The following is a 114,425-nucleotide window of genomic DNA, read 5'->3' on the forward strand; positions in this document are numbered from 1 at the left end:
CGCGGCTTTCGCTCACCGTTGCGAGGTGGCGTATATTACGCCTTCCTCATTCAGAGTCAAGCGATTATTTTCACGCTTTTCTCCTCAACCGGCCCGGCTGTTTGTGTGAAGTGATTCACATCTGCCGTGTCGATGGAGGCGCATTATAGGGAGTTCTCTTCAGGCCGCAACCCTTAAATGACAGAAAAATGACTGACTGCTGCATTCCCCAGCAAAACCCCGCCTTATACCTGTTTACACACAGACTTATCCACAACCACCGTGATATTAGCCGCTGCGCAGGCGGTGAGACGGGGTTCTGAATCATTCGGAGGCTTGCTCTTTTCCTACCAGAACGGTGGTCAGCATAAAGGACAACACCAGTGATATCGCCACGCCTGCCAGGGCGAAGACAAAGTACGGGCCTATATAAGCAGGCAAGCTGAAGATGCTCGACAAGATATAGCCATAAAGACGCACGCCGAAGAAGGCGATGAAGGCAGACGCGAGGGAGCTGGCTACCGTCGCCGCAATGAACGCTTTTTTGTAGCGCGTCAGTACCCCAAAGAGTGCCGGCTCGGTAATGCCCAGCAGCGCAGAGATGGCCGCCGACAGCGTGACGGTCTTCTCCTGACGATTACGGCTCAGGCGCCAGATAGCAAACGTCGCCCCCGCAATCGCCATATTGGCCATAAACATCATCGGCATCAGCATGTCGTAGCCACGGTCGCTGAAGTTCTGCAGGGCGATGGGCGTCATCGCGTGGTGCATCCCGGTCAGGATCGCCACTGGACGGATGGCCCCAACAATGAACCCGGCAAAACTGGCCGACACACCAAACAGCCCTTCTATAAAGAAGGCGAGTCCTTTACCCAGCCAGATGCCGATGGGGCCGATCACCACCAGCGCCCCCAGCGCACCTATAAAGAGGGTGAGCGTGGGCGTAAATACGGTTTTGAGCACATCCGGCATAATGCTGTCGACCCAGCGATGGATATAGCTCAGTGCCAGCACCGAGAAAATCACCGGAATCACGCTCGAAGCATAGTTAAAGACGGATACCGGGATCGCATTCATTAACCAGAGGGCACTCACCGCACCTTCCTGATGTGTCGCCAGCGCTTTCGCCGCTTCTATTAAGGAGGGATACATCAGACAGGCAGCAACCGCTGCGGCGAGATACTCATTCGTTTTAAAAATCTTCGCCGCCGACACCGCAAGAAAGAACGGCAGGAAATAAAAGACGCCGCTGGCGATAAGGTCTATCACCATAACGGTATCGCTTTTTGCCGACACCACCTTAAGCGCGATGAGCCCAGCCAGCAGGCCCTTGATCATCCCAGCCCCGGCAATGGCCGGTACAATCGGACCAAATACGCCCGATACGGTATCCATAAAGAGAGAGACCAGGCTTTTACGCCCCTTTTTTGCCGTTGGTGCATTACTGGCATCCTGACCTAGCACGCTGAGCATTTGCTCGTACCAGCTGTTAACCTTGGGACCGATAATCACCTGAAACTGATCGCTCTGGAGTTGTGCCCCCAGCACACCGGGCACATTTTTGATCGCGTTTTGATCCACTTTATTATCGTCGATTAAATCAAACCGCAGCCGCGTCATGCAGTGCCAGACCTTATTAATATTCCCCTGCCCGCCAACCAGACGAATAATATTATTGATGGCTTCTTGCGTCCCCATAAAGACTCCTGCCTTTATTGTTGTCGTTTTATTGATGCGGTGAGCATAAATAAACCACAACAACAAAACAAACCAATAAAATTTGAAGTCGCTCACAATCAGCCTGCATAAGAGAAAAAAACTGTAGATAACGCAAAATTGGTACGGTTTTTAATTAAAATAAAACCAAATAACTGACCAAAATAAATAATAAAAAAAACCATTTACCCGCCAACATTTTTGGGGTGATGATATTCCCATTCTGTATTTCCACAGCGCAGCAAAGGAGTTTCTCGTGACGCCTGTGATTATCAAAAATATCGAGTGTTTTATTACCCGCCCGGACCGACATAACCTGGTAACCGTGCGCGTCACAACGGAGCAAGGGCCTGTCGGACACGGCTGTGCCACCTTCCAGCAGCGTCCTCTGGCAGTTAAAACACTTGTTGATGAGTACCTTAAACCGCTGCTGATCGGCCGGGATGCTAACAACATCGAAGATCTGTGGCAGATGATGAACGTCAACGCCTACTGGCGTAACGGTCCGGTGATGAATAATGCCATCTCCGGCGTAGATATGGCCCTGTGGGATATCAAAGGAAAACTGGCTGGCATGCCGCTGTATCAGCTGTTGGGCGGGAAATCCCGTGATGCGATCCCCGCTTACAGCCACGCCAGCGGCGAGACGCTGGAAGAGCTGTTTGCCTCGGTCGATAAACTGGTGGCGCAGGGTTATCGACATATCCGCTGCCAGCTCGGTTTTTACGGCGGCACGCCGTCGGCCCTGCACGCCCCGGAGAATCCAACGGCAGGTGCGTGGTTCGATCAGCATGAATATATGAGCAATACCGTGGAGATGTTCCGCGCCCTGCGCGAGAAATATGGCTGGAAGCTCCAGCTCTTACACGATGTGCACGAGCGCCTGTTCCCCCAGCAGGCGGTGCTGCTGGCCAAACAGCTGGAGCCTTATCAGCCCTATTTTATCGAAGATATTTTGCCGCCCCAGCAGAGCGCCTGGCTGGAACAGGTTCGTCAGCAAAGCTGCGTCCCGCTGGCGATGGGGGAGTTATTCAATAATCCGGCGGAGTGGCACGACTTGATCGTAAATCGTCGTATCGACTTTATTCGCTGTCATGTTTCGCAGATCGGCGGTATTACCCCCGCGCTTAAGCTGGCGCATTTATGCCAGGCCTTTGGCGTGCGCCTTGCCTGGCATGGCCCCGGCGATATGACCCCGATCGGCGTGGCGGTAAATACGCACCTGAATATTCATCTGCACAATGCCGCCATTCAGGAGTTTATCCCCCGCTCAGCCACGACCGACAGCGTGTTTCCCGGCGCGCCTGAGGTGAAGGACGGGTTTGTCTACCCGCCGGCCGCACCAGGCATCGGCACCGGCTTTAATGAAGAGCAGGCCCTGGCGTATCCGGTGGTTTATCGCCCGCACGAGTGGACGCAAAGCCGCCTGCCGGACGGCACCATTCATACGCCCTGATTTTGCCGCCAGGCTAAATTATCGCGATTCCAGGGGCTGACGTAAGTGCAGGTGTAGTTGATATCAATGATGTCGCTCACCTCAAATACCCGGCCCCCCTCCAGTATTCCCCGGTTATTGATATGCATTGCCGGCCCGCCTTTTTTGCAGCCCAGCAGCACCGCCTGTTCACGGCTGACGCTGACCGCCCGGTAGGTGGTGAGCATATGGGAAATTACCAGCCCCTTACTTAATACGTACTGCTGAATAGAGCGCTCAATGACCTGTTGATTAAGATCGGGGAAATCGGCGGCGGGCATGCTGGATACCTCCAGCTGTACGGGCTGGTCATCGACATAGCGCAGACGACAAAAGTGCCAGATAAAACTCTCTTCATCGATACCGAAGATCTGCTGTACCGCGCGGTCGGGCCGCGTTTTATGCAGGCTGATCATCCGGTAGCGCATCTGGTCGAATCGCTTTTCCGTGATCGAGTTGTAGATCAGCGGGTTATTGCGGGCGTGCTCGTTGATCCAGATACCCGACCCCTGAACTATCCGCACCACGCCAATGCTCACCAGCTTCTCCAGCGCCTGGCGGATAGTGAAACGTGACACGCCATACTCTTCAGCAAGCTGCCTTTCAGGGGGAAGTTTGCGTGGCCCCGCCGTGGTGTCCTGATAGATTTTGCTCAGCAGATCCTGAGTCACAAACTCTTTCTTTTTCATTATTCGATCCTGAAATCCTTCAACCGTCGCCGGGGTGCGTAAGGGTAACATTTTGCGATCGGTTTATTCAGCATCCCGGCAAACCTTGCGCCAGCAGTTGCGGCCAGACGTTAGCCCAGTCCGAGCCATGCGCCATTCCGCCGATCGTTTCTACCCGTGTGCAATTCTCCCCCACCGCCTGCTGAAACCGCCTGGCAACGGCGGGCGGCACGGTAGTGTCATCCCCACCGCTGAAGTGGATCTGCGGCAGACTGCGAAGCGCCGGGGCACTTTCAATGGCGCTCTTAGCCGCGGGCATCGGAGTGACATGATGCAGGGCGTTCACATACGCAATGTCGAGATTCCCCGCCACCGTGCGCAGGGAGCGCACATCGCTCCGCCGTGCCGCCAGCAGCGCGGCAATATTTCCGCCCCCGGAGTAGCCAATCAGATCGATTTTCACCCCGGGATAACGCTGTACAGCCCGGTTAAGCGCCGCGTTCATGGCGTCGATAACCGCAGGTGAGAAGCGATCCTGAGTCCAGATATTGACGCTGCAACGGGCCGGCAGAGGTGCTCCGATAAACTGACAGGGCCGGGCCAGATAAAGCACGCTGGCGTGTTTATCCGCTGCCGCCAGCTTCAGGCCGACGGGATTACGCGGCGTCGGGTTATCGGATGGCGTGGTGCGGTTTTTCCAGGCAAAGCCATCCCCCTCGATATAGACATGCAGCGTGTTAACCGGCGGCACGATCCGATGCCAGCCGACAATCGGGTAGGGATCTGAGTCAAATTTTTCACTGGTAAGACCACTATGAGCGGCGATCTGCTGCGCGGCGGTGTTGGGATCGACGGAAATACACCCGCTCAATAATAAAGACAAACTAATCAATAAGGTTCCCTGCAAAAGGTGAGGATATATCCTCATGCCGCCACCAGCCTTAACTCAAATTATAAACATCACAAAAAATGTGGAATTAATTCAGCCTGAAATAATTAAGCATCCCTTATTGTTTTCGGCAACAAATTGTATATTCTGCGCCCGAAGATATCGGATTAATCCGAAGAAATCGCCCCAGCATTTTGCACAACATCGCAACTTATGACGGAATACCATGGAAAAGAAACGCCTTAGCCAGCTGATCTCCCTGCTGGTTGCCTCAAGCGCTGCGCAAGCCTTCGCAACGTCTCCCGAGTTAATTATCGACACGCCGACGAGTAATGTTCAGATCGCCGATTCAAAAGAGCTGGTGCACATCACGCAGGCGGGAAGCATTACAGGTACCCCTACCACCGCCTTAACCCTGAACGCGGACGTTACTGTAACCACACTTACCAATGACGGGATCATTAACGGTAGCGTTGATAACCCATTATCAGGAAACGACAATATTGTTCAGATTAATGGAACAGTAGGTACGCTTAACAATAACGGCACCATCTCCAGCCTGAGCCAGTACCAAAATGGCAGCGTCGTGGCGGTGGGTGCAACGGGCGTGGTTGATACCTTCACCAACAGCGGCACCCTTGAGAGCATGCCGGGTTCTTACAGCATCTTCGGGTTTAATAACACCGGGACGCTGAGCAATGCCGGGACTATCGGCACCCTGACCAATACCGCAGATGGCAAGATTGTAGGCTATCGCGGCATCAACAATCTGGGCACCATTGATAACCTGACCAACGCTGGCCTGATCTCTTCCGTGAACAATGAGAACGGCATGTACGTTGGGCAGAAAAGCGCCATTTTTAACAGCGGCACGATTGGCACGCTGCATAACACCGGAACCATTGAAGGCGGCACGACCGACTATTACGGCACCTCCGCTATCATTAACCAGGGCGTCATCAACACCCTCGTCAATGACGATAAAATCAACGGCAGCTCCTACGGCATTATCAACTCCGGCACCCTCGGCACCCTTGAAAATAACGGTACCATCACCGCCAATGACACCGCTGTGTACAACAACAGCAGCAACAGCAAGATTGGCACCATCGAGAATAATGGTGAAATCTCAGGTAACTGGAGCGGGATCTACATCTGGAATTACAACAACCAGGGCAACACCGAGATCGTCAACAACGGTCAACTAAGCGGTGGCGGCTATGCCCTGTTTGTAAACGGCAATAACAGCGACACGGTGACCCTCAATAATACCGGCACCGTGACCGGTGATATCTACTCCACCAGCGCGACGCCATTAACCATTAACGGCGGCGCCAACATGGGTACCCTGACCGGCCTCGACGGCGCGACGGGCACTATTACCGCCTCCAACGTGACATTCGGCAGCGGCGCCCTGCTGCTCAACGACAACATCAGTACCTTTAGCAGCATCCCCGAGTATGGCCTGATGTCAGTGCAGATGAGCGACGAAGTGGAAGTGACGCCCGGCATCGTGCTGAACGAAGCCGCGTCCCTGCAGGTGAATAACAGCCTCAACATCCTGGGCGATTACCACCAGAAAGCGGCCGCCACGCTGATCTCCGGCGTCTCCGATCTGGCCGTGGCTGGCGGCGATCTGCTTGCCGACGCGGGCTATGGTCGTCTGAACGTCAGCGGCAACGCCACTATCGACGCGGGCTCCAGCATCAATCTGCTGCGTACCGGCAACACCTATCAGTTCGCCGAAGGGCAGCGTTACGTGGTGATCAATGCCGCAGGTGCGCAGACCGACTATCACGCTGACCAGCTGAACTACAAAGCGCTCGGCTACCGTGGCACTGTTAACGGCACCGTCTATGAAGACGCCCAGAGCAAAGCGCTGGTGTTAACCCTGGGCGCAGAGCCGGTCACTCCCGATCCGGTAGAGCCGCAGCCTGAACCTCAGCCTGAGCCGACACCAGAAGTCACTCCGCCGGTGGTCACAGAACCGGAAGTCACCCCGCCGGTGGTGACAACGCCAGTGCAGCCGACGCAGCCTGCGCCATCACAGCCAGCCCCTGCCCAGCCGGGCAAGCAGGGTTATGCCACTATCCCAAGCGCCACCGCTTCACTCGGCGGCCTGGCGAGCTATTCCGGTATCGCCTCTCCGGAGCTGCTGAACCTGTATAACGCCTCGCTGGCGATTGAAGGTAAAAAAGAGGCGAACCGCGTTGGCGAGCGTCTCTCTACCAGCCAGAACCTCAACACCAGTTCAGCGGCAACCGTTGCCACCTCTACTGCTCAGGCCGTAGTGGGTGCTCACATCGATGCCGTTCGTAACCCGCAAGCCTCCGGCGTCAGCGGGGTAGCAACCGGTGACGACTACGCGGATAACTGGATCGTCTGGGGACAGCCGTTCGGCGGCTATGCCCGTCAGGACAGCAGCGACGACGTGAGCGGTTACTCAGCGAAATTTGGCGGCCTGATCATCGGTGCCGACCGCGCGCTGGGCGACGACTGGCGTCTGGGTGCGGCGCTGAACTACAGCAACACCTCCGTGCATGGTAAAGACAACCTGAGCGGCAACAACTCCACCGCCGACAACTACGGGGTGATTGGTTACGCGGGCTACACCGGAAATCCTTGGTACCTGAACCTCTCCGCGGGCCTGAACCGTCAGAACTACAGCTCGGTTCGCCGGGCAGATTTCACCGGCTTCTCCGGCGCGGCCCACGGCAAGTTCAACGGTCAGTCCGTTACCCTGCAAGGTGAGTTTGGCTACCCGATCGCGCTGCCAGCCAATGTGGTCCTGACTCCGCTGGCGGGCCTGACCTACGGCTATCAGCATGTGGACGGCTACAGCGAAACCGGCGGCAACGGTATGGCGCTGGATGTGAGCAGCACCCACAGCCAGTCGGTCGTGAGCGATATCGGTGCCCGCATCGAGAAGACCTTCGCTACCGGTCTGGGTAACCTGACGCCATTCGCCCAGGTCTCGTGGATCCACCAGTACGATAACCGTCAGGTCAGCAGCCATGCGACCTACGCCGCCGACGCCATCGGTGAAACCAGCTTTATCACCAAAGGTGCTTCACCGGTGGAAGATATGGCTGGCATCGCCATCGGCAGCACGCTTTACGACGCCAACGACCTGAGCTTCGACGCACGTTACGATCTGCAGGCCGGCGACCGTTACCAGGCGCACACCTTCAGCCTGCGTTTACGCAAGTCGTTCTGATTGTTATAAACGATCAACGGGGCCCACAGCGGCCCCGTTTTTTTATGCCCGGCGTAAAATGTTGTGTTTTTCGCCGGGCAGATCGATAGTGTCTGTTTTACTAAACACTTAAATAACATGACACAATCCGCTCTCTCCTCTGCATTAAAGGTCGGCGCGCTGCTTCTGCTGCTGATCCTCATTTATACCGGCCTGTATACCCAGGACCGCATCACCTGGCTGATGGAAGTGACCCCCGTCATCATCATCGTGCCGCTGCTGCTGGCCACTCAACGCCGCTACCCGCTGACGCCCCTGCTCTACTTCCTGATTTTCTGGCACGCCATCATCCTGATGGTGGGCGGAATGTACACCTACGCCAAAGTGCCCGTGGGCTTTGCGGTGCAGGATATGTTCCACCTGAGCCGCAACCCGTACGACAAGCTGGGGCACTTTTTCCAGGGGCTGGTCCCGGCGCTGGCGGCACGGGAGATCCTGGTGCGCGGCGGCTACGTCAGGGGCAATAAGATGACGGGCTTTCTGGTGTGCTGCGTGGCGCTGGCGATCAGTGCCACCTACGAGCTAATCGAATGGTGGGCGGCGCTGGCTATGGGGCAAGGCGCGGATGATTTCCTCGGCACCCAGGGCGATCAGTGGGACACCCAGTCGGATATGTTCTGCGCCCTGCTCGGCGCGCTCACCACCGTGCTGCTGCTGGGAAGATGGCATCAGCGCCAGCTTACGCCTTCAGGCTGATCCCGCTCTCTGCCAGCACGCCCATTTCGCAATACATGGCCCCGGCGGCGCTGACGATCGACATCGCCAGCGCTGCCCCGCTCCCTTCGCCGAGACGCAGATCCAGGTAGAGATAGGGGGTTAAGCCGAGGTGTTCCAGCGCCCGTTGGGACCCTTTTTCCGCCGAGAAATGCGACGGAATGCAGTAGTTTTTCACCTCAGGCGCAATCTGGCAGGCGGCTATTGCCGCGGCATAGGAGAGAAAACCGTCCAGCACTACCGGCAGCCCGCAGGCTCCCGCCCCGAGGATCACGCCGGTCATCCCCACCAGGTCGTAGCCGCCCACTTTCGCCAGCACGTCGATGGCATCGGCAGGGTTGGGCTGATTCACGTCAATGGCCTGACGCACCATCGCCTCTTTATGCGCCATCCGCTCCGCCGGCAGGTTCGCGCCGATACCCACGATCTCATGGGGATCGCAGCCGCACAGCACGCTGATAATGGCCGACGCGGGCGTGGTGTTGGCCATACCGAGCTCGCCGGTGCCAAATACCGCAATCCCCTCTGCCGCACGCGTTTGCACCAGCTGTGCGCTACGCAGCAGCAGGTGCTCCGCCTCAGAGCGGCTCATCGCCGGGCCACGGGCGATGTTGCCGCTCTTGCGCCCCACCTTCAGGCTCAGCATTCCGTCGATGGGTTCGCAATCGATGCCGATATCCACCGGCAGCACCGAGGCACCGTTACTTTTCGCCAGCACGCAGACCCCGGAGGTGCCTTTGAGCATGTTCAGCGCCTGCAGATGGGTGACCTGCTGCGGGCTGATAGCCACCCCCTCGTCGTAAACGCCATGATCGGCGCACATCACCACGATCTCTTTTTGCAGGTTGTCGAGCCGGGTTAACCCCGGCATCCCCGCCAGCTGGATCGCCAGCGTCTCGAGGCGGCCCAGGCTGTTGAGCGGCTTCACTAAGCCATCGATATGTGCCGCTGCCAGCGCCTGTTTGTGCTGATCCAACGGCCGAATGGCGGCCACCAGGTCCTGTATTGTCTGCATGCTTGTTCTCATTCTTCTGCCTGGAAAGGGCTGCGGTCGTTAAAAACGCGTAACACCATAAACCCGTCGCGATTTTCTACCATCGTGTACGCATCCTGCTTAAACGGGAAATGCCATAACGATTCTGTCGGCATGCGTAACCAGTGGGCCAGCAGCAGGCTGAGCACCCCCTGATGCGCCACGATCAGCATATCCCCCGGCTCCCTGCGCAGGGCTAACTCTTCCGCCACCGCCTTCACCCGTTCGGCAAAGTGGATAAACGGCTCACCCTCGGTCGGAGTGGCGTTTTGCCAGTCATCTATCCAGCGCTGCCAGGCTTCCGGCTCCTCTTCGGCGATGTCGCTGAAATGGCGCATCTCCCAGCGGCCAAAATCCATCTCGTTCAGCCGGGGATCGAACCCGGTGATGGGGACGATCAGCTCGGCAGTCTGCTGGGCGCGCGTGAGCTGGCTGGAAAGCACCTGGCTGAAAGCGACCTCCGCCAGCAAACCGGCCACGCGGGTGCTCTGCTCAATGCCGAGCGGGGTCAGGGGAACATCGGTGCTACCGTAGAACAGGCCGCTTGCGTTAGCGGCGGTCTGCCCGTGACGAACCAGAAAAATTCGCATGCGTTACACCCACAGTAAGGCCAGCAGAAACACCATCTCGGCGGTCTCTGCCAGCGCACCCAGCGTGTCGCCGGTCTGCCCGCCCAGACGACGGCGGATAGAGTGCACCAGCGCGTAGCTCACGACGTAAGTGACCAGGATGGCCGCCAGCCCGTGGATGCCGGCGATCAGCCCCACGGCGATTGCCCCGGCCAGCAGCGTGAGCGCCGTTTTTCGCAAGCCCACCTGGCCGATATAGAGACTGCCCATCCCTTCCCCCTCGCGGGCGTAGCGCTGGCCGTACATCCCCAGCACCAGCACGGCGCGCCCGGCAATGGGGGCGCACACCAGCAGCGAGAACCACTCCTTCAGCGGAAGCTGCGCCAGGGTAAAGACCGCGCAGACCTTAATCAGAATGGAGAAGACCAGCGCCAGGCCGCCAAAGGTGCCGAGCCGACTGTCCTTCATGATCTCGAGCATCCGCTCCCGGGTGCGGGCGGAGAAGATGCCGTCGCAGGTATCGGCCAGCCCGTCCAGATGGAACCCGCCGGTCAGCAGCACCAGCGCCAGCACGTATGCCGCGGCAGCGATGTAGATACCGCCCCCGGTCTGGTTCACCACCACCGCCACCAGCCCGGCCAGCACGCCAATGATGGCGCCAATCAGCACAAACCACGGCACCCCACGGGCAAGCTGGCGAAACTCCACCCCGTCGGCCCATTTTTCCGGCACCGGAATACGTGACATCAGGCGCAGCGTCGCCCATAGCATCGCTAAGTTCATTTGATTTTCACTCCAATCCCTGAGACCACCAGCCAGACCTCTTCTGCCGCCCGGGCCAGTTTTTGATTCGCTCGTCCGGCGATGTCGACAAAATGCCGCGCCAGACGGTTTTCCGGGGTGATGCTCATCCCCAGTTCGTTAGTGACGATATAGACCGGGGCGCGGGTTTGCTGGCAGGCGGTAATCAGGGCGTCGATCTGCTGCTGCAACCCATTCTCCAGCGCGTCAAAATCCAGCGTATCGGGATCGGCTCCGCCGGAAGCGTCGTACAGCAGGTTCGCCAGCAGGGTGGTGATGCACTCGATCACCACCGCTTCGCCCGGCTGCACCTGCTGGCGGATAACCGCATCCAGATCGCGATAACACTCCAGCGTGCGCCAGTGAGCTGGCCGCTGGGCGCGATGCCGGGCGATACGCGCCGCCATTTCATCATCGGTAACGGTGGAGGTGGCGATATATAACACCTGTGAATACTGGCGGGCGACCAGCCCCTCAACGTGGGCGCTCTTACCGCTGCGCGCCCCACCGGTCACAACAATCATTCCCTGCACTCCTGATGCTCACGCATGATCTGATAAATCTTGGCCATATCAATGTGCTGGCGCATGGTCTGCGCCAGCCGGTCAAACTGCTGTGCTTTATAGCTGGCGTATTGTGGCGCGGATCCGAGAGGAAGTAACCCCTTCCGTGCCCGCAGGCTGTCCACCAGCGTGCGGGTGAACGTATCGTTGTCGAACAGGCCGTGCAGATAGGTGCCCCACACCAGCCCGTCGTCGCTCACGGCGCCGTCGGCCACCGCAGGTTCTTTTTGCAGCCACAGCGCCGGTTGCGCGCCCTCGGCCAGCGTGGTTTGCCCCATGTGGATCTCGTAACCCTGAAGCGTCATCCCGGCAAGCGGTGCCAGCCAGCCCGGCAGCGTTGCGGCCATTTGCGCGCTGACCTGGGTGGTGGTTTTATGCGGGGCAAACCGGGTGACGGTATTGAGCAGCCCCAGCCCCGGCATGCGCCCGAGGCCGGATTCGATTTCGTCAATCAGGGTATCGCCCAGCATCTGATACCCGCCGCAGATACCCAGCAGCGGCACGCCGTCGCGGTGTCGTTGCAGCAGGGCGTGGGCCATGGCGCTTTCGCGCAGCCAGTTCAGATCGTGAAGGGTGTTTTTGCTCCCGGGCAGGATCAGCAGGTCGGCGCCCGCCAGTTCTTCAGGCTGGCTGACGTAGCGCACCCGCACATCCGGCTGCGCTGACAGCGCATTAAAATCGGTGAAGTTGGCGATATGGGGTAAGTGCACCACCGCGATGTCGATATCGCGATCCTGGGACTGGCGCGCGCTGCCCCGCTGGAGCGCCACGCCATCCTCCTCCTCCAGGTCGAGATCCAGCCACGGCATCACCCCCAGTACCGGTACGCCGGTGAGGGACTCAATCTGCTGTAACCCGGAATAAAGGAGCGCCACATCGCCGCGAAATTTGTTGATGATGACCCCTTTGACCCGCCAGCGCTCGTGATCCTGCAACAGCGCCAGGGTGCCGTAGATGGCGGCAAACACCCCGCCGCGATCGATATCGGCCACCAGGATCACCGGGCATCCGGCGAGCTCCGCCATTCCCATGTTAGCGATATCCCGATCGCGCAGGTTGATCTCCGCCGGGCTCCCGGCCCCTTCCAGCACCAGGATGTCATACTCCTGCGCCAGGCTCTGATACACCCCGGCGATCTGCTCGCGCAGACGCGGCTTGAAGTCGTGATAGCGGGCGGCATCCATATTGCTTGCCACCTCGCCCATCAGCACCACCTGGGCCTGACTGCCCGCGGCGGGTTTGAGCAGAACGGGGTTCATGCGCACATCCGGCACAATCCCGGCGGCTTCGGCCTGCATGATCTGCGCCCGGCCCATCTCTTTGCCGTCCGGGGTGATCCCGGAGTTGAGCGCCATGTTTTGCGATTTAAAGGGGGCAGTGCGCCAGCCATCCTGATAAAAAATGCGGCACAGGCCCGCGGCCAGCACGCTTTTACCCACGTCGGACGCGGTTCCCTGCAGCATTATTGCCTGAGTCATGCACTCTCCTGTTTATAAAGCCCCGATAGCGCGACGCGTGCGAATCGGCATACTGTTTCACGGCGCGGGCTCACACCTTAAACAACCAACAGGCCGCGAAATGGCCGGGGGCGATCTCCTGCATCGCAGGCACTTCGCGGCGACATAGCGGCATCACGTGCGGGCATCGGCTGCAAAACTTACATCCGGGGAGCACCGAGGTTGGGCCTGGGATCTCCCCGCGCAACGTCGCCTGCTCAAGGTTACGAATGCGGGGATCGGGCTGCGGCACCGAGGCCAGCAGCGCCCGGGTATAGGGGTGCGCCGGATGTTGATACAACGCGTTCGCGGGTGCCACCTCCACCAGCTTGCCGAGATACATCACCCCGATGCGGGTCGAGATATGCCGCACCATCGACAGGTCGTGGGCGATAAACAGGTAGGTCAGCCCCAGCTCCTGCTGCAGATCCTGCAAAATGTTCACCACCTGGGCCTGCACGGAAACATCCAGCGCCGACAGCGGCTCATCGCACAATACAAACTCCGGGCGCACCGACAGGGCGCGGGCGATGCTGATCCGCTGGCGCTGGCCGCCGCTGAACTCGTGCGGGAAACGCTGCAAATGTTCCTGCTTGAGCCCCACTTTATAGAGCAGGGTTTCGGTACGCTCCCGCTGCTCCTCCCGGCTGTAGCCGTGGATCTGCATCGGTTCCGCCACCAGCTGCTGCACCGTCATCCCCGGGTTCAGCGAGGAGTACGGATCCTGGAAGATCGCCTGCATCCGCTTGCGCAGCGGCTTGAGCTGTTTTTCGCTGGCCCTGGCAATCTCCTGCCCGGCAAAGTGGATCTCGCCGGAGGTGATATCAAACAGCCGCAGAATGGCGCGCCCGAGGGTCGATTTACCGCAGCCGGACTCCCCCACCAGGCCAAAGGTCTCGCCCGGCTGGATGTCAAAACTGACGCCATCCACCGCTTTCACCGCCACCCCTTTGCGCAGCAGACCGCCGTTGAGGGTGAAGTGTTTATGCAGATCCCGCACGCTCACCAGCGGGGCGTGTTGTTCACTCATGGCTGAACCTCCTTATCGGCCAGCAGCCAGCAGGCGGCGCGATGCCCCGGATCGGGGCGATAAAACGGGGGCTGACGCTCGCACTGGGGCATCCGCTTCGGACAGCGTTCGGCAAACGGGCAGCCGGGGGGTGGATCCAGCAGCCCCGGCGGCGACCCTTCAATGGGCGACAGGCGATGGCTGGTCTGCTCCGGGTGCGGCAGCGATGCCAGCAAACCCTGAGTATAGGGATGCGCCGGGCGATAAAAGATATCCTCCACGCTGCCCTCCTCCATCACCAGCCCACCGTACATCACCACTACGCGGCTGCACACCTGCGCCACCACGCCCAGATCGTGGGTGATCAGCAGGATAGCGGTATGGGTTTTCTGCTGCAGGCTTTTCAGCAGACGCAGGATCTGCGCCTGAATAGTGACATCCAGCGCGGTGGTGGGCTCATCGGCGATCAGCAGCTGCGGATCGCACGAGAGCGCGATAGCGATCATCACCCGCTGGCGCATGCCGCCGCTGAACTCGTGGGGATACTGCCCGTAGCGGCGCTCCGCCTCGGCGATGCCCACCTGCTCCAGCATGGCGATACTCGCCGCCTTCGCCGCTCTCTTATTTAAGCCTTTATTGCGCATCAGGATCTCGGACATCTGCCTGCCGATGGTCACCACCGGGTTAAGGGCGGTCATCGGATCCTGGAAAATCATCGCGATCTGGTTCCCGCGAATAGCACGCATCTGCTCCGGGGTTTTCTGCGCCAGATCGTCATTGTTAAAGCGGATCTGCCCGCCGGTGATGCGCCCGTTGCTGCCCAGAAGCTGAATGATCGACTTGCAGGTGACGCTTTTACCGCAGCCGGATTCGCCCACAATGCCCACCAGCTCGCCCGGCTTCACGTGGAAGCTCACCCCGCGCACCGCGTGGACATCGCCATCGCGGGTGCGGAAGGTGGTTTGCAGGTTATCGAGTTCGAGTAAGTTACTCATCACGGTTCGCTCCCGGCTCAAAGGCGGTGCGGAACACGTCGCCCAACACGTTAAAGCTGAACACCGTCAGCAGGATCAGAATGCCCGGGAACATCGCCAGCCAGGAGGCCTCGCCGATATACGACTGGGCGTTGTTAAGCATGCTGCCCCAGGACGCGGCAGGCGCCTGCACGCCAAGGCCGAGAAAGCTGAGGGTCGACTCCATCAGAATTGCCGAGGCGATATTCAGCGTAGCGGCGACGATAATGGTCGGCAGCACGCCGGGGATGATGTGGCGCAGGATGATCCGCAGCGGGTGTTCCCCCGAGGCGCGGGCGTAGAGCACATACTCGCGCTCCTTAACCGACAGGGTTTCGGCCCGCACCAGCCGGGACATGTTCATCCACGTCAGCAGGCTGATGATCATGATGATGTTATCCACGCCGGGCTTCAGGTAGGCGTTGAGCACCAGCAGCAGAAAGAAGGCCGGGATCGCCATCAGGATATCCACCGCGCGCATCATCAGGTTATCCAGCCAGCCGCCGAAGTAGCCGCTCAGGGTGCCAACAAGCGTGCCGATCAGGGTGGAGAAGACCATCGCCAGACAGCCCACCATCAGCGAAATCTGCCCGCCGTAGAGGGCGCGGGTGAAGTAGTCGCGTCCGTACTCGTCGGTGCCGAACCAGTGGGCGGCGTCGGGAGGCAGGGTGCGCGCCCCCAGCGCCATCTGGTCCGGATCGTAAGGACTTAAGCCCGCACAGAGCGCGGCGACGATAAAAATAAAGAGTACAAACAGAGAGAACTGCGCCGGACGATTGCGGCGCAGCTGGTGTCGAACCTGTTGCCAGCGTCTGCTCATCCGGGGTTACCTCAGGGTGCGAATACGGGGATCGGCGAAGCGATAGAGCACATCGGCGATCAGGTTACCGACGATCAGCATCAGCGACGACAGCATGATGATGGCCATGATCAGCGGGTAGTCGAGGGAGGTGATCGACTGGATCCCCAGCAGCCCCATGCCCGGCCACGAGAAGACGCTTTCGGTGACGTAGGCTCCCACCACCAGCTCGCCAAACGACAGGCCGAACAGGGTGATCACCGGCAGCAGCACGTTTTTCAGCACGTGGCGGAACAGGATGCTGGTGCGCGTCGCCCCGTAGGCCAGCTGGGTCTGCACGTAGTCGGCGGAGAGCTGGGAGATGGTGTTGGAGCGGATGTAGCGCACGTAGCTGGAGAGGTTATAGAAGGTGAGCGCGATGCACGGCAGCACGCCGTGGCGCACCACGTCCAGCCAGTTATCCTCCATGCCGATGGTGCGCATTCCCATGCTGGGGAACCAGTTGAGCTGCACGGCAAAGACGGTGATCAGCAGAATGCCAAACCAGAAGATCGGCACCGAGATACCAATATAGGCGAACAGGTTCAGAACATGATCCAGCCAGCGGTGCTTAAAGGCGCCTGCCAGCAGCCCCAGCGGAATAGCGAGGATTATCGCCATCAGCAGCGAGGCCCCCATCAGCCCAAGGGTCGCCGGAATACGCTCGGCAATCATCGTCAGCACCGGGCGGTGGTAGATCAGCGAATAGCCGAGATCGCCCTGCAGAATGTTTTTCAGCCACAGAAAATATTGCGTCACCAGCGGCTTATCCAGCCCCAGACTCTGGCGGATTCGCTCGATATCTTCGGGTGCCATGCGCGGCGTGATATAGGCCGCGACCGGATCGCCGGGGGCGAGCTTGACCAGCAGGAATGCCACCAGCGAGATAAAGAACAGCATCGGCACAAGTTGCAGCAACCGACGCGTGAGTAATGTGTTCACGACATGCCCTTACAACGACTTACCCAACAAAAAGCCCCGATCTTCCGACCGGGGCAACAGCTTATTTTTGATAGATTTTCGACAGATCCTGGAACATATACACCGGCTTCGGCTCCGCCTCTTTGGTGCCGCCGAAGCGTTTATCCACCGCGACGGTGGCGTTGGTGTAGGCGATCGGGTAGTAGGTCATGTCGTTGGCCACGGTCTGCTGGATCTGCTTGTAGATCGTCGCCCGTTTGCCGCTGTCAGTTTCCACCGCCCCTTTATCCCACAGGGCATCGAACTGCGGGTTCTTGTAGTGGGCGTAGTTGTAGGCTTCGTTGCTCATAAACAGCGATTTGTAGCCATCCGGCTCGGCACCCATGATGTAGCCGCCAAGATTCAGCTCCCAGGCGGTGTTGTTCATATCCAGGCTGCGCTGGGACATGGCGTTGGAGTCCAGCGGCATCAGCTCGACGTTAACCCCAATCCCCTTCAGCGCCTGCTGAATGTAGAGCGCCTGGCTCTCCTGGGTTTTGTTGGTGTTCACATAGGCCAGACGCAGCTTGAGGTTCTCCGGCGCGCCGGAGGCTTTCAGCAGATCTTTGGCTTTTTGCTGATCGAATTTGTACTGCTCGACGTCGTCAGTCTGGTAGAGCGTATCCGGGGTCAGGAACGAGGTGGCCGGTTTAGCGTAGTCCAGCGAGGTAAACGCGGTCTGGGTCAGCTCATCTTTATTGATGGCGTAAGCGATGGCCTGGCGCAGCTCCTTGCTCTTCATCACCGGTATGTTCTGGTTGAAGGTCATATAGGCCAGACGCCCTTCCGGGTAGACCACGAAGTCAAACTTGCCGGTGTTCTTCAGGCGCGACACGTCCTGCGGATCGACCATCTTGAGGTTAATCTCACCATTTTGCAGGGCGAGGTTGGCGGAGTTGCTGTCTTTGGCGAAACGGTAGGTCACGGAGTCGAGCTTCGCTTTACCGTTCCAGTAATCGTCGAAGCGGGTCAGGGCGTAGTACTGCCCGGCGCGATACTCTTTAAACTTGAACGGACCGGAACCGACCGGCGCATCGTTTTTGGTGCTCTTTTCCAGATCCGCTTCATTAGCAAAAACGTGCTGCGGGATCGGGTAGATCTGCACCAGGGTGCCGGTAAAGGCGGCGCTCACCTGCGGCAGGGTGAATTTCACGGTGCGATCGTCCACCTTGCTCACCGCCACCGGCTTGCCGCCGAAGGTGAACATGCTGCGGAAGAAGCTGTGCTGCTTCTCTTCCAGCAGCTTATTAAAGGTGAATACCACGTCGTCGGCGGTCAGCGGCTGGCCGTCCTGCCACTTCAGATTCGGTTTTAAGGTCAGGGTATAGCTGAGGTTATCGGCGGATGGCGTCAGGCTTTCGGCGAGACCCCATTCGATTTTGCCATCGTTAAAGCTGTAGAGCGGGGAGTATAGCGCCTGCATGATCGTCAGGGTGGTACGGTCGCTGGCATACAGCGGGTTCACCGCTAACGGGTCGCCGGAGGTGATGCCGATAATCAGGGAACCGCCCTCTTTCGGCGCATCGCTTTTGGCGGCTGGCGCCGACGCGGTCTCTTTATTTTTGGCATCATCACAGCCTGCGGCGACCAGCGCCAGGGCGACCAGAACAGCAGATACTAATGGCTTACGCATATCTCACTAACTCCTTGCCTTGAAAGTTTTTTTAACTGCTCATTTTTATTTTTCACAGATATCTGTTTGCGCATCATATTCAGCTTCCGCCGCTTTCGCATTAACAATGAAAATGCGATTTTCGATTAAGCTTATGCGGAATTTATATATATAAGCGCCAGAAGGAATAGTGCATATGCTTATGCGCTCAGTTCGTTAAACCGTTCACGGAACTCCTGCTAAACTGCCTCAACACATCCGCAAAAAGGCAGGTCAACATGTCCGACAATAACTACCAGCCAGCGAAAGTCTGGGAATGGAAGCAGAACCCCAACGGCGGCGCGTTCGCCAGCATCAACCGCCCCATCTCGGGCGCCACGCATGACAAAGAGCTGCCGGTCGGTTCGCATCCGCTGCAGCTTTACTCCCTGGGCACGCCGAACGGCCAGAAGGTAACCATTCTGCTGGAAGAGCTGCTGGCGGCGGGCGTCACCGGCGCAGAATACGACGCATGGCTGATCCGTATCGGCGAGGGGGATCAGTTCTCCAGCGGGTTTGTTGACGTGAACCCGAACTCCAAAATTCCGGCCCTGCGCGACCACTCCACCACGCCGCCAACCCGCGTGTTTGAGTCCGGCAATATCCTGCTCTATCTGGCGGAGAAATTCGGTCACTTCCTGCCAAAAGATCCGGCTGGACGGGTTGAAACCCTGAACTGGCTGTTCTGGCTGCAGGGCTCCGCCCCGTTCCTCGGCGGCGGTTTCGGCCACTTCTATCATTATGCGCCGGTGAAAATTGAGTACGCGATTGACCGCTTCACCATGGAAGCCAAACGCCTGTTCGACGTGCTGGATAAACAGCTGGCGCGGGGTCGTTACGTGGCGGGCGAGGAGTACACTATCGCCGATATCGCCATCTGGCCGTGGTTTGGCAGCGTGGCGCTGGGACAGGTCTACGGCGCGGCGGAGTTCCTGGATGCAGAGAGCTACAAGAACGTTCAGCGCTGGGCGAAGGATATCGCCAGCCGTCCGGCGGTGAAGCGCGGGCGTATCGTCAACCGCACCAACGGGGAGCTGAACGAGCAGCTTCACGAGCGCCACTCGGCGAGCGATTTTGAGACCAGTACCGAGGATAAACGACAGGGTTAAGATGTTTGCAAATGCCCGGTGGCGCTTCGCTTACCGGGCCTACGAGTCAGGTTTTGTAGGCCCGGTAAGCGCAGCGCCACCCGGCAGAATTACCCACCGAACCCCGCCTGATGCAGTATCGCTTTTGACTCATCCGACTGTAAAAAACCCGCCAGCCCCTGCCCCTGCGGCGTTATCACTGCGCACGCATACTCCGCACGCGGATTAAAGAGGGCCGGGATGTCGAGGACCGTCAGCCCTGCGACCTTCCGCAATGCTGCCGCGTAGCTGGCGTAGCCGATAAATATCTCCGCCTGCCCGCCCAGGATAATCCACTCTGCCGCCAGCCTGCCCGCCGGAACAGGTGTCGAGTCTCGTCCCCCCACCAGCGCCCTCGCCCTTCGCCTTACCGCCTCGCCCGCGTCACCCATCCGGGTAAAGAGCGTCTGGGTGTAATCCCCGGAGGGATCGGCTCCCGCCGTCGAGGTGGCAATACGCAGGTCATCCCGGGATAACACCGAGCGCCAGTCATCGCTGTCGCGCAGCACATCGCTACGCACGGTCAGGCAGAGCATATTGCTGGCAAACGGCACCACGGACTGCGCCAACCCGGCCGCCAGCAGCGCCTGCGGGTGGGCCAGATTGGCCGAGGCAAAGAGATCGCAGGCCTCGCCTGCTTCTATACGCTCCCGTAACAGCCCGGCCGGGCCGAACTGCGTTTCCACCGGTTGCGGGAAGTGCGCCATTAGCTGCGGCCATACCATCCGCAGGCTGCCCGCCGCCAGGACCCGCATCAGTCGATCCCCTGATAACTGGTGCGATAGAAACGCTGATACCAGTCGTTGGCGACCTTGCGCATATCCACGTCCTTAAATTTCTCCGGGTAGAGCTTTTTCGCCATCCACAGCTCGCCAATGCCCATCGCCTCCGGCATCGGATAGCCCCAGGCTTTGGCGTAGTCCGGCATCAGGTAGACGCGCTGATTTTTCACCGCGTCGATGGTCCGCCATTGGGCACCGGTTTTGATCTCATTGACCACCGAAGGGTAGCGGTCCTGAACGAAGATCACCTGCGGATTCCAGGCGATCACCTGCTCCATCGCCACGGTTTTGAATCCCTGAATGGTCGCCGCCGCCACGTTAACCGCCCCCGCGTGGGCCATCATCAGCCCGGTGTATTTCCCGGAGCCGTAGGTGGTGAGTTCCGGGTTAGCCATGTACGCGCGAACGCGTTTTTCCGCCGGGATATCTTTCAGGCGGTCGCTGACCATGTCGCGGCCTTTGTCCGTGGCCTCGATCAGCGCTTTCGCTTCCGGTTGTTTATTGACGATCTCGCCGATCAGGGTGATCCCTTCGCGCAGCCCCAGATCGTACGCCTGCTCTTCGTCGGCCATCGTCGGGTTCATCTTCGCTTTTTCACCCGCGGCATCGTGACGCAGGGAGATGGCAACCACCGGAATGCCAAGGCTGCTGATCTTGTCGATCATCTCCTGCGGCGCGTAGTTGGTGACAAACACCACGTCCGGCTTCAGGGCCACCAGCTTTTCCGGGTCGACGTGGGTGAGATCCCCAAGCACCGCTTTCTGGCTCAGCTCCGGGGCCAGACGGGCGTACCCCTCGCCCAGCTGCTGTTTCCAGTTCGCCATCACGCCGACGATTTTGTCGGTGGCGTTCATTTGCACCAGCAAGTTCAGGGTCTGATGCTGGAGCACCACTACCCTGGAGACGGCGTCCGGGACGGTCACCTGACGGCCAATCTGGTCGGTAATCAGGCGGGAAGCCCGGGAAGAGAGAGGGAGTAAAGCCACTGTACACAGGGTTAATGCTTGCCAGAATCGTTGTTTCATCATGTCCTCACATTCGTTATATATATTATTATACAGCGATGAGGTTATGACGTCGCGCCTCCTTTAGGGGTAAAAATCCTTAACGCAAATCCTCCTCTTTTTTCAACATCATATTTACAAGCGCCGGGTAAATGGCAAGAATCGTTCTTATTTCCTGAAGAATCCGGGTATGTCAGAAAAGGCGCTGAAACAGCAGATTCAGAATCTCAAAAAGCATAATGCCCGGCTTGCCAGGCTGGCGCGTGACGCCCGCAACAAGCTCAGTGCTGCGCTCGACGGAACCGGTCTCTGTTTATGGCAGCTCGACGTCCCTACCGGGAAGCTGATCATCTATAACCGCCGCTGGGGTTCGATGCTGGGCTATCAGCCCAAGGAGCTGAACGCGCAGTTTGAGATCTGGCGTGAGCATCTGCATCCGGATGACAGGCAGAACGTGCTGGATGCGTTCTACGATCACCTGCACGGCAAAACACCCTTCTATGAAGCGCTGCACCGCATGCAGCACAAAAACGGCACCGTCACCTGGGTGCTGGACCGGGGTCGGGTCACCGACCGGGATGAACACGGCAACCCCCTGAAGGTGACCGGCACCCATATCGACATGACCAAAGAGAAGCAGTACGAGGAGCAGCTGGCCCAGCTGGCGAATCACGATCCGCTCACCGGCCTTGCCAACCGCCACGCCCTGATCAAGCACTTCGCCCAGCTCAAAGCCCAGGGGCCGCTCTGCATCGCCTTTATCGATCTGGATGACTTTAAAACGGTTAACGACACCTTTGGGCACCGCAGCGGCGACGAGCTGCTGATCCAGCTTAGCCAGCGTCTGCGCGAGGCCTGCCCGCCGGGGGCGGTTGTCGGGCGTCTGGGGGGTGATGAGTTTGTGCTCCTGCTGCCCTTCCCGCTCAGCAGTTTGCTGGTGAACAGCACCGCCCACAGCTGCCTGAAGGCGGCGCTGACCCCATTCGAGCTGGATAACGGCCAGGCGCAGGTCGGCGCCTCGGTAGGTATTGACGACGTGCAGGAGGAGGATGATTTCGTCAATGCCCTGCGCCGCGCCGACCGATCGATGTATCAGATTAAGCACACCGGCAAGAACGGCGTGGCGATCGGCCAGACGTTGCTCTCCATCACCCGCAGCGGAACAGACGCATGAAAAGCACCCGCCATCAGGATCTCCTTCGCCTGCTGGCGGCCTCCGACTGGCTGTCGACAAAGGCGCTGGCCGCCGGGCTTGGGGTGAGTAAAGAGACGATTCGCCGCGATCTGAACCAGCTCCAGCAGCAGGGGAAGATCGTACGGCATCACGGGCGGGCGCGGGCGATCCACCCGGATCACCGCGACGGCGGCGAGCCCTTCGGCGCGCGGCTGAAGAGCCACTACGCCGATAAAGCCGATATCGCCCGTCACGCGCTGGACTGGGTCAGCGAAGGGATGACCCTGGCGCTGGATGCCAGCTCCACCTGCTTTCACCTCGCGCGACAGCTGCCAGATATCGCCCTGACGGTGTTCACCAACAGCCTGCCCATCTGCCATGAAATGGCGAAGCGCGAGCGCATCACCCTGATCTGCTCGGGCGGAACGCTGGAGCGCAAATACCGTTGCTATGTCAATCCGGCGCTGGTCACGCAGCTGAAATCCCTGGAGATCGACCTGTTTATCTTCTCCTGTGAAGGGGTGGATGAGCAGGGTGTGATGTGGGATCCCACCCCGCACAGCGCCGGGTTTAAGTCGCAGCTGCTGAGCCGCGCCAGCCAGTCGCTGCTGCTGATCGACAAAAGCAAGTTCCGGCGCTCCAGCGAAGTGAAAATTGGTCACCTGTCGCAGGTGACGCAGTTGATCAGCGACGCACAGCTCGCCCGGCGTTAGCCCGCCAGACGGAACTTCTGCACCGAGCGTTGCAGCTCTTCGGTCTGGCGCTCCAGCGCGGAAGCCGCCGCCGACACCTGCTCCACCAGCGAGGCGTTCTGCTGGGTCACGCCGTCCATCTGGGTAATCGCCACCCCAACCTGGGAAATGCCCTTGCTCTGCTCTTCCGAGGCGCTGGCAATCTGCTTCATGATGGTGGTGACGCCGGTGATGTCGCGCAGCACCGCTTCCATGGTGGTGCCAGTATCATTCACCAGCTTTGCTCCCTCCTCCACACGGGAGACGGAGTCGGCGATCAACCCTTCGATCTCTTTTGCCGCATTGGCGCTGCGGCTGGCGAGATTACGCACCTCCCCCGCCACCACCGCGAAGCCACGCCCCTGCTCACCCGCGCGCGCCGCTTCTACCGCCGCGTTGAGGGCCAGAATGTTAGTCTGGAAGGCGATGCTGTTGATAACGCTGGTGATCTCGGCAATCTTCTTCGAGCTGACGGAGATGCCGGTCATGGTGTTGACCACGTTGTCCACCAGCGCGCCGCCGCGACTGGCGCTGGCCGAGGCCACGTCCGCCAGTTCGCTCGCCTGGCGGGCGTTGTCCGCGTTGAGCTTCACCGTGGCGGTGAGCTGCTCCATGCTGGCGGCGGTCTCTTCCAGCGCCGCCGCCTGCTCTTCGGTACGGGAGGAGAGATCGTTGTTACCGCTGGAGATCTCCGTCGCCCCGCGCCAGATGTTCTCGCTGCCGTTACGGATGGTGCTTACCGCGTCGCGCAGGCTGTCCTGCATCGCCGTCAGCAGCGGCACCAGCTGGCCCACGCAGTTACGACCAAAAGGCACGATCGGCTGGCTGAGATCGCCCTGCGCAATCTGGCGGAAATGGTGGCGAAGCTGCTCAAGGGGTTTCACCAGCATGGCGACCAGGTAGCGGTCGGCGAACAGCAGGATCAGCAGGCCGACGATCGTCGCGGTGATGATCACCGTGCGGGTGACGCTGGTGAAGCCGTCCACCGTGACGCGGATCCGGTCGAGAATGGTATCGGCGGCCTTATTGAACTGCCCGGCACTCTCGCCAAAGGCGCGGCTTAGCGCTGGGGTGACGTTGTTCGCCTGCTGGCGATAGCCTTCGATGTTGCCCTGCTCTGCCAGCTGCATCTGCGGTTTGACGCCGTTATCCAGCAGCGCCTGCCAACTGGCGATCACCCGGGAGGAGATCTCTGCATCCATTGGCCCCGGCGACATGGCTTTCAGTTCATCGAGCCTGTTGCTCATGGTCTGTAGCGCCTGCTGCACGGAGGTGAGATCCGCCGTACCGCCCGCCGCCTGCGTCTCCATCGCCCGGCTCAGCCGGGTGACAAAACGGAAGTACTGATCGTTGCCCTGACTGAGCACCGTCATCTGTTTGACCAGTTGGCGATCGACCTCGTTGCCATCCGCCACGCGGGAAAGCGCCCAGGAGCCATACAGCCCCACGCCCGCCCACATTAAACAGAAAATACCCAGAATCGTCAGCATGACGAAGCGGATCGTGAAATTACGAAATACGCGCATAACTCTTTCCTTGCCTGAGGGAGATGTCGCCCGGAGGCGAGTAATATCCTCGTTATCGGCAACAAAATGCGAAGCAATACCTTTTCTTGTTTAATTTTATAAAACTTTTCATTTCGGTTTACCGGGCCGGAAAAGGATAATCACGCCCGGGCAAATACCCCTTCAAATAACGTGATATTAGATTTCATACAGCTTACAAATGTAAATCAGGCTCTCCGTTCATTACCCACATAACCCTGAAGGATTAGTCCTCGATTCTTGTTTGACGCACAATTTTCCTTCCTCCTGCCAAAAAAAACTTATTTTTTGTACGTTAATAAAACTGCAACATTCACAAGCCGAATATATTTTAGATAATTAATCATTTAATTTTATAAAACTGATTACTTAATGACTTGATATCATTTCAAATTTCATTACATCCTTTTCACCCCAGAAAGTTCTTAATTACGCATATGTGGTTTAAAAAGAGTGCACTTTGATCCGCTTATAAGAGATGAACAAATGCGTATTTCTATGAAAAGAACTCTGTTGTCACAGTGTGTGTTACTGTCACTTGCCTCGTTTGCTGCTCAGGCAGGCGAGACCCCTGCTACACCTTGCCAGAATGGCGACACCACCCAGACCTGCGGCCTGAAAGAATATAAAGATGGTAATTTCTATCAGGACCCGGGCGTCACTGATGCCGTTATGGCGAATGAAACGGCAACCAATATTTATATGGATGGCCACCGTGAAGCCGGAGATACGCAGACCTTAACGGTGACAGGCACTGACATGTCAGGCCATTATATTCAGGGAAGCAATGGCGGCACCGTGAATATTAACGTCACCAATAATGCCAAAGTGGATATGATCGAAGCAGGTGCTGCATTAAAGACCACTAATACCACGATCAATGTCAACGACTCCACCCTGAACGGCCAGAACAGCGACGGGACGTATGAGCGAGACAAAGATTATATGATGGGCGCCGCCATTTATCTCGATCCGCTCGATGCGGGCTACCACAATGTGGATATCAGCAACGGCAGCGCACTGCATGGCAGTATTATCAGCGCTGGCCAGGGCTCCCAAACCATCGCCATGAGCGACAGCATCATGGATAATGGCGGCATCTACGTCGGCAGTGACAAATCAGACACTTCCCTTACCCTGACTAACGCCACCGTGGACGCAACGAACAGTCAGGTGGCGCAAAAGCTCGATACCATCGTAGAAACACTGAGCCAGTACCAGCCCTTCCAGAATATCAACGTTGATGCCTTTGGCGACCTGGCAGTGGCAATGTACGGTACTACTCAGGATACGCTGGCACTGAATAACAGTACCGTGACCGGTGACATCGGCATCATTAACGAAAAAGGCCAGACCAATCTGTCGTTCACCAATAACAGCGTCGTGAACGGCAATGTTACGCTGGACGGGAACTCCACCAATACCCTTCTGGTGGATAACAGCACCATTAATGGCGACCTGAACACCAGCCAGAATAGCGGCGATACCACCATCACCCTGCAAAACGGTGCTAACGTTGACGGCAATATTACGACCGGCGCAGGAAATGACACCGTGGTCCTGGTGAATGATTCACACGTCACCGGCAATGTCACCGGCGGGGATGGCGACGATACCCTGTCGATGGATGCCGGTAGCTCTATTTCCGGGCAAATTAATCAGTTTGAAACGGTGAATACCACCAGCGACAACAGCATCACTCTCGACAACATTAACGATTCAACCACATGGAGTCTGCAAAACGGCTCCACCCTGACCGCCGACACGACGGGTAGCAATGCCGAAGTGAACATGAGCACCGATAGCCGGGTTAACTTTGGCCAGATCACCGGCTCCCGTAACGCTGTAGTGGTAAATAACATCACCTCTTCGGCGATCAATCAGCAAAATATCGTGCTGGGAACCTTTACCACCACGACGGCAACCACCACGCCGCAAACGGCTGCCAATGCAACCTTCAGCAACGGTCAACAGCAGGTTGAAAACCGCAGCGCCGCTTACAACTACAACAATGACCTGAGCATTGTGGCCGCTGATTCTGCGCCGCAGGGCCTGCTCACCGCTGACAGTAGCCAGAACTGGAATATTGTCTTTAGTAGCTCACGCGGCGCCCTGGCCAGCGATGTCCAGGGGTTAGTCGCCGGGCTGGATGCGGCCGAACAGGCGGGCCATCAGGTCACCGATGACATCGCCAGCCATCTGGATCGCCTGCACTTTGCTGGCCTGACGGGTGAACAGCAGGAAGGGGCCCAGCTGTGGGGAGATTTCCTCTATCAGAACGGTAACTTCAGCAACGATGTGGATTACAAGAGCATCACCCAGGGCGCGCAGGGCGGCGTTGACTGGACGGCATACCTCGCTAACGGGGACAGCGTCACCGGAGGCGTGGCGCTGGCCTGGACCCGCAGCCGCGTTGAAGATACTGCCAACGGCCCGGACAGCTTCAAGGACACCGTCTATGGTAACTACTACAGCCTGTACGGCGGCTGGCAGCAGGCCTTGAATGGTCGTCAGTGGGGACTGTTCGCCGATGCCAGCTTCAGCTATGGCGATATGCGCTATTCCCTCTCTGCGCAGAACGTCACCGGCGACACCAGCGGAATGACCGAAGCGCTGCACGGCTCCACCGATGGTAGCCTGTATATGGCTCAGGCTCGTACCGGGGTGAACGTGCTGTTGCCAGGCGAAACCGTGCTGCAACCGTATGCCATCCTCGGCTGGGATCAGACCAAAGCTAACGGCTTCTCCGACAGAGAAGTGACCTTTGCCGACAGCCAGGTCTCTTCCTGGAACGGCGGCGCGGGTCTGCGTCTGACCACCACCCTGACCGATCTGAACAAAAACGTGCAGATCATGCCTTGGGTGGATGCCCGAGTGCAGAAAGAGTTCAGCGATGATACCGATATCCAGGCCGCGGATTATCACAACACCCAAGGCCATAACAACAGTATGGGAATGTTTGGGGCGGGCGTGAATGCCACTATCGCACACAACTTCTCGTTGAATACCGGCATTTACTATGGCACGGGCGATGTTGATAACGACGCCAGCGTTCAGGCAGGTATGAGCTACAGCTTCTGATGACCACGCATACCCGGTAGCCTGAGGCTGCCGGGTATTTTCACGCGGGTTAACTCAAATACTTTTCAAACCATCCCAACGTCCGTTTCCAGGCTAACTCTGCGGCAGGCTCGTCGTAGCGCGGAGTGGAGTCATTGTGGAACCCGTGATTCACCCCGGGATAGATGTACGCCTCATACACTTTACCGTTCTCTTTAAGCGCGGCCTCATAAGCCGGCCAGCCTTCATTCACATTTTTGTCGAGCTCGGCGTAGTGCAGCAGCAACGGCGCCTTAATTTTGGCGACATCCGCCGCAGGTGCCTGTCGGCCATAGAACGGCACGGCGCAGGCCAGTTCCGGCCAGGCCACCGCTGCGGCATTAGAGACCCCGCCGCCATAGCAGAAGCCGGTGATCCCCACCTTGCCGGTGGCGTCCGGGTGTTTTTGCATAAACCCGACCGCGGCAAAGAAGTCGTTCATCAGCTTCGTCGGATCGACCTTCTGCTGCAGGATCTTCCCCTCTTCGTCGTTACCGGGATAACCGCCCACCGAGCTTAAGCCATCCGGCGCCAGGGCGATGTAGCCCGCTTTTGCCACCCGGCGGGCCACGTCCTCGATGTACGGATTAAGGCCGCGGTTTTCATGGACCACCACCACCGCCGGGACTTTGCCCGTGGCTTTAGCCGGTTTCACCAGATAGCCGCGCACCTGGCCATGCCCGTCCGGTGAGGGATAAGTGATGTACTCCGGCAGAATATCGGGATCGGTGAATTTTACCTGCTCTGCGAGGGCGTAATTGGGCTTGAGCATATTAAACAGCGCCAGCGCCGTGACGCCGCCAACCGCATAGCGGGCCGCCAGATTGAGGAACTCACGTTTGTTGATTTTGCCGTGAGCGTAATAATCGTAGTAGTCGAGCAATTCCTGAGGAAAGTCTTTGGCGGTCATACGCGTCATCGCATATCTCCATGAATTGTGAACGAACTAAGGATAGAATAGAAACGCTGTTTCGAAAATCAATCACTAAGAAAGGAGACATCATGCCCTGGAACGCCTCCCCTGACCGCTACGAGAATATGCAGTACCGCTACTGCGGTAAAAGCGGCCTGCGCTTACCCGCCCTGTCACTCGGCCTGTGGCACAGCTTCGGCCACGTCCACGCCCTCGACTCACAGCGCGCCCTGCTGCGAAAAGCCTTCGATTGCGGCATCACCCATTTTGATCTCGCCAATAACTATGGCCCACCGCCGGGCAGCGCGGAGGAAAATTTTGGCCGCCTGCTGCGCGACGATTTCGCGGCCTATCGCGACGAGCTGATTATCTCCACCAAAGCGGGCTACGACATGTGGCCTGGCCCTTACGGTGCGGGCGGTTCACGCAAGTACCTGCTCGCCAGCCTCGATCAGAGCCTGAAGCGGATGGGGCTGGAGTACGTGGATATCTTCTATTCACACCGGGTAGATGAAAACACCCCAATGGAGGAGACCGCCTCTGCGCTGGCGCAGGCGGTGCAGAGCGGCAAAGCGCTCTACGTCGGTATTTCATCCTATTCGCCGGAGCGGACGCAGAAAATGGCGGAGCTGCTGCGCGAGTGGAAGATCCCGCTGCTTATCCATCAGCCTTCCTACAACCTGCTTAACCGCTGGGTGGACAAGAGCGGATTGCTGGACACCCTGGCCGCCAACGGTACGGGCTGCATCGCCTTTACGCCGCTGGCCCAGGGGCTGCTGACCGGAAAATATCTGAACGGCATTCCTGACGGCTCCCGCATGCAGCGCGAGGGCAAAAAGGTGCGCGGCCTGACGGAAAACATGCTCACCGAAGCCAACCTGAACAGCCTGCGTTTGCTGAACGAGATGGCCCAGGCGCGCGGGCAGACGATGGCGCAGATGGCGCTGAGCTGGCTGCTGAAGGATGAACGCGTGACGTCGGTGCTGATTGGTGCCAGCCGGACGGAGCAGCTGGAGGAGAACGTGCAGGCGCTGAATAATCTGCACTTTAGCGACGAAGAGCTGCAGCGGATTGACCAGCACGTGGCCGACGGGCAGCTGAATTTGTGGCAGGCGTCGTCGGATAAATAATTTTTTCCTCTCTCCCCGATGGGGAGAGAGGCCCGTAGGCCTGATAAGCGCAGCGCCATCAGGCGTTTTTAACTTATTTGCGGCTCAGCTTATCCAGATACCCCATCACAAACGCCGACAGCACAAAGGTCAGATGAATAATCACATACCACATCAGCTTGTTGTCCGGGATATTTTTGGCATCCATAAACACCCGCAGCAGGTGAATGGAAGAGATTGCCACAATCGATGCCGCCACTTTGTTTTTCAGCGACGAGGCATCCATTTTACCCAGCCAGCTCAGCTTCTCTTTATCCGAGGAGATATCCAGCTGCGAGACGAAATTCTCATAACCCGAGAACATCACCATCACCAGCAGGCCACCCACCAGGGTCATATCCACCAGCGACAGCAACAGCAGGATCAGATCGGATTCTGCGATGCTGAAAATATGCGGCAGGACATGAAAAATTTCCTGGAAGAATTTAATACAGAGGGCCACCAGCGCCAGCGAGAGGCCAAAATAGACCGGGGCTAACAGCCAGCGGGAGGCATACATTGCGTTTTCAAAAAAGCGTTCCATAAAGTCCTGTCTGCAAACGAAACCAGCGCGCAGTATATCGCAAGGGTCCAAACTGTTTGCAACAACTAAACAAAGACCCTATACCTGATCGGGCTTTATTACCGGGCGCTGATATTCCGGCCACACCAGCACCACCAGCGACGGATAGGCCTCAAGGCTGAATTCGCGAAAACACTGGCGCAGGTTCATTACCTCCAGATCCGAGTGCGACACTTTTTCACCGTTCAGGCAGCGCTTCTTGATATTGTCGTAATATTTATACACCGCAGAGTTAAGATCGCTGCAACGACGCTGAGCTTCAAACAGGTCAGGAATGCTATTTATTTCCACCATATTCATTCGTTTAATTGTGGCATGGAGGAAATCAATATATTCATGATTAACGCGCCAGTACCATACTGGCGTAATCGCATTCATTAACACTGAAAAATGGTCTTCGCCCTCTTCTTTTGACAACCGCTCCGGCGGGGCCGGGACATGCGCGCTCTCTGCATCGCTGCTTTTATTGAACTCGCGCATCAATAAAAGAACCACGGCAGTAAGCAATAACAAAGTAATGACAGTATAAAAAATGCTGTTCATATAGGCAGGCTCCATTTTTTTTGATTTTAAATTTGCCTCATGTTATTGTCAACGAATCTCACACTCCAGACAACCCTACCCCGTTGAAATTAAAGGAAATATAAAATGTTGCCCGACAATCTGGTCCCGGCCAAGTTTCACATTTCTTCCGTGGAACCGAAACCGCCAGAAGCAGAAAGCAATGCCAATTTCACTAAGGGGAAAAGAACACTCGCTGATTACGCGCCGGATATATTAATTGGTGTTACCCGTACCGGTAACTCCCGCAATATGTTGCTCGAAGAGCACGATCGGCATATTAAAGACCGGTTATTTCGCGTCATTAAAATCGAGGTGTTTGCCCGCCTGTTGAATGATTTGCAGGCGGAGGGGGAAATAGACGCGCAGGCACTAAGTCAAATATTGGCGGAAAAAACCGATGAGATTAACGAGGCCGGTAATGAAATCTGGTTGAACCTAATTACCTGCGAGAAAAATACGCCCGTATTTTATAAGCTAGAGGATGAATAACGTGAAGGATGTTGATAACAACAACGTTTATTTAGCTTTAGATGACAAAAAAAGCGATGAATTTATCTTAGAGCAAAACCTTACCGCGCTAAAAGAGATTAAAAACGCGGAAATACAACGCATTGCAAAAGATTTGCTCTCCATTCCGGCCGGTCTGGTACGCCTGAAATGGCAGAATCGCCGGGAAATTTACCCGTTGCAGGTAAAAGAAGAGATCTACGGCGCGGCAATAAACGTCATCATGGAACAGCGTCCCGACTTAAAAGAGAAAATACTGGCGCGGCTGGAAACCAATTATCAATATTTGCTGGCACGCGAAACCGCGACCCTGCGCGTCACACGCAAGCTGGCCGATGAAGGCTATCGCACCTCCAGCGTGACGACCGTGGCGTTGAATGAAGACGTGCTGGCCGCCAAAGCTGACGTTCCCCCGCAAAAGCCGTAATCCTCGACAAACCTGCCGCACCGCCTGTTTCCGCTCCGCCCGATTCATTTAAGGATTATCCTGAATGATCCTCACAGCCCAGTTGATTCTCCTAAACTTAAGGTCTGATTAACCCCTCAAGGAGAACCTCAATGGCAAATTCTCAGAGCAAAATTCAGGATCCGACCACCCAGTACTACACCGGTGAGTATCCGCAGCAGAAACAGCCTGCGCCCGGCGTACAGAGCAAAATGGACCCGGTGCCGGATTGCGGCGAAAAAACCTATAAAGGCAGCGGCAGACTACAGGATCGTAAGGCACTGGTGACAGGGGGCGACTCCGGGATTGGGCGCGCTGCCGCCATCGCTTACGCGCGTGAAGGCGCAGACGTTGCCATCAACTACCTGCCCGCCGAGGAAGAGGACGCTCAACAGGTTAAGCAGCTTATTGAAGAGGCCGGACGCAAGGCGGTGCTCATTCCCGGCGATCTGAGTGATGAAAAATTTGCCCGCTCGCTGGTGCATAAAGCCCATCAGGAACTAGGCGGACTGGACGTGCTGGCGCTGGTGGCCGGTAAGCAGGTGGCGGTGGAGAAGATTGCCGATCTGACCACCGAGCAGTTTAAGCAGACCTATGCCGTGAACGTGCTGGCACTGTTCTGGATAACCCAGGAGGCGCTGCCGCTGCTGCCTGCCGGGTCGAGCATCATCACCACCTCGTCGATTCAGGCCTATCAGCCGAGCCCGCACCTGCTGGACTACGCCTCAACCAAAGCGGCGATCCTCAACTTCAGCCGCGGGCTGGCAAAACAGGTGGCGGAGACCGGCGTGCGCGTCAACGTGGTGGCCCCGGGGCCTATCTGGACGGCGCTGCAAATCTCCGGCGGCCAGACCCAGGAGAAGATCCCGCAGTTTGGTCAGCAGACCCCGATGAAGCGCGCAGGGCAGCCTGCGGAGCTGGCGCCGGTGTACGTCTATCTGGCGAGTCAGGAATCAAGCTACGTGACGGCAGAAGTGCACGGCGTGTGCGGTGGGGAACATCTGGGGTAGTTGTTCGTTGCCGGGTGGCGGCTTCGCCTTACCCGGCCTACGTTTCGCATGTAGGCCGGGTAAGCGTAGCGCCACCCGGCAAAAACAATTACGGCAACCCAAGGGTTGCCGTAATTGTTTATTTAGCGACTGTTTTCTCTTCGCCGACTAAACCTATCTTCAGGTAACCCGCCTGGTGCAGCGTGTCCATTACCTTCATCATGGTTTCGTAGTCGACCGTCTTGTCGGCACGGAAGAAGACCGTCGTGTCTTTCTTGCCTTCGGTCAGAGCGTTCAGCGCCGGGATCACCGACTCATCAGTCACCGGATCGTTACCCAGGAACATGGATTTATCGGCTTTAACGGACAGATAAATCGGTTTTTCCGGGCGCGGCTGCGGCTGACTGGATGACGCAGGCAGATTCACCTTCACGTCCACGGTCGCCAGCGGCGCCGCAACCATGAAGATAATCAGCAGAACCAGCATGACGTCGATAAACGGCGTCACGTTGATTTCGTGCATTTCGCCGTTATCGTCCAGATTTTCATTAAGACGCATTGCCATGGCGAATCAACCTACGTGAAATTTCTGAGCAGAACGGACCGGCTTCGCAGCGCTGGCGCTGAGATCCAGATCGCGGCTTTGCAGCAGCAGAACCTGAGCGGCAACGTCGCCGAGGGTCGCTTTGTAGCTGCCGATCATACGGGCGAAGATGTTATAGATAACCACCGCCGGGATGGCCGCAACCAGACCAATGGCCGTCGCCAGCAGCGCTTCGGCGATGCCGGGTGCCACAACCGCGAGGTTGGTGGTTTGCGTCTGGGCAATGCCGATGAAGCTGTTCATGATGCCCCAGACGGTACCGAACAGACCGACGAACGGTGAAATAGCACCGATGGTCGCCAGGTAGCCGTTGCCGCGTCCCATATGACGGCCAATAGCCGCAACGCGACGCTCCAGGCGGAAGCCGGTACGCTCTTTAATACCTTCGTTGTCTTCACTGCCTGCGGAAAGTTCCAGCTCGTTCTGTGCTTCGTTGATTAACTGGGTGGTCAGGCTCTTCGCCTGGAAGGAAGAAGCCATGTCGCTCGCCTGATTCAGGGTGCGGGCTTCGGCCAGCTGCTGCTGCTCGCGCTTAAGACGACGCTTATGCGAAATAAGCTCAGCGCTCTTACTAAAGAAAATAGCCCAGGTGACGACAGACGCCAGAATCAGGCCGATCATGACAATCTTCACCACGATGTCGGCATGATGATACATGCCCAAGACGGAGAGATCCGTCTGCATCAAATTATTACCCACTCGGTATCTCCAGGACACAAATCACAAAATCTGAGCATAATAATATCAAAACAGCGTCGAATTGATAGTAGTTCTCATTAGTATTTACATAGTGCCGTAAATTCGTTTCATTTTCCTTGCGCTTACGCAGGAAAAATTTCCCGGAAACAAATTTTAAAAAATTTTCCGCTGAACCAGTGAGCGTTGACGTGACCATTTTTACTTTCGTGATAGTGTGGACGTCCAGACGTATAAAAACAGGTTGCGCAGATATGAAAGAGAAGCATCTTGATACTACCCTCGTCCAGGCGGGACGCAGTAAGAAATATACCCTTGGCTCGGTGAACAGCGTCATCCAGCGCGCCTCGTCGCTGGTGTTTGATACCGTCGAAGCGAAAAAACACGCCACCCGCAACCGGGCCAACGGCGAGCTGTTCTACGGACGTCGCGGCACGCTGACCCACTTCTCGTTACAGGAAGCGATGTGCGAGCTGGAAGGCGGCGCGGGCTGCGCGCTGTTCCCCTGCGGCGCGGCAGCGGTGGCGAATACCATTCTGGCGTTCGTCGAGCAGGGCGACCATATCCTGATGACCAACACCGCCTATGAGCCAAGCCAGGACTTCTGTACCAAAATCCTCAGCAAGCTGGGCGTCACCACCGGCTGGTTCGACCCGCAGATTGGCGCCGGGATCGCCGAACTGATCCAGCCTAATACCCGAATTGTATTCCTGGAATCGCCGGGCTCCATCACTATGGAAGTGCATGACGTGCCTGCCATCGTAGAGGCGGTGCGCAGCAAAGCGCCGGACGCCATCATCATGATCGATAACACCTGGGCGGCGGGCGTGCTGTTTAAGGCGCTCGATTTTGGTATCGATATTTCTATCCAGGCGGCGACCAAATACCTGATTGGCCACTCTGACGGCATGATCGGCACTGCGGTCTCTAACGCCCGCTGCTGGGAGCAATTGCGTGAGAATGCCTATCTGATGGGCCAGATGGTGGATGCCGATACCGCCTACATGACCAGCCGCGGCCTGCGCACCCTTAGCGTGCGCCTGCGTCAGCATCATGAAAGCAGCCTGCAGGTTGCCCGCTGGCTGGCGCAGCATCCGCAGGTGGCGCGCGTTAACCATCCGGCGCTGCCGGGCAGCATCGGGCATGAATTCTGGCAACGTGACTTTACGGGCAGCAGCGGTCTGTTCTCGTTTGTGCTCAATAAGCGCCTGAGCAACGACGAACTCTCCGCGTATCTGGACAACTTCTCGCTGTTCAGCATGGCCTATTCGTGGGGCGGCTTTGAATCGCTGATCCTGCCGAACCAGCCAGAGCAGATTGCGGCCCTGCGTCCGGGTGGTGAAGTGGACTTTACCGGCACCCTGATCCGCCTGCATATCGGCCTGGAAAACGTCGACGATTTAATCGCCGATCTGGAAGCCGGGTTTGCGCGAATCGAATAGCGCAGGGCGATAAAAACACTCCGCGGACACTTTTCTCCACAATCCCTGCAGAAAAGTCTGATTTGTTGCGCCTGCGATCAAAGCCCGCAGGCGAAATAGGGAGTACAATAGCCTTATAAATGCTGTTCCACAGGAAAGCCCATGGCTGTTATTCAAGATATTATCGCTGCACTCTGGCAACACGATTTTGCAGCACTGGCGGACCCGCACGTGGTTGGGATTGTCTATTTCGTCATGTTCGCCACGCTGTTTCTGGAAAATGGGTTACTGCCCGCCTCCTTTTTACCGGGCGACAGCCTGCTGCTGCTGGCAGGTGCGTTGATCGGTAAAGGGGTCATGGACTTCACTCCCACCATGGTGATCCTCACCTCGGCCGCCAGCCTGGGCTGCTGGCTCAGCTATTTGCAGGGCCGCTGGCTCGGCAATACGCGGGTGGTGAAAAGCTGGCTGGCGCAGCTGCCGCATAAATACCACCAGCGGGCGACCTGCATGTTCGATCGCCACGGCCTGCTGGCACTGCTGGCCGGGCGTTTCCTGGCGTTTGTCCGCACCTTGCTGCCTACCATGGCGGGCATTTCCGGGCTCTCTAACCGCCGCTTCCAGTTCTTTAACTGGTTGAGCGCGCTGCTGTGGGTCGGCGTAGTGACCACGCTCGGCTACGCGTTAAATATGATCCCCTTTGTGAAACATCATGAAGATCAGGTCATGACCTTCCTGATGATCCTGCCGATTTTCCTGCTGGTCGCGGGCCTGGTGGGGACGATTGTGGTGGTGATCCGCAAGAAGTACTGCAGCGCCTGAAAAAATCCCCTCACCCTGACCCTCTCCCCCCAGGGGAGAGGGAATTTGACCCCCACCCTACCCCTGCATTGTTCTGATCCGCGCCGCATCTTCCCCTGGCGTTACGCCAAAGTAGCGCTTGAACTCACGGCTGAACTGCGAGGCGCTCTCATACCCCACCCGCAGCGCGGCGGCGCTGGCCTTCATGCCGTCGTGGATCATTAACATGCGCGCCTTGTGCAGGCGGTAGCTCTTGAGATACTGCAGCGGCGAGGTGCTGGTCACCGATTTGAAGTTATGGTGGAACGCCGACACGCTCATGTTGGCCTCGGCCGCCAGCTGATCCACGCTCAGGTTTTCGGTGTACTGGCTCTCGATGCGCTTTAGCACCCGGCCAATGAGGCTGAAGTGGGTCTGACGGCTGACCAGCGCCAGCAGCGCCCCGCCACCCGGCCCCAGCAGGACGTGGTAGAGGATCTCGCGCACAATCTGCTTGCCCAAAATGCGCGCATCCAGCGGGCGCTCCATCACATCCAGCAGCCGTTCAATGGCGCAGAGGATCTCATCGGTCAGGGTGGCGGAGTTGATGCCGCTCGCCGCCATCGACGGGCGAAACAGTTCATCCTCGCCAATGTCCATCAGCAGTTCCTGGAGCTGCAGAATGTCAATATTTAAGCGGATCCCTGCCAGCGGAACCGTCTCTGTCGCGAAGGTTTCACATTCGAAGGGTAAAGGTACTGTCAGGAGCAGATATTCGTTGGTGTCGTAACGGAAGACGCGTTCGTTGATATAGCCAATTTTGTGGCCGGAAAAGAGAAAAATGATACCCGGCTGGTACATCACCGGGGTGCGGGCGTAAGGCTGGGTGCCGTACAGCAGGCGAACATCGGGCAGCAGGGCATCAAGATTATTTTCATTATCTTTCAGCCTGTTAATTTGTTCCGTTAGCTGCTGGCAGATCGCGTCACGTTTCATCTTCTCTCACTCAGGGGTTGTTTTCCGACACCTGCAGTGTGCGCATTTTTACTTATTTTCTCCAGTACTGTGTAGAAATGGGCAAGACAACGGCAGGAATGTGCATTGAGAGAAACCTGTGCGCTCGCCACAATGAGCACCATCAGGCAGCCCCGTGGCCGCCCCGTTTTTTCACCCACCAAAGGGAACGAACAATGAACAATTTCAATCTGCATACCCCGACCCGCATCCTGTTTGGTAAAGGCGCTATCGCCGACCTGCGCGAGCAGATCCCGGCCGATGCCCGCGTGCTGATCACCTACGGCGGCGGCAGCGTGAAGAAAAATGGCGTGCTGGATCAGGTCTACTCCGCGCTGGAAGGTCTGGACGTGCGTGAGTTTGGCGGCATCGAGCCAAACCCGTCTTACGAAACGCTGATGAACGCGGTGAAAATCGCCCGTGAAGAGCAGATCACCTTCCTGCTGGCGGTAGGCGGTGGTTCCGTACTGGACGGCACCAAGTTTATTGCCGCAGCGGCCCACTACGATGAAAACATCGACCCGTGGCACATCCTGCAAACCGGCGGCAGCGACATTAAAAGCGCCATCCCGATGGGCTCCGTGCTGACCCTCCCGGCCACCGGCTCCGAGTCTAACAAAGGCGCGGTGATCTCCCGTAAAACCACCGGCGACAAGCAGGCCTTTATGAACGAGCACGTGCAGCCGGTATTTGCGGTGCTGGATCCGGTTTACACCTACACCCTGCCGCCGCGCCAGGTGGCGAACGGCGTGGTGGATGCCTTTGTTCATACCGTTGAGCAGTACGTCACTTATCCGGTGAACGCCAAAATTCAGGATCGTTTCGCCGAGGGCATTCTGCTGACCCTGATCGAAGACGGCCCGCTGGCGCTGCAGGAGCCAGAAAACTACGAGGTGCGTGCCAACGTAATGTGGGCCGCGACTCAGGCGCTGAACGGCCTGATTGGTGCCGGCGTGCCGCAGGACTGGGCAACCCATATGCTGGGCCACGAGCTGACGGCGATGCACGGCCTCGATCATGCCCAGACCCTGGCGGTGGTACTGCCTGCGCTGTGGAATGAAAAACGCGACACCAAACGCGGCAAACTGCTGCAGTACGCTGAGCGCGTCTGGGGGATTACCGCCGGTTCTGAAGATGAGCGCATCGATGCCGCCATTGCCGCTACCCGCAACTTCTTCGAGCAGCTGGGCGTGCCAACGCGCCTCTCCGGCTACGGTCTGGACGGGAGCTCCATCCCTGCCCTGCTGGCAAAACTCGAAGAGCACGGCATGACGCAAATCGGCGAACATCACGACATTACCCTCGACGTCAGCCGCCGTATTTACGAGGCCGCGCGCTAAGCGATTTTACGCGATTGCCTTTCGTTTTTCGGCATTTAGGCCAGGCTTAATGCACATACGCCACCGGGGGATTACCCCTGGTGGATGTCCAATGAAGGAGGAAAAATGGCAAACCAAACCGTAATCAAGCTTCAGGACGGCAACGTAATGCCCCAGTTGGGGCTCGGCGTATGGAAAGCCGGTAACGACGAGGTCGTCTCCGCCATTCACAAAGCACTGGAAGTCGGCTATCGCTCCATTGATACCGCCGCCGCCTACAAAAATGAAGACGGCGTCGGCAAGGCTCTTGCCAGCGCTGGCCTGCCCCGCGATGAGTTATTCATTACCACCAAGCTGTGGAACGACGACCAGAAGCGTCCGGCAGAAGCCCTGCAGGAGAGTCTGGACAAGCTGCAGCTCGACTTTGTCGATCTCTACCTGATGCACTGGCCGGTTCCGGCTATCGATCACTATGTCGAGGCCTGGCAAGGGATGCTCGACCTGCAAAAAGCCGGGCTGGTGAAGAGCGTCGGGGTCTGTAATTTCCAGGTCCACCATCTGCAACGACTGATTGATGAGACGGGCGTCGCCCCGGTAATCAACCAGATTGAACTGCACCCGCTGATGCAGCAGCGTCAGCTCCACTCCTGGAATGCGACCCATAAGATCCAGACCGAATCCTGGAGCCCGCTGGCGCAGGGCGGCGAAGGGGTGTTCGATCAGAAGATCATCCGCGACCTGGCCGACAAGTACGGCAAAACCCCGGCACAGATTGTCATTCGCTGGCATCTGGACTGCGGACTGGTGGTGATCCCGAAATCCGTTACGCCGTCGCGCATCGCGGAAAACTTCAACGTCTGGGATTTCCGTCTGGATAAAGACGAACTGGGTGAAATTGCGAAGCTGGATAAAGGCAAGCGTTTAGGCCCGGATCCGGACCAGTTTGGCGGGTAATCCCCTCACCCTGCCCTCTCCCCATAGGGGAGAGGGTATTCAATTATGTAGGCCCGGTAAGCGCTAGCGCCACCGGGCATTTTTTCAGGCTTAACCGGCCTTGCGTTTTACACTCTTCTTCGCCGTTGCCCCACCGTTCGAACGCTGGTGCACAATCGGCGTGTGCTTGGTCAGGGCCGGACGCGTGTTGCGGTTCTGGCGACGCGCTTCGCGCATCTCTTCAACCGTTGGCGCAGGCACCAGGCAGTCGCGGCGGGAACCGATCAGGTGCTTTTTACCCATCTCTTCCAGCGCCTGGCGGATCAGCGGCCAGTTTTTCGGATCGTGATAACGCAGCAGGGCTTTGTGCAGACGACGCTGCTTGTCACCCTTCGGCACCACCACATCCTCACTCTTATAACCAATCTTACTCAGCGGATTCTTGCCGGTGTAATACATGGTGGTCGAGTTCGCCAGCGGCGACGGATAGAAGTTCTGCACCTGATCCAGACGGAAGCGGCGCTGCTTAAGCCACAGGGCGAGGTTGACCATGTCTTCGTCACGCGTCCCCGGGTGCGCGGAGATGAAGTACGGGATCAGATACTGCTCTTTCCCGGCCTGTTTCGAGTAGGTGTCGAACAGCTCTTTGAAGCGGTCGTAGCTGCCCATCCCCGGCTTCATCATCTTCGACAGCGGCCCCTCTTCAGTATGCTCCGGGGCAATCTTCAGGTAGCCGCCCACGTGGTGGGTCGCCAGCTCTTTGATGTAGCGCGGATCTTCCACGGCGATGTCGTAACGCACGCCGGAAGCGATGAGGATCTTCTTGATGCCCTTCAGGTCGCGGGCGCGACGATAAAGGTTGATCGTCGGCTCGTGGTTGGTGTCCATATGTTCGCAAATGCTCGGATAGACGCACGACAAACGACGGCAGGTCTGCTCCGCACGCGGCGACTTACAACGCAGCATGTACATGTTGGCCGTCGGGCCACCCAGATCGGAGATCACGCCGGTAAAGCCCGGGACCGTGTCGCGAATGGCTTCGATCTCGTTGACGATGGAGTCTTCAGAGCGGCTCTGAATAATGCGCCCTTCGTGCTCGGTGATCGAACAGAAAGAGCAGCCGCCGAAGCAGCCGCGCATGATGTTGATCGAGAAGCGAATCATCTCATACGCCGGGATGCGCGCGTTGCCGTATGACGGGTGCGGCACGCGCTTGTACGGCAGGGCAAACACGCTGTCCATCTCTTCGGTAGAGAGCGGGATCGCCGGGGGGTTAACCCAGATGTAGCGCTCGCCGTGCTTTTGCATCAGGGCACGCGCACAGCCCGGGTTGGTTTCGTGGTGCAGAATACGCGACGCGTGCGCATAAAGGACCTTGTCGCCTTTCACCTTCTCAAAGGAGGGCAGCAGCACGTAGGTCTTTTCCCACGGCTTCGGACGCGGTGGCTGCACGACGATGGCTTTCGCTTCGGCCTTCTTCGGCGCTACGGGTTTGTTATCCGCACACGGCAGATCTTCGCCGTACGGATGCGGGATCGGGTCGATTTTACCCGGCATGTCGATGATACGGGAATCCACCCCTTTCCAGCCCGGCAGCGCCTCTTTCACCATGATGGCGGTATTGCGCACGTCGCGGATGTCGCCCACCGGCTCGCCCTGGGCCAGACGGTGCGCCACTTCCACCAGCGGACGTTCGCCGTTGCCGAAGATCAGCATGTCGGCTTTGGAGTCCACCAGCACCGAACGGCGCACGGTATCAGACCAGTAGTCATAATGCGCGGTACGGCGCAGGCTCGCTTCGATACCCCCGAGGATGACCGGCACGTCTTTCCATGCTTCTTTGCATCGTTGGGTGTAGACGAGGGTGGCGCGATCCGGGCGCTTGCCCGCCACGTTATCCGCGGTGTAGGCGTCGTCGTGACGCAGTTTGCGGTCGGCGGTGTAGCGGTTGATCATCGAGTCCATGTTGCCGGCGGTGACGCCGAAGAACAGGTTCGGTTTACCCAGACGCATAAAGTCGTCTTTGCTGTTCCAGTCCGGCTGGGCAATGATCCCGACGCGGAAGCCCTGGGCTTCAAGCATACGACCGCAGATCGCCATGCCAAAGCTCGGGTGATCGACATAGGCATCGCCCGTCACCAGGATAATGTCGCAGCTGTCCCAGCCAAGTTGGTCCATCTCTTCACGAGACATCGGCAGGAAAGGTGCCGGTCCAAAGCAGGCCGCCCAGTACTGGGGCCAGGAGAAGAGGTCACGATCCGGCTGGATCAGGGAAATGGCGCTCATAATGCTTCCGAAGAAAAAATAATCAAAGGGCGGCGATTATACGCTGTTCTTCTGCCATAAATGAAGGGGGGAAATGCGCCAAACTGGCGCCAGGTTAACGAAACTTTTACAAACCCTGTAAACAACCTGCCATAATGCCGCCTGCTGGCGAATTACCCTGACAATACTCAGGTCTTTGCCAGTTTATGCACAGCAAAAAAAGGCTATAACGGGGAGTTTCACTTTGCGACGCAACCGCTCTTCTCAGGTTTCTCAGCTACAGGTCGTACTGCATCTGTGCGGATTTTTAGTATTGCTTTACAGCTTCTCGATGCTGCCGCCGATGGCCATCGCGCTGGCAAATAAAGAGCGCAGCTATCTGGCCTTTTTGAGCACCTTTGTGACCTTTTTCACCCTCGGTGGCGGCACCTGGCTGATGACCCGCCATGCCGGGATCCAGCTGCGCACCCGCGACGGGTTTGTCATTATCGTCCTGTTCTGGTTTCTCTTCTCAATAATTAGCGCCATGCCGCTGTGGATGGATGACGTTCAGGAACTGTCGCTGGCGGATGCGCTGTTTGAAGGGGTATCGGGGATCACCACCACCGGGGCGACGGTGATTGGCGACGTCAGCGCTCTGCCCAAATCGTACCTCTACTATCGCGCCCAGCTTAACTTTATCGGCGGCCTCGGAGTCATCGTGCTGGCGGTGGCGGTACTGCCGTTCCTCGGCATCGGCGGCATGAAGCTTTATCAGTCTGAAATGCCGGGGCCGTTTAAAGAGGAGCGGCTCACGCCCAGGCTGGCGGATACCTCGCGCACCCTGTGGCTCACCTATCTGCTGCTGGGGCTGACCTGCACCCTGGCCTACTGGCTGGCCGGAATGTCGTTTTTCGACGCGCTGTGTCATGGACTTTCTACCGTCTCCCTCGGCGGTTTTTCCACCCGTAGCGAAAGTATCGGCTTTTACGACAGCCATGCGGTAGAGCTGGTCGCCGGGCTGTTCTCCCTGCTCTCCGCCTTCAACTTTACCCTCTGGTATGTGGCCATTGCCCGCCGCACGCTGAAACCTTTTCGCCGCAACCTGGAGCTGAAGTTCTTTCTGGCCGCCGCCGCCATCATCACTCTGATCACCGCCTGGCAGGTGTGGCACGCAGGCATGTACAACATTCCTGACAGTCTGGTGCATGCCTTTTTCCTCGCCAGCTCGATGATGACCGATAACGGCCTGTCTACCGGCGACTATGCCCAGTGGCCCGCGCACACCATTTTCCTGCTGCTGCTGGCCAGCTTCTTCGGCGGCTGTGTCGGCTCAACCTGCGGCGGCATCAAGGCGCTGCGCTTTCTGATCATGTTCAAACAGTGCCGTCAGGAGCTGCATCAGCTCGGCCATCCGCGCGCCCTTCTGCCGGTGCGCATCGGCAAAAGCGTGGTGAACGAGCGCGTGCTACGGTCGGTCTGGAGCTTCTTCTTTCTCTACGTGCTGTTCACCGCCTTTTTTATCTGGGCGCTGAATCTGATGGGGTACGATCTGTTCACCTCCTTCGCCACGGTCGCTGCCTGCATCAACAACATGGGGCTGGGGTTCGGTGAAACCGCGTCGACGTTCGGCACGCTGACGGAAGGGGCAAAATACCTGATGTGTATGGCGATGATTCTGGGGCGTCTGGAGATCTATCCGATTCTGATCCTCTGCTCGCGCTTCTTCTGGCGAGCATAGAAACAGTACGCCCGGCAGGGATGCCGGGCGGAAAGAATTACGGGGCCGGGTTCACCAGCAGCTGTCCCACCGAGCCTCGATCCGCCATCTCCAGCGTCTGGCTGTGGAACAGGAACGGGAAGTGCGGCCACGAAGGCTGCCCGTAATAGACCAGCAGCTCCACCTGCCCGTCGACCCAGACGGTATCTTTCCAGCCGCGATCTTCCGGGAACGGCATGGCGCCGTTGACGTTGCGGATCAGGAAACTCACCCCTTCGATGTGGAACGACTGCGGCATGTCGGCGCGCACCGTCCAGCGCTCCCAGGAGCCCTGCTGGGCGGTGATATCGATGCGATTAACGTCCCACAGCTGGCCGTTAATGCCCGGATCGTCGCCGAGGCTGATATCCCGGCTGCGCACCGGCGTGCCGCCGAGGATCTCTTCCGGCAGCAGGCGCATCGGCAGGGTATCGGTGACCAGTGGCAGCAGGCCGGTTGGACGCAGGGTTAACACCAGGGTGGAGACCAGAATGCTCGACGGCTCAAAGAAGCCGCGCAGGCGGTCAACGATGCCTGCCGCCTCACCACAGGTAACCGACACCTCTTCCCCGTTGGTCATATCCACGAGGATTTCGCGCCGCTCGCCCGGGGCCAGCGCCAGCTGCTTAACCGACACCGGTGCCGGTAAAAAGCCCTGATCCCCGGCGATCACGTGCAGCGGGCGGCCATCGCTCATCTGCAGCTGATAGCGACGGGAGTTGGAGGCATTGAGCAGACGCAGGCGCACCCAGCCGCGGGATACCTCGACATAGGGGCTTTGCGCGCCGTTGACCAGCAGCGTATCGCCAACAAAACCGCCGCTGCCCGGCTCGCTGTACTCCGGCGTGCCGAAGTTATCCAGACGCTTATCCTGAATAATGAGCGGGAAGTCATCTACCCCGTAATGGTTCGGGATCGGCAGAGATTTACTGACTTCATCCTCTATCAGCCACATCCCGGCCAGGCCGTTGTAGACCTGCTGCGCGGTGCGGTTCGGGGTATTGGCGTGATACCAGAGGGTAGAGGCGCGCTGGCGGACCGGCAGAACCGGCGCCCAGTCGGCGCTTGCGGACATCATGCGTGGGGCGCCGCCCAGCAGCGGACCCGGCACCTGCATACCGCTGATGGTCATGGCGACGTTATCCGCCAGGCGGTTGCTGTAGATCAGTTTGACGTCATCGCCGCTCCAGACGCGCACCGTCGGGCCCAGGTAGCGCCCGTTGATGCCCCAGACCGAGGCCCGCGTACCCTGAGTGAATGACCAGTGGGCGCGCTGCAGCGTCAGGAACAAAGGCTGTCCGCGGCGGGATTCGAGTAACGGCGGGATGGGCAGCTGCGGCTGCTGCCCGGCGGCGTTTGCCCTCAGCGGAACCGCGCCTGCACAAAGGGCGATCCCTGATGCCTGAATAAACTGACGGCGACTGAGTGACATATTGGCTCCATGTATAAACGTGCTAACAACACGGGAATTCGTTTTCCCTTTAAGCCGGCTTAAACCTTGCCAGCGGCTTCGCGCTCGGCGACTTCTTTATCGAGCTCAGCGATTTTATTCAGCATTAATTCGCGGCAATGTGCCGCCAGCTCGCGCACCTGATCTTTGCCATATTTACTGACATCCACCGGCGGCAGCATCTCGACAATCACCAGACCGTTACGCAGACGGTTGAGGTTTATCTTATTCGATGTATTGGAAACACACACTGGAATAATCGGAACGCCTGCCGCAATTGCGGCATGAAACGCGCCAGTTTTGAACGGCAGCAGGCCGCGACCCCGGCTGCGGGTCCCTTCCGGGAACATCCAGATGGAGATTTTGCGCTTTTTGAAGTGGTTCACCACTTCGGCAATGGTGCCATGCGCTTTGGCGCGATTGTTACGGTCAATCAGCAGGTTGCCGGTCAGCCAGTAGAGCTGGCCAAAGAACGGGATCCACAGCAGGCTTTTTTTGCCCACGGTAACGGTTGGCGGCTGCACGATTTTCGCCGCGGTGACCATGTCGTAGTTATTCTGATGGTTACCGATATAGATAGCGTTGCCATAGCTCTCTGCCCCTTCCGGCAGACGGGTCTCGACTTTCAGGCCAAACAGCGGCCCCAGACGGGCAAACATGTGGCCAAAGGTGGCAACGTGCTTTGGATTACGCGGGCTGAACAGGCAGTAAACAGAGCCGAAGATACAGACCAGAATGCAGTAAATAACGGCAATAATGGCACGAACAATTAATAGCATAGCGACCTCAAAAACCCCTGACAGCTGACAATTATACTGCAACTGGAAGCGGGTAACTCTTTTGTTTTTATAACGGATATTTTTCGCAAGCCCCCTCCTGAACGGAGGGGGAGAGACGCTGTTACTCTGCGGTGTCGTCCGCGTTACCACGGGTCGGAGAGTCGATCTCCACGCGGTCAATACGCTGCAGGCCACGCATCAGCGATCCCCTGCGTCCACGTTCGCCCACCACTTTCTGCAGCTCTTCCGGACGCAGTTTGATTTTGCGTTTACCCACATGGATGGTCAACGTGCTCTGCGGTGGCAGAATAAAGAGGTGCGCCAGGCTGTCCTCCCCCGCTGCCGCATCCGCCGCGGAGATGTTGATGATCTTATTGCCTTTGCCTTTCGACAGCTGCGGCAGATCGCTGAGCGGGAACATCAGCATGCGGCCGGCAGCGGTGATCGCCAGCAGCATGTCGCTCTCGTTTTCAATCACCAGCGGCGGCATGACCCGGGCATTGTCCGGCAGGCTGATCAACGCCTTGCCCGCACGGTTACGCGAGATCAGATCGTTAAAGGTACAGATGAAGCCGTAACCCGCATCGGAGGCCAGCAGCAGCTTCTGCTCATCGCCTTCCATCAGCATATGTTCGACGGTCGCCCCCGGCGGCAGCGTCAGCTTGCCGGTGAGCGGCTCGCCCTGCCCGCGCGCAGACGGCAGGGTAATAGGATCGATGGCATAGCTGCGCCCGGTGGTATCGATAAAGGCCACCGGCTGGTTGCTCTTGCCCTTCACCGCGGCTTTGAAGCTGTCGCCGGCTTTGTAACTTAAGCCCGGCGCGTCGATGTCGTGACCTTTGGCGCTGCGCACCCAGCCGCTCTGTGACAGCACAATGGTCACCGGCTCGGACGGCTGCATGTCATGCTCGCTCATCGCTTTGGCTTCTTCGCGCTCGTGCAGCGGTGAACGGCGATCGTCGCCGAAGGCGTCGGCATCGGCCTGCAGCTCTTTCTTCAGCAGGGTGTTCATCTTGCGCTCGGAGGCGAGGATCGCCTGGAGCTGATCGCGCTCTTTTTCCAGCTCGTTCTGCTCACCGCGGATCTTCATCTCTTCCAGTTTGGCGAGATGGCGCAGTTTCAGCTCGAGGATCGCTTCGGCCTGGGTTTCGCTGATGCCAAAGCGCGACATCAGGGCCGGCTTCGGCTCGTCCTCGGTGCGAATGATCTCAATCACTTCGTCGATGTTGAGGAACGCCACCAGCAAACCTTCAAGGATATGCAGGCGCTTAAGCACTTTCTCCAGACGGTGATTCAGACGACGGCGCACCGTATCGCGGCGGAACGTCAGCCACTCGGTGAGGATCTCCAGCAGGTTTTTCACCGCCGGACGGCCGTCCAGCCCGATCATGTTCAGGTTGATACGGTAGCTTTTTTCCAGATCGGTGGTGGCGAACAGGTGGTTCATCACCGGCTCCATGTCCACGCGGTTAGAGCGCGGCACGATCACCAGACGGGTCGGGTTCTCGTGGTCGGATTCGTCGCGCAGGTCATCAACCATCGGCAGCTTTTTATTGCGCATCTGGGCAGCGATCTGCTCCAGCACTTTCGCGCCGGAAACTTGGTGCGGCAGCGCGGTGATGACCACGGCGCCGTCCTCTTTGGTCCATACCGCACGCATGCGCACGGAGCCGCGACCGTTCTGGTAGATTTTGCGGATTTCCGCGCGGGAGGTGATGATCTCCGCTTCGGTCGGGTAGTCCGGCCCTTGCACGATATCCAGCAGCTCGTCCAGCGAGGTCTTCGGCTGTTCAATCAGGGCGATCGCTGCTTTCGCCACTTCACGCAGGTTGTGCGGCGGGATATCCGTCGCCATCCCGACGGCAATGCCGGTGGTGCCGTTCAGCAGAATGTTCGGCAGACGCGCAGGCAGCATTTTCGGCTCCTGCATCGTACCGTCGAAGTTGGGTACCCACTCCGCGGTACCCTGGCCCAGCTCGCTGAGCAGCAGTTCGGCATATTTAGAGAGACGGGATTCGGTGTAACGCATCGCCGCGAACGACTTAGGATCGTCCGGCGCGCCCCAGTTCCCCTGGCCGTCGACCAGCGGGTAACGGTAGGAGAACGGCTGGGCCATCAGCACCATCGCTTCATAACAGGCGCTGTCGCCGTGCGGATGGTATTTACCCAGAACGTCACCCACGGTACGGGCGGATTTTTTAAACTTGGCGCTGGCGTTCAGGCCCAGCTCAGACATCGCATAAACGATGCGGCGCTGAACGGGTTTCAGGCCATCTCCAATAAACGGCAACGCCCTGTCCATGATGACGTACATGGAGTAGTTCAGGTAGGCGTTTTCCGTAAATTCATGTAGCGCGAGGCGCTCTGCCATATCGCTCATTTAATGGGATTCCTCAACTCAGAAACCTGCTGGTTTCAGGCAATATTGCCGCAGATACTACCTCATCTGGCGAGTCGAGTCACAAAGAAAAAGGGCCGGAATACCGGCCCCTTCACGGGTTATTTATTCAGCTTGATAACCTGTTTCACGTCGATTTCGAAATCGTTCCACTCTTTATCCACTTTGCCCTGCAGTTCAACCTTATCCTGCGGGGTAATGGTCTGGCCGTTCCAGTGCTTATTGTCGATCTCCACGTTTACCGTGCCGCTCTCATCGCGGAAGGTGTAGCGGTCATCAGACAGCCGCTCGGTGATGTTTCCGCGCAGTTTCACCCAGCTGTCGTCCTTCATATCCTTGACCTTCTGCGCCGTGGTGAGGTTGGCGTCATTATCGACAAAACCGCCCTGCTGAGTTTGCGTCTGGGTTGCCGTTGCGGATGGGCCGTTAAACCCGCCCTGCGCCGCAAAAACCGGCGCGGTGGTGATCATCATGATGGCAGCAATAGCAGCGAATTTTTTCATCTTAACTCTCCCTTTAATGTCGTTTCGCAGTCCATTAAACAGGGTAAACCTTAACGACTTCTTAAGCGGAAAATTTAAATTTTTTTACTGTACAGCCGGGCGTTACAGAGGGTTTACTGGCGGCATCAGGGAGGGAAATATGCGCATTTTACTGGTAGAAGACGACAAACTGATTGGCGATGGCATCAAGGCCGGGCTGACGAAAATGGGCTTCAGCCTGGACTGGTTCACCGACGGTGACACTGGCCGCGCGGCGCTCTACAGGGCCCCCTATGACGCGGTGGTGCTCGACCTGACGCTGCCGGGTCTTGACGGGCTGCAGATCCTGCGCGAGTGGCGGGAAAAGGGGCGCAGCGAGCCGGTGCTGATTTTAACCGCGCGGGATGCACTCGACCAGCGCGTCGAGGGGCTGCGTCTCGGGGCCGATGATTATCTCTGTAAACCCTTTGCCCTGATCGAGGTGGCCGCCCGCCTCGAAGCGCTGGTGCGCCGCAGCCACGGGCAGGCGCACAGCGAACTGCGCCACGGCAGCGTGACGCTCGATCCCTCCCGTCTGGTGGCCGCGCTCAATGGCGACACCCTGGTGCTGAAACCGAAAGAGTTCGCCCTGCTGGAGCTGTTAATGCGCAACGCTGGCCGCGTGCTGCCGCGCAAACTGATTGAAGAGAAGCTCTATACCTGGGATGACGACGTCTCCAGTAACGCCGTGGAAGTCCACGTTCACCATCTGCGCCGCAAGCTCGGCAGCGACTTTATCCGCACCGTGCACGGCATCGGTTATACCCTGGGTGATGCATGAAACTGACCCAACGCCTGAGCCTGAAGCTGCGCCTGACGCTGCTGTTCCTGGTGCTGTCGCTGGCGGCGTGGTTCGCCGCGAGTATCGTCGCCTGGCATCAGACCACCGATAAGCTCGATAAGCTGTTCGATACCCAGCAGATGCTGTTTGCTAAACGGCTGCTGACGATGGATCTCGACGAGATCCGCGCCCCGGCACGCATGCGCGAGGTGCCAAAAAAAGCGAAACACGGCCATCTGGATGACGACGCCCTGGCCTTCGCCATCTACACCCCCGACGGCAAAATGGTGCTGAACGACGGCGAGAACGGGCGCGACATTCCGTATCACTATCGCCGGGAGGGTTTCGACAACGGGCGGCTGGACGACGATAACGACGAATGGCGGTTCCTGTGGCTCACCTCACCGGACGGCAAGTACCGGGTGGTGGTCGGCCAGGAGCGGGAGTACCGTCAGGAGATGGCGCTGGACGTGGTGCGCTCGCAGCTCACGCCGTGGCTGGTGGCGCTGCCGGTGATGCTGCTGTTGCTTATCGTGCTGCTGAGCCGTGAACTCTGGCCGCTGAAAAAACTGGCGCACACCTTGCGCGCCCGCTCGCCGGATGCCACCGACCGGCTGGCGACGCACGGCGTGCCCGTTGAGGTTCGCCCGCTGCTCGACGCGCTGAATCATCTCTTCGCCCGCACCCAGGCCATGATGGCCCGCGAGCGCCGCTTTACCTCGGATGCCGCCCACGAACTGCGCAGCCCGCTTACCGCCCTGAAGGTGCAGACCGAGGTGGCGCAGCTGTCGCTGGACGATCCTGAGGCGCAGGCGAAAGCCCTGATCCAGCTGCATGCCGGTATCGACCGGGCAACGCGGCTGGTTGAGCAGCTCCTGACGCTGTCGCGCCTGGATTCGCTGGAGAGCCTCGAGGATGTGGGATCCCTGAACATGGCCGATCTGCTTCAGTCGGCGGTGATGGATAGCTATCATCCGGCGCAGCAGGCCGGGATCGAAATGCGCCTGAATATTAACGCTCCGCAGGTCACGCGTCCCGGCCAGCAGCTGCTGCTGAGCCTGCTGGTGCGCAACCTGCTGGATAACGCCGTGCGCTACAGCCCGCGCGGCAGCGTGGTGGATGTGACTCTTGATAGCCGCAGTTTTACCGTGCGTGACAACGGTCCGGGCATTGCCCCCGACGCGCTGGCGCGGATCGGCGAGCGTTTCTATCGCCCGCCCGGACAGGAGCAAACCGGCAGCGGGCTGGGGTTGTCCATCGTGAAGCGGATTGCCGCCCTGCACCGGATGACGGTCACGCTCAGCAATGCACCGGACGGCGGGTTTGCCGTTACCGTCGGCTGGTAGGGATTATTGCGTTTTTAGCAAAAGACTTTGCACATTTTGCTCATTTTACCGCACCGCTGTCGCGCGTAGAATGGCCCTCAGACTCGCTACTCTGAGGACAACTTAATGAGCAATATTCTGATTATCAACGGCGCGAAAAAATTCGCCCACTCCAATGGCCAACTGAATGACACCCTGACCGAGGTCGCGGACGGTTTCCTGCGCGACGCCGGACATGATGTTAAGGTCGTGCGCACCGACGGCGAATACGATATCCAGGCCGAAGTGCAGAACTTCCTCTGGGCTGACGTGGTTATCTGGCAGATGCCAGGCTGGTGGATGGGCGCGCCGTGGACCGTGAAAAAGTACATGGACGATGTCTTTACCGAAGGTCACGGCTCGCTGTACGCCAGCGACGGTCGCACCCGTTCAGACGCCTCGAAGAAGTACGGTTCCGGCGGTCTGATCCAGGGCAAAAAATACATGCTCTCCCTGACCTGGAACGCCCCGATGGAAGCCTTCACCGAAGAAGATCAGTTCTTCCACGGCGTGGGCGTTGACGGTGTTTATCTGCCGTTCCACAAAGCCAACCAGTTCCTGGGAATGGAGGCGCTGCCGACCTTTATCACTAACGACGTGATCAAAATGCCGGACGTGCCACGCTATATCGCAGAATATCGCAAGCATCTGGCTGAGATTTTTGCTTAACTGGTAGCATGTTATCAGGAGAAATGACCATGCTTACCGTTATTGCTGAAATCCGTACCCGTCCTGGACAACATCACCGCCAGGCGGTGCTGGATGAGTTCGCGAAGATTATCCCAACCGTTTTAGAAGAAGCCGGCTGCCACGGCTATGCGCCGATGGTGGACACCGCCGCAGGCGTCAGCTTCCAGACCACCGCCCCGGACTCCATCGTGATGGTTGAGCTGTGGGAAACCGTGGCGCACCTCGAAGCGCATCTGCAGACTCCGCACATGAAGGCGTGGAGCGAAGCGGTGAAAGGTGACGTTCTGGAAACGCATATCCGTATTCTGGAGAGCGGGGTTTAACCCTCACCCCAACCCTCTCCCAAAGGGAGAGGGAGAAAATCGTAGGCCCGGTAAGCGTAGCGCCACCGGGCTTTTTTTATCACCTTAAAGCGCACCTGCTATGCTTATTCCTGATTTCATTGTTATCTGGAGGAAGGAATGGGAATTTTTAACTTCGTTAAAGAAGCAGGTGAAAAGCTGTGGGACAACCTGACCGATCACAAAGGTCAGAGCGATAAAGTCTCGGAGCATCTTAAAAAGCTCAATATCCCGGGCGCCGAGAAGGTGCAGGTCAACGTCAACGACGGCAAGGCCGTGGTGACGGGCGACGGGTTGACCCAGGAGCAGAAAGAGAAAATCCAGGTCGCGGTGGGGAACATCGCCGGGGTCAGCGAGGTGGAAAACAGCATCACCGCCACCGACACCCAGCAGGAAGCCACCTACTACACGGTTAAATCGGGCGACACCCTGAGCGCCATCTCCAAAACCGTGTATGGCGATGCGTCGAAGTACAACAAAATCTTTGAAGCCAACCGCCCTATGCTCTCCAGCCCCGATAAAATTTATCCGGGCCAGACGCTGCGTATCCCTGAAGCCTGAGGATAAGCTATCCCCTCTCCTCTGTCAGGAGAGGGGAAAATGACTACCAGTACAGTTTCCAGCTCTGGGTAAAGCGCACCAGCGCTTCGACGTAGAAGTAATCTCCCCAGCTGGCACACTCATCCACGCCTTTATTGCTGGCGAGGTGGTACACCGAGTGCTTCAGCACGCCGTTGCCCTTCTCCTCTTTGCCCATCAGATAGTGCTTCGTCAGCGACGACATAATGCCTTTCGCCCACGCCAGATAGCGCGCCCGGTCGGGGTCGGTCACCGGCAGGTGCTTCACCAGCTCCAGCAGACCGCAGACCGCAATCGCCGCCGAGGAGGCGTCGCGCAGGGCGTCGGTGCCCACCAGGGCCAGATCCCAGTGACAGACGTAATCTTCCGGCAGACGGTTAAGGAAGTAGTTCGCCAGCCGCTTCGACAGGGCGATCATCGTCTCGTCGCCGGTGTAGATATAGCTCAGCAGGAAGCCGTAAATCCCCCACGCCTGGCCGCGCGACCAGCAGGAGTCATCCGCATAGCCCTGCTGGGTATTGCCGTAGCGCGGCGCGCCGGTGACCACATCCATATAGTAGGTGTGGAAGGTGGAGGCATCTTCACGAATCAGCCAGGTCGCGGCCTGCATCACGTGGGCTTTAGCGGCCTCGGCAAAGCGCGGATCGCCGGTCTGCTCGGTTGCCCAGTAGAGCAGCGGCAGGTTCATGTTGCAGTCGATGATCATCCGTCCGGCCTGCTCCGGATCGGAGAGATCGCCCCACGCCTGGATGATCTTCGCCTTCTCGTGGAAGCGCTCCAGCAGGGCTTCCGCCGCCAGCAGCGAGAAGCCTCGCGCCTCGCGGTTGCCGGTCAGTCGCCAGTCCGCCACGCAGGAGAGCGTATACAGGAAGCCGAGATCGTGGGTGTTGGTGTCGCTGCGCCCGGCAATGCGCAGGCCAAACGAGCGGGTGTGCTTGCGGGCCATCGCGCGGAACTTCTCGTCGCCGCTCATCTCCCACGCCAGCCACAGCTGCCCGGTCCAGAAGCTGGTGGTCCACTCGACGTTATCGGTCAGGGGATAGAACCCCTCCCGGCAGGTTTCTGCCGGGAACTTGTCGCCGAATTCCGTTAAATGACGGCTAATCAGGTCGAGGATGTGGCGGCGCGCCGAGCTTAATTCATCGCTAAAGGCATGTTCATCCACGGGCACAGGAATATCGCCCAGGCGCTCCTCAGTGATACGACTTAACATAATTCGGTTCCTTCTTTGACGGCGTAAATTAGTGGTGTTCTGCAACGTTCAGCGTTTTTGCCCCGCGCCATTTGCTCTGGCAGGCGGATAACGTGAAGGCGGAAATAAGGGTAAAGGTCAGCGCCGTAGCGCCCATGATGATATAGGTCTGCTCAAAGCCGATGCGGTCATACATATATCCCGCAGGGGAAGAGACCACCACGTTGCCGACGTAGAGCATCGCCTGATAGCCCAGCAGGTACATGGTGGCGTTGACGCGTTTATCGAAATGCTCGGCGATATATTTAAAGACCGACACCAGCAGGAGACAGATTTCCAGGCCGTAGAGCGGCTTGAGAACGGAAATAAGCAGGTGCGAATCGCACATCCCGGAAATAATCAGCCGCGCCCCGACAATCAGGCCAACGATTAATAACCCGCGTTTGGCGCCAATAAAGTTCACGAACAGCGGGATCACCATATACATGACGAACTCCATCCCCGACTGGACGGTGCCCAGATAGCCAAACACCGCGTTGCCCTGGTGAACATCATCGAAGAAGGTGACGAAATAGCGGGAGAACTGCTGCTCGGCGATAAACATCATCCACGCCACGCCCGCCACGTAGAGGCAGAAGGCCCAGAACTTGCGGCTGCGCAGTAAGGCATAGACATCCGCCGGGGCGATTTTCTCTTTGGTCAGCACCTCACCGGCGTGCGCCGAGTTAGTGTTCACCTTCAGGCTCAGGAGGACAATCAGCATGATCACCGACGCCACGCTGCCCATAATGAAGTTGTACGCCGGAGAGAGGTTAAACAGCAGGCCGGAGAACGAAGATGCCACCGCCCAGCCGAGCGATCCCCACATGCGGATCTGACCAAACTCCATACCGTTGAGACGGCTGAAACGGTCGGAATAGGATTCACATGCCGCCACGCCCGCATACCAGGCGAAACTTAAATAGAGCGCGCCGATAATAATCCCAAGCATGGTGTTGGACATTAACAGCGGCTGATAAACGTAAATAAAGAACGGCGCCATCAGGGCGGACATCGCCACCACGAAATAGAGCAGGTATTTGCTCATGCCGATCTTATCCAGAATATAACCGTAGATCGGTTTGAGAATAACGGAGAAGACGCCGTTCACCGCAAATACGGTGCCGATGACCGAACCGCTCAGATTCGCTTTTTGCCCGAGCCAGATTGCCAGAAGGCCAATACTGGCCGACCAGGTAAAGAAATAGAGAAAAATAAAACTGCTGATTTTGTAATATTCAGTTTTGTTACTCATACCATCCTCGCCGATATTCAGGGTAAGGCGCTTATAAAATGAACGACAGCTTACGTTCGCTTCCGGACGCGCAAATCACGGCCCGGTTATCTTTTATTTCCAGTTGCGGAGTGTTTGCTTCCTGAATCTCTTCCCCGGTGGCGAGCACCGCGCTGCACAGCCAGCTCTCTCCAGGTAAAAGCGTGGTGGTGAGCACCGGAATGGCGGCACACTCCGCAAACATGATGCTGCTGTTCGGCGGCGTCACCACGCTGTCGGGCTGACGGGTGATGGCCGGCGAGAGATCGACAATCGCGCTGCTACCGTTCTTCGCATTCAGGAAACTGCCGCGTCCGATAAGCCGGGGGTCGGTTTTCATGACCGCAAACCCGCCCTCCACCGTCTGTAGGGTGCGCGCGCTGTTGATGCGGTGCAGGCGCAGATGCCACTCGCCGAACGGCACCAGCCAGCTCTCGATGTGGACGTCATGCCACGGCGACCAGCGCGAAAAGATGAAGTTCTCGTCGACGCGAACCTCCTCGCATTCGCGGCGACCGCGGAAGTAGTTATCGCCATCCGCCAGCAGCAGCATGGAGTCGCAGGCGGCATGCTTCAGCCCGAAGCGTCCGCGCTCGATGGTGAAACCAAAGCGGCTGGAGTAGGCAAATTTGGTGTATTTCGCCTCGGTGTTGACGTAGTTGTTCAGCTCCAGCTGCCCGGCGGTGAGCATCGTGACGTGATCCGCCTGCATCAGGATCTGCCCGGCATGGGGGATGACCCGTTTTTCGGCCAGCACAGGCAAGGGCTGCTCTTGCGCCTGCCAGAAAGGATGGCTCTCCGGCAGGGCCAGGATCAGGTAGGTTTTCAGCGCCCAGTAGGGCGAGCCCGGCGCGTTATAGTCCTCGCACATCGCCAGATTCGGGTAGGCAAAGCCGAGCGTCAGGATGCCGTCGCGATCGGTAATCGGCTGCTGCTGCCACCAGCGCAGATGACGCAGAACGATCCCTTTCACGATGCCCGGCGTGAAGACCTCCAGCCCGGAGAAGGCCACCGCGCTCCAGAAGGCGACCATCGCGAAGCGGTAGGTCAGGCTGCGGCCAAAGGGCACCGATGCGCCGTCGGCGGCCGACATATAGATAAAATCTTCCGCAAACAGCGCTGAGCGCTGGCGCAGCACCTCTGCCCGGGCGTCATCCCCGCTCAGGGTGGCGTAGATCAGGCCGTAAAAGTGAAACGCCATGGAGATGTAGTAGTCTTTTGGCCGACCCGGGCCGTCGGAGTACCAGCCATCCCCCAGATAGTAAGCGTCCATCATGGCGAAACGGCGATCGATGGCCTGCTGGTCGTACGGCAGCCCCGCGCGCTTAAAGCCAAGCTGAACCATAATGGCGAAGTAGTTCCAGTTGCTGTCCGGCATGGTCGCGTCGGTGATCTGATTCAGCCAGGCGTGCAGGTTCATCACCTCGCGCTCGCTGAAGCGATCCGTGAGCTTCCCCTGCAGCAGCGCCAGCCCCAGGCCATAGGCCGCCATCTCCACCAGCCGCTGATCGTAAGGCGCGGTTTCGCCCCAGTAGCCTGCGCTTTGTGGGTCGGTGCCCTCTTTAATCGCGGTGATGTACTTGTCGCTGAACGGCGTGCTGTCCCCTGCGGCCATCAGCGGAAACAGCCCCCACAGTACCCGGGACAGCCCCTCCATCTCGGCAACATCCGTAGCGTAGTGGGCACAGGTATCGCCCAGCGAAAAACGGGAGCTGCCCGCCGGGAACTGCTTGTCCACAGCAGTCAGCAGCCTGTTCAGCGACGCCACCAGATCCTGGCGGGATGACAACGGATTTGATTTTTCTTTGTTTACCGCGCACATAGGCTCGTCCTCGTAATCAACTGCGGCAAAGCATAGTTAATCAGCAAGGTGCAGAAATGTTAGCCGGGTCACAGGAGTGAGAGATGAATAAACCCGCAGTTGAGGAAATTTAAAAAGGTGGTTTATAAAGGGGCAGGAAAAGGAAAAAGTTGAGTTTTATTGCACTATGCGCGAGACACCGACGGCGGAACACCTTGAGCTGATTGCCCTGAACGATACCATCGTGTCGTTCAGTCGCCTGTTCGCCAACACCGTGCGCTATCACCACTGGCACCAGTGTCTGGAAATTCTCTATGTCGAAGAGGGCTTTGGCGTGGCGATTGTCGATAATCGCCACTACACCATGCGCCCCGGCAGGCTGTTTTTCTTCCCGCCGTTCACCCTGCATAAGGTGATGGTCGATCCCCAGGCTGAGGCGAGCTATCGCCGGACCATTATTCATCTCGACCAGCATGCGGTGATGAAAGCCCTGCGCGATTTTCCCCAGACCCAGCAGCGGCTAAAGAAGCTGTCCCGGCGCGGGGGAGAGGCTTGGGTGGCGGACGTGGCGCACTGCCACAGCCATATCGATCATCTGTTCAGCTGCTACCCGCCGCCGCTGAACAGCGAGCGCGTCGCCAGCCTGCTGATCGGCCTGTTCGCCATGCTGCCGCACGATGACGAAGGCCAGCCCGGGAACAGCCAGGGTATCGCCAGCCAGGTGATGTTCTGGCTGGATGAGCACTATCGGCAGAAATTCAGCCTTGATGCCCTGGCAGAGGAGCTGGGGAAATCCCGCAGCTACGTATCACGGAAATTTCATGCCGAAACGGGCGAGAAAATTCACGATTATCTGAATACGTTAAGGTTACGCAAAGCCTGCGAGTGCCTGCTGCACTCGGATGCCAGCGTGCGGGAGATTGCCGCGCGGGTGGGGTTTTCGGACGTGACCTATTTTATCAGCGCGTTTAAAAAGGGCATCGGCGAGACGCCCTTACAGTACAGGAAGAATCACACCGGCTGAGAATGTTTATTGCACCGGGATCTGCTGGCGGTGCTTCGCGGGCAGGGTCAGAATAAATCGCGTGGATTTTATATCTGACTCAACGGATACCCGGCCGTAATGGGCGGTAATAATGGACTTAACGATAGCCAGACCGATTCCGCTGCTGCTTTCATCCTTGCGCTGCCGGGAGGGATCGACCCGATAAAAACGATCGAACAGCCGGGGTAAATGTACTGGCGCAATGGGGGTGCCGGGGTTCTCCACAATAATATGGACTTCCCCCTCCCCGGCGCGCAGATGGACGGTAATGGTGCCTCCGCGCGGCGTGTAGCGGATGGCATTGGAGAGTAAATTGCTCAAAGCCCTGCGCAGCATCAGCGGGTCACCCTCCACCAGACTGGTGTGCCCTTCCAGCCTGAGCGCCACCCCGCGCTCCTCGGCCAGGGCCTCAAAGAAGTCGAATACCGTGGTGACCTCCGCCGCCAGATCCAGCGTCTCTTTCTCGGGGATCAGCTGGTTGTTGTCTGCCTGAGCAAGGAACAGCATATCGCTGACCATTTTCGACATCCGCGAGAACTCCTCCAGACTGGAGTACATCACCTCCTCCAGCTCTCTGGCACTCCGCGGCTGGCTGAGGGCGATTTCGGTTTGCGTCACCAGGTTAGTGATCGGGGTGCGCATCTCGTGGGCAAGATCGGCAGAAAAATTGGCCTGCCGGTTAAAGACATCCTCAATGCGCTCAATCATATGGTTAAAGGAGATCACCAGCCGTTCCAGCTCAATAGGGACATCTTCGTTATTTAATCGGACACCCAGATCTGCGGAGCTAATATTCTTGATCTGCTGACTTAAGCTGCGGATAGGTTTATGCCCCTGATAGACGGCAAACAGCACAATAAAGATCACGATAATGCTGATTATCGAGGCCATTATCATCAGCTTATTTTTGAGGTCGTTAATATAATGAAGATGAAAATTGATCGATAATGCCATCAGTAAATTATAGGCCTGGGTGCCATCGGCTTTTTTACCGATGGGCAGCATCATTAAACGCCAGGTGCTGTTGTCCAACGGCTCGTTATTATGCATTCCCTGATGAGGAGAAGGATCGTGCCATGAGAGGACATTCCCGGCGCGTAACTCACTGGCAAGGGCGGGATCGCGGAGAATAGCGCTCAGATCGGGTCCGATCGCAGACTGGAAAACGGGTCGGTCATCGGTATCCAGCAGCATGACCGAGACGCTGGCGTAGCCTGCGACCACATTTTGCAGGATTTCCAGCCGCTGTTTTTCCGGCTCTTCCTGATGGCTCAGTACCGTCTCCAGCGTGGCGCCAATCTGCTTCATATCGTGAATATCACGCTCTTCAAAATGGGCCTTTACGGAGTGGATCATTATCCAGGTAAAGACAAAAAAAGAGGCGATAGTGGCAAGGCTAATAAAAAATGTCAGGCGCGTGGCCAGAGAAAATGGCCGGGAGGAGCGCTTAAAGATCATCCGGAACCTCAAGCATATAGCCTACGCCGCGCACCGTCTGAATTAACCGCGGCTCAAAGTCGTTATCAATTTTTGCCCGCAGCCTTTTCACCGCCACATCAATGGCGTTGGTGTCACTGTCAAAATTCATGTCCCACACCTGCGAGGCAATCAGCGAACGGGGCAGGACTTCGCCCTGGTGACGAATAAAGAACTCCAGCAGGGTAAACTCTTTGCTGGTCAGCGTAATGCGGGTGCCGCTGCGGGTGACTTTTCGGCTGACCAGGTCAAGGGTTAAATCGGCTACCTGAAACTGGCTTTCGACAATGACGGCAGCGCCACGGCGTAACAGCGTTTTTACCCGCGCCAGCAGTTCAGCAAAGGCGAAGGGTTTCACCAGATAGTCATCCGCGCCCAGCTCAAGCCCCTTAACCCGGTGCTCAATGGTGCCCAGCGCAGTCAGCAGCAGGATGGGCATGCCTTTGTTGGCTGCACGCAACATTCTGACAATGTCCCAGCCGTTCACATCCGGCAGCATGATATCGAGGATCAGCAGGTCATAGTCGGCGGTCATCGCCAGGTGGTAACCATTAAGCCCGTTATCCGTCAGATCGACGACGAACCCGGCCTCGGTCAATCCTTTGGTTAAATACTCACCCGTTTTTTTCTCATCTTCGACGATCAGCAGCTTCATGACGCCCTTCTCCCTGCACCTTATTTGCGAGTTTTTGATTGTAGGGCAGACGGATCGGATAGCAATGGCTTAATCGCAAAATGACAGCTTTGTCATTTTCCTGTCACCCGTCAAACAGAGTCCCTTTTGTAGAGTAAGCCCCACTGAGACATACCCATTATTAAGCGTCCTGTCCGGGCCATAAAAACTATGCACAATTTAAAATTACTGACGCTCAGCGGGATATTTGTTCTGACGGGCTGTATTTCCCTGGCACCGAATTATTCACGCCCTGATTCCCCGGTTCCACAGCAATTTTCCCTTAGCCAGAATCAGCTGGTGTCGACGCCTGCGAATTATCAGGATACGGGCTGGCGGAGGTTCTTTGGCGATCCGCAGGTGAAAAAGTTGATCGGTGAAGCCCTGCTGAATAACCGCGACCTGCGAATGGCGGCGCTGAAGGTGCAGGAAGCCAGAGCGCAATATGGCGTGACGGATGCCGACCGCTATCCGCAGCTCAACGCGACCGCGAGTAAAACCTGGAGCGGTAAACTTGCGGACGATAGCGGCACCCGGCAGCAATATCAGGCCGGGCTGGATCTCAATTACGATCTCGATTTCTTTGGCCGTTTAAAAAATCTGAGTGAAGCCGAACGGCAGAACTATTTTGCCAGCGAAGAAGCACGCCGTGCGGTCCATATTCTCCTCATCGCAAATGTGTCACAAGGTTATTTCAGGCAGCGACTGGCGTATGCGCAATTACAGGTTGCTCAGGAGACGTTAGCCAATTACAGGCAGTCATATGCTTTTATAGAGAAACAGCTGGCGACCGGCAGCAGCAACGTGCTGGCGCTGGAGCAAGCGCGCGGGGTTATTGAAAGTACCCGCAGCGATATTGCGAAACGCAAAGGAGAACTGGCGCAGGCGAATAATGCATTACAGCTGCTGCTGGGCACCTATAACACCCTGCCGGATGATACCGCGGTGAGCGAGGTGGATATCAATAGCGTGACGTTACCGCCATCGCTCTCTTCGCAGATCCTGTTGCAACGTCCCGATATTATGCAGGCCGAACATGGTCTGCTGGCTGCTAATGCGAATATTGGCGCTGCCCGCGCGGCCTTTTTCCCCTCCATCACCCTGACCGGCTCGTTATCCGACAGCAGTACCGATCTCTCAAGCCTGTTTTCAAACGGGATGTGGAATTTTATACCCAAAATCGAGCTGCCTATTTTTAACGCCGGGCGTAATCAATCCAGCCTGGATTTAGCGGAAATTCGCCAGCAACAGTCGGTAGTGAATTACGAGCAAAAAGTAGAGTCCGCCTTTAAAGAGGTTGCCGACACCCTGGCGCTGCGCCAGAGCCTGGCGGATCAACTCGCAGCCCAGAAGCGTTATCTGGCCTCGCTGCAGATTACCCTGCAGCGCGCTCAGACCCTCTATCAGCATGGCGCGGTCAGCTATATCGAAGTGCTGGATGCCGAACGCTCCCTGTTTGCCACCCGACAGACCTTACTCGACCTTAATTACGCCCGTCAGGTCAACGAAATTACCTTATTCACCGCCCTCGGTGGCGGCTGGATTGAATAACGACATCATCTAACGACAGGAATAGTAATCATGAATATCGTCTCTAAAGCCGTTCTGTTCAGCCTTTTTTCTGCTGTCGCCTTTAGCGCGACAGCCAGTGAGATGAGCACAATGCATGCGGCGGCTCCGGCTGCACAGCAAGAGCAGATCGTGCAGGCCACGGGTGAAGTCAAACTCATCGATCCGGACGCGAAAAAAATCACCATTGCCCATGGCCCCGTCGCCGCGCTGAGCTGGCCAGCGATGACGATGCGTTTTACCTTCACCCAGGCATCGCAAATCCAGGGCATAACAGCGGGTGACCAGGTCGAATTTACGTTTATCCAGCAGGGCAATATCTCACTGTTGCAGGATATTCGCCGCCAGGATTAATCGTGGCGTACATCATCAATGGAACGTGCATGGGCAATAATATGACGTTTTTTACCCCTAAAAACACCGCGCTTCTGGTCAGCGGCGTAATACTCGGCGGGATACTTTCAGCGGGTGTGTCCTCTTATTTTTCAGCAGCACATTCAACGGCTGATGTTCCTCATGATGCAGAACACGCCTCGCGGAAAGTGCTGTTCTGGTATGACCCGATGTATCCAAATACCCGTTTCGACAAGCCCGGCAAATCGCCGTTTATGGATATGGATCTGGTACCAAAATACGCCGATGGCGATGCGGACGCCGCCGCTGCGCCGGGTATCCGCATCGATCCCACTCAGACCCAGAATCTCGGCGTCAAGACAGAGCCCGTTCGCCGCGGGTCGCTGGAATATCGCCAGACTTACCCGGCAAACGTCAGCTACAACGATTACCAGATTGCGATTATCCAGGCGCGGTCGGCCGGTTTTATCGAGAAAGTGTACCCCCTCACCGTCGGGGATAAAGTGCAAAAAGGCGCGCCGCTGGTGGAGCTGACCATCCCGGAGTGGGTTGAAGCGCAAAGTGAATATTTACTGCTGCGTGACACCGGCGGAACCGGTACCCAGACCGAAGGCATTCTTGAGCGCCTGCGGCTGGCGGGTATGCCTGATGAGGATATTCGTCGCCTGAAAACAAGCCGTAAAATCCAGACCCGGTTTACCCTGAAAGCGCCGATTGATGGCGTCATTACTGCCTTTGACCTGCGCGCCGGGATGAACATCGCCAAAGACAATATTGTCGCCAAAATCCAGGGAATGGATCCCGTGTGGATCAGCGCTGCGGTACCGGAATCCATCGCATGGATGATCACCGATGCGTCACAGCTGGCGATTTCGGTTCTGGCCTGGCCGGATAAATCCTTCGCCATCAGGAAATGGTCGCTGCTGCCAAGCGTTGATGCCACCACCCGGACGTTGCAACTGCGGCTGCTGGTGGATAACCCCGATGAGTCGTTGAAACCGGGCATGAATGCCTGGCTGAAGCTGAACAGCAAAAGTCAGCCCATGCTGTTGATCCCGTCTAAGGCGCTAATCGACAACGGTGACGAGCAGCGGGTGATCACCGTTAATGCCGACGGGCGCTTTGTACCGAAGCGGGTCCAGGTGTTCCATGAGTCGCAGGGGGTGACGGCGATCCGCAGCGGGATTGCTGAAGGGGAAAAAGTCGTGTCCAGCGGCCTGTTCCTGATCGACTCCGAGGCCAATATCGCCGGTGCCCTCGACAGGATGCGCGCGGCCGACACGTCAGCACAAGGACATGAACAATGATTGAATGGATTATTCGCCGTTCGGTAGCCAACCGTTTCCTGGTCGTGATGGGGGCGTTATTTCTCAGTATCTGGGGTGCCTGGACCATTATTCACACCCCGGTTGATGCCCTGCCGGACCTGTCCGATGTTCAGGTGATTGTCAAAACACAGTATCCCGGACAGGCGCCACAGCTGGTGGAAAACCAGGTCACCTACCCGCTGAGCACCACCATGCTCTCGGTGCCGGGGGCGAAAACGGTGCGCGGCTTTTCACAGTTTGGTGATTCCTACGTGTACGTCATTTTTGAGGACGGCACCGATCAGTACTGGGCGCGTTCCCGTGTACTGGAGTACCTCAATCAGGTGCAGGGTAAACTGCCCGCAGGGGTCAGTGCCGAAATAGGCCCGGACGCCACCGGCGTGGGCTGGATCTTTGAGTATGCGCTGGTCGATCGCAGCGGCAAACACGATCTCGCCGAGCTGCGTTCATTACAGGACTGGTTCCTGAAGTATGAGCTGAAAACGATCCCTGACGTGGCGGAAGTGGCGTCGGTGGGCGGCGTGGTCAAAGAGTATCAGATCCTGGTCGATCCGCAGAAACTGACCCAGTTCGGCATCAGCCTGGCAGAGGTTAAATCGGCACTGAATGCCTCGAATCAGGAAGCAGGCGGCTCCTCGGTTGAGCTTTCCGAAGCGGAATATATGGTGCGGGCCAGCGGCTATCTGCAAAGCATTGATGACTTCAACAGCATCGTCTTAAAAGCCGGTGCCGAGGGTGTGCCGGTCTATCTGCGTGACGTCGCGCGGGTCCAGATTGGCCCCGAGATGCGCCGCGGCATTGCCGACCTCAACGGCGAAGGCGAAGTCGCCGGCGGCGTGGTGATCCTGCGTTCCGGTAAAAACGCCCGGGCGGTCATTTCAGCGGTAAAAGCGAAACTGGACAGCCTCAGAAAGAGCCTGCCAGACGGGGTGGAGATCGTGACCACCTACGATCGCAGCCAGCTGATTGACCGGGCGATTGACAACCTGAGCCATAAGTTACTGGAAGAGTTCGTGGTGGTTGCGCTGGTCTGCGCCCTGTTTCTCTGGCATTTACGTTCGGCGCTGGTGGCGATTATTTCACTGCCGCTGGGCCTGTGCTTTGCCTTTATCATCATGCATTTTCAGGGGCTTAACGCCAATATCATGTCGCTGGGCGGGATTGCTATCGCCGTCGGCGCAATGGTCGATGCCGCCATCGTGATGATTGAAAATGCCCATAAGCGCCTTGAGGAGTGGGACCACCAGCATCCAGGGCAGAAAATGTCCAACGCCACGCGCTGGCAGGTGATCACCAACGCCTCGGTAGAGGTGGGTCCGGCGCTGTTTATCAGCCTGCTGATCATCACCCTGTCATTTATTCCCATCTTTACCCTCGAAGGCCAGGAAGGTCGTCTGTTCGGCCCCCTGGCCTTTACCAAAACCTGGTCGATGGCCGGGGCCGCGCTGCTGGCTATTATGGTGATCCCGGTCCTGATGGGCTTCTGGATCCGGGGTAAAATCCCGGCAGAAAACCGTAATCCCTTGAACCGCGTGCTGATCCGCCTGTACCACCCGCTGCTGCTGAAGGTGCTGCACTGGCCGAAAGCGACCCTGCTGGTGGCGATGCTGTCGATCCTGACGATTATCTGGCCGCTCAGTAAAGTGGGGGGTGAGTTTCTGCCGCAAATCAATGAGGGCGATCTGCTGTATATGCCCTCCACCCTGCCGGGCATATCGGCCGCGCAGGCGGCTCAAATGCTGCAAATTACCGACAAACTGATCATGACCGTGCCGGAAGTGGCCCGCGTCTTCGGCAAGACCGGGAAAGCCGAAACGGCGACCGACTCCGCGCCGCTGGAGATGGTGGAAACCACCATCCAGCTGAAACCTGAAGATCAGTGGCGACCGGGGATGACGATGGACAAAATCATCGCTGAACTGGATAAGACCGTACGTCTGCCAGGACTGGCGAACCTCTGGGTACCGCCCATCCGTAACCGCATTGATATGCTCTCGACCGGGATAAAAAGCCCGATTGGCATCAAAGTGTCAGGCACGGTGCTGGCGGATATCGACGCCCTGTCGGAACAGATCGAAGTGGTCGCCAGAACGGTACCCGGCGTGACGTCTGCCCTGGCCGAACGGCTGGTCGGCGGGCGTTACCTGAACGTCGATATTCAGCGTGAGAAAGCCGCTCGTTACGGCATGACCCCCGCTGACGTGCAGCTGTTTATCACCTCTGCGGTTGGCGGGGCGATGGTCGGCGAAACGGTGGAAGGCATCGAGCGCTATCCGATTAACATCCGCTATCCGCAACGTTATCGCGACAGCCTGGAGCAACTGCGCCAGCTGCCGATCCTGACCCCGATGAAACAGCAAATTACGCTGGCGGATGTCGCCGAGGTGAAGGTGACATCCGGGCCGTCGATGCTGAAAAGTGAAAATGCCCGGCCCACAGGCTGGATCTATATCGATTCCCGCGATCGCGACATGCTGTCGGTCGTGAACGATCTCAAAAAAGCGATCGCCGAAAACGTGCAGCTCACGCCGGGCACCAGCGTGACCTTCTCCGGTCAGTTTGAGTATATGGAGCGCGCCAGCCAGAAGCTGAAACTGATGGTATCCATGACGCTGATGATCATCTTTATACTGCTGTATCTGGCCTTCCGCCGCGTTGGCGAAGCCTTGCTGATTATCACCAGCGTGCCTTTTGCGCTGGTGGGGGGGATCTGGTTCCTCTACTGGATGGGGTTTCATCTGTCGGTTGCCACCGGTACCGGGTTTATTGCGCTGGCCGGGGTCGCCGCAGAGTTTGGCGTGGTGATGCTGATGTATCTGCGCCATGCCATTGAGGCGGATCCTTCCCTGGACAATCCGCGCACCTTCAGCGCCGAAAAACTGGATGCGGCGCTGTATCAGGGTGCGGTTCTGCGCGTGCGGCCTAAGGCGATGACGGTAGCGGTGATCATTGCCGGGTTACTGCCCATTTTATGGGGCACCGGGGCCGGCTCAGAGGTCATGAGTCGGATTGCCGCCCCGATGATTGGCGGGATGATTACCGCTCCGCTGCTGTCGCTGTTTATCATCCCGGCGGCCTATAAACTGATGTGGCTGCGCAGATTCCGCCGCACCGGTGGTTAACCGGGTTGTCCCAGGGCCTGAACCCGTTTTCGGTATTCCCCAGGGGTGCAACCGAACGCCCGGGTGAAGGCCTTATGAAAAGACGATTCACTGGCATAGCCCACCGACTCGGCAATCAGCAGGATTGACCGCGAATCGCGTGACAGGGCCTGGGCAGCAATCTGCATCCGCAGGGTTGTCAGCACCGCCAGGGGGGTTGAATCAGACACCTCGCGAAAAAGCTGGGCAAAGCTGGCGCGTGACATATGTACCCGACCTGCCAGCGCTTCAACGGTCCAGGGGTGGGAGGGCTGTTCCAGCATCTGGAAGATCACCGTGCCAAGCCGGGGATGCAGCAGCAGATTCAGCACGTTTTTCTCGGACGAGGCGTTGTGGGTCAGCCAGTCACGCACCGCGAGCGCAAACAGCGCCGCCCCCTGCTGGCTGCACAGCAGGTTCGAGCCGGGCCGATCCGCGCTGGACTCCTGCTGCATCAGGGCGATTGCCGCCTGCAACCAGCGAAACGTGGTGCTGTCAGCATCCGGCGCCAGCCACAAGGCTTCTGGCAGTGCCGTCAGGAAATAACGCGCCGAAGGCTGGAGCTGCAAACTGCCGCAGACGATAAAGGTCAGCGCCTCCCCTTTCTGGCTCAAACGATGGGCGGAATTCTGCGGCAGGATCACCACCCTTCCCGGGCGCAGGGTGTAAATCTCACCAGAAGGAAGCTCCACCTCGGCACCGCCCTCGGTAACCGTATGCCAGCGAATGACCGCAAGATCGCCTGCGGCATGGGGCAGTTGCCAGTCGTGGCTCAGATGGCAGTTTTTATCGATATTCCCTTCGGCTGCATTAAGGATCAGCAAACGGCTTAGCGCATCCATGTAGGACTCCTGAACAGGAAATTAAGGTTAGAATTATACAGTAAGAGTCAATTAAAAGACGATTGAACAGTATTGCCAGCGTTACGGAGAAGCGGCTTTTTAACCCTCGTCGGTATACTTCTCACATCAAATATTCATCCAGACACGTGGAGAGACGCTGTGGAACAGTATCAGGCAATCATTATCGGATTTGGCAAGGCGGGGAAAACTCTGGCAGCAACCCTGGCAAAAGAGGGGTGGAAAGTGGCGATCGTTGAACAGTCCAGTTCAATGTACGGCGGAACCTGCATCAATATCGGCTGTATCCCAACCAAGACCCTGGTTCATGGTGCGCACCAGAAACACGGCTTTGCCGCAGCAATGGAACGTAAATCCTCTGTGGTGGAATTTTTACGTGAGAAAAATTACGTCAATCTGGCGCAGTCAGAGAACGTTGACATCATTGATGGGCGGGCTGAGTTTATCGATAACACCAGCGTTCGCGTGTATCAGGATGACGGGGTGATTGAACTTAAGGGTGACAAGATATTCATTAATACTGGCGCGCAATCTGTCGTCCCGGATATCGACGGGATCACCACCACGCCCGGCGTGTATGACAGCACCGGACTGCTCAATTTGACCACCCAGCCAGAGCACCTCGGCATTCTCGGTGGGGGATACATCGGAGTGGAATTCGCGTCGATTTTTGCCAACTTTGGCAGCAAAGTGACCATCTACGAAGCGGCTCCCCTGTTCCTGCCGCGCGAAGATCGTGATGTCGCCGATGCCATAGCAGCCCTGCTGCGTGATGAAGGCGTCCGCATTATCCTCAATGCCCGGGTGCAGGCGCTTTCTTCCCGGGAGGGTCGCGTACTCATCCATACGCCAGAGGGGGTTGATGACGTTGACGCATTGCTGGTCGCTTCCGGGCGCAAACCGGCCACGGAACAGCTGCAGTTGCAGAATGCGGGTGTGGATGTCGATAGCCGCGGAGGCATCATCGTCAATAAATACCTGCGTACCTCTGCCGATAATATCTGGGCGATGGGGGATGTCACCGGAGGTTTGCAGTTTACCTATATTTCCCTCGATGACTTTCGCATCGTGCGCGATAGCTTGCTGGGTGAAGGGAAACGCACAACGGACGATCGCCAGAACGTGCCTTACTCGGTGTTTATGACGCCCCCGCTTTCACGGGTGGGTATGACGGAGGAGCAGGCGCGCGCCAGCGGGTTAAACATCAAGGTTGCCACCCTGCCCGTTGCGGCTATCCCGCGTGCAAGAGTCATCGATGATACCCGTGGTGTGCTCAAAGCGGTGGTAGATGCGGACAGCCAGCGAATTTTAGGGGTCTCACTGCTCTGCCCTGATTCACATGAAATGGTCAATATCGTCAAAACGGCGATGGATGCCGGGCTGCCGTATACCGTGCTGCGCGATCAGATCTTTACTCATCCCACCATGAGTGAGTCCCTGAACGATCTTTTTGCCCTGATTAAATAAGCGACGAACAACCGGACCGATTTCAGCTACCACTGCACTTTAACCACTACCCTCTGGTTATTTACTGGATTTTCCAGAGCCGGCTTAATGCCGGCTTTTTTTTGTTTGCGCAGCAGGAGTGTAAATATCAGCCCTCGATATCCGCCAGGTCGCCCTTCTCCTGCAGCCAGTTGCGGCGGTCTTCCGAGCGCTTCTTGGCCAGCAGCATATCCATCATCGCGTTGGTCTGCTGCTCGTCTTCATCGCTGATGGTAAGCTGCACCAGACGGCGGGTATTCGGATCGAGCGTGGTTTCGCGCAGCTGCAGCGGGTTCATCTCGCCCAGCCCTTTAAAGCGCTGCACGTTAGGTTTGCCCTTCTTGCGCTTGAGCTGCTCCAGTACGCCCGCTTTCTCTTCTTCCGTCAGGGCGTAATAGACCTCTTTACCGAGATCGATACGGTACAACGGCGGCAGCGCCACATACACATGGCCGTTTTTCACCAGCGTGCGGAAGTGCTTCACGAACAGCGCGCACAGCAGAGTGGCGATGTGCAGACCATCGGAGTCCGCATCCGCAAGGATACAGATCTTGCCGTAACGCAGCTGGCTCAGATCCTCGCTGTCCGGATCGATACCGATCGCCACGGAGATGTCATGCACCTCCTGGGACGCCAGCACCTCATCGGAAGAGACTTCCCAGGTATTCAGGATCTTACCCTTCAGCGGCATGATCGCCTGATATTCACGATCGCGCGCCTGCTTGGCCGACCCGCCCGCGGAGTCCCCTTCGACGAGGAACAGCTCGGTGCGGTTCAGATCCTGCGCGGTACAGTCCGCCAGCTTGCCCGGCAGCGCAGGGCCGCTGGTGAGCTTTTTACGCACCACTTTCTTCGCGGCGCGCAGACGGCGCTGGGCGCTGGAAATCGCCATTTCGGCCAGCATCTCTGCGGCCTGCACGTTCTGGTTCAGCCACAGGCTGAAGGCATCTTTTACCACGCCGGAGACAAACGCCGCGCACTGGCGCGAGGAGAGGCGCTCTTTGGTCTGCCCGGCAAACTGCGGATCCTGCATCTTCACGGAGAGGACGTAGGCGCAGCGCTCCCAGATATCTTCCGCCGACAGCTTCACGCCGCGCGGCAGAATATTGCGGTATTCGCAGAACTCACGCATCGCGTCCAGCAGGCCCTGGCGCAGGCCGTTAACGTGCGTTCCGCCCTGCATGGTCGGGATCAGGTTAACGTAGCTTTCGGTCAGCAGCTCGCCGCCTTCCGGCAGCCACAGCAGCGCCCAGTCCACCGCTTCCGTATCACCGGCAAAATTACCGATAAAGGGTTTTTCCGGCAGGGTCGGCAGGCCGTTAACCGCTTCGCCCAGGTAATCGTTCAGTCCGTCCTGGTAGCACCAGCGCTGCTCGCTGTTGTTAACCTCATCCTTGAAGGTGATTTCCACCCCAGGGCAGAGCACCGCTTTCGCTTTCAGAATGTGCGTTAAGCGTGAGACGGAGAAGCGCGGGCTGTCGAAGAAGCTCTCGTCCGGCCAGAAGTGGACGCTGGTGCCGGTATTGCGTTTGCCGCAGGTACCGATCACCTTCAAATCCTGCACTTTATCGCCGTTCTCGAAGGCGATGTTGTAGACCTGGCCGTCGCGCTTAACGGTCACTTCAACCCGTTTTGACAGGGCGTTGACCACGGAGATACCTACCCCGTGCAGACCACCCGAGAACTGGTAATTTTTGTTGGAGAACTTACCGCCCGCGTGCAGGCGGCAGAGGATCAGCTCAACGGCCGGCACACCCTCTTCCGGGTGGATATCGACAGGCATGCCGCGGCCGTCGTCGATCACTTCCAGCGACTGGTCGGCATGCAGGATAACGTCAACGCGTTTGGCATGACCTGCCAGCGCTTCGTCAACACTGTTATCAATAACTTCCTGGCCCAGATGGTTTGGGCGCGTGGTATCGGTGTACATCCCCGGACGGCGGCGAACCGGCTCAAGCCCGGTGAGTACCTCAATGGCATCAGCGTTATAGGTTTGCGTCATGATTTAAACTAGCAATTCGCAGCGATTGTCAGAGGCTGTGCAGACCAAGGAAATCGACAATCTGGGTGAAATGATCCTCAAAGCCCGTGAAGGCATGATTACCGCCCTCTTCTACAGTCTGGCGGCAGGAGGCGTAATACGCCACTGCCTGGCGATAATCCAGCACTTCATCACCCGTCTGTTGCAGCAGCCAGATGAGATCTGGCGCTTCCAGCGGATCAATCTGCATAACTTTGAGGTCGTAAATATGGCGAGACTCTAGCACATATTGCTGTCCGGTGTAGGGGTTCTCGTTGTGGCCGAGATAGCCCACCAGCAGCTCAAAAGGCCGCACCGCCGGGTTTACCACCACAGCAGGGACCATAAAGCACTGGGACAGCCAGGTGGCATAGTAGCCGCCGAGGGAGGAACCTACCACGCCAAAGGACTCGCCGCCGTGCGCCATGACGATGGCCTCCAGCATTTCGGCGGCGTCTGCCGGGTACGGCGGCAGCTGCGGGACGATCATCTCAACGTGGGGATGATGCACTTCCAGCCATTGGCGAAACAGCGTCGCTTTTGCCGAACGCGGGGAGCTGTTGAACCCGTGCAGATAGAGGAGCGCAGACATCAGTATCCTTCTGAAGCGGTATCCGGGCGGAACTCGGTGCCTTGCAGGCGGCAGACTTCGGTTGTCAGCGAGCCGTCGGCATGCAGTTCCAGCCAGCGCCAGCCTGGCGCAATGGTATCTAACGTGAAGTTCGCGCAGTGCGGTTTAAACTGCACGCAGGTAGAAGGCGTAGCCAGCAGGCGGCGACCGTTCCAGTCGAGATCCTGCTCCTGGTGAATATGGCCGCAGAGTAAGTGCTTCACCCGGGGGAATTTTTCCAGCACCTGATCCAGCGAGGCAGAGTTGCGCAGGCTGTGCTGATCGAGCCAGCTGCATCCTGCCGGCAGCGGATGATGATGCAGTAAAAGCAGGGTGTGACGCGCCGGCTCGGCCTCAAGTTTCGCTTCGAGCCACTCCAGCTGAAAATCGCTCAGCTCGCCGTGCGGTACGCCGAAGACCTGGCTGTCGAGCAGCAGAATTTGCCAGTTGTCACCGGTGTAAACCCTTTTGGCTGGCGAAATGCCTGAATCCTGAAGCGCGCTGTACATCGCAGGTTGAAAATCGTGATTTCCGGGTAGCCAGACGCAGGGCGCGTTAAAGCTCGCGATACCTTCAGCAAAATGCTGATAAGCCGCGGCGGTTTGGTCCTGCGCCAAATCGCCCGTTGCGACTATCAGATCGCATTCGCGCTTCTGGGCATGAATGGCTTCCAGAACAGCCTGATAACTCTCCCAGGTGTTCACACCTAACAGGGTCTCATGCTTATTGGCAAACAGGTGAGTATCGGTAATTTGTAATACCCTGACTGGCGCCCCACCAGCAACAGTCAGGTTCAACAGGCTTTCCAAATGGTGTCCTTAGGTAGGTTTCACGACGCTAACAAACCGGAATCGCCATCGCTCCATGTGCTAAACAGTATCGTAGCCAGTCGGCCAAAAACTGATTAATTTGATGCTTTTCGTCACGTTGATGCAACTTTTTATTTGGGTAATCATATCGCGCTTTGAAGCGGAAGATCTGCTGACTTGAACACACTTCAGCGACCATCGCGTCGTGATACAGCCGCACCGTCATCGACGGCAGGCTCCAGTAGCTGATGGAAGGCGCCGTTTGTTCAATTTCCACCAGCGTAGTGTAACGGGTTGATTCTGTAATCGTTAACCGATACTGCGCGTTGCTCACCTGATAGCTCACTGTTTCGCCGGGCGCGTCGTTACGCGGCAGCAATCGGCGCAGCTGGGCGAAATTGGTTTCGCACAGGCGCATCATTTCAGGGAAGTCAGGTGTATAACGCTTCATTTTTTCCACTCGTTTCGTAAGTCCTGATAATGCAGCTGGAGCCATTGCAAAGCGATGACAGAAGCCGCGTTGTCGATTTTCCCCTCTTCTACCCATTGATAAGCCTGCTCCCGGCTTACCACATGAACACGAATATCTTCGTTTTCATCAACCAGACCGTGAATACCTTGTGCGGTCGTGGCGTCCACTTCCCCTACCAGAACCGATAAACGCTCGCTGGTGCCACCGGGGCTTGCCAGATAATTCGAAATCGGTTTTGTGCGCCCGACAATCAGCCCGGCCTCTTCCATCGCCTCACGACGCGCGACGTCATCCGGCGTCTCGCCCGCTTCAACCATCCCGGCCACCATCTCCAGCAGCCACGGGCTTTCGCTGGTATCCAGCGCGGCAATGCGAATCTGCTCTATCAGTACCACTTCGTCCCGCACTGGGTCAAAGGGTAGCAAGACTGCGGCATGCCCGCGCTCAAAAATTTCGCGCTTCACTTCGCCACTCATTTCGCCGTTAAACAGACGGTGGCGAAAACGGTACAATTCCAGTGAAAAAAATCCGCTGTAGAGCGTTTCTCGTGCAATAATTTCTACATCGTTTTTTGTGAAAGTCACTGGCATCTTTTCTGGTTTATGCATGTTTGCATCCTGTTATAAATGGTGACGTTAACGTGAAATTCAATTTTGCTTAACTGCGGTTTCTAACTCAGTATGGTAAATTGGTGCAAGTTACCGCCGCATGGCACGGAACGCCAACCTTTTGCAGTGGCGAAGTCTGCTAGAATCGGTAGATATTTTTTAATTAGATCAGCGCTAACAAAGAGCTTCACAACAAGGAAAGCAAATGAAGAAATTGCTCCCCATCCTCATCGGCCTGAGCCTGACGGGCTTCAGCGCGTTGAGTCAGGCAGAGGACCTGATGCAGGTTTATAAGCAGGCACGTCTGAGCAACCCGGAACTGCGTAAGTCCGCCGCCGATCGTGATGCTGCATTTGAAAAGATTAATGAAGCACGCAGCCCATTATTACCACAGCTGGGTTTAGGTGCAGATTATAGCTATAACAACGGTTACCGTGATGCTAATGGCGTCGATTCTAACGTAACCAGCGGTTCACTCCAGTTAACCCAGACGCTGTTTGATATGTCCAGATGGCGTAACCTGAGCCTGCAGGAAAAATCGGCCGGTATTCAGGATGTCACTTATCAGACCGACCAGCAAACGCTGATCCTCAATACCGCAACCGCCTACTTCAAAGTACTGAGCTCAATCGACACGCTCTCCTATATTGAAGCGCAGAAACAAGCCATCTACCGCCAGTTAGATCAGACCACCCAGCGTTTCAACGTGGGACTGGTAGCGATCACCGACGTGCAGAACGCCCGTTCACAGTACGATAGCGTACTGGCGAACGAAGTGACGGCGCGTAACGATCTGGATAACGCCGTAGAACAGCTGCGTCAGGTCACCGGCAACTACTATCCACAGCTGGCCTCGCTGAACGTTGATCGCTTCAAAGCCGAAAAGCCGCAGGCGGTGAATGCCCTGCTGAAAGAAGCTGAAAACCGTAACCTCAGCCTGCTGCAGGCGCGATTGAGCCAGGATCTGGCCCGCGAGCAGATCCGCCTGGCACAGGATGGTCATCTGCCAACCCTGAGCCTGAGCGCGTCTACCAGCGTGTCTAATACCAGCTACAGCGGTTCCAGAACCAGCGGTGCCCAGTACAACGACAGCGATGTCGGCCAGAATAAAATCGGCCTGAACTTCTCCCTGCCAATCTATCAGGGCGGCCAGGTTAATTCTCAGGTCAAACAGGCGCAGTACAACTTTGTGGGTGCCAGCGAGCAGCTTGAAAGCGCGCACCGCAGCGTGGTGCAGACCGTGCGTTCCTCCTTCAACAACGTGAACGCCTCTGTCAGCAGCATCAACGCCTACAAACAGGCCGTGGTTTCTGCCCAGAGCTCACTGGATGCTTCTGAAGCTGGCTACGCGGTAGGTACCCGTACCATCGTTGACGTGCTGGATGCGACCACTACGCTGTACAACGCCAAACAACAGCTCTCCAACGCCCGTTACAACTACCTGATTAACCAGCTCAACATCAAGCAGGCGCTGGGTACGTTGAACGAGCAGGATCTTCTGGCGCTGAACGGCTCTCTGGGTAAACCCATCTCCACTACCCCAGAAGTCGTGGCTCCGGAAAATCCACAGCAGGTTGCCTCTGCTGATGGCTTAACCGCAGCCGCTGCAAGCACCAACGCTAACTGATGATTATACCCGGCCGGGGCTCTCCTGGCCGGGTAGTATCGCGCTGTCCGACAAAAAAACGTAAGCCAACGTAAAGATCCCCCAGATTCGCCCCCATCGCTTCAATTTCCACCACTCATCCTCTATTCTGAGCCTTATTTTCTGTGTTTTACCACTGGGTCCTGGAAGACAATCATGAAACGGACAAAATCCATTAATCACGCGACGTTCCGCAAAAGCTGGAGCGCTCGTCACCTCACTCCTGTCGCCCTGGCGCTGGGCGCTGTGTTTATGCTGGCAGGCTGTGAGAAAACCGACGAAACGGTATCCCTCTATCAGAATGCCGATGACTGTGCTGCAGCCACCGGTAAAAGCGCGGAGTGTACCGCTTCATACAACAACGCCCTGAAGGAAGCGGAACGTACCGCGCCGAAATACGCCAGCCGTGAAGACTGCGTGGCGGAATTTGGCGAAGGTCAGTGCCAGCAGGCACCGGCTCCGGCTCAGGCGGGCACGGCACCTGAAAACCAGGCCCAGGCACAATCCAGCGGTAGCTTCTGGATGCCATTAATGGCCGGTTACATGATGGGCCGTCTGATGAGCGGCGGCGCAGGCTACCAGCAGCAGCCGTTGTTCAGTTCGAAAAACCCGGCCAGCCCGGCATACGGCCAGTACACCGATGCCAGCGGTAAAGGTTACGGCGCAGCCCAGCCAGGCCGCACCATGACCGTTCCGAAAACCGCCATGGCGCCAAAACCGGCTACCACCAGCACCGTCACCCGCGGCGGCTTTGGTGAGTCTGTTGCTAAACAGAGCACCATGCAGCGCAGCGCGGCCGGCACTTCAACACGCTCCATGGGCGGCTGATAATGGAACGAGTCAGTATTGTTGAGCGCCCGGACTGGCGCGAAAAAGCCACCGAATACGGTTTCAACTTCCACACCATGTACGGCGAGCCGTACTGGTGTGAAGATGCCTACTACAAGCTGACCCTCGCCCAGGTTGAAAAACTGGAGGAGGTCACGGCAGAGCTGCACCAGATGTGCCTGAAGGTGGTGGAGAAGGTGATTGCCAGCGATGAGCTGCTGACCAAATTCCGCATTCCGAAACACACCTGGGGCTTTGTGCGTCAGTCGTGGACAACCAACCAGCCGTCGCTCTATTCCCGCCTCGATCTGGCGTGGGATGGTACCGGCGAGCCGAAGCTGCTTGAGAACAACGCCGATACGCCGACCTCCCTGTATGAGGCGGCTTTTTTCCAGTGGATCTGGCTGGAAGATCAGCAGAACGCAGGCAACCTGCCGGAGGGCAGCGACCAGTTCAACAGCCTGCAGGAGAAGCTGATTGAGCGCTTCGCTGAACTGCGCGAGCAGCACGGCTTCAATCTGCTGCACTTTGCCTGCTGTCGTGACACGGTTGAAGATCGCGGTACGGTACAATACCTGCAGGACTGCGCCGCCGAGGCTGACGTTGCCAGCGAATTCCTCTTCATGGAAGATATCGGGCTCGGTGAAAAAGGCCAGTTTACCGACCTGCAGGATCAGGTGATCAGCAACCTCTTCAAGCTCTATCCGTGGGAATACATGCTGCGCGAAATGTTCTCGACCAAGCTGGAAGACGCTGGCGTGCGCTGGCTGGAGCCGGCCTGGAAGAGCATCATCTCCAACAAAGCCCTGCTGCCAATGCTGTGGGAGATGTTCCCGGATCATCCGAATCTGCTGCCTGCCTACTTCGCGGAAGATGACTATCCGCAGATGGATAAGTATGTCAAAAAGCCGATTTTCTCCCGCGAAGGGGCTAACGTATCGATTATCGAAAACGGTAACACCGTGGAAGCGGTAGAAGGTCCGTATGGCGAAGAAGGGATGATCGTCCAGCAGTTCTGTCAGCTACCTAAGTATGGCGACAGTTACATGCTGATCGGCAGCTGGCTGATCAACGACCAGCCCGCCGGGATTGGCATTCGCGAAGATCGCGCGCTGATCACCCAGGATCTGTCGCGCTTCTATCCGCATATTTTTGTGGAGTAGTTGATTTGCCGGGTGGCGCTACGCTTACCCGGCCTACAAAACCATGCGAACCCGTAGGCCGGGTAAGGCGAAGCCGCCACCCGGCATTTATTGATTACCCCACCTGCACCGACAACATACTCAAACTGCCCATCTCGATGCCGTCCACCGGAGTCGTAATCGGTTCCTGACCATCCCACGCGCCTAAGATATAGAGCAGCGGCAGGAAATGTTCCGCCGTCGGGTTGGAGAGCGAACCGCCGTCGTGCGCGAGATAGTTCACCAGCGGATGTTCCTCTGCTGGCCCATGCCAGGTCAGGTTTTCTTTTACGTAATCGTTGAACGATGTCGCCCACGGATATGGCGTGTTTTCACCATGCCAGCGGGCGGTGCGCAGGTTATGCACCACGTTGCCGCTGGCCACCAGCATGATGCCCTCGTCACGCAGCGCCGCAAGCTTCTTGCCTGTCTCCAGGTGCCAGGCCGCGGGTTTGGTGCTGTCGATACTCAGCTGCACCATCGGGATATCGGCATCGGGATACATTTTTATCAGCACGCCCCAGGAGCCATGGTCAAAACCCCACGCCTCTTTATCCAGAGCGACCGGGACAGGTGCCAGCAGCTCCACCAGCCGCTGCGCCAGGGCCGGCGAACCCGGTGCCGGGTAGTGCGTGTCGTACAGCGCCTGCGGAAAACCACCAAAATCATGAATCGTTTTCGGCGCTTCCATCGCGGTGACGCCGGTGCCACGGGTAAACCAGTGTGCAGAAATCACCACGATAGCTTTCGGACGTGGCAACGTCTCACCCAGATGACGCCAGGCGCGAGTATAGACGTTATCCTCCAGCACGTTCATGGGGCTACCGTGGCCCAAAAACAGCGCTGGCATACGAGAAGATGTCATGATGATATCCTTACACAAGATGTCGATTTGATAGCTTTACCTTACCTGTTATCAGGATAAGATGAACTCAGATAACCATGATGAAGATCATCAGGAAATTTGAATGTAAGGGATCTGTAAAGGCGCCTGGACCCGCTCGCTTTACGCGTGTTTAGCCTTTAATATGAATGAGAATCATTATCATAAGGAGAGGTGAATGTCAGTTCCCCTGATTCTGACTATTCTTGCAGGCGCCGCCACCTTTATCGGCGCCATGCTCGGCGTGCTGGGCCAGAAGCCCTCAAACCGCGTGCTGGCATTTTCCCTCGGCTTCGCCGCCGGGATTATGCTGCTTATCTCCCTGATGGAGATGCTACCCGCCGCCCTTGGCACCGAAGGTATGTCGCCGGTGCTTGGCTACGGGATGTTTGTCTTTGGCCTGCTGGGCTATTTTGCGCTGGACAGAATGTTACCCCATGCGCACCCGCAGGATCTGATGCAAAAAGGAACTCAGCCGCTGCCGCGCAATCTGCGTCGTACCGCGCTGCTGCTGACCCTGGGTATCAGCCTGCATAACTTCCCCGAAGGCGTTGCCACTTACGTGACCGCCAGCAACAATCTGGAGTTAGGCTTTGGCATTGCCCTGGCGGTGGCGTTGCACAATATCCCTGAAGGGCTGGCGGTTGCCGGACCGGTCTATGCGGCCACCGGGTCAAAGCGTAAAGCGGTGTTCTGGGCAGGTATTTCCGGGATGGCGGAGATCGCAGGCGGCGTGCTGGCCTGGCTTATTCTCGGCAGCCTGATCTCGCCGATTGTGATGGCAGCCATTATGGCGGCAGTGGCGGGCATTATGGTGGCGCTGTCGGTAGATGAGCTGATGCCGCTCGCCAAAGAGATCGACCCGAATAATAACCCCAGCTACGGCGTGCTGTGCGGAATGTCGGTGATGGGACTCAGTCTGGTGCTGCTCCAGACGGCAGGAATAGGATAAAAAAAACGCCGGGTTAACCCGGCGTTTTTTATGCTGCGTTATCAGCTGGCTTTGCGCTCGTTCGCCTGGCGATACGCCACCAGATCTTCGATAGTCACAACAGCCATTTTGTGTTTAACCGCAAAGTCGATGCACTCCGGCGCACGAGCCATAGAGCCATCATCATTGGTCAGTTCACACAGCACACCGGCGGGTTTGAAGCCTGCCAGCGTCACCAGATCGATAGTCGCTTCGGTGTGACCGCCGCGAGTCAGGACGCCGCCCGGCTGCGCGCGCAGCGGGAAGACATGGCCTGGGCGATTCAGGTCAGAAGGTTTTGCCCCATCGGCAATGGCTGCACGCACGGTGGTAACGCGGTCAGCGGCAGAGACGCCAGTGGTCACGCCGCTGGCGGCTTCGATGGTGACGGTAAAACCGGTACCGTAAGCGCTGGTGTTGTTCTCTACCATCATAGGCAGATCCAGCTGTTTACGGCGATCTTCGGTGATACACAGGCAAACAATACCGCTGCCGTGACGGATGGTCAGCGCCATCTGTTCAACGGTCATGGTTTCGGCGGCGAAAATCATATCGCCTTCGTTTTCACGATCTTCATCGTCAAGCACCATCACGCCGCGGCCTTCGCGAAGCGCAGCAAGCGCATGCTCAACACGGTCAGTAGAGGTACCGAAAGAGGAAAGGAGCGTCTGATTCATGGTAAAAAAACCTCATTAAAATTATGGTTACCAGAATCAGGGCAGTCTTAGGAGCGCCGTAGTACGGCAAAAAAATAACGTGAGCGGGCCTCGCCCGGCTGGTTCGTTACTCTCTCCCATCCGGACTTTAACCGTCGGCCCCGGAATTACACCGGATCTGCTGACCTTTGAGTTTGCACCCAAAGCGCTCGCGGGCTTTCAACATGGTGTTGATTTACCGCCGGTGGGGAATTTCGCCCCGCCCTGAGAATAAGCGGGATAACTATAACGCTAATGATTATGTTCAGCAACGCATATGCTTCACACAATTCTGGTTTAAGGATCCCCGTAACGCGCTACAATGGTTCTAAACACCTTTTCTTCAAGGGAACTATGATGATCGACCCAAAAAAAATTGAACAACTTGCCCGCCAGGTCCATGAATCCATGCCAAAAGGCGTGCGTGAGTTTGGTGATGATGTTGAGAAAAAGATCCGCCAGGTGCTGCAGGCGCAGCTGATGCGTCTGGATCTGGTCAGCCGTGAAGAATTTGACGTGCAGACGCAGGTGCTGTTGCGCACCCGCGAGAAGATTGCCCTGCTGGAGCAGCGCCTGACCGAGCTGGAAAACCGCAATGTTGTTGATGAAGTAAAACCGGCCCCGGCGATCCCACCGGTGGACGATCAGGCTTAAGCCTGTAACGCCCGGTGGCGCTTCGCTTACCGGGCCTACAAGCTTATGTTGGGGTGCGGGCATCAGCCCGCACGATCTGTAACGGCTACTTGCTGTCTTTCTGGATCTTCTTGATGATGTTGGTGGTTGAACATCCGTCCTCAAAGTTGAGCACCATCACTTCCCCGCCGTTAGCCCACACCTCTTCACTGCCCGCGATTTGTTCAGGCTTGTAGTCACCGCCCTTAACCAGCAGATCCGGCAGGATCCCGGCAATCAGACGCTGTGGGGTGTCTTCTTCGAACGAGACGACCCAGTCCACCGCTTCCAGCGCGCCCAGCACGATCATCCGCTGCTCAAGCGGGTTAACCGGACGGGTTTCGCCCTTCAAACGTTTGGTAGACGCATCGCTGTTCACCGCCACAATCAGGCGATCGCCCAGCTTGCGTGCGTTCGCCAGATAAGAGACGTGGCCCGCGTGCAGAATGTCGAACACGCCGTTGGTCATCACCACTTTTTCACCACGCTTACGCGCGGCGGCAACGGCCACTTTCAGCTCGTCTTCGCTCATCACGCCAAAACCGGTATCGGCACGACCGCGCACCGCGTTTTCCAGCTCGATTGGCGAAACGGTAGAGGTACCCAATTTGCCCACCACAACGCCTGCAGCGGCGTTAGCAAAATAGCAGGCCTCTTCCAGGGTGTTGCCCGCCGCCAGGGTGGCCGCCAGCACGCCAATCACCGTATCGCCCGCACCGGTGACGTCATACACTTCCTGCGCCTGGGTTGGCATATGCAGCGGCGCTTTGCCCGGCTGCAGCAGGGTCATCCCCTGCTCGGAACGGGTCACCAGCAGGGCGGAGAAGTCAAAATCGGCGATGATCTTCATGCCGCGCTCGACAATCTCATCCTCGGTTTTGCATTTACCCGCCACCGCTTCAAATTCAGAGAGGTTAGGCGTCAGCAGCGTCGCCCCGCGATAGCGTTCGAAGTCGGTGCCTTTCGGGTCGATCAGCACCGGCACACCGGCAGCGCGCGCCAGTTTGATCATCTGCTGAACGCTGGCCAGCGCCCCTTTCGCGTAGTCAGAGAGCACCAGCGCGCCGATGTTGCCCAGCGCCTGGTTGATGCGCTCGTGCAGCGGCTCAGGATCCACGCCTTCAAAGCCCTCTTCAAAATCGAGGCGGATCAGCTGCTGGTTGCGCGACAGCACGCGCAGCTTGGTGATGGTCGGGTGCGTCGGAACAGAAACGAAATCACATTTGACGTTCACATCCGCCAGCGTCTTGCTCAGCGCCCGTGCGGCGTCATCGATGCCGGTTAAGCCCACCAGACGGGAATGCGCGCCGAGAGACGCAATGTTCATCGCCACGTTTGCCGCGCCGCCAGGACGCTCTTCAATGGTATCCACCTTCACCACCGGGACCGGCGCTTCCGGGGAAATGCGGCTGGTTGGCCCATACCAGTAGCGATCCAGCATGACATCGCCAACAACCATAACTCCAGCACGTTCAAACTCTGGCAGTGTTACTTTCATTCCTGACTCCAGAAAGATTCACAATTTGCGCGCGATAATATCACACTTGTTTTGTTACGCACGGTTCCACCAGCCACTTCTGCCAGCAGGCGCGCACCAGCTCTCGCTCGGCGTTAAAGCAGTCGAGCGGCAGATGACCGGGCTGCTCCTGCAGCGCCAGATGGTGCAGCTCATCGCGCAGCGTGGTGTAAGCCCGGGTCAGCGCCAGCGCCTCGTGCTCGTCCATAATGTCGTTCTGAGCCAGCAGTTCCAGAATGCGCACGTTATCGGACCAGCGGGTCAGCTTCGGTTTGGCGTGGGCGTCGCGCAGCACCAGATACTGGGTAATAAACTCAATATCGGTGATACCGCCCTCATCGGCTTTAATATCAAAGCGATCCTTGTGTTTGTTCCCAAGATGGGCGCGCATTTTCTCGCGCATCTCGCGCACCTCGGTCTGCAGCGTCTGACCCTCCCGCGTGGCGGTGAGCACGTCACGACGAATGGCGTCGAACTGCGCTTTCAACTGCGGATCGCCGTATACCACCCGGGCGCGCACCAGGGCCTGATGTTCCCACGTCCAGGCCTCGTTCTTCTGATACTCGGCAAAAGACTCGGTGGATGTCACCAGCATGCCCGCCGCCCCGGACGGACGCAGGCGGGCATCCACTTCATACAGAATGCCCGACGAGGTACGGGTGCTGAACAGGTGCATGATGCGCTGGGCCAGTCGCAGGTAGAACTGACGCCCGTCGATCTCACGCTCGCCGTCGGTCATCACATCCACCGGGCAGTCGTGCAGGAAAATCAGATCCAGATCGGAGCTGTAGCCCAGCTCCCAGCCGCCCAGCTTGCCGTATCCCACCACCGCAAAGCCGCGCCCTTCCCGATCGGCAAGGTGTTTCGGCTGGCCGTAACGCGCCACCATCTGCACCCATGCCTGATGGACCACGGCATCGATAATGGCTTCCGCCAGCCAGGTTAAGTGATCGCTCACTTTCATTACCGGCAGCGTTCCGGCGATATCGGCAGCGGCCACGCGCAGCAGCTGCGCCTGCTTAAACTGGCGCAGCGCCTCCAGCTGTTGCTCTTCGTCCTCTTCCGGCACGCGCAGCAGATACTGACGCAGCTCGTCCCGGTAGGCGTCGGTCGCCGTCGGCTGATAGAGGGTGTTGGGATCGAGCAGCTCATCCAGCAGCAGCGGATAGCGCGCCAGCTTGGTCGCCACCATCGGCGAGGCGGCACAGAGCGAAATCAGGTGCTTAAGCGCGCCAGGGAACTCGCTCAGCAGCTCCAGATAGGTGGTACGGGTGATGATCCCGCTGAGCAGCGGAGTCAGGCGCGACAGCGGCACCGGGGCATCGGCGCGGGAGCAGACGTCGCTGAGCAGGTGCGGCATCAGGTGGTCGAGCACCTGCCGCCCGCGCGGGCCAATGGCGCGCTTGTTCAGCTCAAGGCGGAAATCGGCAATCAGCGCCACCACCCGATGACGGTCGTCGTCACTTAAATGCGCCAGCACCGGGGTAGTGTCATCTTCCTGCAGCGCATCCTGCCACAGCTCGCGCCAGTGCTCGGACAGCTCATCATCCTGCGATTCGCTTTCATCGTCGCCGATCAGGTCGTTAAAAATACGTCGTACCGCTGCCATATGCGCATCCAGCGCGTCGGTCAGCGCCTGCCAGTCGTCCACGCGCATGCCCCAGGCGAGGCGGGCGCGATTGAGTTCATCCCCCGGCAGGGTCTGGGTTTGTTCGTCGTTAATGCTCTGCAGCAGGTTCTCCAGCCGACGCAAAAAGAGGTAGGCGTCACGCAGGATTTGCGCGTCGCCTTCCGCCAGCAGGTTAAGCTGCGCGATAGCCTCAAGCGTCGGCAGCAACGAGCGGGACTGCAGCGACGGCTCGCGTCCGCCGCGGATCAGCTGGAATACCTGGACGATAAACTCGATCTCGCGGATGCCGCCCGCCCCCAGCTTGATGTTGTCTTTCAGGCCGCGACGCCGCACTTCCCGGGCGATCATCCCTTTCATGTTGCGCAGCGACTGAATAACGCTGAAGTCAATGTAGCGGCGGAACACGAACGGGCGCAGCATGGCGCGCAGCTCAGAGGCATAGGCGCCGTCGTTATCGCCCATGATCCGCGCCTTAACCATCGCGTAGCGCTCCCAGTCGCGCCCCTGCTCCTGGTAATAGTCTTCCAGCGCGGCAAAGCTCAGCACCAGTGGGCCGCTGTCGCCGAACGGACGCAGGCGCATATCCACGCGATAGACAAAGCCATCCTGGGTAGGTTGATCCAGGGCCTTAATCAGCCGCTGACCCAGACGGGTAAAGAACTGGGCGTTATCCAGCTCACGGCGTCCACCGCGGGTGGTGCCCTTCTCCGGCCAGGCGAAGATCAGGTCGATGTCCGACGAGAAATTGAGCTCGCCGCCGCCGAGCTTGCCCATCCCTAAAATCAGCAGCGGCTGCGGGGTGCCTTCGTCGCTGCACGGCGTGCCCCACTCAAGGCAGCAGGCGTTATACAGCCAGTCGCGCGCGGCGACGATCAGGGTCTCCGCCAGACAGCTCAACTGCTGCAGGGTACTCTCTTCACTCACCAGCATCAGCGCCTGCGCCCAGGCGATGCGCACCATCACCCGACGGCGGAAGTGGCGCAGCACGCGCATCAGCGCGGCTTCATCGCTGACCTCCGCCAGCGCGTCGCCTAACCACCGGGCGTAGTGCTGCCACTCATCCGCCTGGGGAGGCGCGGCCTCAAGTTCAGTCAGCCAGTCAGGATGGGCGGTGACGCTCTCCTGCACGAAGTCGCTGAACGCCAGCATCTGCCGGGCCTGCTCGCTTAATGACGAGGCGGGTAGTGCTTCCGGCAGACGCTCACATACCGTCTGCCACTGCTGCTGTAAGGGTGAAGAAAGCGGCATCATGGGGGTTCCTTGCCTGCGTTAACGTTTTCCGCTGTGCAGCCAGAATGGCTCCTGCGAAATGGCTTCGTTACGGAAATGCTCAATTTCAATGTGCTGGCGGGTCTTGATGGCATACAGCAGCCCCTGCCAGTTTTCCAGCCAGGCGCGGGCCACCGGGCCGTCGTACGCCCCTGACAGAAGCAGCATGCTGTCGACGTTACGCGCCAGACGAATCAGCTGATCGCCATACTGGTCGCCCAGCGGATGGGCGAAAATGGTTTTCAGTTCCGCCGCGTGGCGGGAGAGCTGGATATCGGCGAAACGCTTGAAGTTATCGGCAATTTTGGCCTGCGCTTTTGCATCCAGGAAGGTACGCCAGCCGCGGGTCACCAGAAACTCGGTCAGCGCCAGTTTCGCGGTAGCGGTTTGCGGGCTGTAGACCGCCGTCTCGGCAGAGACATCCGACGCCATCAGGGTTTCGGTCTGGGTCAGCAGATCGCGTAAGTGAGCACTCGCTTTACGTGGAACAATACCGCCGAACAGCGTCAGGCTGTGGCGCACCAGCGCCATCGCCGCCAGCACCTCGGCTTTCGCCCCTTTCACGCCGCGGACCCACAGCTCTTCGTGGTACTGCCACTGGCTCAGCGCCAGCTCCAGCGAGGCTTCAAACCCCTGCTCGATGGACGATTTAGGCGCGACACGCATAATCTCAAGCGGTTTCAGGGTGCGCGGCGCATTGCCCTGGGCCAGATGATAGCCACGGGCCGCCTTGCTCAGGCTCCCCTGACGCAGACCGCTCTGGGTCACCAGCTTGCGCGCCAGCTTCAGCACGTCATCGGCGTGGCCTTCCAGCAGCTCAAGCTCCAGCTCGCAGATGGGTTCCTGGAACTCACCCGCTTTCACCTCGCCCCGGTCGAGGGCGATTTCGATGCGGCTTTTCCCTTCGTTCACCAGCCACTTTTCGCGCCAGAAATCGGTGCTGAACAGCGGGCTGGCGCTCTCCTGCAGCCCTTCAGGCAACTGGCCTTCCGGCCACACTTCCGCCGGGAAGCGCGCCAGATCCAGCGCAGGCTGGTCAATTTCAATATTGTATTCCGGGCGCTGATGCAGGCCGCCGACCACGCGACCGGCGATTTTCATGGTCATCTCGTAGCGACCATCAACACCGCGAATGCGCAGCCCCATATCATGGCGACGCAGCCACAGGTCCTGGGTTTCGTAATAGATGTTGAGCAGTTGCACCGGCTCGTGATGTTCACCTGTCAGCTGGTGCAGATGGTTTTTCAGCGCGTCAACGCTGTCATTTTCAACGATAAACTTTAATTCGATTTCCTGAGCCATGGCCTTGTTCTTTTGATTGCAGCACTGCGGGGTAAATTTAGGCGAACTTACTCGCCAGTTTTTTGTCAGTAAATAGTATTTTGCGCCAGATTGCCACGCAATGAGCAATTTGACGGCCGTAGAGTTTGCGAAAGTGGCAAACAGTACACGGAGGATTCCGAATGCTGACGAATCCTTTGCGTGGAGAAGCCGTTACCACTACTATCGTTCCACTTTTTATGAAAATAACGACTGCCTGATGCTTAAATTACGCCTAATCGGACTGACATTACTTGCCTTTAGCGCCGCGACAGCGGTTCACGCTGAAGAGAAACGCTACGTTTCTGACGAACTGAATACCTGGGTACGCAGTGGACCGGGTGACAATTATCGCCTCGTGGGTACGATTAATGCCGGCGAGGAAGTGGTGCTGTTACAGAGCAACGCCGACTCCAGCTATGGCCAGGTGCGCGACAGCAGCGGCCGTACCGCGTGGATCCCGTTGAAAGAGCTTAGCACCAGCCCAAGCCTGCGCACCCGCGTGCCGGATCTGGAAAACCAGGTCAAAACCCTGACCGACAAACTCACCAACATCGACGCCACCTGGAATCAGCGCACGGCTGAAATGCAGCAGAAAGTGGCCCAGAGCGACGGGGTGATCAACGGTCTCAAAGACGAAAACCAGAAGCTGAAAAACGAGCTCATCGTCGCCCAGAAAAAGGTGAGCGCAGCCAACCTGCAGCTGGATGACAAACAGCGCACCATCATCATGCAGTGGTTTATGTATGGCGGCGGCGTGCTGGGTATGGGTCTGCTGCTGGGTCTGGTGCTGCCGCATCTGGTGCCGAGCCGTAAGCGTAAAGACCGCTGGATGAACTAAATCGCTATCTCTGCCACACTTACGTATTATTTTGCCAAATTTTGATACGGGAGAGTGTGGCGTGAAGATTTATCTGGTCGGTGGTGCGGTTCGTGATGCGTTGTTAGGTCTGCCGGTCAAAGATAAAGACTGGGTGGTGGTGGGAGCCACCCCTCAGGAGATGCTCGATGCGGGCTACCAGCAGGTAGGCCGCGATTTTCCTGTCTTTCTGCACCCCCAAAGCCGCCAGGAGTATGCTCTGGCGCGTACCGAACGCAAATCCGGCGTCGGCTATACCGGTTTCACCTGCCATGCCGACCCGGACGTCACCCTCGAAGACGATTTGCAGCGCCGCGACTTGACCATCAACGCCCTCGCGCAGGATGAAGACGGCCATATTATTGATGCCTACGGCGGTCAGACGGATCTGCAAAACCGCATTCTGCGCCATGTTTCCCCCGCTTTTTCCGAAGATCCGCTCCGCGTACTGCGCGTGGCGCGTTTTGCTGCCCGCTATGCCCATCTGAGCTTCCGCATCGCCGATGAAACCCTGGCGCTGATGACCGCGATGACCGAAGCAGGCGAGCTGGAACATCTTACCCCCGAACGCGTGTGGAAAGAGACCGAGAACGCGCTGACCACGCGCAATCCGCAGGTTTTCTTTCAGGTGCTGCGCGACTGCGGGGCGCTGAAGGTGCTGTTCCCGGAACTGGACGCGCTGTTTGGCGTACCGGCCCCGGCGAAGTGGCACCCCGAGATCGATACCGGTATCCATACCCTGATGACCCTGAGCATGGCGGCGATGCTCAGCCCGGAGGTGGATGTCCGCTTTGCCACCCTCTGCCACGACCTCGGCAAGGGATTAACCCCGCCTGAATTATGGCCGCGCCACCACGGCCACGGCCCGGCGGGCGTGCGTCTGGTGGAAAAGGTCTGCCAGCGGATGCGGGTGCCTAATGAGATCCGCGATCTGGCGAAGCTGGTCGCCGAGTTCCATGACCTGATCCACACCTTCCCGATCCTCAAACCGGCCACCATCGTTAAGCTGTTCGACAGCATTGACGCCTGGCGCAAGCCGCAGCGCGTGGAGCAGATCGCCTTAACCAGCGAAGCCGACGTGCGCGGGCGCACCGGGTTTGAAGCCTGCGATTATCCGCAGGGGCGGTTGCTGCGCGAAGCGTGGATCGTGGCGAAAGCCGTGCCGACGAAAGCGGTGGTCGAGGCCGGATTTAAAGGCCCGGAGATTCGGGAAGAGTTAACCAAACGGCGGATTAAGGCGGTAGCGGACTGGAAGGAAAAGCGTTGCCCCCAGCCTGAAGACTGAGGGCGGGCAATCAGAAAAAGACCACGTAGACCGCAGCCGCCACGATAAAGCGATAGATGGCGAACGGGATAAACGAGATGCGCTTGATCAGCTGCAGGAAGGTTTTGATGGCGATCAGCGCCACGATAAAGGCGGTGATAAAGCCCACCGCAAACATCGGGATGTCGCCGGCGGTCAGGAAGTGGTAGCTCTTGTAGAGGTCGAGCGCGGTGGCGCCCATCATCATCGGCACCGCCAGCAGGAAGGAGAACTCAGAGGCCGCATAGCGGCTCACGCCCATCAGCATCCCGCCTGAAATCGTCGCCCCGGAGCGGGAGAAGCCCGGCCACAGCGCCAGACACTGGAAGCAGCCAATCATAAACGCCTGACGGTAAGTCATGTCGTCCAGACCCGGTGCGCGCGGCTCTTTCGGCTTCAGCAGCTCGGCGGCAATCAGCAGGACACCGCCGACCACCAGGGCATACATCACGTTAATCGGGTTAAACAGCGACTTGATGGTGTCGTGGAGCACCAGCCCCAGCACCACCGCCGGGATCATGCCGAGCAGAATGTGCAGCAGCGTCAGACGCCCTTTGCCGGAACCTTCATGCGGCGGATGACCAAAATGAATGCCAATCAGGCCGAACAGGCGACGCCAGAACATCACCACCACCGCCAGAATGGATCCTAACTGGATCACCACTTCAAAGGTTTTCGCCGTTTCGCCCTCGAACCCCAGCAGGTGGCCGACAATGATCATGTGGCCTGTACTGGAAACCGGCAAAAACTCTGTCAATCCTTCGACCACACCCAGTATTGCTGCCACCAGCAGGGAGTGCATATCGCTCATCAATAAACCCCTAAAAAGACAGAAAAAACGGGTTACCGCGAGGGTAACCGTAAAAGGAACAGCTGTAAGACTGATTTAACAGGAATTGGTTTAACGTTTATACCGTTAAATATTTCCTTTCAGATTTTGGCTACGCTCAATAATGACGCCGACGTTGGCGGCCCGCGCCACTGCGCCAGGCTTGCTGAGTTTGATGCGCACCCATGGGGAATTGAAGCGGCTCAGCAGCAGCTCCGCCACCTCTTCCGCCACGCGCTCCACCAGCGCAAAACGCTGGCCTTCCACGTGGCTGATGACCGCTTCACTCACGTCGGCATAGCTCAGACAGTCGTTCACATCATCGCTTTTTGCCGCGGCGACGTTATCCCAGCCCATTTCGATATCGAACACGAGTTTCTGTTCGATGGTCTGTTCCCAGTCATACACCCCGATAGTGGTGATTACCGAAAGTTGCTCTATAAATACTATATCCATCACGACCTGCCTGGTTTTTGGCTAAACCGGATACCACTCCCGGCGAATTATGCGTATTATCCACAGATGCTAAGTACAAAACGACATTTTCAAAACGGAACAGCGTTATGAGTGCAATCGCGCCTGGAATGATCCTCCTCGCCTACCTTTGCGGCTCAATTTCCAGCGCCATTCTGGTCTGCCGTATTGCCGGGTTACCCGACCCACGCGTAAGCGGTTCCGGGAATCCGGGGGCGACCAATGTACTACGAATTGGCGGCAAAGGAGCAGCCGTAGCGGTTTTGATTTTTGACGTTCTGAAAGGAATGCTTCCCGTCTGGGGCGCGTATGCGCTGGGCGTCACGCCGTTCTGGCTGGGGCTGATTGCGATTGCCGCCTGTCTGGGCCACATCTGGCCAGTATTCTTTGGTTTTAAAGGCGGAAAAGGCGTCGCCACTGCCTTCGGTGCCATTGCGCCTATCGGCTGGGATCTGACCGGCGTGATGGCCGGCACCTGGCTGCTCAGCGTGTTGCTTAGCGGTTACTCTTCTCTTGGCGCCATCGTCAGCGCGCTGATTGCCCCGTTTTATGTCTGGTGGTTTAAGCCGCAGTTTACCTTTCCGGTGTCGATGCTCTCTTGTCTGATCCTGTTGCGTCATCATGACAATATTCAGAGGTTGTGGCGCCGCCAGGAGACGAAGATCTGGAGCAAGTTGAAGCGGAAGAAGAAAGAGCCGCAGTAGGGTTTTAGCGGCACCGGTGTTGAGCGACGGAGAAGCCGGGTGGCGGCTGCGCCTTACCCGGCCTACTGACACACAACATGCACCATCCGTAGGCCCGGCAAGCGCAGCGCCGCCGGGCATTGCGGCACCCCATCCATAAGCGACTCATATGACAGCCTTCATTTCCGCCAGGGCATACTAAAAAGACCCGACGGCGAGCAGATGGATGAAGCATGTCAGCAACTCAGGCGCATGAAAAAACAGCGAAAGGCTGGCAGGCATCCCTTGCGCTGCACTTTTCCCACACGCCTGAAAAAACCCTCCTTCACTCTGCCCGCCACGTCGGGCCGCTCACCGTGCAACGCCCGTTCTATCCCGAAGGCGAAACCTGCCATCTCTACCTGCTGCATCCCCCTGGCGGGATTGTCGGCGGGGATGAACTGGCGATCGGGATCCATCTTGAGCCCGGAAGCCATGCCCTGATCACCATGCCCGGCGCCAGCAAGTTCTATCGCAGTACGGGCGCGCTGGCGCGGCTGGATCAGCACTTCACCCTGGACGAGCAGGCAACCCTCGAGTGGCTGCCGCAGGACACGATTTTCTTCCCCGGCTGCAACGCCGCCCAGCGCTCGGTGTTTCATCTCCAGCGCAGCAGCACGCTGCTGGCCTGGGAACTGTTTTGCCTGGGCCGCCCGGTGATCAACGAGGCCTTTAGCCACGGTCGAATTGAGAGCCGCCTCGAAGTCTGGCTTGAGGGCGAGCCGCTGTTAATCGAACGCCAGCATCTGGCAGACGGCGATCTGACGCCGGTGGCGGAACATCCGTGGATCGGCACGCTGCTGTTTTATCCCGCCAGTGACGCGCAGCTGGAGGATGTCCGCGCGCTGCTGGCCCCGCTGCAACAGGTTGCCGGAGCCACCCTCACCGACGGCCTCCTGTCGGTGCGCTTTCTTGCCCATGACAACCTGATTTGCCAGCAGGCGATGCGTGAGATCTGGCAGCACCTGCGTCCGCAACTTACCGCCAGAGCTCCCTGCTCGCCACGCATCTGGCACACCTGAGAGAAGCACGATGGAACTGACCCCCAGAGAAAAAGACAAGCTGTTGCTGTTTACCGCCGCGCTGGTGGCGGAGCGTCGCCTCGCCCGCGGCGTGAAGCTCAATTACCCGGAATCGGTGGCCCTGATCAGCGCCTTCATTATGGAAGGGGCGCGCGACGGGCAGACGGTTGCGGAACTGATGGAAGCGGGCCGCCATGTCCTGACCCGCGCGCAGGTGATGGAGGGCGTGCCGGAGATGATCCCGGACATTCAGGTGGAGGCCACCTTCCCGGACGGCTCCAAGCTCGTCACCGTCCACAACCCGATCCTCTGAGGGGGCAGCATGATCCCAGGTGAATATCAGATACAACCCGGCCAGATTGTTATTAATGCGGATCGCAAAACCCAGACGGTGATCGTCGAGAACCACGGCGACCGCCCGATCCAGGTGGGATCCCACTACCACTTTTATGAGGTGAACCCGGCGCTGAAGTTCGATCGTGAGGCGACCCGAGGCTACCGGCTGAACATTGCCGCAGGCACCGCCGTGCGCTTTGAGCCGGGGCAGAAGCGTGCCGTCACGCTGGTCGAGGTCTCTGGCGCGCAGCGTATTGTCGGCTTTCGCGGCGAGGTGATGGGCGAGGTTAACCATGGCTGAAATTTCGCGTCAGGCCTATGCCGACATGTTTGGCCCCACCACCGGGGATAAGGTTCGTCTTGCCGACACCGAACTGTGGATCGAGGTGGAAAACGATCTGACGATCTACGGCGAAGAGGTGAAGTTCGGCGGCGGAAAAGTGATCCGCGACGGCATGGGCCAGGGGCAAATGCTGGCCCGGGAGTGCGTGGATCTGGTGCTGACCAACGCCCTGATCGTCGATCACTGGGGGATCGTCAAAGCCGATATCGGCGTGAAAGACGGCAGGATCTTCGCCATCGGCAAGGCGGGCAACCCGGACATTCAGCCCGGCGTGACGATCCCGATTGGCGCGGCCACAGAAGTGATCGCCGCCGAAGGGAAGATCGTCACCGCAGGCGGGGTCGATACCCACATCCACTGGATCTGCCCGCAGCAGGCGGAGGAGGCACTGGTCTCCGGCGTCACCACCATGATCGGCGGCGGCACCGGCCCTGCCGCAGGCACCAATGCCACCACCTGCACGCCGGGCCCCTGGTATATCGCACGCATGCTGCAGGCCATTGATACCCTGCCGGTGAACGTCGGCCTGCTGGGTAAAGGCAACGCCTCAAACCCGGATGCCCTGCGCGAACAGGTTGCAGCCGGGGCGATTGGCCTTAAAATCCACGAGGACTGGGGCTCAACGCCTGCCGCCATTGACTGTTCCCTGACCGTCGCAGACGAGATGGATATTCAGGTGGCGCTGCACAGCGACACCCTCAACGAGGGCGGATTCGTGGAAGACACCCTGGCGGCCATCGCCGGGCGCACTATCCACACTTTCCACACCGAAGGGGCGGGAGGCGGCCACGCGCCGGATATTATTACCGCCTGCGCGCACCCGAATATTCTGCCCTCCTCCACCAACCCGACGCTCCCCTACACCGTCAACACCATCGACGAACATCTGGACATGCTGATGGTCTGCCACCATCTCGACCCGGACATCGCCGAGGACGTGGCCTTCGCCGAATCGCGCATTCGCCGGGAGACCATCGCCGCCGAAGACGTACTGCACGATATCGGCGCATTCTCGCTCACCTCGTCGGATTCCCAGGCGATGGGCCGGGTGGGAGAAGTGATTATCCGCACCTGGCAGGTGGCGCACCGCATGAAGGTCCAGCGCGGCCCGCTGGCGGAGGAAACCGGCGATAACGATAACCTGCGCGTGAAGCGCTATATCGCCAAGTACACCATCAACCCGGCGCTGACCCACGGTATCGCCCATGAAGTCGGATCGGTTGAGGCCGGAAAACTGGCGGACCTGGTGGTCTGGTCCCCGGCCTTCTTCGGCGTGAAGCCCGCCACCATCGTCAAAGGCGGGATGATCGCCTGCGCGCCGATGGGCGACATTAACGCCTCGATCCCGACGCCGCAGCCGGTGCACTACCGGCCGATGTTTGGCGCGCTGGGTGCCGCCCGTCACGCCACCCGCCTGACGTTTCTCTCCCGGGCCGCCGCCGATAACGGCATTGCGCAGCAGCTGAACCTGCAGAGCGCCATCGCCGTGGTTAAAGGCTGCCGGACGGTGAAAAAGGCCGACATGATCCACAACGGCCTGCAGCCGAACATTACCGTGGATGCGCAAACCTACGAGGTGCGCATTGACGGGGAACTGATTACAAGCGAACCGGCAGAAATCCTGCCGATGGCGCAACGCTATTTCCTGTTCTGAGGAGCCTTTATGATCACCTTAACCCAACGCCTCGATCATCCCCATCCCGTTACCGCACAGGTGACGCTGCCCATTGATGTGCGGGTAAAGAGCCGCGCCCGCGTGGTGCTTAACGATGGCCGCGACGCCGGTCTTATACTGCCGCGCGGTCTGCTGCTGCGGGGCGGCGACCTGCTTGCCAGTGACGATGGTCATGAAGTGGTGGAAGTCATCGCCGCACCGGAGCCGCTATCGGTGGTGCACTGCGCCGATCCGTTCCTGCTGGCCCGCGCCTGCTATCACCTGGGCAACCGCCACGTTCCGCTGCAGATCATGCCCGGCGAGCTGCGCTATCACCACGATCACGTGCTCGACGAAATGCTGCACCTGCTGGGTCTGGACGTGGCCTTCGCCACCCTGCCCTTTGAGCCGGAAGCGGGCGCTTATGCCAGCGAAGGGCACTCACATTCGCACTCACACGCTCATTCACATTAAGGACTCACCATGCGCAAGTTGTTACCCCTGCTTCTGCTGGCCTTCTCTCTGCCCGCGCTGGCCCATCCGGGACACGGCACCGACAGCTTTCAGGCAGGCTTTTTCCATCCCCTGACCGGGCTTGATCATCTCCTGATGTTGACCGGCGCGGGCGTGCTCGCCGCCCTGAGCGGCCGCAGGCTGCTGATGCCCTTTGCCACCCTCGGCATGATGCTGACCGGTGCCGTTGCGGGCAGCCTGTTGGGCGGCTTTAGCGGCATGGAGATGCTGATCATCGCCTCGCTGGCGGTGTGTGGCGCCATGATGTTCAGAACCGAAAACCGCCTGCTGCTGGCCGTGCCTCTGCTTGCCATGTTCCACGGCTGGGCGCACGGCGTGGAGATGGCGGGCCACAGCTTCTGGTTGTTCACCAGCGGCTTTATGCTCGCCAGCGCCGCGGTGCTGTGCGCAAGTTTTGCCGCAGGCATGCTGCTGCGCCGCCACGACGGGCTGCGTAAAATCTTCGGCGGCGGGCTTATCGCCTCTGCCCTGCTGGCGCTGATGAGCTGATGCAGTCGTCCCGCCAGTGGCTGCGCCTGATGCAGCTCTCCAGCAGCAGCCTGCCGGTGGGCTCTTTTACCTGGTCCCAGGGGCTGGAGTGGGCGGTGGAAGCGGGCTGGGTCACGACGGCCGACGCCTTTAAGCGCTGGCAGTGCCAGCAGATGGATCAGGGCTTTTTCTGCGTCGATCTGCCGCTGTTTTACCGTCTGTACCACGCCTGCGAGCTGCACGATATCGCTGCCGCCTCGCGCTGGACGGCGTACCTGCTCGCCTGCCGGGAGACCCGGGAGCTGCGCGAAGAAGAGCGCAACCGCGGGGCGGCGTTCACCCGGCTGATTAAGCACTGGGAGCCGGACTGCCCGCCCGAATGGCTGTCGCTCTTTGCCCGCAGCCAGCTGTGCGGGATGGCGTGGCTCGGCGTTCGCTGGGGTATCGGCATGCGCGAGATGGCGCTGAGCCTCGGCTACAGCTGGATCGAGAGCGCGGTGATGGCGGGCGTGAAGCTGGTGCCGTTTGGGCAGCAGGCCGCCCAGCAGCTGATTATCGAGCTCTGCGATCGCTATGCCGACGGGCTGGAGCAGGCGCTGCTGCGCAGCGATGACGAGCTGGGGGCGGCCACCCCGCTCGCCGCTATCGCCTCGGCGCGACACGAAACACAATATTCACGGTTATTCCGTTCCTGAGGAGTCTCTATGTCTGAGTACAAACACCCCCTGCGCGTGGGCGTCGGCGGCCCGGTGGGTTCGGGTAAAACTGCCCTGCTGGAAGCACTGTGTAAAGCGATGCGCGACACCTGGCACCTGGCGGTGGTCACCAACGATATCTACACCAAAGAGGATCAGCGCATCCTCACCGAGGCGGGGGCGCTTGAGCCGGAACGCATCGTGGGGGTGGAGACCGGCGGCTGTCCGCATACCGCGATCCGCGAAGATGCCTCGATGAACCTGGCGGCGGTGGAAGCGTTAAGCGAGAAGTTCGGCAATCTGGATCTGATCTTTGTGGAGAGCGGCGGCGACAACCTCAGCGCCACCTTCAGCCCGGAGCTGGCAGATCTGACGATCTACGTGATCGACGTGGCGGAAGGGGAGAAGATCCCGCGCAAAGGCGGGCCGGGGATCACCAAATCCGATTTTCTGGTGATCAACAAAACGGATCTCGCCCCCTACGTCGGTGCCTCGCTGGAGGTGATGGAGCGCGACACCAACCGCATGCGCGGCGACCGCCCGTGGACCTTTACCAACCTGAAGGCGGGTGACGGGCTGGCGACCATCATTAGCTTCCTGGAAGAGAAAGGAATGCTGAAGGTGTAATAAAAAAGCCTGGCATTACGCCAGGCTGCTTCCGTTATTAACAGCTGTTATTTACAGCTGTTTCCTGATGCGCCCTGCTCGCGCCATGCGCCCCAGGTACCGCCCTTGCCCGGCTCTTCCTGGCCCGGGTTCACGTACCACTGGTTAAACCAGATTTTGCCGTTGTGCGACACTTTGGTGCATTTTTTCGGGTAGGCGATTTTCGGGTTATAGGCCGCCACATCGCTGGCAGGTGCCGCCGGTTTGCTTACCTTGATGGTCATGCTGTCCTGGGCAGTACGCCCGTCTTCACCGGTGGTGGTAAGAGTATAGGTGACCTCGCCTTCCGTATTAGCCGGGATGACCGCATAAGCGTGAGCATTGTTCACGCTGCTGACCAGGCTGCCGTTCAGCTTCTCCTGCAGCCAGAACGTACCGGAACCTTTGGTCACGCTCCAGGTAAAGGACTTCGCGTTCAGGCTCTGGCTGCCGTCCAGCGGATAAGTACTTACGCCGGTGGTGGAGGAAACCATGGTGTGATCGGCACCTGCCGCTGCGGTCGGTGCTGGCAGGACTTTATCGCCGTCCTTCAGCGCCAGAATGCGGGCTACGGCACGTTCCATATCAGGCTGGGTACCAATTTTTGACGAATTATCCCCTGCCAGCGGCGTGCCAGTTTCCTGCAGGATCTGGCGCATCTGCACCGGCGTCACGGTAATGCCGTGCGCCTGGGCAATACCAGAAAGACTTGCCACTACGCCTGCAATAATAGGGTTAGCGGAAGAGGTGCCGGAGAAGGTAGCGGTGTATTCCGCATTGGTGCTTTTGTACAGATCGCCGCCGCCCGTGGTCGCGACGTCCCAGCATCCCCAGGATGAACTGGTGACGCGGGAGCCGTAGGTGGTGAAGTAGGCTTTCTTACCGTCTTTGGCGCAGAATGCCCCGGCAATGATGGCCCCGGAATCGCGCGTATTCACATCAAATTTGCCGTTGAATGCCGGATGGTCAAGGTTAACGCTGCCGTTGCCTGCCGCTTCGATCACGTACACGCCTTTGTCGGTCAACGCCTTGATGATGTCGTAATAGCTCTGAACGTTTTCCTGCGGCACATAGCAGGCGTTAGTGTTACAGCCCGTGATTTCGCCACCGCCGGTCTGCATCCCCATCTGCACCACGTCGCCCGCTTTCAGCAGGGGGATCATGTTGTAGAGGTTGTTATATTGCCATGCGGAGAAACCTACCCGGCTTTTCCAGCTCAGACCGCGCACGCCTGCGCCGATGTCTTTCGCCGCCATGATGCCGACGGACGCAGTATCGTGGTCGTCACCGACACGATAGCGGCTGTCGCCCTTGGTCAGGGCCGGGGTTGGCAGGTTAATATGGCTGGTATTCCAGATATAGTTCTCCATGGAAATAATCGTCACACCGTCGCCAGCATTACCCGCATATTGGTTTACGCTGTCGCGGTTAACGCCCCCCACATAATAACCCTGGCGTTTATCAGTTGGCGATTTTGCATAATCCTGCAGCTGACGAAAATCGGGTACAGCGGCATCACCGACGGTATTTTGCAATGAGGATGTCAGTAACGGCTGCGTTTGCCCTTCATCTTTATTGTATTTATCAAGCGAGACCGGCAGCGTTTCGGGATAAACAAGTTCGATATTCTGGTTTTGCTCCAGCTCAGCGATCACGCTATTAATATAGGCTTTATCGGTGCTTTTGTTTTCCGGCAACTCGATACGCAGATAACGATCGAAGCCATATCGTGCATTAAGCTCTGATAATTCATCAGACTGGCTGCTGCGTAAATTATTGGACCGGAACATGGTGGTAGGCACCAGCGTAGGGTCGCTAAGGGTTAATTTGCTCGCTGTCGTGGTGGCAGGCGTGCTGGTCGATTTCAGCAGTGGCTTGCTGGGCTTAAGCTTTACCACAATCGCTACATAGGATTCACCTGTCTGAGCCAGTTCAGCCTGCGGTGCCGTTTCGGCCCAGGCTGAAGAGGTGACTGCTGCGCAAATTAACAGTGAGAGAATACTTTTTTTCATTTTAGCCAACGTTCCTTTATGACATATAATTAATAACCTTCCTGATTTTCAGCATGAATGAAAAATACCCCATGGCCAATGAGAGCCTTCTTTTAAAAAATAAGAATACTCTCGCTATGAAATTTTCAGCCGTTAATAACAGCCTGCCAGAATATGTCAACGTGAAGCGAGGATAAAAATAACCAAATTCGTTGTGCGGAATTTAAAAAAAGATAAAGCAAGTCCAGTTTACGCTATTAATGTTTTTACATCACCAGCAAGTTACTATTCTCTTCCTGTAAAATATCTGCCTGCTATTTCCATTAATGTCGCGTGAATACATCAGGAATCCAATGACTATTAAAATTGCAATTGCGGATGAACATACCCTTATTCGCCGGGGACTTCACGCTATGATCATAAACCGCACCACGCACGGTGACGATACCGTCCCTGGGATCTTTTCCATCTCGGGTGAAGCGGCGGCGACGAGCGAGTTACTCACCCTGCTTGCCCGGCATCCAACAGATATTTTACTGCTGGGGTATACGCTCACCCGTTCACTAAATGATATGGAGGGGCTGACGCTGGTGAAATGGTTAGGGCATCACTATCCGACGCTTAAAATCATTATGCTTTCGCCCGACACCAACCCGCTGATCATCCGCCTGGCGCTGGAGGCGGGAGCCAGCGCCTATCTGAGCCAGCATATCAATGAGACCATCCTCCGCCAGGCGATTCAGTCGGTAATAAGCGGCGAAGTCTTTGTTGAGCACTCGCTGATGAACACGCTATTCCACAAAAGAGCGGCCAACGAAGCCCTTTCGCCGCGGGAGACGGAAGTGCTGCGTTTGATCTGCAAGGGGCTTAGCCTGACGGATATCTCACGGCGTCTGCATCTGAGCATCAAAACCGTGAGCGCGCATAAAATGCGGGCGATGGAGAAGTTGGGGGTCAGTAACAGCTGCCAGCTTTACTGCCTGCTCGCCAAAACCCGGATGTTTGATATCGCTCTCTGACATCCGGGCAAGGCTGACATCAGGCGGCGGGTAACTCCGCCAGCGGCCAGCGCGGACGCACTGAAACACTAAGATCTGCCGTGGCGTTCGATTTCAGGCGCACCATTCCGGCATAAGCGATCATCGCCCCGTTATCGGTGCAAAATTCCGGGCGGGCATAGAACACTTCACCGCGGCGTTTTTGCATCATCTCTGCCAGTTTCGCGCGCAGCGTACGGTTGGCGCTCACGCCGCCCGCCATCACCAGGCGCTTAAAGCCGGTCTGATCCAGCGCGCGCTTGCACTTGATCATCAGCGTATCCACCACCGCATCTTCAAATGCGCGGGCGATGTCGGCGCGGGTCTGATCGTCGCCTTCATTATTACGGATGGTATTTGCCGCGAAGGTTTTCAGCCCCGAGAAGCTGAAATCCAGCCCTGGCCGGTCGGTCATCGGACGCGGGAAGACAAAGCGCCCTTCCGTGCCCTGGGCCGCCATCTTCGACAGCATTGGGCCGCCCGGGTAATCGAGTCCCAGCAGCTTGGCGGTTTTGTCGAAGGCTTCACCCGCCGCATCGTCAATGGATTCGCCCAGCAGCTCATACTGACCAATACCGGTCACGCTAATCAGCTGGGTATGGCCGCCGGAAACCAGCAGCGCCACGAACGGAAATTCAGGCGGATTATCTTCCAGCATTGGCGCCAGCAGATGCCCTTCCATATGGTGAACCGCAATAGCCGGTACATCCCACGCGAACGCCAGCGAACGCCCGATGGTGGCGCCCACCAGCAGCGCGCCCACCAGCCCCGGACCGGCGGTATAGGCCACGGCGTCGATATCTTTCGCCGTAAAGCCTGCCTCTTTCAGCGCCGCCTGGATCAGGGGCACCGTTTTACGCACATGGTCGCGGGAAGCCAGTTCCGGCACCACGCCGCCGTAGTCGGCATGTAATTTTACCTGACTATACAGTTGGTTGGCGACCAGCCCTTTTTCATCGTCGTAGATCGCGATGCCGGTTTCATCGCAGGATGTTTCAATACCCAGTACACGCATGACTTGTTTTACCTCACTCAGATACCGCGCAGTGTAGAGCCTGGGCGGGTTGATGTAAAACTTTCCTCACCCCTGGAGTTCTCTTCGTGTATACTCCTCACCCTTATAAAAGTCCCTTTCAAAAACGGCCGCGGTGCTTTACAAAGCAGCAGCAATTGCAGTAAAATTCCGCACCATTTTGAAATAAGCTGGCGTTGATGCCAGCGGCAAACCGAATTTATAAAGGTGAGAGTTACATGCCGGTAATTAAAGTACGTGAAAACGAGCCGTTCGACGTAGCACTGCGTCGCTTCAAGCGTTCATGCGAGAAAGCAGGTGTTCTGGCTGAAGTTCGTCGTCGTGAGTTCTATGAAAAACCAACGACTGAACGTAAGCGCGCTAAAGCTTCTGCTGTGAAACGTCACGCGAAGAAACTGGCTCGCGAAAACGCACGCCGTACTCGTCTGTACTAATCTATTGAGGACGCACGTCCTCAATTGTCAGACAGAGTAGTAGTCGTAAGGCCGTGCTTCCGGAAGGAATGCGCGGCTTGTTTTCGTTTATGAGTCACTAAAAATTCATGGGGCCTATGGCTGGACGAATCCCACGCGTTTTCATTAATGATCTGCTGGCAAGAACCGACATCGTCGATCTCATCGACGCGCGGGTAAAGCTGAAAAAGCAGGGCAAGAACTATCACGCGTGCTGTCCATTCCATAACGAAAAAACCCCCTCTTTCACCGTGAACGGTGAAAAACAGTTCTACCACTGCTTCGGCTGTGGCGCGCACGGCAACGCCGTCGACTTTTTGATGAACTACGACAAGCTCGAGTTTGTTGAAACCGTCGAAGAGCTCGCTGCCATGCACAACCTTGAAGTGCCGTATGAAGCAGGCAGTGGGCCAAGTCAGATAGAGCGTCATCAGCGACAAACGCTGTATCAGCTGATGGACGGCCTGAATTCGTTTTACCAACAGTCTCTTAAGCAACCTGCTGCTGAGCCTGCGCGTCAGTATCTGAACAAGCGCGGACTGAGCGACGATGTTATTGCGCGTTTCGCTATTGGTTTCGCCCCTCCCGGCTGGGATAACGTGTTAAAGCGTTTTGGCGGCAATAGCGAAGATCGTAAATCCCTCATCGACGCGGGCATGCTGGTCACCAACGACCAGGGACGTAGCTATGACCGCTTCCGCGAGCGGGTGATGTTCCCCATTCGCGACAAGCGTGGCCGGGTAATTGGTTTTGGTGGCCGCGTGCTGGGTGATGCCCTGCCGAAATACCTCAACTCCCCGGAAACCGATATTTTCCATAAGGGCCGCCAGCTGTACGGCCTGTATGAAGCCCAGCAGAATAACGCTGAACCGCAGCGGCTGTTGGTGGTCGAAGGCTATATGGATGTGGTGGCACTGGCGCAGTTCGACATTAACTATGCCGTCGCGTCGCTGGGTACCTCCACCACCGCTGACCATATTCAGCTGCTGTTCCGGGTGACCAATACGGTCGTCTGCTGTTATGACGGCGACCGGGCCGGACGCGAAGCCGCCTGGCGAGCACTGGAAACTGCATTACCTTATATGACCGACGGGCGCCAGTTGCGCTTTATGTTCCTGCCCGACGGCGAAGACCCGGATACGCTGGTGCGTAAAGAGGGCAAAGCGGCATTTGAAGCGCGGATGGAGCAGGCTCAGCCGCTCTCCACGTTTCTGTTTAACAGCCTGATGCCGCAGGTGGATTTGAGCACCCCGGATGGCCGTGCGCAGCTCAGTACGCTGGCGCTGCCGTTAATCACTCAGGTGCCCGGCGAAACGTTACGCATCTACCTACGCCAGGAGCTGGGTAAGAAACTCGGCATCCTGGATGACAGCCAGCTTGAACGTTTAATGCCAAAACAGGCTGAAAGCGGAGCGGTTCGCCCTGCCCCTCAGCTAAAACGCACAACCATGCGTATACTGATAGGACTGCTGGTACAAAACCCCGAACTGGCCCCACGCGTGCCGTCTCTTGAGGGTTTAAACCATGAAAAGCTGCCCGGACTTGGCTTATTTGCAGAACTGGTCAACACTTGTTTGTCACAGCCAGGTCTGACCACCGGACAACTTTTAGAGCACTATCGCGGAACAAAAGCGTCCGCAACCCTTGAAAAACTGTCGATGTGGGACGATATAGCAGATAAAGAGATTGCTGAAGAGACCTTCACCGACTCGCTCAACCATATGTTTGATTCGATGCTTGAACTGCGCCAGGAAGAGTTGATAGCTCGCGAGCGCACACAGGGTTTAAGCAGCGAAGAACGCCGGGAGCTCTGGATGATTAACCAGGAACTGGCGAAGAAATAAATTTAACGGCTTAAGTGCCGAATATCGTTCGGGTAGATCCCGACAGCCGCACTGAGAGGCAGCGGCAAAAATACAAGTACGCCCTCGCTTTAAAGGTTGGCTGCAGCACCGCCGACACCAATCAAACGAATAAGTGTGGATACCGTCTTATGGAGCAAAACCCGCAGTCACAGCTGAAACTTCTTGTCCAACGTGGTAAGGAGCAAGGCTATCTGACCTATGCCGAGGTCAATGACCATCTGCCGGAAGATATCGTCGACTCCGATCAGATCGAAGACATCATCCAAATGATCAACGACATGGGTATTCAGGTGATGGAAGAAGCCCCTGATGCCGATGATCTGTTACTTGCTGAAAACTCAAACAACACCGACGAAGATGCAGAAGAAGCTGCTGCACAGGTTCTGTCGAGCGTTGAATCTGAAATCGGCCGCACCACCGACCCGGTTCGCATGTACATGCGCGAAATGGGTACCGTTGAACTGTTGACCCGCGAAGGCGAAATTGACATCGCAAAACGCATCGAAGACGGGATCAACCAGGTTCAGTGTTCCGTTGCCGAATACCCGGAAGCGATCACCTATCTGCTCGAGCAGTACGATCGTGTGGAAGCTGAAGAAGCTCGCCTGTCCGATCTGATCACCGGTTTTGTCGATCCGAACGCGGAAGAAGACATGGCCCCTACGGCGACGCACGTCGGTTCTGAACTGTCTCAGGAAGAGATGGATGATGATGAAGACGAAGAAGACGAAGATGGCGATGACGACAGCAGCGATGACGACAACAGCATCGACCCTGAACTGGCTCGCGAGAAGTTCGGTGAACTGCGCACGCAGTATGAAGTCACGCGCGACACCATCAAAGCTAAAGGCCGCAGCCACGCAGCCGCTCAGGAAGAGATCCTGAAGCTGTCTGAAGTATTCAAACAGTTCCGTCTGGTGCCAAAACAGTTCGATTACCTGGTTAACAGCATGCGCGTGATGATGGATCGCGTACGTACCCAGGAACGCATCATCATGAAAGTGTGCGTTGAACAGTGCAAAATGCCGAAGAAGAACTTCATCACCCTGTTCACCGGCAACGAAACCAGCGAAACCTGGTTCAACGCGGCTATCGCGATGAACAAGCCGTGGTCTGAAAAACTGCGCGACGTGGCTGACGATGTACATCGTGGCCTACAGAAGCTGCAGCAGATTGAAGAAGAGACCGGCCTGACCATCGAGCAGGTTAAAGACATCAACCGTCGTATGTCCATCGGTGAAGCGAAAGCCCGCCGTGCGAAGAAAGAGATGGTTGAAGCGAACTTGCGTCTGGTTATCTCTATCGCCAAGAAGTACACCAACCGCGGTCTGCAGTTCCTGGATCTGATTCAGGAAGGCAACATCGGTCTGATGAAAGCGGTTGATAAATTTGAATACCGTCGTGGTTACAAGTTCTCCACCTACGCAACCTGGTGGATCCGTCAGGCTATCACCCGCTCTATCGCGGATCAGGCGCGCACCATCCGTATTCCGGTGCATATGATTGAGACCATCAACAAGCTCAACCGTATTTCTCGCCAGATGCTGCAGGAGATGGGCCGCGAGCCGACGCCGGAAGAGCTGGCCGAGCGCATGCTGATGCCGGAAGACAAGATCCGTAAGGTGCTGAAAATCGCTAAAGAGCCAATCTCCATGGAAACGCCAATCGGCGACGATGAAGATTCGCATCTGGGTGATTTCATCGAGGATACCACCCTCGAGCTGCCGCTGGACTCTGCCACCACCGAGAGCCTGCGTGCCGCCACCCACGACGTTCTGGCTGGCCTGACCGCCCGTGAAGCGAAAGTCCTGCGTATGCGTTTCGGTATCGATATGAACACCGACCACACGCTGGAAGAAGTGGGTAAACAGTTCGACGTTACCCGCGAACGTATCCGTCAGATCGAAGCGAAGGCGCTGCGTAAACTGCGCCACCCAAGCCGCTCTGAAGTGCTGCGTAGCTTCCTGGACGACTAATCCAGGTAAACAGCAAAAAGCTCCCAGCCGGGAGCTTTTTTTTGGGCTTTTTTCCCCTCTCCCCTACGGGGAGAGAGCCAGGGTGAGGGGGACCTAAAGCCCCCGCGTCACCAGCGCCTGGTCCAGCTCCCGATACGCCTCCACCAGCTTCTCCAGCGTCGCCCGGTTAAGCCCGCTCGGATTCGGCAGCACCCACACCTGCGTCACGCCGATAGTGATCTTCTGCTTCCCCCACTGCACCCCACGCTGGCTGAACGCCTGCTCGTACGCCTGCTTGCCGAGGATCGCCAGCGCCGCGGGCTGATAGTCCTCAATCTTCTTAATTAACTCCCGTCCGCCGCTGCGCAGCTCATGCAGGTCCACCTCGCTCGCCTGCACCGTCGGGCGCTCCACCAGCATAGTGATGCCGCAGCGGGTATCCAGCAGCTGCTGCTCCTCTTCCGGCTTGAGTAACTTATCGGTAAAGCCAGCCTGGTAGATCACCTTCCAGAAGCGATTACCGGGGTGCGCAAAGTGAAAACCGGTGTGGGCAGAGGACTTGCCCGGATTGATGCCGCAGAACACAACCCGCAGGCCTGGCGCAAGGATATCGCTGATCATTTTTACTCCCGATGCATAGATCACTTTGAAAGTATAAAAGATTGAAAATGCGTTGTTTATAAAAACAGCAGGCAGGTGCGTATGGCTGGATTGCCGCGAGGAGTTACTTTATAATCCTCCGCCACGGCCCCTTAGCTCAGTGGTTAGAGCAGGCGACTCATAATCGCTTGGTCGCTGGTTCAAGTCCAGCAGGGGCCACCAAACACAAGGGCTTAGATAAGCAATTATCTAAGCCCTTTTTTATGGGTTCAGGTAAGCCATCACCCCTGTTCGGCGTTCCTCGCCTCATACTGCGGCGGCGGTTTACGGAAACGCTGAGTCAGATACGCCAGATACAGCATGCCCAGCGCAGCCCATATCAGCCCCAGCGTCAGGGACGTTGCTTCAAGGTTGACCCACAGCACCCCTACCGTCACCGCACCAATCAGCGGCAGCAGCAGATAATGGAAGCGATCTTTCCAGGTTTTGTTATAGCCCTTACGCCGCCAGAAGTGGTTGTAAACCGACAGGTTAACGAAGGTAAAGGCCACCAGCGCGCCAAAGTTGATCAGCGCCGTGGCGGTCACCAGATCAAAGAACAGAGCCGACAGCGCCACAATGCCCACCATGATCACGTTCAGCGCCGGGGTACGCCATTTGGGATGGATATAACCAAACACGCGCTCCGGGAAAACGTTGTCACGTCCCATCACGTACAGCAGGCGCGATACGCTGGCGTGTGATGCCAGCCCGGAGGCCAGGGTATTAACGAAAGTCGTGCACAGGAAGATTGACTGGAACAGCTTGCCGCCCACATAAAGGGCAATCTCCGGCAGCGCAGCATCAGGATCTTTAAAGCGGCTGATGTCCGGGAAGAAGAGCTGCATTGCGAAAGAGGCGACGATAAAAATTAGCCCGCCGTACAGTGCCGTCAGAAATATCGCTTTCGGGATCACCCGTGCGGCATCCGGCGTCTCTTCGGAAAGCGTAGTTACGGCGTCGAAACCCAGGAACGAGAAGCAGACGATGGTCGCCCCGGTGATGATCGGGATCAGGTGCGCATTCTCGCTAATAAAAGGCCTGAGCGACCAGACGGTCCCGACCCCTTCCCCTTTGTGCAGCCCCTGCACCACCAGCACCACAAACACCACCATGATGGAGACCTGCACCAGCACGAACAGGGTATTAAAGTTCGCCACCAGGCTGACGCTCTTCAGATTCGCGGCGGTCAGAATGGCGACAAAAGAGACCACCCAGATCCACGGCGGAACTTCGGGAAACATCGCTGAGAGGTAAATTTTGGCCAACAGCACGTTAATCATCGGCAGGAAGAGATAATCCAGCAGCGATGACCATCCCACCATAAAGCCGACGTGGGGGCTGATCGATTTTTGCGCGTAGGTATAGGCGGAGCCCGCCTCCGGGAACTGGCGCACCAGCTTGCCGTAGCTGATGGCCGTAAACAGCACCCCCGCCAGCGCCAGCAGATAAGAGGCCGGAACATGACCGTTGCTGATGCCGGACACAATGCCGAAGGTATCAAACACGGTCATCGGCGTCAGATAGGCCAATCCCATCATGACCACCTGCCACAGCTTGAGCGATTTACGCAGCCGGGGCTTACTCGCTTCTGAGGCGATATTTAATGAGGTGTTAATAGCCATAGAGGTTCACCCCCATGCTGGCGGGGATCTGTCGGCGCGTCGTCCTGACAACAAACCTGCTTAGCAAGGGGGTAAAGCATAAATAGAAGGGGACAGCGTACCGGCGGGCGGCGCGTTCGCACTCATGGCCCCCCTCTCCCTGCGGATAGACAGATATCTGCATCATCTCAATTCCTCATCACACAATGTGTTGTTAACAGAACCCCGCAGCGCCATATGCAGACCGCGGGGCGCTTTTTCAGGCGTTTTTAAGCATCCACTCGATTTCGGTTTCGGTGATCAGCCGTTCGAATTGCAGCAGTTCGTCGTTCTTACAGGCGTGGTACACGTGGCAGAAACGTTCCCCCAGGCGCTCGCGCAGGGTATCGTTTTGCATAAACTCCCACAGGGCATCGCTCTGGCGGATCGGGAATGGCAGGCCTTCCTGCTCCAGCCCGTTGCCTTCCACCTCTTCATGCAGCGGCAGCGTATTGTCGAGCCCGTGTAAAATACCGGCGAAAATCGCCGCCATGACCAGATAAGGGTTGGCGTCCGCGCCTGCCACCCGGTATTCGACGCGGTGGTTATGGCGATCGCCGCAGGGAATACGCAGCGCCACGGTGCGGTTGTTATGGCCCCATGAAGCCTGGGTCGGCACATACATGCCCGGCTGGAAGCGACGGTAAGAGTTAACGTTCGGGGCCAGCAGCGCCATGGACGCCGGCATCAGGTCGATCATTCCCGCCAGCACCCGCTTCAGCAGGGCAGAATCTTCCCCATCCTCATCCGCCAGGATATTTTCCCCTTTGCTGTTCTGCATGCTGATGTGGATATGCATCCCGCTGCCCGCATGCTCTTCATAGGGTTTGGCCATAAAGGTGGCGTGCATCTTATGCTTCTCGGCCATCAGACGCACCAGACGTTTTAACGCCAGCGCATCGTCGCAGGCGTCCAGCACGTTATCGGTATGGTGGAGGTTGATTTCGAACTGGCCAGGCGAGGCCTCCGCCACCGCCCCGTCCGCCGGGATGAGCTGCAGCTGCGCCAGTTCATCGATGTCGTTCAGCACGTCGGCAAAGTGGTTAAGATTATCAACGGAGTAAACCTGGCTCTGGGTGTTGCGATCTTCAGTGCCCGGTGCGCACGGCGGTTGCAGATACCCTTCGGCATCGCGCTGACGATCGAGTAAATAGAACTCCAGCTCTACCGCTACCACCGGGAACACGCCGCGCTCGCGAAGCTGCAGCCAGAGGCGGTTCAGCACGTTCCGGGGCTCAACGTCAAAGGGAGCGCCATCTTCATCAACCATGGTCAGTAACACCTGACCGATATACTCCGGGTCAGCCGCGGAGGGCGTTAAGGTCCCCAGTACAGGAACGCAGGTGCAGTCCGGTTCACCCATATCCTGCCCAAGCCCGGCCTCTTCAACCACATTCCCCAGAATATCCATGGCAAACACCGACGCCGGGAAGTAGCACCCTTTTTCCAGCTTGTTCAGTCCGGCGACGGGAATACGTTTACCCCGGAAGCAGCCATTCAGATCGGTCAGCAGCACATCGACATACTGCGTGTTTGGATAACGCTCCAGATAGCGCCTCACCTCATGGCTAAAGGCGCTAACCCATCGCTCTTCCGACTTCTGCACAAAATTCTCTACTTCCAGGATACTGGTTTCCATCATTCACCGCCGTTGTGTTGAGTTTGGACTCTGACTTTCACTGTTAAATATAATGTCCATGACCCAACTTAGTATGCAAATAAATTGTTTGTCAAATGTTAAATTAAGTTTGCAAAGGGCAGATCTCACTGCTAGATTGAGAAAATATTGAACGAAATGGCCGCTTTTACGGCTAGCGCGGTCATAATTTAGTCCACTTTGTGAAGGCGATCATGGAAAATATAATGTACAAACCCGTCATCGGCGTGGTGATGTGTCGAAACAGGCTGAAGGGTCACGAGACCCAGACCCTGCAAGAAAAGTATCTGAATGCCATTATTCATGCAGGCGGACTGCCCATCGCCCTGCCGCATGCCCTGGCGGAACCCGAGCTGCTTGAAGCTCTGCTCCCTACTCTGGACGGCATCTATCTGCCGGGCAGTCCAAGCAACGTACAGCCGCACCTTTATGGTGAAAACGGCGATGAGCCTTACGCCGATCCCGGGCGAGATCTTCTGAGCATGGCGCTGATTGGCGCGGCGCTGGAAAGGCGCATCCCCATTTTCGCCATCTGCCGCGGGTTGCAGGAATTGGTTGTCGCCACGGGTGGGACTCTGTATCGTCGTCTCTTCGAGCAGGCCGACCTGCTTGAACACCGCGAGGATCCTGAGCTGCCGGTGGAATTGCAGTACGCCCCTTCTCATGAAGTTCAGGTCAATGAGGGGGGATTGATTTCTCAGCTGATACCGGGCTGCAACACGTTTTGGGTAAACTCTCTTCATGGACAAGGAGCCAAAACCCTGAGCGATCGCCTGCGCGTAGAGGCCAGTTCTCCGGACGGGCTGGTAGAGGCGATTAGCGTACATCAGCATCCGTTCGCCCTGGGTGTGCAATGGCATCCCGAATGGAACAGCAGCGAATATGCCCTGTCTCGACTGCTGTTCGAAGGATTTATCACCGCCTGTCAGCGCTACGCCGCCGAAAAGCAGCGGCTCTGACCACTACCGTTAAGGAAATGCAAATATGAGCGATGACGGCCTGGCGCCAGGAAAACGTCTGTCAGAGATCCGCCAGCAACTGGGTCTTTCACAGCGTCGTGCCGCCGAACTGTCTGGTTTAACACATAGTGCCATCAGCACCATAGAGCAGGACAAAGTCAGTCCTGCCATCAGTACGCTGCAAAAGCTGCTGAAGGTTTATGGGCTGTCGCTCTCGGAATTCTTTTCTGAGCCAGAAAAACCTGATGCACCGCAGGTGGTGATCGATCAGGACGATCTTATCGAAATGGGCAGTCAGGGTGTTTCGATGAAGCTGGTTCATAACGGGGATCCGAACCGTACGCTGGCAATGATTTTTGAAACGTACCAGCCAGGAACCACAACCGGAGAGAGGATCAAGCATCAGGGTGAAGAGATAGGCACCGTACTGGAGGGTGAAATTATGCTGACGTTTAACGGTCAGACTTATCACCTGGTTGCCGGACAAAGCTATGCCATTAACACCGGCATACCGCACAGCTTCAGCAACACCTCGGCAGGGATTTGCCGAATTATCAGTGCCCACACCCCTACCACATTCTGATTTCTGGCCTGAGATATTCTCAGGCTTTCTTCAGGCCAACGCCGCCGGGTTTATTATTTCCGGCGGCGTGAAGAAAACGCAAATAAACACGTTCTCGCGGCGGGAAATGTATTTCCCGGCGGCCCCGAATAATACGCGCAAATAACTTAGCGCTTAATCCGGCACAGACAGGTTATTCATCCTGGGACGCCCCACGGCTGTGTATTGCCTGAACAGGCCGAATTTACTTTATCTGGTTACGCTACGAAGGAGTTTATATGGATTTTCAGCACCTGAGTTACTGGCAGAATAAAGCCAAAAGTCTGGAAATAGAGACCCGACTTTTTATTAACGGCGACTACTGCGACGCCGCCGATAATAGCACCTTTGAGACCCTCAACCCGGCGGCGGCGCAACCCCTGGCGCAGGTAGCCCGGGGCAAAAAAGCCGATGTCGATCGGGCGGTGCAGGCTGCCCGCCAGGCCTTTGATGACGGCGCATGGTCCCAGGCCTCCCCGGCAAAACGCAAAGCGGTGCTCTACGCCTTCGCCGAACTGATGGAGCAACACCGGGAAGAGTTAGCCCTGCTGGAAACCCTCGATACCGGCAAGCCCATCCGCCACAGCCTGCGCGACGACGTTCCCGGCGCGGCGCGGGCCATCCGCTGGTACGCCGAAGCGCTGGATAAAGTCTATGGCGAAGTCGCCCCTACCGGCGCGGGTGAACTGGCGATGATCGTCCGGGAGCCCATCGGCGTGGTGGCCGCCGTGGTGCCGTGGAACTTCCCCCTGCTGCTGGCCTGCTGGAAGCTCGGCCCGGCGCTGGCGGCGGGCAACAGCATCATCCTGAAGCCTTCCGAAAAATCCCCCCTCACCGCCCTGCGCCTCGCCGCACTGGCAAAAGAGGCTGGATTGCCCAACGGAGTATTCAACGTTATCAGCGGCTTTGGTCACGAGGCGGGCCAGGCGCTGTCGCAGCACCCGGACGTGGACGTGATGACCTTTACCGGCTCCACGCGCACCGGCAAGCAGCTGTTAAAAGATGCGGGCGAGAGCAACATGAAGCGCGTCTGGCTGGAGGCGGGTGGCAAAAGCGCCAACATCGTCTTTGCCGACTGCCCGGATCTGGACCAGGCGGTGAGCGCCACGGCGGCGGGCATTTTCTACAACCAGGGGCAGGTCTGCATTGCCGGAACGCGCCTGCTGCTGGAAGAGAGCATCGCCGACGCATTCCTCGAAAAGCTCAAACAGCAGGCCCGCAACTGGCAGCCAGGCGACCCGCTCGATCCCAACACCACGCTCGGAACGCTGATCGACGCCAGCCATGCAGATACGGTCCACGGCTACATCCGGGCGGGCAGCGAGCACGGCACGCTGCTGCTGGACGGGCGCAACACGTCCTTGTCTGCCGCCGTCGGCCCGACCGTATTTGTCGATCTCCCTGCGAATTCCCCTCTGCATAAAGAGGAGATCTTTGGCCCGGTGCTGGTGGTCACACGCTTTAAAGATGAAGACCAAGCCCTGGCGCTGGCCAACGACAGCCAGTACGGCCTGGGTGCCGCAGTCTGGACCCGGGATCTCTCCCGCGCCCACCGACTCAGCCGCCGCCTGAAGGCCGGGTCCGTCTTCGTGAACAACTACAACGACGGCGACATGACCGTGCCTTTTGGCGGCTACAAGCAGAGCGGCAACGGGCGGGATAAGTCGCTGCACGCGCTGGAAAAATTCACCGAACTGAAAACCATCTGGATTGCTCTGGAGCTTTGATCATGACCGAACATACCACCAGTTATTACGCAGACAGCGCCAACCCGCATGAGCCCTATCCGACGCTGAGCGAATCCATCACCTGCGACGTCTGCGTCGTTGGCGGCGGCTACACCGGCCTCTCTTCCGCCCTGCATCTGGCGGAAATGGGCTTTGACGTTGTCGTGCTGGAGGCGGCGCGGATCGGCTATGGTGCCAGCGGGCGCAACGGCGGCCAGCTGGTTAACTCCTACAGCCGCGACATCGACGTGATAGAGCGAACCTACGGCCCGGACACCGCCAGAATGCTCGGCGACATGATGTTCGAAGGCGGGAATATCATTCGCGAACGCATTAAACGCTACCAGATCCAGTGCGACTACCGCCCCGGCGGCCTGTTCGTGGCGCTCAACAACAAGCAGCTGGATACGCTGGAAGAGCAAAAGGAGAACTGGGAGCGCTACGGCAACAACCAGCTGGAGCTGCTGGATGCCCGCGCGATCCGTCGCGAAGTGGACAGCGATCGCTACGCGGGTGCCCTGCTGGATCACAGCGGCGGCCATATTCATCCCCTGAACCTGGCCCTCGGTGAAGCCGACGCTATCCGTCTGAACGGCGGAAGGGTGTTTGAACAATCCCCGGTGACCCGCATTCAGCACACCAGCCCGGCGGTGGTCAGTACCGCCCAGGGCCAGGTGACGGCACGCTATGTGATCGTCGCCGGCAACGCCTATCTGGGCGATAAGCTGGAGCCTGAGCTGGCGAAGCGCAGCATGCCCTGCGGGACCCAGGTGGTCACTACCGCGCCGCTCTCTGAGGATCTTGCCCGCTCGCTGATCCCGAAAAACTACTGCGTCGAAGACTGTAACTATCTGCTGGATTACTACCGACTGACCGCCGACAACCGCCTGCTCTACGGTGGCGGAGTGGTGTATGGCGCCCGCGATCCTGCCGACGTGGAGCGGCTGGTGATGCCCAAGCTGCTGAAAACCTTCCCGCAGCTGCAGGGGGTGAAAATTGACTATCGCTGGACCGGCAACTTCCTGCTGACGCTGTCGCGGATGCCGCAGTTTGGCCGCCTCGATAACAACATCTATTACATGCAGGGCTACAGCGGTCACGGCGTGACCTGTACCCATCTGGCGGGGCGGCTGATTGCCGAGCTGCTGAGCGGGGATGCGCAGCGCTTTGACGCCTTCGCGAATCTGCCGCACTACCCCTTCCCGGGTGGCCGGAGCCTGCGCATTCCCTTCACCGCGATGGGGGCGGCTTACTACAGCCTGCGCGATCGTCTCGGTATGTAATCACACCATTCCAGTAAACCATTTTCAGCAAGGGGACAGATCATGAGTAACAATGAATTCCATCAGCGTCGTCTTTCCGCCACCCCACGTGGCGTGGGCGTGATGTGTAACTTCTTCGCCCGTTCAGCGGAAAACGCCACGCTGACCGACGTGGAGGGGAATGACTATATCGACTTCGCCGCCGGGATCGCGGTGCTGAACACCGGCCATCGCCACCCGGAAATGGTGGCGGCGGTTGAAGAACAACTGCACCACTTCACCCACACGGCCTACCAGATCGTCCCTTACGAGAGCTACGTGACGCTGGCGGAGAAACTGAACGAACTGGCCCCGGTACGCGGCCCAACCAAAACGGCGTTCTTTACGACCGGCGCCGAAGCGGTTGAAAACGCAGTCAAAATTGCCCGCGCCCACACCGGTCGTCCTGGGGTTATCGCCTTCAGCGGCGGGTTCCATGGCCGTACCTACATGACCATGGCCCTGACCGGCAAAGTCGCCCCGTACAAAATCGGATTTGGTCCCTTCCCGGGCTCGGTCTATCACGTGCCTTACCCGTCAGCGCTGCATGGCATCACCACGCAGGATGCCGTCGCGGCCATCGAACGTCTGTTTAAAGCGGATATCGAGGCGACGCAGGTAGCGGCTATTATTTTCGAACCGGTGCAGGGCGAAGGCGGGTTCAACGTCGCGCCACCTGAGCTGGTGGCGGCCATCCGCCGCATCTGCGATGAGCACGGTATCGTAATGATTGCCGATGAGGTGCAAAGCGGCTTCGCCCGCACCGGCAAGCTGTTCGCGATGGATCATTACGCTGACAAACCCGACCTGATGACCATGGCGAAAAGTCTGGCGGGCGGGATGCCGCTCTCCGGCGTGGTGGGTAACGCGCAGATCATGGATGCGCCAGCCCCGGGCGGACTGGGGGGAACCTACGCCGGTAATCCGCTGGCCGTAGCCGCCGCGCACGCGGTGCTGAAGATCATCGACAGTGAGGGGTTGTGCGCCCGTGCCCAGCAGCTGGGTGAACGCCTCGCCGCTACGCTCGAGGAGAGCAAAGCCTGGTGCCCTGGACTTGTGGCGGTACGCGGAGTGGGCTCGATGATCGCCGCGGAGTTCAACGATCCCGACAGCGGCCAGCCCTCTGCCGCACTGGCGCAAGCCATCCAGAAGAAAGCGCTGGAGCAGGGTCTGCTGCTGCTGACCTGCGGTCAATATGGCAACGTGATCCGCTTCCTCTATCCGCTGACCATCCCGGAGGCGCAGTTCAACCAGGCGCTGACGATTTTACAGCAGGTCACGCGCGGTTAAGTCATTGAGTGCCGACGTCATACGGACGTCGGCATTACCGCCAGCCTCCTTCCCTACGCTCAGTGCGTCCGGTACTGCTCTCTTACATAGTCCCGCAAGATATACACCATGTCGTG

102 protein-coding genes, 1 tRNA gene and 1 riboswitch are annotated in these 114,425 nt (G+C 57.8%); of the genes, 53 read left to right on the top strand and 50 right to left on the bottom strand.

Annotated features, from left to right (window positions below):
• Positions 1–303: 303 nt before the first annotated feature.
• On the bottom strand, positions 304–1,677 hold the full coding sequence (locus FFB58_RS13810; RefSeq protein WP_138370203.1) for a PTS transporter subunit EIIC: 1,374 nt from the start codon (positions 1,675–1,677) through the stop codon (positions 304–306).
• Between the two features lie 274 nt (positions 1,678–1,951).
• Between FFB58_RS13810 and FFB58_RS13815 the strand changes: the two genes are divergently transcribed.
• A complete protein-coding gene (locus FFB58_RS13815) occupies positions 1,952–3,151 on the top strand; it encodes an enolase C-terminal domain-like protein (RefSeq protein WP_138370204.1) in 1,200 nt (399 codons plus the stop codon).
• On the opposite strand, the gene FFB58_RS13820 is transcribed toward FFB58_RS13815, so the two are convergent.
• Positions 3,139–3,858 (bottom strand): GntR family transcriptional regulator, encoded by a 720-nt coding sequence (locus FFB58_RS13820; protein ID WP_039031828.1) that lies wholly within the window; start codon positions 3,856–3,858, stop codon positions 3,139–3,141. The genes FFB58_RS13815 and FFB58_RS13820 overlap by 13 nt on opposite strands.
• A gap of 67 nt (positions 3,859–3,925) precedes the next feature.
• On the bottom strand, positions 3,926–4,765 hold the full coding sequence (locus FFB58_RS13825) for an alpha/beta hydrolase (protein ID WP_138370205.1): 840 nt from the start codon (positions 4,763–4,765) through the stop codon (positions 3,926–3,928).
• Between the two features lie 187 nt (positions 4,766–4,952).
• Between FFB58_RS13825 and FFB58_RS13830 the strand changes: the two genes are divergently transcribed.
• Together FFB58_RS13830 and FFB58_RS13835 are read left to right on the top strand one after the other, a co-directional pair.
• Entirely contained in the window at positions 4,953–7,943 is a 2,991-nt protein-coding gene (locus FFB58_RS13830; RefSeq protein ID WP_138370206.1) for an autotransporter domain-containing protein, read from the top strand.
• Positions 7,944–8,060: 117 nt separating this feature from the next.
• Positions 8,061–8,678, top strand: coding sequence for a DUF2238 domain-containing protein (locus FFB58_RS13835; protein ID WP_138370207.1), 618 nt, complete (start codon positions 8,061–8,063; stop codon positions 8,676–8,678).
• Here FFB58_RS13835 and cobT read toward each other — a convergent pair.
• From cobT to FFB58_RS13885, 10 genes are all read right to left on the bottom strand, one after another.
• The gene (gene cobT, locus FFB58_RS13840) at positions 8,662–9,711 is read right to left on the bottom strand and encodes a nicotinate-nucleotide--dimethylbenzimidazole phosphoribosyltransferase (RefSeq protein WP_138370208.1); all 1,050 of its coding nucleotides are present in this window, start codon (positions 9,709–9,711) and stop codon (positions 8,662–8,664) included. The genes FFB58_RS13835 and cobT overlap by 17 nt on opposite strands.
• Before the next feature lie 8 nt (positions 9,712–9,719).
• Complete coding sequence (locus tag FFB58_RS13845; protein WP_138370209.1) at positions 9,720–10,319, bottom strand: adenosylcobalamin/alpha-ribazole phosphatase; 600 nt, start codon at positions 10,317–10,319, stop codon at positions 9,720–9,722.
• A 3-nt stretch (positions 10,320–10,322) separates the two neighbouring features.
• A complete protein-coding gene (gene cobS, locus FFB58_RS13850) occupies positions 10,323–11,081 on the bottom strand; it encodes an adenosylcobinamide-GDP ribazoletransferase (protein ID WP_039031823.1) in 759 nt (252 codons plus the stop codon).
• Positions 11,078–11,623, bottom strand: a complete 546-nt coding sequence (cobU, locus tag FFB58_RS13855; protein WP_138370210.1) for a bifunctional adenosylcobinamide kinase/adenosylcobinamide-phosphate guanylyltransferase — start codon at positions 11,621–11,623, stop codon at positions 11,078–11,080. Before cobU ends, cobS begins: the two co-directional genes overlap by 4 nt.
• Positions 11,620–13,140, bottom strand: coding sequence for a cobyric acid synthase (locus tag FFB58_RS13860; RefSeq protein WP_138370211.1), 1,521 nt, complete (start codon positions 13,138–13,140; stop codon positions 11,620–11,622). Before FFB58_RS13860 ends, cobU begins: the two co-directional genes overlap by 4 nt.
• A gap of 70 nt (positions 13,141–13,210) precedes the next feature.
• The gene (locus FFB58_RS13865; protein WP_138370212.1) at positions 13,211–14,188 is read right to left on the bottom strand and encodes an ABC transporter ATP-binding protein; all 978 of its coding nucleotides are present in this window, start codon (positions 14,186–14,188) and stop codon (positions 13,211–13,213) included.
• The gene (locus tag FFB58_RS13870) at positions 14,185–15,162 is read right to left on the bottom strand and encodes an ABC transporter ATP-binding protein (protein ID WP_039031819.1); all 978 of its coding nucleotides are present in this window, start codon (positions 15,160–15,162) and stop codon (positions 14,185–14,187) included. The genes FFB58_RS13865 and FFB58_RS13870 overlap by 4 nt, the downstream gene beginning before the upstream one ends.
• Positions 15,155–16,000, bottom strand: a complete 846-nt coding sequence (locus tag FFB58_RS13875; protein WP_138370213.1) for an ABC transporter permease — start codon at positions 15,998–16,000, stop codon at positions 15,155–15,157. Before FFB58_RS13875 ends, FFB58_RS13870 begins: the two co-directional genes overlap by 8 nt.
• A 6-nt stretch (positions 16,001–16,006) precedes the next feature.
• The gene (locus FFB58_RS13880) at positions 16,007–16,960 is read right to left on the bottom strand and encodes an ABC transporter permease (RefSeq protein WP_039031817.1); all 954 of its coding nucleotides are present in this window, start codon (positions 16,958–16,960) and stop codon (positions 16,007–16,009) included.
• A 61-nt stretch (positions 16,961–17,021) separates the two neighbouring features.
• Positions 17,022–18,611, bottom strand: a complete 1,590-nt coding sequence (locus tag FFB58_RS13885; protein ID WP_138370214.1) for an ABC transporter substrate-binding protein — start codon at positions 18,609–18,611, stop codon at positions 17,022–17,024.
• A 257-nt stretch (positions 18,612–18,868) separates the two neighbouring features.
• On the opposite strand from FFB58_RS13885, the gene yghU reads away from it, so the two are divergent.
• On the top strand, positions 18,869–19,738 hold the full coding sequence (yghU, locus tag FFB58_RS13890) for a glutathione-dependent disulfide-bond oxidoreductase (RefSeq protein ID WP_039031813.1): 870 nt from the start codon (positions 18,869–18,871) through the stop codon (positions 19,736–19,738).
• 89 nt (positions 19,739–19,827) lie between these two features.
• Here the strand turns inward: yghU and FFB58_RS13895 are convergent, their stop codons facing one another.
• Together FFB58_RS13895 and FFB58_RS13900 are read right to left on the bottom strand one after the other, a co-directional pair.
• The gene (locus tag FFB58_RS13895; RefSeq protein WP_138370215.1) at positions 19,828–20,511 is read right to left on the bottom strand and encodes a molybdate ABC transporter substrate-binding protein; all 684 of its coding nucleotides are present in this window, start codon (positions 20,509–20,511) and stop codon (positions 19,828–19,830) included.
• The gene (locus FFB58_RS13900; protein WP_039031848.1) at positions 20,511–21,563 is read right to left on the bottom strand and encodes an ABC transporter substrate-binding protein; all 1,053 of its coding nucleotides are present in this window, start codon (positions 21,561–21,563) and stop codon (positions 20,511–20,513) included. Before FFB58_RS13900 ends, FFB58_RS13895 begins: the two co-directional genes overlap by 1 nt.
• 169 nt (positions 21,564–21,732) lie before the next feature.
• Here FFB58_RS13900 and FFB58_RS13905 point away from each other — a divergent pair, with 169 nt between their 5' ends.
• Complete coding sequence (locus FFB58_RS13905; RefSeq protein WP_039031811.1) at positions 21,733–22,716, top strand: sensor domain-containing diguanylate cyclase; 984 nt, start codon at positions 21,733–21,735, stop codon at positions 22,714–22,716.
• A complete protein-coding gene (gene fucR / locus FFB58_RS13910) occupies positions 22,713–23,429 on the top strand; it encodes an L-fucose operon activator (protein WP_138370216.1) in 717 nt (238 codons plus the stop codon). The genes FFB58_RS13905 and fucR overlap by 4 nt, the downstream gene beginning before the upstream one ends.
• Here fucR and FFB58_RS13915 read toward each other — a convergent pair.
• Entirely contained in the window at positions 23,426–24,973 is a 1,548-nt protein-coding gene (locus tag FFB58_RS13915) for a methyl-accepting chemotaxis protein (RefSeq protein ID WP_138370217.1), read from the bottom strand. The genes fucR and FFB58_RS13915 overlap by 4 nt on opposite strands.
• Positions 24,974–25,489: 516 nt before the next feature.
• On the opposite strand from FFB58_RS13915, the gene FFB58_RS13920 reads away from it, so the two are divergent.
• Positions 25,490–28,072, top strand: coding sequence for an autotransporter outer membrane beta-barrel domain-containing protein (locus FFB58_RS13920; RefSeq protein WP_255296511.1), 2,583 nt, complete (start codon positions 25,490–25,492; stop codon positions 28,070–28,072).
• Between the two features lie 49 nt (positions 28,073–28,121).
• On the opposite strand, the gene yghX is transcribed toward FFB58_RS13920, so the two are convergent.
• A complete protein-coding gene (gene yghX, locus FFB58_RS13925) occupies positions 28,122–29,009 on the bottom strand; it encodes a YghX family hydrolase (protein WP_138370219.1) in 888 nt (295 codons plus the stop codon).
• An 83-nt stretch (positions 29,010–29,092) separates the two neighbouring features.
• Between yghX and FFB58_RS13930 the strand changes: the two genes are divergently transcribed.
• Positions 29,093–30,133 carry an aldo/keto reductase gene (locus FFB58_RS13930; RefSeq protein ID WP_039031806.1) on the top strand — a complete coding sequence of 347 codons (1,041 nt, stop codon included), beginning with the start codon at positions 29,093–29,095 and terminating at the stop codon, positions 30,131–30,133.
• Positions 30,134–30,206: 73 nt separating this feature from the next.
• Here FFB58_RS13930 and FFB58_RS13935 read toward each other — a convergent pair whose 3' ends face one another.
• Together FFB58_RS13935 and FFB58_RS13940 are read right to left on the bottom strand one after the other, a co-directional pair.
• Positions 30,207–30,695, bottom strand: coding sequence for a TIGR00645 family protein (locus FFB58_RS13935; RefSeq protein WP_039031805.1), 489 nt, complete (start codon positions 30,693–30,695; stop codon positions 30,207–30,209).
• Positions 30,696–30,773: 78 nt separating this feature from the next.
• Positions 30,774–31,277, bottom strand: a complete 504-nt coding sequence (locus tag FFB58_RS13940; protein ID WP_039031804.1) for an ESA_00282 family adhesion-associated protein — start codon at positions 31,275–31,277, stop codon at positions 30,774–30,776.
• Between the two features lie 105 nt (positions 31,278–31,382).
• Here FFB58_RS13940 and FFB58_RS13945 point away from each other — a divergent pair, with 105 nt between their 5' ends.
• The 3 genes from FFB58_RS13945 (at position 31,383) to FFB58_RS13955 (ending at position 33,260) form a co-directional block, all read left to right on the top strand.
• Positions 31,383–31,787: a hypothetical protein gene (locus tag FFB58_RS13945; protein ID WP_039031803.1), complete on the top strand. Its 405-nt coding sequence runs from the start codon at positions 31,383–31,385 to the stop codon at positions 31,785–31,787.
• Positions 31,780–32,232, top strand: a complete 453-nt coding sequence (locus FFB58_RS13950) for a cytoplasmic protein (protein WP_138370220.1) — start codon at positions 31,780–31,782, stop codon at positions 32,230–32,232. Before FFB58_RS13945 ends, FFB58_RS13950 begins: the two co-directional genes overlap by 8 nt.
• A gap of 131 nt (positions 32,233–32,363) precedes the next feature.
• Positions 32,364–33,260 carry an SDR family oxidoreductase gene (locus tag FFB58_RS13955; protein ID WP_039031801.1) on the top strand — a complete coding sequence of 299 codons (897 nt, stop codon included), beginning with the start codon at positions 32,364–32,366 and terminating at the stop codon, positions 33,258–33,260.
• Between the two features lie 118 nt (positions 33,261–33,378).
• Here the strand turns inward: FFB58_RS13955 and exbD are convergent, their stop codons facing one another.
• Together exbD and exbB are read right to left on the bottom strand one after the other, a co-directional pair.
• Entirely contained in the window at positions 33,379–33,804 is a 426-nt protein-coding gene (gene exbD, locus FFB58_RS13960; RefSeq protein ID WP_039031800.1) for a TonB system transport protein ExbD, read from the bottom strand.
• A gap of 6 nt (positions 33,805–33,810) precedes the next feature.
• Positions 33,811–34,542: a tol-pal system-associated acyl-CoA thioesterase gene (exbB, locus tag FFB58_RS13965; protein ID WP_039031799.1), complete on the bottom strand. Its 732-nt coding sequence runs from the start codon at positions 34,540–34,542 to the stop codon at positions 33,811–33,813.
• Between the two features lie 251 nt (positions 34,543–34,793).
• Here exbB and metC point away from each other — a divergent pair, with 251 nt between their 5' ends.
• Both metC and yghB read left to right on the top strand, forming a co-directional pair.
• Entirely contained in the window at positions 34,794–35,981 is a 1,188-nt protein-coding gene (metC, locus tag FFB58_RS13970; protein ID WP_039031798.1) for a cystathionine beta-lyase, read from the top strand.
• A gap of 141 nt (positions 35,982–36,122) precedes the next feature.
• Positions 36,123–36,782 (top strand): DedA family general envelope maintenance protein YghB, encoded by a 660-nt coding sequence (gene yghB / locus FFB58_RS13975; protein ID WP_039031797.1) that lies wholly within the window; start codon positions 36,123–36,125, stop codon positions 36,780–36,782.
• 57 nt (positions 36,783–36,839) lie between these two features.
• On the opposite strand, the gene FFB58_RS13980 is transcribed toward yghB, so the two are convergent.
• On the bottom strand, positions 36,840–37,736 hold the full coding sequence (locus FFB58_RS13980) for an AraC family transcriptional regulator (RefSeq protein WP_039031796.1): 897 nt from the start codon (positions 37,734–37,736) through the stop codon (positions 36,840–36,842).
• A 194-nt stretch (positions 37,737–37,930) separates the two neighbouring features.
• Here FFB58_RS13980 and yqhD point away from each other — a divergent pair, with 194 nt between their 5' ends.
• Both yqhD and dkgA read left to right on the top strand, forming a co-directional pair.
• Positions 37,931–39,094 carry an alcohol dehydrogenase gene (yqhD, locus tag FFB58_RS13985; RefSeq protein ID WP_138370221.1) on the top strand — a complete coding sequence of 388 codons (1,164 nt, stop codon included), beginning with the start codon at positions 37,931–37,933 and terminating at the stop codon, positions 39,092–39,094.
• A 105-nt stretch (positions 39,095–39,199) separates the two neighbouring features.
• Complete coding sequence (dkgA, locus tag FFB58_RS13990; protein ID WP_039031794.1) at positions 39,200–40,027, top strand: 2,5-didehydrogluconate reductase DkgA; 828 nt, start codon at positions 39,200–39,202, stop codon at positions 40,025–40,027.
• Between the two features lie 90 nt (positions 40,028–40,117).
• Here the strand turns inward: dkgA and FFB58_RS13995 are convergent, their stop codons facing one another.
• Entirely contained in the window at positions 40,118–42,292 is a 2,175-nt protein-coding gene (locus FFB58_RS13995) for a YgiQ family radical SAM protein (protein WP_039031793.1), read from the bottom strand.
• A 223-nt stretch (positions 42,293–42,515) separates the two neighbouring features.
• Between FFB58_RS13995 and FFB58_RS14000 the strand changes: the two genes are divergently transcribed.
• Positions 42,516–43,991 (top strand): TrkH family potassium uptake protein, encoded by a 1,476-nt coding sequence (locus FFB58_RS14000; RefSeq protein ID WP_039031792.1) that lies wholly within the window; start codon positions 42,516–42,518, stop codon positions 43,989–43,991.
• Between the two features lie 37 nt (positions 43,992–44,028).
• Here the strand turns inward: FFB58_RS14000 and ftsP are convergent, their stop codons facing one another.
• From ftsP to FFB58_RS14020, 4 genes are all read right to left on the bottom strand, one after another.
• Entirely contained in the window at positions 44,029–45,441 is a 1,413-nt protein-coding gene (gene ftsP / locus FFB58_RS14005) for a cell division protein FtsP (RefSeq protein WP_039031791.1), read from the bottom strand.
• 59 nt (positions 45,442–45,500) lie between these two features.
• A complete protein-coding gene (gene plsC / locus FFB58_RS14010; protein WP_039031790.1) occupies positions 45,501–46,238 on the bottom strand; it encodes a 1-acylglycerol-3-phosphate O-acyltransferase in 738 nt (245 codons plus the stop codon).
• Between the two features lie 121 nt (positions 46,239–46,359).
• Positions 46,360–48,618 carry a DNA topoisomerase IV subunit A gene (gene parC, locus FFB58_RS14015; RefSeq protein ID WP_138370222.1) on the bottom strand — a complete coding sequence of 753 codons (2,259 nt, stop codon included), beginning with the start codon at positions 48,616–48,618 and terminating at the stop codon, positions 46,360–46,362.
• A 119-nt stretch (positions 48,619–48,737) separates the two neighbouring features.
• The gene (locus FFB58_RS14020) at positions 48,738–49,139 is read right to left on the bottom strand and encodes a NirD/YgiW/YdeI family stress tolerance protein (protein WP_138370223.1); all 402 of its coding nucleotides are present in this window, start codon (positions 49,137–49,139) and stop codon (positions 48,738–48,740) included.
• A 139-nt stretch (positions 49,140–49,278) separates the two neighbouring features.
• Between FFB58_RS14020 and qseB the strand changes: the two genes are divergently transcribed.
• The 5 genes from qseB (at position 49,279) to lysM (ending at position 52,894) form a co-directional block, all read left to right on the top strand.
• Positions 49,279–49,938, top strand: coding sequence for a quorum sensing response regulator transcription factor QseB (gene qseB, locus FFB58_RS14025; RefSeq protein WP_138370224.1), 660 nt, complete (start codon positions 49,279–49,281; stop codon positions 49,936–49,938).
• A complete protein-coding gene (gene qseC / locus FFB58_RS14030; RefSeq protein ID WP_138370225.1) occupies positions 49,935–51,284 on the top strand; it encodes a quorum sensing histidine kinase QseC in 1,350 nt (449 codons plus the stop codon). The genes qseB and qseC overlap by 4 nt, the downstream gene beginning before the upstream one ends.
• A 105-nt stretch (positions 51,285–51,389) precedes the next feature.
• Positions 51,390–51,971, top strand: a complete 582-nt coding sequence (locus tag FFB58_RS14035; RefSeq protein WP_138370226.1) for an NAD(P)H-dependent oxidoreductase — start codon at positions 51,390–51,392, stop codon at positions 51,969–51,971.
• A 29-nt stretch (positions 51,972–52,000) separates the two neighbouring features.
• Complete coding sequence (locus FFB58_RS14040) at positions 52,001–52,315, top strand: putative quinol monooxygenase (RefSeq protein ID WP_039031847.1); 315 nt, start codon at positions 52,001–52,003, stop codon at positions 52,313–52,315.
• Positions 52,316–52,453: 138 nt separating this feature from the next.
• Positions 52,454–52,894: a peptidoglycan-binding protein LysM gene (gene lysM / locus FFB58_RS14045; RefSeq protein ID WP_138370227.1), complete on the top strand. Its 441-nt coding sequence runs from the start codon at positions 52,454–52,456 to the stop codon at positions 52,892–52,894.
• 43 nt (positions 52,895–52,937) lie between these two features.
• Here lysM and FFB58_RS14050 read toward each other — a convergent pair whose 3' ends face one another.
• The 3 genes from FFB58_RS14050 to FFB58_RS14060 are packed head-to-tail and all read right to left on the bottom strand — an operon-like array spanning position 52,938 to position 57,238.
• Complete coding sequence (locus FFB58_RS14050; protein ID WP_039031783.1) at positions 52,938–54,125, bottom strand: glycoside hydrolase family 88 protein; 1,188 nt, start codon at positions 54,123–54,125, stop codon at positions 52,938–52,940.
• A 28-nt stretch (positions 54,126–54,153) separates the two neighbouring features.
• Positions 54,154–55,398 (bottom strand): oligosaccharide MFS transporter, encoded by a 1,245-nt coding sequence (locus FFB58_RS14055; RefSeq protein WP_171029962.1) that lies wholly within the window; start codon positions 55,396–55,398, stop codon positions 54,154–54,156.
• A 31-nt stretch (positions 55,399–55,429) separates the two neighbouring features.
• Entirely contained in the window at positions 55,430–57,238 is a 1,809-nt protein-coding gene (locus tag FFB58_RS14060) for a DUF2264 domain-containing protein (RefSeq protein ID WP_138370228.1), read from the bottom strand.
• A gap of 166 nt (positions 57,239–57,404) precedes the next feature.
• On the opposite strand from FFB58_RS14060, the gene FFB58_RS14065 reads away from it, so the two are divergent.
• A complete protein-coding gene (locus tag FFB58_RS14065; RefSeq protein WP_138370229.1) occupies positions 57,405–58,241 on the top strand; it encodes an AraC family transcriptional regulator in 837 nt (278 codons plus the stop codon).
• Positions 58,242–58,247: 6 nt separating this feature from the next.
• Here FFB58_RS14065 and FFB58_RS14070 read toward each other — a convergent pair whose 3' ends face one another.
• Entirely contained in the window at positions 58,248–59,720 is a 1,473-nt protein-coding gene (locus tag FFB58_RS14070; protein ID WP_138370230.1) for a Cu(+)/Ag(+) sensor histidine kinase, read from the bottom strand.
• Positions 59,710–60,393 carry a copper response regulator transcription factor CusR gene (gene cusR, locus FFB58_RS14075; RefSeq protein WP_039031778.1) on the bottom strand — a complete coding sequence of 228 codons (684 nt, stop codon included), beginning with the start codon at positions 60,391–60,393 and terminating at the stop codon, positions 59,710–59,712. Before cusR ends, FFB58_RS14070 begins: the two co-directional genes overlap by 11 nt.
• A 189-nt stretch (positions 60,394–60,582) precedes the next feature.
• On the opposite strand from cusR, the gene FFB58_RS14080 reads away from it, so the two are divergent.
• Genes FFB58_RS14080 through FFB58_RS14095 form a run of 4 tightly spaced genes read left to right on the top strand, consistent with a single transcriptional unit; the run spans position 60,583 to position 66,784 of the window.
• Complete coding sequence (locus tag FFB58_RS14080; protein WP_138370231.1) at positions 60,583–61,962, top strand: Cu(I)/Ag(I) efflux RND transporter outer membrane protein; 1,380 nt, start codon at positions 60,583–60,585, stop codon at positions 61,960–61,962.
• A 30-nt stretch (positions 61,963–61,992) separates the two neighbouring features.
• Positions 61,993–62,334 (top strand): copper-binding protein, encoded by a 342-nt coding sequence (locus FFB58_RS14085; RefSeq protein ID WP_138370232.1) that lies wholly within the window; start codon positions 61,993–61,995, stop codon positions 62,332–62,334.
• A gap of 41 nt (positions 62,335–62,375) precedes the next feature.
• On the top strand, positions 62,376–63,641 hold the full coding sequence (locus tag FFB58_RS14090; protein WP_138370233.1) for an efflux RND transporter periplasmic adaptor subunit: 1,266 nt from the start codon (positions 62,376–62,378) through the stop codon (positions 63,639–63,641).
• Positions 63,638–66,784 carry a CusA/CzcA family heavy metal efflux RND transporter gene (locus FFB58_RS14095; RefSeq protein ID WP_138370234.1) on the top strand — a complete coding sequence of 1,049 codons (3,147 nt, stop codon included), beginning with the start codon at positions 63,638–63,640 and terminating at the stop codon, positions 66,782–66,784. Before FFB58_RS14090 ends, FFB58_RS14095 begins: the two co-directional genes overlap by 4 nt.
• Here FFB58_RS14095 and rclR read toward each other — a convergent pair.
• Positions 66,781–67,644, bottom strand: coding sequence for a reactive chlorine-specific transcriptional regulator RclR (rclR, locus tag FFB58_RS14100; RefSeq protein WP_039031774.1), 864 nt, complete (start codon positions 67,642–67,644; stop codon positions 66,781–66,783). The genes FFB58_RS14095 and rclR overlap by 4 nt on opposite strands.
• 159 nt (positions 67,645–67,803) lie before the next feature.
• Between rclR and rclA the strand changes: the two genes are divergently transcribed.
• On the top strand, positions 67,804–69,129 hold the full coding sequence (gene rclA / locus FFB58_RS14105; RefSeq protein ID WP_138370235.1) for a reactive chlorine resistance oxidoreductase RclA: 1,326 nt from the start codon (positions 67,804–67,806) through the stop codon (positions 69,127–69,129).
• A gap of 127 nt (positions 69,130–69,256) precedes the next feature.
• Here rclA and parE read toward each other — a convergent pair whose 3' ends face one another.
• Genes parE through nudF form a run of 5 tightly spaced genes read right to left on the bottom strand, consistent with a single transcriptional unit; the run spans position 69,257 to position 73,666 of the window.
• Positions 69,257–71,149, bottom strand: a complete 1,893-nt coding sequence (parE, locus tag FFB58_RS14110; RefSeq protein ID WP_039031772.1) for a DNA topoisomerase IV subunit B — start codon at positions 71,147–71,149, stop codon at positions 69,257–69,259.
• Between the two features lie 28 nt (positions 71,150–71,177).
• A complete protein-coding gene (gene yqiA, locus FFB58_RS14115) occupies positions 71,178–71,759 on the bottom strand; it encodes an esterase YqiA (protein WP_039031771.1) in 582 nt (193 codons plus the stop codon).
• Complete coding sequence (cpdA, locus tag FFB58_RS14120) at positions 71,759–72,586, bottom strand: 3',5'-cyclic-AMP phosphodiesterase (RefSeq protein WP_039031770.1); 828 nt, start codon at positions 72,584–72,586, stop codon at positions 71,759–71,761. Before cpdA ends, yqiA begins: the two co-directional genes overlap by 1 nt.
• Before the next feature lie 28 nt (positions 72,587–72,614).
• Positions 72,615–73,037 carry a DUF1249 family protein gene (locus FFB58_RS14125; protein ID WP_003862516.1) on the bottom strand — a complete coding sequence of 141 codons (423 nt, stop codon included), beginning with the start codon at positions 73,035–73,037 and terminating at the stop codon, positions 72,615–72,617.
• A complete protein-coding gene (gene nudF / locus FFB58_RS14130; RefSeq protein WP_039031769.1) occupies positions 73,034–73,666 on the bottom strand; it encodes an ADP-ribose diphosphatase in 633 nt (210 codons plus the stop codon). The genes FFB58_RS14125 and nudF overlap by 4 nt, the downstream gene beginning before the upstream one ends.
• 205 nt (positions 73,667–73,871) lie before the next feature.
• Between nudF and tolC the strand changes: the two genes are divergently transcribed.
• The 3 genes from tolC (at position 73,872) to FFB58_RS14145 (ending at position 77,302) form a co-directional block, all read left to right on the top strand.
• Complete coding sequence (gene tolC / locus FFB58_RS14135) at positions 73,872–75,293, top strand: outer membrane channel protein TolC (RefSeq protein ID WP_039031768.1); 1,422 nt, start codon at positions 73,872–73,874, stop codon at positions 75,291–75,293.
• Between the two features lie 174 nt (positions 75,294–75,467).
• Positions 75,468–76,139 carry a DUF1190 family protein gene (locus FFB58_RS14140; protein WP_138370236.1) on the top strand — a complete coding sequence of 224 codons (672 nt, stop codon included), beginning with the start codon at positions 75,468–75,470 and terminating at the stop codon, positions 76,137–76,139.
• 2 nt (positions 76,140–76,141) lie between these two features.
• Complete coding sequence (locus FFB58_RS14145) at positions 76,142–77,302, top strand: glutathionylspermidine synthase family protein (RefSeq protein ID WP_138370237.1); 1,161 nt, start codon at positions 76,142–76,144, stop codon at positions 77,300–77,302.
• Between the two features lie 94 nt (positions 77,303–77,396).
• Here FFB58_RS14145 and ygiD read toward each other — a convergent pair whose 3' ends face one another.
• Positions 77,397–78,185 (bottom strand): 4,5-DOPA dioxygenase extradiol, encoded by a 789-nt coding sequence (gene ygiD, locus FFB58_RS14150; RefSeq protein WP_138370238.1) that lies wholly within the window; start codon positions 78,183–78,185, stop codon positions 77,397–77,399.
• Between the two features lie 196 nt (positions 78,186–78,381).
• Between ygiD and zupT the strand changes: the two genes are divergently transcribed.
• On the top strand, positions 78,382–79,155 hold the full coding sequence (zupT, locus tag FFB58_RS14155) for a zinc transporter ZupT (protein ID WP_039031764.1): 774 nt from the start codon (positions 78,382–78,384) through the stop codon (positions 79,153–79,155).
• Positions 79,156–79,196: 41 nt separating this feature from the next.
• On the opposite strand, the gene ribB is transcribed toward zupT, so the two are convergent.
• Positions 79,197–79,850, bottom strand: coding sequence for a 3,4-dihydroxy-2-butanone-4-phosphate synthase (gene ribB / locus FFB58_RS14160; protein WP_138370239.1), 654 nt, complete (start codon positions 79,848–79,850; stop codon positions 79,197–79,199).
• 104 nt (positions 79,851–79,954) lie between these two features.
• Positions 79,955–80,105, bottom strand: a riboswitch (FMN riboswitch).
• A gap of 120 nt (positions 80,106–80,225) precedes the next feature.
• Between ribB and FFB58_RS14165 the strand changes: the two genes are divergently transcribed.
• Positions 80,226–80,522, top strand: coding sequence for an accessory factor UbiK family protein (locus FFB58_RS14165; protein WP_138370240.1), 297 nt, complete (start codon positions 80,226–80,228; stop codon positions 80,520–80,522).
• A gap of 85 nt (positions 80,523–80,607) precedes the next feature.
• On the opposite strand, the gene hldE is transcribed toward FFB58_RS14165, so the two are convergent.
• From hldE to FFB58_RS14180, 3 genes are read right to left on the bottom strand one after another with little or no spacing between them, the layout of a single operon-like run.
• Complete coding sequence (gene hldE, locus FFB58_RS14170) at positions 80,608–82,038, bottom strand: bifunctional D-glycero-beta-D-manno-heptose-7-phosphate kinase/D-glycero-beta-D-manno-heptose 1-phosphate adenylyltransferase HldE (protein WP_138370241.1); 1,431 nt, start codon at positions 82,036–82,038, stop codon at positions 80,608–80,610.
• 40 nt (positions 82,039–82,078) lie between these two features.
• Positions 82,079–84,937: a bifunctional [glutamate--ammonia ligase]-adenylyl-L-tyrosine phosphorylase/[glutamate--ammonia-ligase] adenylyltransferase gene (gene glnE / locus FFB58_RS14175; protein ID WP_138370242.1), complete on the bottom strand. Its 2,859-nt coding sequence runs from the start codon at positions 84,935–84,937 to the stop codon at positions 82,079–82,081.
• 18 nt (positions 84,938–84,955) lie between these two features.
• On the bottom strand, positions 84,956–86,257 hold the full coding sequence (locus tag FFB58_RS14180) for an inorganic triphosphatase (RefSeq protein WP_138370243.1): 1,302 nt from the start codon (positions 86,255–86,257) through the stop codon (positions 84,956–84,958).
• Positions 86,258–86,495: 238 nt separating this feature from the next.
• On the opposite strand from FFB58_RS14180, the gene FFB58_RS14185 reads away from it, so the two are divergent.
• Both FFB58_RS14185 and FFB58_RS14190 read left to right on the top strand, forming a co-directional pair.
• Positions 86,496–87,116, top strand: coding sequence for a TIGR04211 family SH3 domain-containing protein (locus FFB58_RS14185; protein ID WP_039031844.1), 621 nt, complete (start codon positions 86,496–86,498; stop codon positions 87,114–87,116).
• A gap of 61 nt (positions 87,117–87,177) precedes the next feature.
• Positions 87,178–88,419 (top strand): multifunctional CCA addition/repair protein, encoded by a 1,242-nt coding sequence (locus tag FFB58_RS14190; protein WP_138370244.1) that lies wholly within the window; start codon positions 87,178–87,180, stop codon positions 88,417–88,419.
• Positions 88,420–88,429: 10 nt separating this feature from the next.
• Here the strand turns inward: FFB58_RS14190 and bacA are convergent, their stop codons facing one another.
• Positions 88,430–89,248 (bottom strand): undecaprenyl-diphosphate phosphatase, encoded by an 819-nt coding sequence (gene bacA, locus FFB58_RS14195; protein ID WP_039031758.1) that lies wholly within the window; start codon positions 89,246–89,248, stop codon positions 88,430–88,432.
• A 105-nt stretch (positions 89,249–89,353) separates the two neighbouring features.
• Positions 89,354–89,722 carry a bifunctional dihydroneopterin aldolase/7,8-dihydroneopterin epimerase gene (gene folB / locus FFB58_RS14200; RefSeq protein WP_039031757.1) on the bottom strand — a complete coding sequence of 123 codons (369 nt, stop codon included), beginning with the start codon at positions 89,720–89,722 and terminating at the stop codon, positions 89,354–89,356.
• Between the two features lie 107 nt (positions 89,723–89,829).
• On the opposite strand from folB, the gene plsY reads away from it, so the two are divergent.
• The 9 genes from plsY (at position 89,830) to ureG (ending at position 96,141) form a co-directional block, all read left to right on the top strand.
• Complete coding sequence (gene plsY / locus FFB58_RS14205) at positions 89,830–90,444, top strand: glycerol-3-phosphate 1-O-acyltransferase PlsY (RefSeq protein WP_039031756.1); 615 nt, start codon at positions 89,830–89,832, stop codon at positions 90,442–90,444.
• A gap of 212 nt (positions 90,445–90,656) precedes the next feature.
• Positions 90,657–91,484 (top strand): urease accessory protein UreD, encoded by an 828-nt coding sequence (locus FFB58_RS14210; RefSeq protein WP_138370245.1) that lies wholly within the window; start codon positions 90,657–90,659, stop codon positions 91,482–91,484.
• Positions 91,485–91,494: 10 nt separating this feature from the next.
• Positions 91,495–91,797, top strand: coding sequence for an urease subunit gamma (locus tag FFB58_RS14215; RefSeq protein ID WP_039031754.1), 303 nt, complete (start codon positions 91,495–91,497; stop codon positions 91,795–91,797).
• Positions 91,798–91,806: 9 nt separating this feature from the next.
• Positions 91,807–92,121: an urease subunit beta gene (locus FFB58_RS14220; RefSeq protein ID WP_039031753.1), complete on the top strand. Its 315-nt coding sequence runs from the start codon at positions 91,807–91,809 to the stop codon at positions 92,119–92,121.
• The gene (ureC, locus tag FFB58_RS14225) at positions 92,114–93,817 is read left to right on the top strand and encodes an urease subunit alpha (protein WP_138370246.1); all 1,704 of its coding nucleotides are present in this window, start codon (positions 92,114–92,116) and stop codon (positions 93,815–93,817) included. The genes FFB58_RS14220 and ureC overlap by 8 nt, the downstream gene beginning before the upstream one ends.
• 9 nt (positions 93,818–93,826) lie before the next feature.
• On the top strand, positions 93,827–94,291 hold the full coding sequence (gene ureE / locus FFB58_RS14230) for an urease accessory protein UreE (RefSeq protein WP_138370247.1): 465 nt from the start codon (positions 93,827–93,829) through the stop codon (positions 94,289–94,291).
• Between the two features lie 9 nt (positions 94,292–94,300).
• Complete coding sequence (locus FFB58_RS14235) at positions 94,301–94,840, top strand: HupE/UreJ family protein (RefSeq protein WP_138370248.1); 540 nt, start codon at positions 94,301–94,303, stop codon at positions 94,838–94,840.
• Positions 94,840–95,514 carry an urease accessory protein UreF gene (locus FFB58_RS14240; protein WP_138370249.1) on the top strand — a complete coding sequence of 225 codons (675 nt, stop codon included), beginning with the start codon at positions 94,840–94,842 and terminating at the stop codon, positions 95,512–95,514. The genes FFB58_RS14235 and FFB58_RS14240 overlap by 1 nt, the downstream gene beginning before the upstream one ends.
• Before the next feature lie 9 nt (positions 95,515–95,523).
• Entirely contained in the window at positions 95,524–96,141 is a 618-nt protein-coding gene (gene ureG, locus FFB58_RS14245; protein ID WP_039031748.1) for an urease accessory protein UreG, read from the top strand.
• Positions 96,142–96,188: 47 nt separating this feature from the next.
• Here the strand turns inward: ureG and FFB58_RS14250 are convergent, their stop codons facing one another.
• Complete coding sequence (locus FFB58_RS14250; RefSeq protein WP_138370250.1) at positions 96,189–98,171, bottom strand: S8 family serine peptidase; 1,983 nt, start codon at positions 98,169–98,171, stop codon at positions 96,189–96,191.
• A gap of 332 nt (positions 98,172–98,503) precedes the next feature.
• Here FFB58_RS14250 and FFB58_RS14255 point away from each other — a divergent pair, with 332 nt between their 5' ends.
• Positions 98,504–99,169, top strand: coding sequence for a response regulator transcription factor (locus FFB58_RS14255; protein ID WP_138370251.1), 666 nt, complete (start codon positions 98,504–98,506; stop codon positions 99,167–99,169).
• Between the two features lie 19 nt (positions 99,170–99,188).
• On the opposite strand, the gene tsaD is transcribed toward FFB58_RS14255, so the two are convergent.
• Complete coding sequence (gene tsaD, locus FFB58_RS14260) at positions 99,189–100,202, bottom strand: tRNA (adenosine(37)-N6)-threonylcarbamoyltransferase complex transferase subunit TsaD (RefSeq protein WP_039031745.1); 1,014 nt, start codon at positions 100,200–100,202, stop codon at positions 99,189–99,191.
• Between the two features lie 236 nt (positions 100,203–100,438).
• On the opposite strand from tsaD, the gene rpsU reads away from it, so the two are divergent.
• The 3 genes from rpsU to rpoD all read left to right on the top strand — a co-directional run bounded on the left by rpsU (position 100,439) and on the right by rpoD (position 104,513).
• Positions 100,439–100,654, top strand: coding sequence for a 30S ribosomal protein S21 (gene rpsU / locus FFB58_RS14265; RefSeq protein WP_001144069.1), 216 nt, complete (start codon positions 100,439–100,441; stop codon positions 100,652–100,654).
• A 116-nt stretch (positions 100,655–100,770) separates the two neighbouring features.
• Positions 100,771–102,516 carry a DNA primase gene (gene dnaG, locus FFB58_RS14270; RefSeq protein WP_138370252.1) on the top strand — a complete coding sequence of 582 codons (1,746 nt, stop codon included), beginning with the start codon at positions 100,771–100,773 and terminating at the stop codon, positions 102,514–102,516.
• 14 nt (positions 102,517–102,530) lie between these two features.
• Positions 102,531–104,513, top strand: coding sequence for an RNA polymerase sigma factor RpoD (rpoD, locus tag FFB58_RS14275; RefSeq protein WP_072036725.1), 1,983 nt, complete (start codon positions 102,531–102,533; stop codon positions 104,511–104,513).
• A gap of 93 nt (positions 104,514–104,606) precedes the next feature.
• On the opposite strand, the gene mug is transcribed toward rpoD, so the two are convergent.
• The gene (mug, locus tag FFB58_RS14280; protein ID WP_039031742.1) at positions 104,607–105,113 is read right to left on the bottom strand and encodes a G/U mismatch-specific DNA glycosylase; all 507 of its coding nucleotides are present in this window, start codon (positions 105,111–105,113) and stop codon (positions 104,607–104,609) included.
• A 125-nt stretch (positions 105,114–105,238) separates the two neighbouring features.
• Between mug and FFB58_RS14285 the strand changes: the two genes are divergently transcribed.
• Positions 105,239–105,314, top strand: a tRNA-Ile gene (locus tag FFB58_RS14285).
• Positions 105,315–105,373: 59 nt separating this feature from the next.
• On the opposite strand, the gene FFB58_RS14290 is transcribed toward FFB58_RS14285, so the two are convergent.
• On the bottom strand, positions 105,374–106,756 hold the full coding sequence (locus FFB58_RS14290) for an APC family permease (RefSeq protein ID WP_039031741.1): 1,383 nt from the start codon (positions 106,754–106,756) through the stop codon (positions 105,374–105,376).
• Positions 106,757–106,994: 238 nt separating this feature from the next.
• Entirely contained in the window at positions 106,995–108,413 is a 1,419-nt protein-coding gene (locus FFB58_RS14295; RefSeq protein WP_039031740.1) for a glutamine synthetase family protein, read from the bottom strand.
• A gap of 224 nt (positions 108,414–108,637) precedes the next feature.
• On the opposite strand from FFB58_RS14295, the gene puuD reads away from it, so the two are divergent.
• The 5 genes from puuD (at position 108,638) to puuE (ending at position 114,309) form a co-directional block, all read left to right on the top strand.
• Positions 108,638–109,390, top strand: a complete 753-nt coding sequence (gene puuD, locus FFB58_RS14300) for a gamma-glutamyl-gamma-aminobutyrate hydrolase (RefSeq protein WP_197057144.1) — start codon at positions 108,638–108,640, stop codon at positions 109,388–109,390.
• A 25-nt stretch (positions 109,391–109,415) separates the two neighbouring features.
• Complete coding sequence (gene puuR / locus FFB58_RS14305) at positions 109,416–109,973, top strand: HTH-type transcriptional regulator PuuR (protein WP_039031738.1); 558 nt, start codon at positions 109,416–109,418, stop codon at positions 109,971–109,973.
• 257 nt (positions 109,974–110,230) lie between these two features.
• Complete coding sequence (gene puuC, locus FFB58_RS14310; RefSeq protein WP_138370253.1) at positions 110,231–111,718, top strand: aldehyde dehydrogenase PuuC; 1,488 nt, start codon at positions 110,231–110,233, stop codon at positions 111,716–111,718.
• A gap of 2 nt (positions 111,719–111,720) precedes the next feature.
• Positions 111,721–113,001 carry an FAD-binding oxidoreductase gene (locus FFB58_RS14315; RefSeq protein ID WP_039031736.1) on the top strand — a complete coding sequence of 427 codons (1,281 nt, stop codon included), beginning with the start codon at positions 111,721–111,723 and terminating at the stop codon, positions 112,999–113,001.
• Between the two features lie 42 nt (positions 113,002–113,043).
• Positions 113,044–114,309, top strand: a complete 1,266-nt coding sequence (puuE, locus tag FFB58_RS14320; protein ID WP_039031735.1) for a 4-aminobutyrate transaminase — start codon at positions 113,044–113,046, stop codon at positions 114,307–114,309.
• The last annotated feature ends 116 nt before the right edge of the window (positions 114,310–114,425 follow it).

This window comes from Enterobacter sp. MF024 (assembly GCF_005843915.1).
Lineage (GTDB): Bacteria > Pseudomonadota > Gammaproteobacteria > Enterobacterales > Enterobacteriaceae > Enterobacter > Enterobacter barmai.

What these genes read in the sequence shown, in the direction of transcription:
- ureE (WP_138370247.1), top strand. Translation starts at nt 93,827, where the DNA reads ATGATCACCTTAACCCAACGCCTCGATCATCCCCATCCCGTTACCGCA.
- puuD (WP_197057144.1), top strand. Translation starts at nt 108,638, where the DNA reads ATGTACAAACCCGTCATCGGCGTGGTGATGTGTCGAAACAGGCTGAAG.
- dnaG (WP_138370252.1), top strand. Translation starts at nt 100,771, where the DNA reads ATGGCTGGACGAATCCCACGCGTTTTCATTAATGATCTGCTGGCAAGA.
- FFB58_RS13995 (WP_039031793.1), bottom strand. Translation starts at nt 42,292, where the DNA reads ATGAGCGCCATTTCCCTGATCCAGCCGGATCGTGACCTCTTCTCCTGG.
- FFB58_RS13875 (WP_138370213.1), bottom strand. Translation starts at nt 16,000, where the DNA reads ATGAGCAGACGCTGGCAACAGGTTCGACACCAGCTGCGCCGCAATCGT.
- FFB58_RS13980 (WP_039031796.1), bottom strand. Translation starts at nt 37,736, where the DNA reads ATGAAACGTGACGCGATCTGCCAGCAGCTAACGGAACAAATTAACAGG.
- cobT (WP_138370208.1), bottom strand. Translation starts at nt 9,711, where the DNA reads ATGCAGACAATACAGGACCTGGTGGCCGCCATTCGGCCGTTGGATCAG.
- fucR (WP_138370216.1), top strand. Translation starts at nt 22,713, where the DNA reads ATGAAAAGCACCCGCCATCAGGATCTCCTTCGCCTGCTGGCGGCCTCC.
- puuR (WP_039031738.1), top strand. Translation starts at nt 109,416, where the DNA reads ATGAGCGATGACGGCCTGGCGCCAGGAAAACGTCTGTCAGAGATCCGC.
- glnE (WP_138370242.1), bottom strand. Translation starts at nt 84,937, where the DNA reads ATGATGCCGCTTTCTTCACCCTTACAGCAGCAGTGGCAGACGGTATGT.
- FFB58_RS13860 (WP_138370211.1), bottom strand. Translation starts at nt 13,140, where the DNA reads ATGACTCAGGCAATAATGCTGCAGGGAACCGCGTCCGACGTGGGTAAA.
- FFB58_RS13820 (WP_039031828.1), bottom strand. Translation starts at nt 3,858, where the DNA reads ATGAAAAAGAAAGAGTTTGTGACTCAGGATCTGCTGAGCAAAATCTAT.
- FFB58_RS13945 (WP_039031803.1), top strand. Translation starts at nt 31,383, where the DNA reads ATGTTGCCCGACAATCTGGTCCCGGCCAAGTTTCACATTTCTTCCGTG.
- cobU (WP_138370210.1), bottom strand. Translation starts at nt 11,623, where the DNA reads ATGATTGTTGTGACCGGTGGGGCGCGCAGCGGTAAGAGCGCCCACGTT.
- FFB58_RS14185 (WP_039031844.1), top strand. Translation starts at nt 86,496, where the DNA reads ATGCTTAAATTACGCCTAATCGGACTGACATTACTTGCCTTTAGCGCC.
- FFB58_RS13835 (WP_138370207.1), top strand. Translation starts at nt 8,061, where the DNA reads ATGACACAATCCGCTCTCTCCTCTGCATTAAAGGTCGGCGCGCTGCTT.
- yghB (WP_039031797.1), top strand. Translation starts at nt 36,123, where the DNA reads ATGGCTGTTATTCAAGATATTATCGCTGCACTCTGGCAACACGATTTT.
- ribB (WP_138370239.1), bottom strand. Translation starts at nt 79,850, where the DNA reads ATGAATCAGACGCTCCTTTCCTCTTTCGGTACCTCTACTGACCGTGTT.
- dkgA (WP_039031794.1), top strand. Translation starts at nt 39,200, where the DNA reads ATGGCAAACCAAACCGTAATCAAGCTTCAGGACGGCAACGTAATGCCC.
- FFB58_RS14180 (WP_138370243.1), bottom strand. Translation starts at nt 86,257, where the DNA reads ATGGCTCAGGAAATCGAATTAAAGTTTATCGTTGAAAATGACAGCGTT.
- FFB58_RS13955 (WP_039031801.1), top strand. Translation starts at nt 32,364, where the DNA reads ATGGCAAATTCTCAGAGCAAAATTCAGGATCCGACCACCCAGTACTAC.
- FFB58_RS13825 (WP_138370205.1), bottom strand. Translation starts at nt 4,765, where the DNA reads ATGAGGATATATCCTCACCTTTTGCAGGGAACCTTATTGATTAGTTTG.
- puuC (WP_138370253.1), top strand. Translation starts at nt 110,231, where the DNA reads ATGGATTTTCAGCACCTGAGTTACTGGCAGAATAAAGCCAAAAGTCTG.
- FFB58_RS14125 (WP_003862516.1), bottom strand. Translation starts at nt 73,037, where the DNA reads ATGAAGCGTTATACACCTGACTTCCCTGAAATGATGCGCCTGTGCGAA.
- ygiD (WP_138370238.1), bottom strand. Translation starts at nt 78,185, where the DNA reads ATGACATCTTCTCGTATGCCAGCGCTGTTTTTGGGCCACGGTAGCCCC.
- FFB58_RS13915 (WP_138370217.1), bottom strand. Translation starts at nt 24,973, where the DNA reads ATGCGCGTATTTCGTAATTTCACGATCCGCTTCGTCATGCTGACGATT.
- lysM (WP_138370227.1), top strand. Translation starts at nt 52,454, where the DNA reads ATGGGAATTTTTAACTTCGTTAAAGAAGCAGGTGAAAAGCTGTGGGAC.
- FFB58_RS14295 (WP_039031740.1), bottom strand. Translation starts at nt 108,413, where the DNA reads ATGGAAACCAGTATCCTGGAAGTAGAGAATTTTGTGCAGAAGTCGGAA.
- plsC (WP_039031790.1), bottom strand. Translation starts at nt 46,238, where the DNA reads ATGCTATTAATTGTTCGTGCCATTATTGCCGTTATTTACTGCATTCTG.
- FFB58_RS13905 (WP_039031811.1), top strand. Translation starts at nt 21,733, where the DNA reads ATGTCAGAAAAGGCGCTGAAACAGCAGATTCAGAATCTCAAAAAGCAT.
- FFB58_RS14315 (WP_039031736.1), top strand. Translation starts at nt 111,721, where the DNA reads ATGACCGAACATACCACCAGTTATTACGCAGACAGCGCCAACCCGCAT.
- FFB58_RS13885 (WP_138370214.1), bottom strand. Translation starts at nt 18,611, where the DNA reads ATGCGTAAGCCATTAGTATCTGCTGTTCTGGTCGCCCTGGCGCTGGTC.
- FFB58_RS14020 (WP_138370223.1), bottom strand. Translation starts at nt 49,139, where the DNA reads ATGAAAAAATTCGCTGCTATTGCTGCCATCATGATGATCACCACCGCG.
- parE (WP_039031772.1), bottom strand. Translation starts at nt 71,149, where the DNA reads ATGACGCAAACCTATAACGCTGATGCCATTGAGGTACTCACCGGGCTT.
- FFB58_RS14255 (WP_138370251.1), top strand. Translation starts at nt 98,504, where the DNA reads ATGACTATTAAAATTGCAATTGCGGATGAACATACCCTTATTCGCCGG.
- FFB58_RS13950 (WP_138370220.1), top strand. Translation starts at nt 31,780, where the DNA reads ATGAATAACGTGAAGGATGTTGATAACAACAACGTTTATTTAGCTTTA.
- mug (WP_039031742.1), bottom strand. Translation starts at nt 105,113, where the DNA reads ATGATCAGCGATATCCTTGCGCCAGGCCTGCGGGTTGTGTTCTGCGGC.
- FFB58_RS14080 (WP_138370231.1), top strand. Translation starts at nt 60,583, where the DNA reads ATGCACAATTTAAAATTACTGACGCTCAGCGGGATATTTGTTCTGACG.
- FFB58_RS13895 (WP_138370215.1), bottom strand. Translation starts at nt 20,511, where the DNA reads ATGCGGGTCCTGGCGGCGGGCAGCCTGCGGATGGTATGGCCGCAGCTA.
- FFB58_RS14250 (WP_138370250.1), bottom strand. Translation starts at nt 98,171, where the DNA reads ATGAAAAAAAGTATTCTCTCACTGTTAATTTGCGCAGCAGTCACCTCT.
- FFB58_RS14220 (WP_039031753.1), top strand. Translation starts at nt 91,807, where the DNA reads ATGATCCCAGGTGAATATCAGATACAACCCGGCCAGATTGTTATTAAT.
- ureC (WP_138370246.1), top strand. Translation starts at nt 92,114, where the DNA reads ATGGCTGAAATTTCGCGTCAGGCCTATGCCGACATGTTTGGCCCCACC.
- FFB58_RS13830 (WP_138370206.1), top strand. Translation starts at nt 4,953, where the DNA reads ATGGAAAAGAAACGCCTTAGCCAGCTGATCTCCCTGCTGGTTGCCTCA.
- FFB58_RS14240 (WP_138370249.1), top strand. Translation starts at nt 94,840, where the DNA reads ATGCAGTCGTCCCGCCAGTGGCTGCGCCTGATGCAGCTCTCCAGCAGC.
- yghU (WP_039031813.1), top strand. Translation starts at nt 18,869, where the DNA reads ATGTCCGACAATAACTACCAGCCAGCGAAAGTCTGGGAATGGAAGCAG.
- FFB58_RS13810 (WP_138370203.1), bottom strand. Translation starts at nt 1,677, where the DNA reads ATGGGGACGCAAGAAGCCATCAATAATATTATTCGTCTGGTTGGCGGG.
- FFB58_RS14060 (WP_138370228.1), bottom strand. Translation starts at nt 57,238, where the DNA reads ATGTGCGCGGTAAACAAAGAAAAATCAAATCCGTTGTCATCCCGCCAG.
- bacA (WP_039031758.1), bottom strand. Translation starts at nt 89,248, where the DNA reads ATGAGCGATATGCACTCCCTGCTGGTGGCAGCAATACTGGGTGTGGTC.
- tolC (WP_039031768.1), top strand. Translation starts at nt 73,872, where the DNA reads ATGAAGAAATTGCTCCCCATCCTCATCGGCCTGAGCCTGACGGGCTTC.
- metC (WP_039031798.1), top strand. Translation starts at nt 34,794, where the DNA reads ATGAAAGAGAAGCATCTTGATACTACCCTCGTCCAGGCGGGACGCAGT.
- FFB58_RS13845 (WP_138370209.1), bottom strand. Translation starts at nt 10,319, where the DNA reads ATGCGAATTTTTCTGGTTCGTCACGGGCAGACCGCCGCTAACGCAAGC.
- zupT (WP_039031764.1), top strand. Translation starts at nt 78,382, where the DNA reads ATGTCAGTTCCCCTGATTCTGACTATTCTTGCAGGCGCCGCCACCTTT.
- parC (WP_138370222.1), bottom strand. Translation starts at nt 48,618, where the DNA reads ATGAGCGATATGGCAGAGCGCCTCGCGCTACATGAATTTACGGAAAAC.
- plsY (WP_039031756.1), top strand. Translation starts at nt 89,830, where the DNA reads ATGAGTGCAATCGCGCCTGGAATGATCCTCCTCGCCTACCTTTGCGGC.
- FFB58_RS13900 (WP_039031848.1), bottom strand. Translation starts at nt 21,563, where the DNA reads ATGAAACAACGATTCTGGCAAGCATTAACCCTGTGTACAGTGGCTTTA.
- FFB58_RS14050 (WP_039031783.1), bottom strand. Translation starts at nt 54,125, where the DNA reads ATGTTAAGTCGTATCACTGAGGAGCGCCTGGGCGATATTCCTGTGCCC.
- puuE (WP_039031735.1), top strand. Translation starts at nt 113,044, where the DNA reads ATGAGTAACAATGAATTCCATCAGCGTCGTCTTTCCGCCACCCCACGT.
- yghX (WP_138370219.1), bottom strand. Translation starts at nt 29,009, where the DNA reads ATGACGCGTATGACCGCCAAAGACTTTCCTCAGGAATTGCTCGACTAC.
- ureG (WP_039031748.1), top strand. Translation starts at nt 95,524, where the DNA reads ATGTCTGAGTACAAACACCCCCTGCGCGTGGGCGTCGGCGGCCCGGTG.
- cusR (WP_039031778.1), bottom strand. Translation starts at nt 60,393, where the DNA reads ATGAAGCTGCTGATCGTCGAAGATGAGAAAAAAACGGGTGAGTATTTA.
- rclR (WP_039031774.1), bottom strand. Translation starts at nt 67,644, where the DNA reads ATGGATGCGCTAAGCCGTTTGCTGATCCTTAATGCAGCCGAAGGGAAT.
- nudF (WP_039031769.1), bottom strand. Translation starts at nt 73,666, where the DNA reads ATGCATAAACCAGAAAAGATGCCAGTGACTTTCACAAAAAACGATGTA.
- ftsP (WP_039031791.1), bottom strand. Translation starts at nt 45,441, where the DNA reads ATGTCACTCAGTCGCCGTCAGTTTATTCAGGCATCAGGGATCGCCCTT.
- FFB58_RS14235 (WP_138370248.1), top strand. Translation starts at nt 94,301, where the DNA reads ATGCGCAAGTTGTTACCCCTGCTTCTGCTGGCCTTCTCTCTGCCCGCG.
- FFB58_RS14035 (WP_138370226.1), top strand. Translation starts at nt 51,390, where the DNA reads ATGAGCAATATTCTGATTATCAACGGCGCGAAAAAATTCGCCCACTCC.
- FFB58_RS14040 (WP_039031847.1), top strand. Translation starts at nt 52,001, where the DNA reads ATGCTTACCGTTATTGCTGAAATCCGTACCCGTCCTGGACAACATCAC.
- FFB58_RS14290 (WP_039031741.1), bottom strand. Translation starts at nt 106,756, where the DNA reads ATGGCTATTAACACCTCATTAAATATCGCCTCAGAAGCGAGTAAGCCC.
- tsaD (WP_039031745.1), bottom strand. Translation starts at nt 100,202, where the DNA reads ATGCGTGTACTGGGTATTGAAACATCCTGCGATGAAACCGGCATCGCG.
- FFB58_RS13935 (WP_039031805.1), bottom strand. Translation starts at nt 30,695, where the DNA reads ATGGAACGCTTTTTTGAAAACGCAATGTATGCCTCCCGCTGGCTGTTA.
- FFB58_RS14090 (WP_138370233.1), top strand. Translation starts at nt 62,376, where the DNA reads ATGACGTTTTTTACCCCTAAAAACACCGCGCTTCTGGTCAGCGGCGTA.
- FFB58_RS14085 (WP_138370232.1), top strand. Translation starts at nt 61,993, where the DNA reads ATGAATATCGTCTCTAAAGCCGTTCTGTTCAGCCTTTTTTCTGCTGTC.
- FFB58_RS13865 (WP_138370212.1), bottom strand. Translation starts at nt 14,188, where the DNA reads ATGAGTGAACAACACGCCCCGCTGGTGAGCGTGCGGGATCTGCATAAA.
- FFB58_RS14095 (WP_138370234.1), top strand. Translation starts at nt 63,638, where the DNA reads ATGATTGAATGGATTATTCGCCGTTCGGTAGCCAACCGTTTCCTGGTC.
- exbD (WP_039031800.1), bottom strand. Translation starts at nt 33,804, where the DNA reads ATGGCAATGCGTCTTAATGAAAATCTGGACGATAACGGCGAAATGCAC.
- FFB58_RS14055 (WP_171029962.1), bottom strand. Translation starts at nt 55,398, where the DNA reads ATGAGTAACAAAACTGAATATTACAAAATCAGCAGTTTTATTTTTCTC.
- qseC (WP_138370225.1), top strand. Translation starts at nt 49,935, where the DNA reads ATGAAACTGACCCAACGCCTGAGCCTGAAGCTGCGCCTGACGCTGCTG.
- FFB58_RS14145 (WP_138370237.1), top strand. Translation starts at nt 76,142, where the DNA reads ATGGAACGAGTCAGTATTGTTGAGCGCCCGGACTGGCGCGAAAAAGCC.
- FFB58_RS13940 (WP_039031804.1), bottom strand. Translation starts at nt 31,277, where the DNA reads ATGAACAGCATTTTTTATACTGTCATTACTTTGTTATTGCTTACTGCC.
- FFB58_RS14215 (WP_039031754.1), top strand. Translation starts at nt 91,495, where the DNA reads ATGGAACTGACCCCCAGAGAAAAAGACAAGCTGTTGCTGTTTACCGCC.
- rpsU (WP_001144069.1), top strand. Translation starts at nt 100,439, where the DNA reads ATGCCGGTAATTAAAGTACGTGAAAACGAGCCGTTCGACGTAGCACTG.
- yqhD (WP_138370221.1), top strand. Translation starts at nt 37,931, where the DNA reads ATGAACAATTTCAATCTGCATACCCCGACCCGCATCCTGTTTGGTAAA.
- FFB58_RS14210 (WP_138370245.1), top strand. Translation starts at nt 90,657, where the DNA reads ATGTCAGCAACTCAGGCGCATGAAAAAACAGCGAAAGGCTGGCAGGCA.
- FFB58_RS14070 (WP_138370230.1), bottom strand. Translation starts at nt 59,720, where the DNA reads ATGATCTTTAAGCGCTCCTCCCGGCCATTTTCTCTGGCCACGCGCCTG.
- cobS (WP_039031823.1), bottom strand. Translation starts at nt 11,081, where the DNA reads ATGAACTTAGCGATGCTATGGGCGACGCTGCGCCTGATGTCACGTATT.
- FFB58_RS14065 (WP_138370229.1), top strand. Translation starts at nt 57,405, where the DNA reads ATGCGCGAGACACCGACGGCGGAACACCTTGAGCTGATTGCCCTGAAC.
- FFB58_RS13930 (WP_039031806.1), top strand. Translation starts at nt 29,093, where the DNA reads ATGCCCTGGAACGCCTCCCCTGACCGCTACGAGAATATGCAGTACCGC.
- qseB (WP_138370224.1), top strand. Translation starts at nt 49,279, where the DNA reads ATGCGCATTTTACTGGTAGAAGACGACAAACTGATTGGCGATGGCATC.
- FFB58_RS14140 (WP_138370236.1), top strand. Translation starts at nt 75,468, where the DNA reads ATGAAACGGACAAAATCCATTAATCACGCGACGTTCCGCAAAAGCTGG.
- FFB58_RS13920 (WP_255296511.1), top strand. Translation starts at nt 25,490, where the DNA reads ATGAAAAGAACTCTGTTGTCACAGTGTGTGTTACTGTCACTTGCCTCG.
- yqiA (WP_039031771.1), bottom strand. Translation starts at nt 71,759, where the DNA reads ATGTCTGCGCTCCTCTATCTGCACGGGTTCAACAGCTCCCCGCGTTCG.
- hldE (WP_138370241.1), bottom strand. Translation starts at nt 82,038, where the DNA reads ATGAAAGTAACACTGCCAGAGTTTGAACGTGCTGGAGTTATGGTTGTT.
- FFB58_RS13870 (WP_039031819.1), bottom strand. Translation starts at nt 15,162, where the DNA reads ATGAGTAACTTACTCGAACTCGATAACCTGCAAACCACCTTCCGCACC.
- folB (WP_039031757.1), bottom strand. Translation starts at nt 89,722, where the DNA reads ATGGATATAGTATTTATAGAGCAACTTTCGGTAATCACCACTATCGGG.
- FFB58_RS14165 (WP_138370240.1), top strand. Translation starts at nt 80,226, where the DNA reads ATGATCGACCCAAAAAAAATTGAACAACTTGCCCGCCAGGTCCATGAA.